This is a genomic window from Aeromonas veronii bv. veronii (genome assembly GCF_000820225.1).
GTDB classification, from domain to species: domain Bacteria; phylum Pseudomonadota; class Gammaproteobacteria; order Enterobacterales; family Aeromonadaceae; genus Aeromonas; species Aeromonas veronii.
This window is the reverse complement of record NZ_CDDK01000041.1, coordinates 1-90,161: the sequence shown is the minus strand read 5'-3', so window position 1 is coordinate 90,161 and position 90,161 is coordinate 1. Positions and strand designations below refer to the sequence as shown.

Genomic DNA, 90,161 nt, shown 5'->3' with positions numbered 1-90,161 from the left:
AGCAGGAGCAATACCACGCCGCCCGCCAGTGAGCCCCAGCCGAGCATATTGAACACCGAGCTGTAACCCGGGTTGGTGGCCACCGGAGAGCTGCCGATATTCTGCGGCATGGCGCTGGAGACATAGCCCGCCAGCACGGAGGCAACGCCGGTCACCATCATCCAGCAGCCCATCATCAAGCCTTGCAGGCTGGCGGGGGCCAGCTTGCCAATCATGGCGTAGCCGATGGGGGAGATCAGCAGCTCGCCAAAACTCTGCAGCACATAGCTGATGGCGATCCACTTGAAGGCGACCAGCCCGTCGGCCCCCGCCAGATGGATGCCGAGCGGCAGCACCAGCATGCCGAACCCCATGCAGAATAGGGAGGCGGCAAACTGGGAGGGGATGTCGATATTCCACCCCTGTTCGCGCAGCCGCTTGAACAGCAGCGCCATCAGGGGGCCCCCGATGACGATGACGAGGGTGTTGATGTTCTGGATCCACTGGGGGGCGACCCGCAGCCCGAACACGTTGAGGTTGATGTTGTGCTCGGAGAAGAGCATCAGCCCCATGGGCGCCAGCTGGTAGAGCGACCAGAAGATGAGGGAGCCGAGGGCGAGGATCAGGTAGGCCACCATGCGGCTGCGCTCGGCGGCGTCCGGGTGGCGGGCTGTCATCACGCAGAGCAGCACCAGCACCACGGATCCCAGGATCAGTACGAAGCTGCCGCTGAAACTGGCGTGGGTCAGCAGCAGGCGCAGCGCCGGCACCAGCATGGCCAGAATGGCGATACCGGCCAGCATGCGGCGGTAGAAGCCGCTCCCTTTGACATGACGCAGCGGGGTGCTGATATCCGCCAGAATGGGCCAGCAGGCGAAGGTGGCGATGATGGCAATGATGTTGCCCAGCGTCGCAAACAGGAACAGGGTGCGGTAATCCTCGGTGAGCTGGAAGTAGCCCGCCACCGTGAAGCCGATAAAGAAGCCCAGATTCATCCCGGCGTAGTTCCACAGGAAGGCGCTCTCGCGGCGGTGATCATCCGGGGCGAAGCGCTGGGTCAGCATCATGTTGAGGCAGGTGACGTTGAGGCCGCTGCCGGTAAGGAACATGGCGAGCCCCCAGTAGAGGCCGGTGATCCCCATCTCGGCGATGAAGTAACAGCCGATCACCTGCAGCACCATCCCCATCACGAACAGGTTGCGGTTGCTGAGGTAGCGCCCGCCGAGATAACCGCCAAACAGGTGCAGGCCATAGTTGAAGGCCCCGAAGACCCCCATCATGGCGTTGGCTTGGGATTCGCTGAAGCCGAGCCGCTTGGTGGCGTAGAGCACCAGGGTGGAGTAGAGCACGGCAAACCCCAGGGTCGAGAAGGTCTGGATAAAGAACAGCGCCCCGGAGCCGGGGGGAATGGTGGGGTGTTGATTCGAAGCGCTCACGGTCTGTCTCCTGTGAGAGAAGAAAGTCATAACTCGTCCTGAGAGCGTACCGGTCTGCTGCCGGCTAGCCTTGTGCGCTTCCATGCTGGTCTGAAGGCCGGTCTGTCATTTAGCGGCCAAGCGGTGCAAATAGCCATACCTGAAATTTAATCTGGCGCGATTAATTGCTTTTTATTGATCTATTCCGCCTTTTTATGCGTTATTGGGTCGTGGTTTTAGCTCGACTTACCACGCGGTTGCGACACGGTTGATGTGATCCAGTCAGCTATTTGGTGCCGATTATGGCGCTGTGGCGGGATCTGCGTCCCGCTTTTTTGTCCCGAAACGCAGCTGTCGCCAAGTTGCTGTATTGCAGGTTGTTTATTCATCCCTGGGCATTGAGTGAATAAATATCGGGAAGATAAGGGGCAACCCCGGGGTGACTTGCGTGTGTTCCCTCTCTGCTGTCGAGAGTGTGAGGGGAGGATAGAACAACGCCCGGCGGGCCGGGCGTTGTGGTGCGACTGATGGGCGGCGAAAGCGGCCTTAGAAGTCGTGGTAGAGCGGCCAGCCGAGCAGCGGGTGCTTGAGACCGGCGCGCATCTCGATGTTGTCGAGCTTCTCCGGCGAGGCGTTCTCTTTTTGCAGCAGCTGGTACTGGCGCACAAAGCCGAGGGTGTGCAGCAGATTGGGCACAAAGCCCGGGCTCAGCTCCTGGCGCAGGGCGGCGGCCATGTCGGCGGGCAGCGCGCTCAGCATCAGGGCGAGCTGGGCGGCGAGGTAGTCGGTGTCGTACCAGCTCTCGTCGAGCTCAATCTCCCGCGCCAGTTTGCGCTTGAGATCCTGCTTCACCTTGAGCGGGGCGGCGCCACTGCCCTTGCCGCAGAGGATGCGGTAGAGCAGCGCTTCGGCCAGCTTGTCCTCCATGGTGGGGTGGTCGCTCTCGCAGGCGAAGAAGTGCTGGTCGATGAGTTCCATCAGACGGCTCTTGTTGTGCTCGGTCAGCGCCTTCTCGTACTCCTGCCACCCTTGCCACTCCTCCACATCGGGCGGGCTCGAGATCTTGTCCAAGAGCCGCGCATCCACGTCACCGTAGAGGCTGTTGCCAGCCTGCTTGGGGCTGACGGTAATGAGCATCGACCAGCCCTTCTGGAACGGCTTGATGGGGCCTTCCGGCGCCTGCAGCAGCGCCAGCGCCTTGGCCGGATCACGCGCCGAGAGCTCCTGCAGACCGAGGCTCACCACGCCGATGACGTCGTGGGCCGCCTGCTCCAGCAGGTGCATCTTGTACTTGTTGTAGTACTTGTCGGCGAATTTGAGGCTCATCAGCACCGCCTTGCCCTTGATGGCGGCGAGCTGCTGCTGACTCAAGAGTTCGTTGTCGCGGCCAAAGCGCAGCACCTGGGTCAGAAAGGGACCCTGGTTGGCATCGCGAATGACTAACTGCATGAATGGGCTCCTTAATCCAGAAAGCTGAACATGTCGTCGACGTCGCCGTACTCGTCTTCCTCGACCTTGTTCTTCTCTTTGGCCTGCATCACCAGCTCGGCGGCAAACTTGTTGATGATGCCGTCCCAGGTGGAGTGCTCGTTGCGCAGCAGCGCCTTGATGGCTTTCTCCACCTCGGGGGCCAGCTCGCGAATGAGCATCAAGAGGCTGCGCGGGTCATCCAGCGCGTAGTCGTGGACATCCTCACTCTGCTGGCGCTCGCTGTAGCGCAGGGACTCTTCGAGGTCTTCCTCTTCGGCGTGCAGCACGTCGCGATAGCCTTCGTCCTCTTCATAGCGATCGCCACGATAGAACTCGATAAAGGGGATGGCGAGGTAGAAGAGGCCGGCCGGATCTTCGGCCACGCACTCGAGGATCTCGCGCTGCTTGGCTTCGCTATCCTGGGTGCGGATCAGGTAGTTGAGGAAGTCGAAGGTGTGCTGTTGCAGCTCGTCGGCGTTGTTCTTGATCGCCTCTTCCCAGTAGAGGGGCTGCTGGCAGACGATGTCGCGGATCCGCTCCGGGGTCATCAGCTCGGAGATGATGGAGGGGAAGGAGATGTCGTGCTGGCCGTTGATCTGGGTCAGGGTAACGATATCAATGTTTTCAATCACTTCTGCCAGCTGGTCGTCAGACATGGTCTTGGCGATCAGTTCGAACTTCTCGCTGGCCTGCTTCGGCTCGATAACTGCCAGCTCTTTGATCTCGATGGCGGTAATTTCTATCAGACTGTTGCTCATGCCTTGCCCCAATTAGAAACGGACTTCGTCGTACATATCCTGATCGCCGTCGTCATCACCATAGCGGTCACTGCCGCCATGGTAGTCGGCGTCGGCATCTTCCCCGTCTTCATCTTCTTCGTCGCGCAGCTCATAGTCGTCATCGCCGCGGTGGCTACCGCGGGGTAGCGGGTTGTCGAGCAGGAACAGCACGGCGCAGGCTTCCATCAGCTGATCTTCGCTCTGGGCCCGCACCGCCTTGACCAGCGGCAGGGCGGCGTTGTTGAAGCCGACGCTCACCTTGAACTCGTCCCAGCCCGGCTGCTCGCCGCTGGTGAGCCACTTGTTCCACTGCGACTTGGCCTTGGCCGGGAACTGCACCCGGCCATAGAGGGCCAGCGGCAGATACTCGGGCATAAACTCCAGCATGCTCATATCGGCCAGCAGCAGGCTCTTCATCTGGTCGGTGAACTGTTCCAGCCCCTTGGGGTCGTCCTGATCCCGGTAGGATTCGATGTTTTCGCTGGCATCGCTTTGCAGCGACTTGAGCCGCGCCTGGTCCCATCTCTTTTGCATAGTTGCTCTTTCTGCCTGCTGTTTCAGGGGTAGAACTGATCCCACATCTCCTGCATGGCGGAGGCGGGGTCGGTCACGATGACGTTGTTGAAATCCTTGATAAAGGCGGCCCGCTGTTTCGGATCGGACAGCACTTCATAGGCCTGCTTTACCTGGTGCAGCTTGATGGCTGCCTGCTCTTTCTCTTCTTCACTGGCCCCGTGCAGCTTGTCGGGGTGGTACTGGTTTGACAGCCGACGATAGGCTTTCTTGATGTCGTTTTCGCTGGCATTGGACTTGACGCCCAGCACCCGAAAGTAGTTGTTCATGGCAGATCCTGCATCACTGGCATCATAGGATTCACGCTGCGAGTGCCTGATGGTGGGGATTGGCAAACCAGGCACGGCAAAAACCCGTCATTTTAACGGAAACAGCCCGCCAACGCGATGAGTTGGGCGATCAATTAACGGGCGAGATGAAGAGGTGTCAGTTGAGCGTCTATTGTTGCCAGTCGGTCTGGCCAGTGCAAGGGCGGCGGGGCAAAAGCGATGAAAAAACGGGCAGGGCAAGTGTGGGGTGAGATGGCTGGATATGTCAGCGGCAGCGCAAATCGGGCTGCCGCCGCAGGGGTTACTCCTTCCAGAAGGAGGCGGAGGTGTGGTAGATCATCTTCTTGCTCATCCCGCCATCGACCACCAGATTGGCGCCGTTGATAAAGTCGTTCTGGGGATCCGCCAGAAAGAGGCAGGCGCGGGTGATGTCGTCGGGGCGCCCGACCCGGCCGCTCGGGTGCTGGCGGTGATCCGCCTCGGTCAGGGTGTGGTAATCCTCCGCCTGGATCCAGCCCGGACTGATGGCATTGACCGTGACGGGATGGTCGGCCAGCGAGTTGGCGAGGGACTGGGTGAGGGCTACCAGTGCCCCCTTGGAGGCGCCGTAGGCATCCCAACCCGGTTCGTTCTGCTGCCAGCGGGTGGAGGCGATATTGATGATGCGGCCATAGGGCAACCCGCGGTTGGCCTGCACAAAGGCGCGGGCGCAGAGCATGGCGCCGCGCACATTGACCGTCATCACCTGATCGAACTGGGCTGTGCTCAGATCCTCGAAGCGGGTGTGGAACTTGCTGATGGCGCCGTTGTTGATCAGCAGATGCATGCCGCCATGCTGCGCGTGCACCTCGGCAAAGAGGCGTTCGATGGCCTGCTCATCCCGCAGATCGAGCGGATGAAAGTGGATTTCGGGATGGTCGAAAGCGTGAGGGGCCAGATCGGTGGCGATCACCCGATAACCTGCCTCGGCCAGCCCGATACAGAGCTGGCGGCCAATCCCGCCAGCGGCGCCGGTGACCAGTGCAATTGGGGTGTGGTTGGTCCGCTCGTTCATTGTGCCGCTCCATTGCGCGCCCGCAGCACCTTGATGAGGGCCGACACCTCCTGCTGACCAAACCCTTGCGCCACCCCTTCCTCAAACAGATCGGCGGCAAAGCGCGGGAAGCGGCTGTCGATCCCGGCATCGGTGGCGTGACCTGCGAGGCGGCTGATGGCGGCGCTCCAGGTTTTCAGGCTGGCGTAGGGGTGATCGAAATCACCGCTCGCCAGCGTCTTGCCAAGGTGGGCCACATCGCCACCGAGAATGGGCGAGAGCTCGCTGAACTGGGCGCACACCTTGGCCACCGGCAGCCCTTCCGCCTCGCAAATGAGCGCGCCGTGCAGGGCCCCGAGCAGACCGCCAGCAAAGTAGGCGGCGACGGCACAATCTTGCGCCGCGGCGGCGCCCACCGCCTCGGCCACATGGTCGAGGGTGGGGGCGAGCAGGCGCAGCACAGGCTCGGCTTCGCTAAAGGCGGCGCTGGCCCCCGAGCAGATGATGCTGGCGTCGCTGGTGCCGATCTGATCCGGGAAGCAGAGGATGGCGCCATCGAGATAACGGGCGCCGTGGGCGTGGCTCCAGCTCTCCAGCGCTCTGGCCCCCTGTGGGCTGCCGGTGGAGAGCTGCACCAGCAGTTTGCCCGCCACCGCATCGCGGGCTTCGTCCAGCAACTGCTGGCTGACGGAGTAGTTATCGACGCAGACAAGGGTGATATCGCTTGCGGCAATAGCCGCGCCAACCGAGGGGGCGAGAGTCGCTCCCAGCGCTTGCAGCGGGGCGGCCTTGGCGGCACTGCGATTCCAGACGGTGACCGGATGGCCCGCCTTGAGCAAGGTGGTGGCGAGGGCGGAGCCCATGGCCCCGAGGCCGATGACAGAGAGATGGCGCATGATGGCTCCTGGCTGTGTTGATAGACGCTGATATAGAAAATTGGGATGCCTTGTGGCAGGTAAGCCACTATATTTGCCCCGTGTCGCCGTGAAAAATGGCTTTTATGACTGTCTGGTATAGGTGAATTCTATGGATGTGCGAACCCTGCGTGCGTTTGTGGCTGTCTTCGAGGAGCGCAACATCACGGCGGCGGCCACCCGTCTTTTCATTACCCAGCCCACCCTCTCCACCACCATCAAGACGCTGGAGGATGAGCTGGGGGTGCCCCTGTTTGTGCGGCAGGCGCGCGGGGTGGAGGGGACTGAAGCTGCCCACCGGCTCTATCCCCGTGCCAAGCGGCTGATCGCCGATACCGACTCCCTCGCCCGCGAGTTTCGTGAAACCTCCCCCTGCCTCGAGCTGACGGTGGGAATTGAGGCGGATCTGGGGGATGGCGTGGTGGGGGCGCTGGTGCAAGGGGCGCTTGCCCACGAGGAGATCCTGCTGACCCTGGAGGAGGGCTGCTGTGGCGATGTGCGGCTGGGGTGCGAATCCCTGCGTTGCGGTGACGAGCTCTTTATCCCCCTGCTGGAGGAGGAGTTTGTGCTGGTGCTGCCGCCGGATCACCCGCTGACGGGCAAGGGAGCGCTCACCCCGGCGGTGCTGGCGGACGAGCCCTGGGTCACCTGCCTGCGTCACGACTCCCACCTGCGGCTGATCGCCATCCTCGGCAATCAGGCGCCGCTCTATCCACGGCGGGCGGGGTCGCTGCGACTGGCGGCGACCATGGTGGCCGCCGGGGCGGGGATCGCCTGGTTGCCCCGTTCGCTTTGTCCGCCCGGTTGTACGGTCGCCGAGCTGGCGGCCTCTTCCTTCAAGCGGCGGGTGGGGCTCTGCTACGCCCCCGATGCGCTGCGCTCGGCAGCGGTGACCGCCCTGTTGGAGCAGGTGCGCGGGATGCAGCTCCCCGTCTGATGTCGGGATAAAAAGGTCGGCATAAAAAAGGGCCATCCGGTGGGATGGCCCTGTTGCAGGCAACGAAGTTGCGTGGCTAGAGCGATGCCCACCAGAGCCGCAGCTGCAAGCCCCACTTCGAGCTCCAGCCGGTGGTGCTGCTCACAAGCGTCCCATCCCTGATGACGAGGAAAGTCGGGGTGACCCCTACCTGCCACTTGGCGGCCAGCGCTCCCGACTCGTCGTTGTGGGTCGGGAAGGTGAGCCCCTTCTTGCTCATCCCCTTGGCTAACTGCTCCGAATTGCCGGAGCGCAGCGCCACCGTCAACACGTTTTCCCCCTCTTGCCAGAGCTGCTGCACGGCCGGGGTGGTGAAACGGCAGACGCCGCACCAGCTGGCCCAGTAGTAAACCAGCAGCGGCTTGCCGCGGCTCAGGGTGGCGAGATCCGTACTGGTGCCATCCTGCAGGGTGACGGGGGCGCTCATCGCTCCCTCCGGCAGGGTCGGGCTGCGCCACAGATCGAGCAGGGTCGAGATGACCAGCGCTATCAGCAGCAGCCAGAGCGCCTCCTTGCCCCAGCGGCGCCAGCGGGGTTGAGGATTGGTGGTCATCCCTTACCCCTGCTTGGCCAGTTCGGCCTTCACCAGTTGCTCCAGCTCCTCATAGGGGATGGCGCCCGGCACCAGCTGGTTGCCGATAAGCGTCGCCGGTGTGCCCTGTACCCCCAGAATGGTGCCGATGCGCAGGCTGTTGCGCAGCTCTTCGGTCGCCTTGGCGGCCGGTTTGAGCGCGGTGTTGCCGGTGGCGGCCAGCGCCTTGTTGATGTCCGCCTCGGTCAACATCCCCTGCTTGCTCATCAGCTTGTCGTGCAGGGTGAGGAAGCGGGCGGGATCTTGCTGCCACAGGGTCAGGCTGTATTGGGCCGCTTTGGCGGAGGTCTGCCCCTTGAACGGCAGCAGCTTGATCACCAGCCCCAGATCGTCCGGATAGGCCTTGAGCAGTTTGGTCAGCTGGGGATCGAACTGCTTGCAGTAGGGGCAGTTGTAGTCGGTGAACAGTACCAGCGTCAGCTTGGGGTTCTTGGCGCCGAGGCGCGGGCTGGTGGCGCTGTTGAACAGCACATCCTTGTTGCCCTTGATGAAGTTGCCAAGCTGCGCCTCCTGGGCTGCCGCGTTCTGTTTCTCCCAGGATTCGGCGGCCTCGTCGAGGATCTTGGGGTTGGCGATCAGGGTCTCGCGGATCAGCTCCTTGATGCGCGCCTCCTGCTCCGGGGTGAAAGGGGCGGCGTGCAGGGCCGGGGCCAGCAGGGTTGCAGAAAGGGAGGCCAGCAGGGTCAGGGCGCTCAGAGTCGGTTTCATGGTTGCTCCTTAAAATCGGGTGGTGCCAGCCTGAAGCAGGCCAGCCTTGTGCAATGTGGTCAGCAGATCGTCCTTGTCAAGCAGGGGTGACAGCGTGACCCCCTGCGGCAACTCCGGGCCGTAAATCTGGTTGAAGGGGACGGCTGCCGCACCCCGCTTACGCAGGAAGGCGGCGATGGTGTCGCTTGGTTTGCTCCAATCGCCGCGCAGGGCCACCACATCGGGGGCCGAGAGGACCAGTTGCACCTCATCGCGCAGCAACACGTTGTATTTGTTGGCCTTGCAGGTAACGCACCAGTCGGCGGTGACATCGATAAAGACCCGCTTGTTCTGGGCCAGCGCATCGGCGATGGCGCGTTCGGAGAGCGGCTGCCAGACCACCTTGTCAACGCTGGCCGAGCCCTGCGCGCTAAAGGCGCCACTCAGCAGCAGGGGGCTGCCAATCAGGGCGGTAAGGGCGATCGCCAGCGTGAAGCCGCGCATGCCGTAACGCCAGACTATGCCAGTCAGCAGTGCCAGCAGCATGGCAACCATCAGCCAGCCGGTGGCATAGCTGCCGAGATGGTTGTCGAGCAGGCTGGTGAGCCAGAGGCTGGAGCCCAGCATCATCAGGCCGAGCAGGATGCGCAGATGGTTCATCCAGCGCCCCGGTTTCGGCAGCCAGAGGGCGAGCCGTGGCAGGGCCGCCACCAGCAGCCAGGGCAGGCTCATGCCAATTCCGAGCGCGGTGAAGATCAGCCAGAGCTGGCCGAGCGGCGCCGCCAGCGCAAAGGCCACCGCAGTGCCGAGGAAGGGGGCCGAGCAGGGGGTCGCCAGCAGAGTGGCGAAGCTCCCCTGCAGGAAGTGACCGCCGAGGCCGTTGCCGCCGCTGGTGGCAAGGCGTGTGCTGAGGGCGCTGGGCAGGCGGATCTCGAACAGCCCCAGCAGGTTGGCGCAAAACAGCAGGGTCACCAGCACCATCAAGCCGATAAAACTGGCGCTCTGGAACTGGATGCCCCAGCCGACTGCCCCACTCATTCCGAAGCCGGGGGCGCGCAGCAGACTGCTCATGGCCGCCAGCACCCAGAAGGAGGCGATGATCCCGGCGCTGGCGGCGAGGAACTGCTTGCGCACCGTTCCCTGTTCACGATCCTGATGTTGCAGCACAGTTCCCAGCTTGAGCGCCAGCACCGGCAGCACGCAGGGCATCAGGTTGAGGATCAGGCCGCCGAGCAGCGCTGCTCCCAGCAGCCAGAACAGCGAATGACTCTGGTTGGGCAGTGCGAGTGGCGCGCCGATCGTCCCCTTGCCCTGCCACGCCTGTTCGCCACTGGTGAGCAGCAGGCCGAGGGATTGGCCGCGCAGATCCGGCGCATCCCCCTGCCAGCCATCGCTCACCGGCACCCGGGCGATCAGGGTGTTGCCCTCAACCTCAAGCGCCGGTTTACCAAACTCGGCCCCCTCCAGAGCGTCGATAAAGAGCGCTGGTGATTGCCAGCCCTCTGCCCGCTCGGCGCGCAGTTGCAGTTGGTTGTGCTGATAACCGAGCTCGACCCGGGTTTCGGCAGGCAATTGCTGGGGCAGGGTACTCATCGCCTTCGCCCAGGCAAAATCGAAGTCGGCTGGGGCCTGCCCATCCACCGTGAGGGTGAAGGGGAAGTCGGTCAGGATGCAGACATTGCTGCAGGTGGAGAGGCGTAGAGTTCCCTTGAGCGGTTGCCCAGTTGGGTAGTTGAGGCTGAGGGGGAAGGTCACGTCCCCCTGATAACCCTGGGTGCTGAGCCCAGCTACCTCGAAGTGGCGTGGCACCGGCCAGCGCCACTGAAAGTCTCCGACCGGCTCGTCCCACAGGATCTGGGGGGCAATGCCCCCTTCTCCCGGGCTGTGCCAGTAGGTTTTCCAGCCCGACTCCAGCTCGACATCGAGCAGGATGCGGGTCTGATCTGCCGTGCTGCGGTCGGCCTGCAGCCGTACCCGGGCGTGATCATTCTGTGGGCTGGTGAGCCAGCCCGTGTCGCTGGCCAATCCCATGGATTGCCACAGCAGACCGCCCAGTAGCAGGGCCGCCTTGAAGAGATTCGACATCTTTTTGGTCTCGCAAAAATGAGTGACAGCTAACGAAAGAACGCTGCCGAACTCATTCCCGCCAGACGCAGAGGGTGAGGTGCAGACGCCGCTCGGGCGGCGAGATGACTCTGGGAGGGGGCAGTGGCGGTGTGTAGCGCCAAAGGGGGGCCAGCAGGGCGATCAGCACGGCCACGGCAAAGAAGAGCTGTTCGACGCAGAGCAGGGTGGCGGCGCTTAGCCACTTGCCGTTGAGCTGGCAGCTGGTGGGCTGCGGGCTGGCCGGTTTGGCATCCTCTTGATCCGTTGCCGAGCCTGGAACGGGCAGTGCCTGACAGCTGAGGGCGTGATCGAGCAGGGCAAGCCGGGCCAGCGGCTGGGCCGCACAATTGAGCACCAGCAGGCAGACCAGTAGCAGGAGATGTTTCGCTACCCGTTGTTGCAACATCATGTTCGCCCCGTCCATCAAGATGGGGCCATCCTAACGACCAATGGCGGGTGGGGCAAGTCGGCGGCGTATTTATGAGCAGTACTGTGGGTGGCGCGACGGGGAGGGTGGTCGGTTCTGTTTGGCGAACGCTTGTTCGCTAAAAGGGGGATCAGTATACTGCGCCGAGTTAAAACTCGAGGTGTTCGATGCTCAAAATTGCCCGTGTGCTGCTGCTTGGTCTGCTGCTCATTTTCTGGTTCCTGTTCGGCCTGCTGCTCTGTCTGGTTCGTCCGCGCCATCCCAACAACGTCTATGTCTTCGCTCGCATGTATCACGCGGTCTGCCCGCTGATCGGGCTGCGAGTCAAGGTGACGGTGGCCGACGAGGTCAAATCGGTCGGCCCGGCGGTCTATGTCTGCAACCACCAGAGCAACTTCGACATCTTCACCGTAACCGGTGCGGTGCAGCCCGGTGTGGTGGCGGTGGGCAAAAAGAGCCTGCTCTGGCTGCCGCTATTCGGCCTCATCTTCTGGCTCTCCGGCAACGTGCTGATCGACCGCTCCAACCGCTCCCGTGCCATCGGCACCATAGGTCAGGTGGTGGATCGCATCAAGAACCGCGGCACCTCCATCTGGATGTTCCCGGAAGGGACCCGCTCCCAGGGGCGTGGCCTGCTGCCGTTCAAGGCGGGCGCTTTCCACACTGCGGTACAGGCTGAAGTGCCCGTGGTGCCCATCGTCTGCTCCAGCTACTTCGGTCAGGTCGACCTCAATCGCTGGGACAACGGCGAAGTGCTGGTGGAAGTGATGGCCCCGGTCTGCAGCAAGGAGCACGGTGCCAGCGGCATTCGCGATCTCTCCGACACCTGCCGCGCCCGGATGGAGGCCAAGCTGACCGAACTGGACAGCAAGCTGGGCCACAGCCACGCCGCCTGACGGATATCGCAGACGAATCGACAAGGGAGCCACAGGCTCCCTTTTTTATTGGTGAAAATCACCACTTGGTTGGCTATTCTCACCAACAATCTCTTATTGAATTTCCTCGGTAAATTCCCATCTATATGTAAAACAACAATAATTTTTCTTGGCACGGCTCTTGTAATGCTATGGGAAGAGATAGCCATCCCATCAATAAGGAGCCAGACCATGAGCGTATTCAGCCGCCTGACCGACGTGATTAATGCCAACCTGCACAGCCTGCTCGACAAGAGTGAAGAGCCGGAGAAGATGCTGCGCCTGATGATCGAAGAGATGGAGCTGGTGCAGGTCGAGATGCGTACCCAGGCCGCCCGCGTGATTGCCGAACAGAAACAGCTGGAGCGTCACCAGCAGGCGTTGCAGGCGCAGATCCTGGAGTGGTCGGCCAAGGCCGAGCTCGCCATCCAGAAGGGACGTGAGGATCTGGCCCGCGCCGCCCTCACCGAGAAGCTGGCGGAGGTCAAAAAATGTGAACAGCTGGAGCAGGACAAGGCCCGGGTCGCCGAGGTGCTGGCCCAACTTACCGCCGACAGCGAGCGACTGGCGGCCAAGCTGACCGAGGCCCGCGAGAAGCAGAAACTGCTGACCCTGCGCGAGCAGACAGCCCACAGCCGCATTCGTGCCCGCGCCCAGGTGGACAACCAGCGCATGCATGAGCTGATGGCGCGTTTTGACGGTTTTCAGGGCCGGGTCGATCAGCTGGAAGCCCAGCTGGAGGCGGCCACCCTGGGGCAGAATCCCTCGCTGGAGGCCCAGTTCCGCGAGCTGGAGCTCAATGACGAGATCGAGCGCGAGCTGGCTCGCCTCAAAGGCCAGAAGGCGGAGGTGTAATCATGAGCCCCTGGCCCAAGGATCTGGTGCATCGCAAGCTGAGCGGGGTCTGCGCCGGTATTGCCAGGCGGTTGGGGGTCTCCAGAGTCACGGTGCGGGTGGTGGCACTGCTCGCCCTGATCCTGATGCCGCCGCTGGCACTGGCCGCCTATCTGCTGGCGGTGCTGGTGATGCCGCCCCGTTATGAATTGAAGCGCTGGCTGGATTGACCGAAGGGTTGATCAGCCGGCAGACAAGGTACTGATAAGGAGCAAGTTATGCTGGAATTTTTCATCTTGCTGGTGGTGCTGCTGGTCATGGCACTGACCGGTTTTACCCTGGTAGCCATGTTGCTGGTGAGCGGCCTGTTCGTGCTGCTTGGGGCGCTGGGTGGCATGCTTGCTCTGATCATCAAGCTGGCCCCCTGGTTGCTGCTGGTACTGGCGGTTTGCTGGCTGATCAGTAACCGCAGCAAGCGTTCCAATACCTACCTCTAACCCGCCTGAGGTTGTGCAAGAGGTTGTGTGATGCTCCCTGATTTCCCCTTTCCGGCCACTCATCGAGTGGCCTTTTTTTACCTGTCGTCCTCAAGGCTGGGTGGCTGCGGGTAACCACTGGTGGCTCCAGCTCTGCCAGAGTGCCGGGCTGTGGATCAGCTGCTCCTTGAAGGATTTCGGCTGCTGCTTGAGGCGATATTCGATGCGCAGGGCCGCCCCCTTCTCGCCGACTTCCTGTTGCCACGCCAGCGTCAGCGGCCCCTTGCCGCGCAGGGCGCGAGCGCCCTTGCCACTCTGGTGCTGGCGAAGACGGCGCAGCGGGTCCGTGCTAATCCCGGTATAGAGCAGGCCGGTGGCAGTACGCACCATATAGACAGACCAGCGGGAAGGGGCGGATGGTTGCTGTGCCGGTGTGGTGGTCGCGGGTTCTCTCATTCAAATTCTCTGTGCCAAACTCAGAGGCAGCTCAAGGAGGTGCGATGAGAGTCTGGTTTTGGTTGTGGTTACTGTTGTCGGTCCCGGCTCTGGGGGAGACGATCCGTCTCTACGATTACCATCAGCATCCCCCCTTCAACACCGGAGTGGATGCAGGGCTGAGCCGCGAGCTGGTCAAGTATCTCAATGAAAAGCTGGGGGGTGAACCCAGAATCGAGCTTTGGCTGGTCAATCGCGCCCGGTTGGCGCTGGAGATGGCGGATCCCGACTTTGACGGTCTGGTGGTCTGGGTCAATCCCGCCTGGGTGGGGGATCCCCATCGCGAGCGCTATCTCTGGACCTTTCCGGTGATGCGCGACACCAACGAGCTGGTCTCGAACATTGACAACCCGGTCACCTATCGCGGGCCAGACTCCCTCAAGGGGCTGGTGTTTGGCGGGGTGGAGGGCTACCGCTATCAGGGGATCGATGATGCGGCCAGCCGCGGCGAGCTGGTGCGTCAGGATGCCAAGAAGGTGAAGACCAATCTTGAGCTGCTGGTGCGCGGCCGCATCGATGTGACGCTGGTGAGTGGTTCATCGCTGGGCTTTTTCATCGACGCACAGCATTATCAGGGCAAGCTGTTTATCTCGCCCTTCCCCCAATCCAGCTACACCCGCCATATCCTGCTGCCCAAGTCTCGCCCCGAGCTGCATGCCACCCTCAACGACATCGCCGAGCAGATGGACCGGGATCCCCGCTGGCACAAGGTGCTGGAGTCCTATCGCGGCACGCCCTGAGGGCGGCGCTTGAGCCGGTGCAGCGGTAACAGGCTCACCAGCAGACCAGCCCAGACAAAGGCGAAACCGACTGCCTTGATGGGGTCCGGCGCCTCACCAAACCAGTAGATGGCGAGCAGGAAGGCGAGGCTGGGCTCGATATATTGCAGCAGTCCCACAGTGCTCATCCGGGTTCTCGCCACCGCGTAGCAGAAGAGCCCCACCGGCAGCAGGGTGGCGGGCGCACTGCCCATCAGCAGCAGCTTGTCGGCCAAATCCCCGTTCACGAATGCCCCTTCCCCGTACCACGCCAGCGTGCCGATGATGATCAGCGCGACGGGCAGTTGCACCATGGCTTCCAGATAGAGGCTGGTGCCGGTGTCGTAGTGGATCTTCTTCTTGATAAGGCCATAGCAGGCGAAGTTGGCCCCCATGATGAGGGAGAACCAGGGGAGTTGGCCGTAGCAGAAGAGCATGTAGGCGAGACCCGCCAGCGCCAGGGCGACCGCCAGATGCTTTTGCGGGGTGAGTCGCTCTTTGAGGAAGATGACGGCGAATACGATATTGAACAGCGGGGTCATAAAGAAGGCGAGGCTGGTGGTCAGCACTTGCCCGGTAGTGAGGCACCAGGTGAACATGCACCAGCTGATGGACATAACGGGGCCCGCCAGCAGAATGAGGCCGAGCTGGCGCGGCTCACTGCGCAACCGTGCCCACGGCACCTGGTGGCCAAGCAGCAGAAACAGGGCACCCAGCAGCACCACAGACCAGAGCACCCGGTGGGAGATCAGCTCCCACATGTTGACCTCGGGCATGAATTGATAATAGAGCGGCAGCATCCCCCACAGGATGAAGGAGAGGGTTGCGGTGCCGGTACCTAGCCAGTTTTTCATTATTATCCGTTTATTAAATTAAACGCCCATGGCGATAGTAGGGGGCGCGCCCTGTTTCCACAAGAGGGAAAACAGGGAAATGCTGGTACTATCAACGTCATGCAGCGAATCGATAAGTTGTTTGAGCAAATCAGGGCCTGCCGTCTGTGCGAGGCTCATCTGCCGCTGGGGCCTCGTCCGGTGATCCGCGGGGCCGAGAGTGCTCGCCTGCTGATCATCGGTCAGGCGCCCGGCACCCGGGTGCATGCCAGCGGTATCCCGTGGGATGACCCCTCCGGTGACAGGCTGCGCCAGTGGCTCGGTGTCGATAAGGCCACCTTTTACGACGAATCCCGCATCGCTATCATGCCGATGGGGCTCTGTTATCCCGGCAGGGGAAAATCCGGCGATCTGCCGCCGCGCCCCGAATGTGCGCCCACCTGGCACGACAAGGTATTGATGCTGCTACCCAACATCGAACTGACCCTGCTGATCGGCCAGTATGCACAGGCCTACTACCTGCGGGGGGCGGCCAAGGGATCGCTCACCGACACGGTGCGCAGCTGGGCCGACTATGGCCCCGGCTGGCTGCCGTTGCCGCATCCCTCCCCGCGCAATACTCTCTGGCTCAGGAAGAATCCCTGGTTCGAAGATGAGATCGTCCCCCATCTACAGCAAAGGGTCGCCCCGCTTCTGGGGAGACCCTGAGTATTAGAGCGCTGGCTCGGCCAGCGGTTTGGGTTTGCTGCGGGCCATGGCGATGAGCGGCAGGACGATGCAGATACAGCCCAGCAGCAGCGGCAGGCCCGGCTGCTCGTCAAACAACCACACCCCGATGGCCACCGCCATCAACAGACCGGTGTACTCCGCCGAGGCGATCTTGCTCGCCTCCGCCTTGCGATAGGCCACCACGCACAATCCTGCGTAGACCATGATCAGCGCCGAAGAACCGAAGGCGGGCCACCACATCTGCCACTGCCAGTCGCCCCCTTCCCACCAGGCCAGCGCGAGAATGAAGGGCATGCTCAGCACGTTGGTGAAAAACAGGGTCTGGGCGATGGGCTGCTTGAGCGGGATCCGCTTGATCAGCAGGTTATTGAGCGCCATCGACAGCGCCACCCCAAGCGCCGCCAGCGCGGCCCAGTTCACCTCGGTCGGGCGCAGCACGATCAATACCCCGATAAACCCGATAACCGCAGTCAGCACCTTTTGGCGCGAGATCGCTTCCCCCGCCATCCACACCGCCAGCGGCACCATCATCAGGGGGGCGGCATAGAAGAGGGCATTGGCAGTGGCGAGCGGCAAGCGGGTGAGTGCCACCACCATCAGGCAGACGCCGACCGCCCAAATATGGGCCCGCAGCAGGTGCCACTTGATGGCCACCGGCGGGTTGCGGCGCCATGACCAGAGCAGCAAGGGCATCAGCAGAATGGCGGCCGAGAGCTGGCGGAAAAAGACAAACTGGAAGATGGGCTGATCCGGTTCCAGCACCTTGACCAGCGCATCGGAAAAGACCGCCACCATATTGCCCAGCACCAGATAAAGGATGCCGATCCCGACTGCATTCATACCACCTCCCACTTCAGATGAGGGGAGGGTAGCGTGCCGGTTGATATCCAGTAAAATGATAAAAAATGACCACTCATGAGATATTTAGATAATGAAGCTTCCTCCCCTGCGTGCGGTGCAATATTTCGAGGTGGTGGCCCGGTTGCTCAGCTTCTCCCGCGCCGCTCTTGAACTGAACGTCAGCCAGAGTGCGGTCAGCCACCAGATCCGCCTGCTGGAGGATTTTCTGGGTGAGCGCTTGCTGTTGCGTCAGGGGAGGCTGCTCTCCCTGACGCCGCAGGGGGAGAGTTACTTTGAGGGGATTGCCGCCGGGCTCAGCCAGATTGCCCAGAGCAGCGAACAGTTGCGTGGTGGCGGCGAGATGCGAGTCCGGCTCGCGGTCTACAGCTCGTTTGCGGTGAAGTGGCTGATCCCCCGCCTGGCCGGATTGCGCCAGCTCTACCCCGAGCTGGATTTGAGTCTGGAGATGGTGGCGGAGGATCCCGAACTCTCCGATAGGGTGGCGGACTGCTTTATCACCGTCTCACCCCACGGGCGTGGTTACTGTCACGATCTTATCTATCAGGAGCGGCTCTTTCCGGTCTGCAGTCGCCGTCTGTTGCAGCAGGTCAGCGGGGAGTGGCCTGATGCCATCTGGCAGCTGCCGCTGCTCTCGGTGCAGTCCATTTACAAGGCGCGGGGGGAGGATTGGCAGCGCTGGGCCAAGGCGGGTGGGCTGGTGATCCCAGACGAGGCGCGGATGCACCACTTCAGCCATGTGTTGTTGGCGATGGAGGCGGCGGCCTGGGATCAGGGGGTGGCGTTCGTGAATGACTACATGCTGCGGCCCGATGATCCCCAGCTGGTGGCCTTGCCAGTACACCAGCTGGAGACGGGGGATGCCTTCTACTTTACCTGCAAGCGCTCGCGGGCCCATGAGCCCGCCATCAGCCGGTTGCGCCAGTGGCTGATGATGGAGACACGCCAGAGCATGCCGCTCTAGCCTGCACCGTTACGCTCTCTTGAACTGGCTCAGCACAAATAGGCTGGTGGCGCAGACGACGACCGAAGGTCCTGCTGGAGTATCCTGATACCAGGAGAGGGTCAATCCACCCAGCACGGCGAGACAGCCGATCAGCGCGGCAAAGCCAGCCATCTGCTCCGGCGTCTGGCTGAAGCGGCGAGCGGTGGCGGCGGGGATGATCAGCAGGGAGGTGATGATCAGCGCCCCGACAAATTTCATCGCCACGGCGATCACCAGCCCGATCAGCAGCATCAATACGCAGCGCAGCACATCGACCCGGATCCCCTCTACCCGTGCCAGCTCTTCCGAGATGGTCATGGAGAGCAGGGGATCCCACAGTCGCCACAGGGTGAGCAGTACTAGCGCGCCACCGCCGTAGATCCAGAGCAGATCCATCGGTTGTACCGAGAGCAGGTCGCCGAACAGGTAGGCCATCAGATCCACCCGCACGTTATCCATAAAACTCAAGGTAACCAGACCGAGGGACAGGGCGCTGTGGGCCAGAATGCCGAGCAGGGTATCAGTTGCCACCTGCTGGTTGCGACTCATGATCACCAGCAGCATCGCCATGGCGAGGCAGCAGACCACTACCGCCAGAGTGAGATCGACCTGCAGCAGGATGCCCAGCGCGATACCGAACAGGCAGGCGTGGGAGAGGGTGTCGCCAAAATAGGCCATCTTGCGCCATACCACGAAGCTGCCGAGGGGGCCGGCCAGCAGGGCGATGCCGAGACCGGCCGCGAGGGCGTATAACAGAAAGCTGTCCACTTGAATGTCCTGTTGCTTGGGCTATTTGCTGTGAGCGTTGTTGCGAGAGGGCAGGCGGATGACGGGAGCCTGCGGTTCATGATGATGGTGTTCGCCGTCGCAGTGGTGATGGTGGGTATAGACCGCCAGCACCTCCTGCTCCGGTCGCCCGAACAGGCGGGCAAATTCGGGGTGGCGCGCCACGCTTTCCGGCTCGCCATGACAGCAGACGTGGCGATTGAGGCAGATCACCTCGTGGGTGCTGGCCATCACCAGATGCAGGTCGTGGGATACCATCAGCACGGCGCAATTAAATTCGGCAGCGAGCTGGCCGATGAGGGCGTAGAGCTCGATCTGGCCGGTGATATCAACCCCTTGCACCGGTTCGTCCAGCACCAGCAGCTCGGGCTTGACCAGCAGGGCGCGAGCCAGCAGCACACGCTGCATCTCACCACCCGAGAGCTTCTGCATCCGGTTTTCCAGCAATCCCTCAGCGCCCACCCGGGCCAGAGCTTCCTCGATGGAGAGACGGCTGTTTTTGCCCAGCTGCAGGAAGCGGCGCACCGTCAGCGGCAGGGTGGGATCCAGATAGAGGCGCTGCGGTACATAGCCGACTCTCAGATCGCGGCTGCGGGTGATCTTGCCTGAATCCGGCGTGAGCAGGCCCAGCACCAGCTTGCTCAGGGTGCTCTTGCCCGCCCCGTTGGGGCCGACTAGTGTGGTGATTTTGCCTTTATTGAGGGTAAAGGAGACCTTGTCGAGCACAGAGCGTCCATCAAACGAGAGAGAGACCTCTTTCAGCTCTACCAGTTGGCTCATGACAACTCCGGGGTTTACAGCCAGTGAGAGTTATAATATAACAAAAAGCGGCTGTTATATTATCACATACTCACCCCCTGACGAGATTCACCAATGAGAATTATTGCGCTTTTCACTGCCCTGCTGGCGGTGAGTTTGCCTGTTCGTGCCATTGAGGTACTGACCACCATCAAGCCCCTTGGCTTCATCGCTGCGGCGATCACTGACGGGGTGAGCGAGCCCAAGGTATTGCTACCCACCGGCGCCTCTCCCCACGATTTTTCCCTGCGCCCTTCCGATATTCGCAACATCAACAGTGCCGATCTGGTGGTGTGGGTTGGCCCCGAGCTGGAAGGTTTTATGGCCAAGCCGCTGGCTAATCATTCCCATGCTCCGGCCCTGACTCAGGTTGAGGGGATGCCGTTGTTCAACTACGCGACTCAGGATAGTCACGATTCCCATGACCATGATGATCACGTTCATGCCGCCCACGAGCACGGTGACCATGATGAAGGGCATGAGGGACATCATCACGAAGGGGTAGATCCCCATATCTGGCTTGGCCCGACGCAGGCCAAAGTGATTGCCAAGGCGATCGCAAGTGAATTGGGCAAGCTGGATCCGGCCAATCAGGCTCGCTATGACGCCAACCTCGCGGCATTTGATGCCAAGGTGGATGCCAAAGACAAAGTGATTGCTGGCCAGATGAAGACGGTGAATGAGAAGGGGTACTTTGTCTTCCACGAGGCGTATGGCTACTGGGAGCGCCATTACGGCATGAGTTCAAAGGGTCACTTTACCGTAAGTCCTGAGCGTCGCCCTGGCGCCAAGACGCTAGTGGATATTCGCAAGGCACTGGAAGAGAAGCAGGCGAGCTGCATTTATGCCGAGCCGCAATTCTCACCGGCTGTGATCGAATCGGTGGCACGCAATACCGGCGCCAAGGTGCTGTTGCTTGATGAGGTGGGTGAACAGGTACCGCTCGGCCCGGATGGTTATCCCCAATTCATGCAGCAACTGGCAGACGCATTCGCACAGTGTCGCTGATCGCCTGCTGAGCCTCTCATCCGGAGGGGCTATACTGACCTCCAGCATCTGACATGGAGTGTCCGGTATGAAATGGTTGTTGATCCCGGCTTGCACGTTGGCGCTATGTTGCGCCAACGTGCAGGCTTCGCGTCTTTCCGAATATATTGCCAGTCCGGACCTGCGGGCCAAGCTGCAGGAAGTGTATGGTGGCCGGGCCATCCAGCGGGCCGAGGCATTCTCTCGCCTGCTCACCCCCAGAGCGGGTACAACCGACCAGCAGAAGATCGAGCTGGTGAACAACTACTTCAACAATCTAACCTACAGTGAAGACCCCAAGCTGTGGGGAGATGAGGATTACTGGGCCAATCCGCTGGAGTTCATCGGCGCCCGGGGTGGGGATTGCGAGGATTACAGCATCTCCAAGTACTACACCCTGATGGAGCTGGGGGTGGATGAGAAGAAGCTGCGACTGGCCTACGTCAAGGCGGTGCGTTACAACCAGTTCCACATGGTGACTCTCTATTTTCCGACACCCAAGGCTGACCCACTGGTGCTCGACAACATCAACAGCCGGATCCTGCCGGGCAGCAAGCGTACCGATCTCATTCCCGTTTACAGTTTCGATGCCAAAAGCATCTGGATCATGAAGTCACGGCGGGAAGGGACGCTGGCGGGGAGTGCCGATCGGTTGGCGCAGTGGACATCGATGAAGACCCGTTTCTCCAGCGAGCAACTGCGCTCTCCTCGTCGTCAGTTATAGCTTGCCCGCCGCCTTCAACTCATCGAAATATTTCGCCGCGCCCGGATGCTGTTCAATGCTCAGCACCGGGCCGGTTTTATTGCGTGCCCGGTGAAACATATTGGCGTAGCCATAAGTCTGCTCATTGAACTTGGTTTGCTGGGTCAGCATGGCCCTGGTCAGACGATAGACAGACTCTTCCGGCATGGTGGCATTGGTGACCAGGGTGGCGGCAATGGCAAAGGTGGGGGTCGCCTTCAGATTGCCGGGGTAGATGCGGGCGGGCACCTGACTGCGTTGGTAATATTTGACCCCTTTGAGTAGCTGATCACGGGTGGCCCCATCGATGGGGAGGAAACTGACCGCGCAACGTTTGGCGGTGTCGAGCACAATCCGGTTAGGGTGTCCCATCACCAGTGCAAATGCGTCGATCTGCTTGCTGCAGAGCGCATCCGGCAGGTTGGCCATGCTTTTCAGATCGAGATCCTGCTCTTTCGCTCCCAAGATGTTGAACAGGGTCAGCGCCGTCTGGCGGGTTCCCGAGTTCTTCAACCCAATGTCGATGGGGGCGAGCTTGAGCTGTTCCAGTGAAGTGATATCGCCATCGGCACGGATCACTATGGTGAAGGGCTCGGCATGGGTGGCAAACAGGGCGCGCAGCTCAGGTTGCGGCTGGGTGGTAAAAGGGCCCAAGCCCTGGCTTGCCTGATACAGCCAGTCTGACTGCACCATGGCGTAGGAGGTCTCGCCACTCTTCAGCCGCGTCAGGTTTTCTATTGAACCCGATGAGCTCTGTAATGTGCACGCAAGTTGCTCATCGACCTCATGGGCCAGACGGCAAAACTCTTTGGTTATCTGGTGATAAATCCCCTGCTCACCCCCGGTGGTGATAGTGACGGTTTCAGCCATCAGGCCGGGTTGCCACAGCAGGGGCAACAGCATGGCGAGCTTCTTCATGATTGCGCCTCCTTGGCATAACCATCGATACCCCAGGTCCGCAGTTTGTCGATGTCGCGGCACTCTCCCGATTCTGCCAGCAGGGTATAACCGGCGGCATGCATGGTTTGGGAGAGCAGATTCCAGTAGAGCGGCGCATCGGTCAGCTGACAGCTGATAAAGATGGGATTGAGCGGGTCAAGTTGATTGAAGGTATCCGCATTGAGGGGAATGGCGCTGAAGGCGAGCTCACACCCCTGTTCCTGCAACGCAGCCAATGTGGCTTGGCCATGGGCGGGGAATGTGGCTACATCCCAGCGCCAATCCAGTGTTTTGCCGTGGCCCTGGCTTAGCAGAGGGGAGATCTCGGACCATTGTGGGTGATTGAGCAGGGAGAGGGGCAGCAAGATCCCCTCTATATGAGAGTGCTGCCACTGTTGCAGGGCGCTCTGGATGGTTGCGAGATCGCTGTCGGCACCGAGGGGCTGACTGGGCAAGAAACGCTGATAGAGCGCGATCTCCCCTTGTGTGGAGACAAATTTTTGCAGTTGCCCGCCTTCCGGCAGCGGGCTCACTCCTTGCAGCGGCTGTGGGGTCATCAGTGGCAGCTGTTTTCCCAGCTGGGTGATTTTGAGTCGTTGTTGCAGCAGATCCCGTTTGCGTTCGGAAACCAATTGGTTGATGGAAAGTGCCACTTCTTTGAGGTCTTGCAACCAGGGAGTGGGCAGGGTGCTGTTGAACTGGTGTTTGCGGATACGGATCAGCTGCAGGTTGATCTGCTCCAGGGGCTGCAGCAGGCGTTTGCACACCAGGGAGATGATCAGGGTAAATACGACGAGGCCCGCCAGCAGCGCCAGACCGGTGCGACTGATGGCATTCCACAGATGCTGATAGGCGTAGCCGCTATGCCCCTCAAGGGTCAGAGTGCCCAGCATGCGCCAGCCATCGGTCAACTCTTGCTCAATCTTGACGGGGGGCATGCCGATAACCGAGGGAAGCCAGCCGGGGACATTTTGCTGGGTAGAGTGGAAGACCTTCTGAAACAGCAACTGGCCATCAGGATCGATCAGGGTGACCGAGCTGACGAAGCCGCCATCGAACATGGCATTGACGATGGTCTCGGCCAGCACATTGTCGTCATTGAGCAGGGTTCCTTGCAGCACCAGCCCGAGAGCGGTGATGGCGGTTTCCAGGTTGGCTGACATCTGGTCGAGGATGGATTGGCGGACTGTCGTGACTTCCAGTGCAAACAGCAGCGCTGCACCGATCAGGAACAGGACGACAATTATTCTGATTAACAGTTTTGCTAACGACATATCCACTCCATGGAAAAGTTATCGCAACATTCCAGGTTTCTATTCAGTATCGAATCCGACCCGGTTCTTAAAAATAGGAAAAAATGGTTAAAAAAGACGATCATTTCTGCCCATCCGGGCGGGTTATGCATAAAATGTGAGGTTCATGCAGATTGTGATGAACTATTTGTAACTATTTGTGTCCAACAAACAGTTTTATACGGTTTTGTCACAACTGACATCGCAACTCACACTCTTTAGATCTAAATACAGGATAGCGGATGAAACGTCTCCGTCCCTTGGTAGTACAGGCTGCCAATTGGGAACCACCGGTTCCCCGCAAACACTTTTACGCCATGCTGATGCTGACGGCCATGACCCTGTCAGCAGTGGCATTATTGCCAGCTCCGGGTGACATCCTCGAGCGGCCGCTGCGTCTTGAGTTGCCCATTGATACCGCAGGTACGGCAACCAACGAAAACAACACCGACTTTAACGAAATCCCCGATCACGAACTGGTTGATCAGAGTGCGCCGGATGACGACATCCCGGTTGACACCACCCCCCAGTGGCAGGATTACCGGGTCCGCAACGGCGAAAACCTGACCGCCATTTTTAACAATCTCGGTCTCTCCACCACCACCCTCTACAAGGTGCTGGACGCGGACAACAAGAATTATCTGGCGCGCCTCAAGCCGGGCCAGAATATCGAGCTGCTGATCGATCAGGACAACATCCTGCAGCAGCTCAAAATCCGCTTGAACATCAAGCAGACGCTGGTGATGGCGCGCAGCGACGATGCCTATACCGCCTCCATGATCAATGAGAAGGTCGAGTGGCAACCGCAGCGTTACAACGGCGTGATCAACGGCAGCTTCTATGTCAGTGCCCGCAATGCGGGGATTCCGGCCAACCATATCCAGAAAATTGCCAACCTGTTCCAGTGGCGAATGAATTTCGCCAAGGATCTGCAGAAGGGCGACAAGTTCAAAGTGCTGGTACGCCAGGAGACGGTGGAAGGCAAGAGCACTGGTAACAGCCAGCTGCTGGGTGTGGAAGTGACCAGCCAGGGCAAGACGGTGTCGGCCTGGCTCTCCGATGACGGCAACTATTACGACGGTCAGGGCAACAGTCTGGAGCGCGGATTCCGCCGCTACCCGACCCATAGCCGCTATCGGATCAGCTCCAATTTCAACCCAGCGCGCAAACATCCGGTAACCGGTATGGTGCGTCCTCACGAGGGCACCGACTTCGCAGTGCCGGTGGGCACGCCAGTGCTGGCGACCGGCGATGGTATCGTCCAGAAGGCAACCAGCCACCCGCTGGCGGGCACTTATATCGTCATCAAGCATGGCCGTACTCTCTCTACCCGTTATCTGCACCTGAGCAAGCTGCTGGTCAAAACCGGTCAGCGAGTGAAGATGGGCGACAAGATCGGCCTCTCCGGCAACACAGGTCGCTCGACCGGTGCTCACCTGCACTACGAGCTGCGGATCAACAACCGCCCGGTCAATGCCATGACTGCCAAGCTGCCGATGGCTGAACCGCTCAGCGGCAAAGAGCGTCGTCAGTTCCTTGCCAAGGTGAAGAGCTACCGCAAGGAGTTGGCTGCGGGTTGATACCTGTCGTCACAGCCTGAAATGAAAGGCCCCGCCAGATTGGCGGGGCCTTTTTACATGCGCCGTGAGGGTCAGTAACCCTTGTCGAAGTCGATCTTGCCATCCAGTGGCTGGCCATCGATAAAGCGGATGTAGTTGCGCACAAAGATCTGGGCCACATCATCCGGGAAGCTGTAGGCGCTGTTGTGGGGGGTGACGATGAGGTTGGGTTGGCCCCACAGTGGACTGTCGGCAGGCAGCGGCTCCTGCTCGAACACATCCAGCACCGCCATCGCCAGCTTGCCGGTACGCAGTGCGGTGAGCAAATCGTCCGAGTGCACGGCGCTGCCACGACCGACGTTGAACAGGATGGCGCCCGGTTTGCAGTGTTCGAAGCGGGCGGCATTGAACAGATGACGGGTATCGCGGGTGGCTGGCAGCACGCTGACGATGACATCGGCCTGCGCCAGCATCTTGTTGAGCGCAGGTAGCTGATAAACCTGATCAAACCCGGCTCGCTCCCGACCGCTGCGGCTGATGCCCAGCACCTTCATGCCAAAATGTTTGCCGGTGTGGGCAATATGCTGGCCAATGCTGCCGGTCCCCAGGATCAGCATGGTGCGCCCCTTGAGGCCCTGATAGGGGTGACTTTGCCACAGCCGCTGTTTCTGCTGCTCCCGATAAAGGGGAATTTGGCGCATCAGGCTGAGCAGATGACCAAAGACATACTCGCTCATCAGCGGGCCGAAGATGCCGCGCACATTGGTGAGCTGATAATCACGACGACTGTCAGGATCGAGCAGCACATCGACTCCCGCATAGGTGGACTGGAACCAGCTCAGCTTGTTGGCTTTGGGCAGCAGCGGTTTGGCGCGGGCCGGTTCGGCCATCAGAATATGGGCTTCGCCGATCAGCTTCTCGGCATCGCTCTGGTTATCGGCTCGCAAAATGCGCAGATGGGGGAGGTTGGCGGCCTTGAGCAGCCGTTCGTAGTGAGCATTATCCTGGCTGAGCAAAAGAAGGGTACGTTGGCTCATACTCTTGTTCCTTATCAGAATTTGCGGCGCAACAAGATGCCGCTCTCGACCCATCTTACCTGACTTCATATCGCAACATAGCCGACCAGGGCGCTTTTTCGTTTTCGCCGCGCCCCTCGTGGGCTACAATCTGCCCCACATTTTGCAAAGGATCCGACTCCAGTGTTTGGTGACAAGTTTTATAAGCGACTGGCCGAGCTACAGCCTTGGCAACAGACCGTCTACACCCTGGCGCTGGCAGAGCGTATGTACCCCAACTATGCCCTGTTCAGCCAGGCCTCCGGCTTTGGCAATGCTGGCGCTTTCCGGCATGCGCTGGATCAGATGTGGGTCTACCTCACCGTCAAGGGATCCCGGGTCAATCTGGGGGCCATTCTCGAAGAGTTCGAGTCTCACATTCCGGATCCCCGCAAGTTTGAATCCTACGGTGCCTATCCGGCGCTTGATGCCTGTGTTGCGCTGGGCTGCGCCTATAACTCGGTGATCTGCCGGGTTGGCGAAGAGGCCAACGATGCCAGTCATGCCTCAGTCGGTACTGTGGCCGGTTTTATCGAGCTGCTGGAAGAGCGGGATCTGACCGAAGAGGAGCTCTACGAGCACGAGTACATGGAAGCCGAGCTGGAGTTCCAGGTTGAACTGCTCAAGCGGGTTGCCCATGAGCGCGACAGCGATCGTATTCTGGCCATCAGAGTATTCGCCTCTCAGGATGGCGTCTCCAATATCGGGATCAGCCTGGAAGAGTAATCCTCTACGGCCCCTGATAGAACAAAGCTCCCGTTCGGGAGCTTTTTTTATGCCTGAAATTGTTCAGCAGCTTATGCCTGCTCTTCGGTGAGGGGTCTGACGCTCAGCACTGGGGCGGCGTCGATTTCGTCTGCATTCATCATAGAGGAGATGCGTTGCAGGGAAGAGAGCAGCAGCGTCTGCTCCCACGCTTCCAGCGCTTGAAAACGCTGGATGAAGCGCTCTTGCAGCGGGGTCGGGGCCTGGGCCAGCAGGGCGCGGCCTGCGTCAGTCAGTGTCGCGTGAACCTTGCGCTTGTCGGTATTGCTGCGAACGCGCTGCACCAGTTGGCGGCTCTCCAATCGGTCCATGATGGTGGTGGCGGTGGCCTGGCTCATGTTGGTGTGATCGGCCAGCTGACGCATGGAGATCTGTCCCAGCTCGTCGATCCCTTTGAGCAGCAAGAGTTGCGGGGAGGTGAGCCCGGCTTCTTTGATCAAGCGCCTGGAGTGCATGTCGATGGCACGAATAATCTGGCGCAGGGCGACCAGCACTTCATCATGTTTTTCCATGGGGTGTGCGTCATTGGAAGGCTATGGAGAGGCGCAAAATTTTCCGCCTAATTCGTCACAAGGTCAATATGGTTTTTGTTGTAATAATTTCTGCTCTAATTAATTTTGTGTTAGGTTGACGGGCATTTCACGGAATTCACCCTGACATTTGAGGAGCGAAATGATGAATGACGAGCTGGATATCAAGTCTCTGGTGGCCGAGTTACGTGTGGTCAGAGTGCGCTATGAACTGCCGGATACCTCGGCTTTTGTGCGCTATCAGCCTGCCTATGATGAAGACCCGAACAACCTCAAGGTACACCACTATGATGGTGAGTTACCCCTCTCTTGCAGTGAGACAGGTACTTTCAACCTAAAGGAGTTGGTGAATGAATTACGCTACGCCTATGTGCTGGTGCACCTCTTTCCTGACGAAAGTGCCATGAACTTCTATCTGACTGGCCTCGATACCGGCCTGGCACAGCTGGAGTTCATCGGTGGCTCTTACGACTTCAACCGCCTCTGGATCACCAGCGGTATCTCCAATCTGGGCGTCCCCATGGCCATCTTCCTTGGCAAACGTCACGCCGTGAATGGCCAGCCCTCGGTTTCGCTGGTGGATCACCGCGAACAAGCAGCTGGCAAACTGGTCTATCGCGCCATCGGCGGTGCCGGTGATCATGTGGGCGAAGACTTTTTCAACAACGACTAAGGAGGCTGGATGCGAGCAAGCAAAGGGCTATTGAAAGGCCTCAACCCGACCATGGCCATGACGGCCCTCACCGTGATCACCCTGTTTTTGCTGTTTGGCGTATTTGTTCCCGATACCGCGGCCGCCTGGTTTGTCGGTGCCAAGGATCAGATTATTGCCGGGTTCAAGTGGTACTACATTCTGGTGGTCGCCCTGTTCCTGTTCTTCGCTGTCTACCTGATGTTCAGCCGTTTTGGCAGCATCCGGCTGGGTGACGACGACCAGGTACCGGAGTTCGGCTACTTCGCCTGGTTCTCCATGCTCTTTAGCGCGGGCATGGGGATCGGTCTGGTGTTCTGGAGCATCGCCGAGCCGATGAACCATCTGCAGGGCAATCCGTTCATTACCGAAGGGATGACCCCGGAGGCGGCCCAGATCGCCATGCGCCTCACCTTTTTCCATTGGGGCCTGCACCCCTGGGCCATCTATGTGATCGTCGGCCTGTCACTGGCCTTTTTCAGCTACCGGCGCAAGTTGCCGCTGGCGATCCGCTCTGTGCTTTACCCCATCCTTGGCGAGCGGATTTACGGTTTTTGGGGCCATGCGGCCGATGTGCTGGCGGTGTTCGGCACCGTGTTCGGGGTGGCGACCTCCCTTGGTCTGGGGGTCTCCCAGATGAATACCGGCCTCAACCAGATGTTCGGTATGGACGTATCGCAGTCCAACCAGCTCTGGTTGATTGGTGGCATCAGTCTGATCGCCACTCTGTCTGCGGTCTCCGGGGTCGGGCGCGGGGTGAAGATCCTCTCCGAGCTCAATATCTGGCTGAGTGTCTTCGTGCTCGCGCTCTTTCTGGTGCTGGGGCCGACCACCTATATCCTCAACGCCTATGTACAGAACATCGGTGATTACCTGCAGAACATCGTCAAACTGAGCTTCTGGACCAACACCGAGGCCAACGGCACCTCGGCCTGGCAGTCGAGCTGGACGGCGTTTTACTGGGGCTGGTGGATTGCCTGGGCGCCGTTTGTCGGCATGTTTATCGCCCGCATTTCCAAGGGGCGTACTATCCGCGAGTTTGTGCTCGGTGTGTTGCTGGTACCCTCGCTGCTCGGCATGTTCTGGCTCACCGTGTTTGGCGGTACGGCGATGAATCTGGAGCTGTTTGGCGGTGGCGGCGTGGTCGCTGCGGTCAATCAGGATGTGACGCTGGCGCTCTACAAGACGGTCGAGCTGCTGCATTGGGATACCTTCGGCTGGATCGCCAAGGCCGTGCTAACCCTGCTCATCTGCACCTACTTCATCACTTCCAGTGACTCGGGTACGCTGGTTATCACGACTCTGCTCTCCATCGGTGATCAGGAGCCGCCGGTACTGCACCGCGCCGTATGGGGTCTGGGGCAGGGGCTGGTTGCCGCTATCCTGCTGGTTTCCGGCGGCCTGGCAGCCTTGCAGGCGGCCAGCATCATAGCGGCGCTGCCGTTCTCGGTGATCATGCTGGCGATGTGCTATTCGCTGATGCTGGGGCTCAAGCAGGAGAGCCAGCGCCAGTTCGAATATCGCCAGAATCTCAAGCGCCACGATGGCTCATCCCATATGAGCCTGATGGAGCGAATTGGTCCGGCATAACACCACCAGCAGGGGTTAGCGCCCCTTTACATATAAACTTGGATGCAAAACGGCCGCCCTGGCGATGCTCTCCTTGCGGAGCTCATCATCAGGGCGGCCGTCTGTTATGGGGCCGAGGTTACTCCTCGATAAAGGTCCACTCATCCTTGATGCGGCTAATGGCATCAGTGCGCTTTTTGGCGAGCTGCTCCTTGATCTCTTCTCCCTTGTAACCGGCCGCCACTATCTCTTTCACCGGCACCGCCTGGGCGGCAGCCAGCGCTTCGGCCACATAGTCCGGCTCGGCGTAGACCCGCTCCTCGAAACCGGTGCGGCCGTGGAAGTCGGCGCGGCAGGCATCCAGCAACTGAGCAAAGCGCTCGGGGCGACGCCAGGCATCAGCCTTGTCGAACACCTTGAGCAGGGTGGCGGGTTTGAGCTCAAAGGCGATGTGGATGTGGGTATGCAGATCGCTCACCAGCAGCGCCAGATCCCGGCACTCGTTGGGTACCCGGAACCGTTCGCACAGGGCGCGAATAAGCGGCAGCCCCTTCTGGCCATGACCGTGATGGCTTGGCCAGAACTCCTTGGGGGTTACTCCCTTGCCAAGGTCATGGCAGAGGGCAGCAAAGCGGACGGTCAATTCCGGAGAGATCCGGCACGCCTGCTCCAGCACCATCAGGGTGTGGATGCCGGTGTCGATCTCCGGGTGCCACTTGGCCGGGGCGGGGACGCCAAACAGCGCATCAATCTCTGGGAACAGCGCCTTCAGGGCGCCGCACTGGCGCAGCACCTCGATAAAGATCTGCGGGGTCGGCCCCAGCAGCACTTTTTCCAGCTCCTTCCAGACTCGCTCCGGCGTGAGGTGGGCCAGCTCGCCGGCGGCCGTCATCTCGCTCATCAGGGCGAGGGTCTCCGGCGCTATGGTAAAGCCCTGAGCGTGGAAGCGGGCGGCGAAGCGGGCGACCCGCAGGATGCGCAGCGGATCTTCGGCAAAGGCGGGAGATACGTGGCGCAGCAGCCGCTTTTCCAAATCCTTGATGCCACCGTAGGGATCATGGAGCTGGCCCTGATCATCTTCGGCGATGGCGTTGATGGTGAGATCCCGGCGCAGCAGATCCTGCTCCAGCGTCACATCGGGGGCCGCGTGGCAGACAAAGCCGGTGTAGCCCTGACCCTGTTTGCGCTCGGTACGGGCGAGGGCATACTCCTGCTGGGTTTTGGGGTGCAGAAACACGGGAAAGTCGCGACCGACCTGGGTAAAACCCAGCGCCAGCATCTGCTCCACGGTGGCGCCGACCACCAGATGATCCCTGTCGCCCTGCGGCAATCCCAGCAGGCGATCCCGCACTGCGCCCCCAACCAGATAAGTCTGCAAACCGTCTCTCCCGTCATCAATCGTGGGGCCGAGTATATCGTCTTTGTTACCGCTTTGCTGCCTGACCACCACCTGCCTGCAGCGCCAGTCAGCGCGGCTTTGACTTGGGCGTGACGAGGCCTTACGCTGCCGCACCAGACAGCTGGCACTGTGCTGCGGGATGGTGTTATGCCCGCGTAGGCCAGATGAGCCGAAGGAACCGCAGAGTTCCCCTTATATCAACGACATGAGAACAACGTGAATCAATCAACCTTCGCAAGCCGGGTTCTGGAGTGGTACCAGCTTCATGGCCGCAAAACCCTGCCCTGGCAGCAGGAGAAGACCCCTTACCGGGTCTGGGTCTCGGAGATCATGCTGCAGCAGACCCAGGTCGCTACTGTGATCCCCTACTACCAGCGTTTTATGGCGCGCTTCCCCGATGTGGTGGCGCTGGCCGATGCCCCTGTCGACGAGGTGCTGCACCACTGGACCGGGCTGGGCTACTACGCCCGGGCCCGCAACCTGCACAAGGCGGCCCAGCAGATCCGCGATCACCACCATGGTCTCTTTCCCGAGAGTTTTGACGAGGTGATGGCGCTGCCGGGCATTGGTCGCTCAACCGCCGGGGCCGTGCTGTCGCTCTCTCTGGGTCAGCCCCACGCCATCCTTGATGGCAACGTGAAGCGGGTACTCACCCGCTGGCTGGCGCTGCCGGGCTGGCCCGGCCAAAAACAGGTGGAGAACGAGCTGTGGGAGATCGCCATCCGGCTGACTCCCAAACTGGGGGTGGCGCAATACAATCAGGCGATGATGGATATTGGGGCGACGATCTGCACCCGCAGCAAGCCTGCCTGTGATCGCTGTCCGGTGCGGGGCGATTGCCAGGGGCTGTCGCAAGGCAACCCCACGGCCTACCCCAACAGCAAGCCGAAGAAGAGCATTCCGGCTCGCGATGGCATCATGCTGCTGATCCGTCACGGCGATGAGCTGCTGCTGGAGAAGCGGCCGCCACAGGGGATCTGGGGCGGGCTCTACTGCTTCCCGCAGGTGGCCTCGCTGGCGGAGGTGGATGGTCTGCTGGCGTCCCTTGGCCTGAGCCATCACGGTTATCGTGAACTGGCCGGTTTTCGCCATACCTTCAGCCACTTCCATCTCGATATTCAGCCGCTGCTGATTGACATTGATGAGGCGCAGCCGCTGCGGCTCATGGAAGCAGATAACCGACTCTGGTATAACTTACGCCATCCTGCTGAGGTGGGGCTGGCGGCCGCCACGGCCCGCCTGCTCGCCTATCCAGAGTTACAACCATAGAGGTCAACATGAGCCGTACTGTATTTTGCCAACGCCTGAAAAAAGAGGGCCCAGGTCTGGATTTCCAACTCTATCCCGGCGAGCTCGGCAAGCGGATTTTTGACAACATCAGCAAGGAAGCCTGGGCCGAGTGGCAGAAGAAGCAGGTGATGCTGATCAACGAGAAAAAGCTCAACATGATGAATCTTGAGCATCGCCAACTGCTGGAAAAAGAGATGGTCAGCTACCTGTTTGATGCGGGTGAAGTGCAGATCGAAGGTTACACCCCGCCTGCCCAGTAAGCTCTCCGGCTGTTGTACGTGTGAACAGGTGCGGGAATGGCGCCACACTGGCGGACCGCTCCTGAAGTCGCAGCAAATGAATGATGGGCAGCTCTGCTGCCCGGTTTGAGGATCCTATGGGCCGAATTTTTTGGCTGCTGTGCACCCTGCTGTTTCTCTCTGCCTGCTCATCTTCCCCCAAGCCCAGCGGGAGTGAGGATGACGATCTGGTCAACGGCAAGGACATCCGCGGTTTTGAACACATGATCAGCGCGCTCTCCCATAACGTGAACGAGATATGGGGGCGGGAGGCGCTGTTTGCGGGCAAGTTTGACTACGTAAAATACACGGATCAGTACAAGAGCCGGGCCCACATCGACTTCTCCAGCGGCCACATCATGGTGGAGACGGTCTCGGGCATCGATCCCCGCGCTCACCTGCGTCGCGCCATCATCGAGACCCTGCTGACGCCGGACGATCCGGCCGAAGTGGATCTTTACTCCGACCGGGAAATTCTGACCGGCGGCGAGCCCTTCCTCTACGGTCAGGTGCTGGACAATCAGCGCCAGCCAATCCGCGCCTCCTGGCGCGCCGAGCGTTATGCCGATTACCTGCTCAACACGGCGATGAAGAAGCGCACTTTGGGGATTCGAACCATCTTCTTCGTTGATATTCCCATGGTGGCCAACCATGAAGATCGACGGGGCTACAAGTATGCGGGGATCATCCGGGAAGCGTCGCGCAAATACGGCGTGCCGGAGAGCCTGATCTATGCGGTGATCAAGACCGAGAGCAGCTTCAACCCCTATGCGGTGAGCCATGCCAACGCTTATGGCCTGATGCAGGTGATCCCGGCTACCGCCGGTCGTGACGTCTATGTTCGGGTCAAGGGCAAGAACGGCCAGCCAACCCGGGAGGAGCTGTTCAACCCGGCCTACAACATCGATGTCGGTACCGCCTATCTGCACCTGTTGCAGACCGTCTATCTGGCGGATATTCAGGATCCGCGCTCCCGTCGCTATGCGGTAATCTCCGCCTATAACGGTGGTGCGGGCGGGGTGCTCAATACCTTCTCCAGCGATCGCAAGGCGGCGCCGGGCCGGATCAACCGGCTCTCCCCCGAGGCGGTCTATCAGGTGTTGACCGAGCAACATCCCAAAGAGGAGGCGCGCCGTTACCTCTACAAGGTCAATCAGGCCGAGAAGGGGTTCAAGAGAGCCTTTGCAAGTCGGGCCGGTTAAGCGGTGACGCTGGGTTAACCATGCAAAAGGGCGCTTGATATCAAGCGCCCTTTTAACGTCTGGCCAGTTCGTCGTTGAAGTGGCCTTATTTGGCAATAAAGCCGCCCTTGGTCTGCGGGGCCGCGCCCACTTTCTCCAGGGTTTTGACTTCCACTTCGGTCTTGTTCCAGCTGTGGTCCACTTCACCACGGATACGGATCTGATCATCCGGGCCCACTTCGGTGCCACGCCACACATCCTGATCCACTTCGACCTCCACCTCACCGCTGGCATCGCGGAACAGATAGTTCTCGCCGCCCAGGTGCTTGACCAGTTTCCCTTCCAGGGTGGCCCAGCTGTCATCTGCCAGATCTTTCAGTTGAGCAACGGAAACCTTGTTCTGCTCTTGCGGTCCGGTATAGGCCGCCATGGCAAAAGAGGAGACAGACATCAGGGTCAACAGTCCGATTACGCTTGCGCTTGCCTTGTTCATTTCATACTCCTGTCGTTGGTATGGGGGCATTGTGCCGGGGGGGGCGTGAAACAAGCGTGAAAGAAATAGGCTGGTGTGATTGTCTGTTTTGTGAGCGCAAGCGATTTCATCGGTGGCGGAACATGTGTGATTTCATCTGGAACTGTAATCTGTCGCCTTCACCAGAAGTCAGTGGCAGCAGACTCTTCCCATGCCTGCCGCCACTCGAGGAGAAGTCCGCAGGTCTCACCTGCTTAATCGAAGAGCATAACAATATGAAAAAATGGCTTGTTTGTTTATTGGGGTTAATGGCATTAACCGCGCAAGCGGCAGAGGGACGCCAACCTTTTTCCCGGGTCGTGATGTTTGGTGACAGCCTCTCCGACACCGGCAAGATGTACAAAAAGATGCGGGGGTATCTCCCCTCCAGCCCACCCTACTTCAACGGGCGCTTCAGCAACGGCCCAGTGTGGCTGGAGCAGTTGGGTGACGAGCGTTTCCCCGGTCTGGTCGTGGCCAACGAGGCGGAAGGCGGTGCAACCGCGGTGGCCTATAACCATCTGGGGGCTCTGAATGGCTGGCTCGGTTTCTGGTCCTGGGATCCCAAATATCAGGTGATCAACAACCTCGATTACGAGATCGATCAGTTCCTGAAAAAGGACAAGTTCCGCCCCGATGATCTGGTGGTGATCTGGGTCGGTGCCAACGACTATCTGGCCTATGGCTGGAACACCGAGCGGGATGCGGATCGGGTGATCGATACCATCCGGCTGGCATCCAACCGGTTGGTGCTCAACGGCGCGCAGCAGATCCTGCTGTTCAACATTCCTGGTCTGGGGCAGACCCCGTCAGCCCGCAGCATGAAGGTGGTGGAGAAGGTGCGCCATGTGGCCAGCTACCACAACCAGAAGTTGCAGAACCTCACTCGCGAGCTAGCTCCCCTTGGCATCGTGAAGCTGTTCGAAGTGGACAAGCAGTTTGACGAGATGATGCGCGATCCTCAGCAGTTCGGGCTGAGTGACACAGAACACGCCTGCTACGGTGGCGGCTATACGTGGAAGCCGTTCTCCGGCAGCGCCGCCGAGGTGGCTGCGACCCCGGCTTTGAGTGTCTCCGAAAGAGTGGCTATTGCCGGTAACCCGATCCTGGCGCAGGCGGTGGTGAGCGGGCAGGCAAAAGGGCGAGCTGCGACTCTCAACTGCGATGAGCATATGTTCTGGGATCAGGTGCATCCGACCAAGACGGTGCATAAGGTACTGAGCCAGCGTGTTGCTGACTTTATCGATCAGCACTACGAGTTTGTTCGTCACTGATATCGCTTCGGGCCAGCATGTTGCTGGCCTTTTTCTCCTATCCGCCCTCATTTATGCGTCTTTTTGCGTCACATTCAGTTCAAATAACAAACGTTTGTTGCTGTTTTTGTAACGTGGTTGCGTTAGAGTGTTTTTTGTTAATTGATATCAGTGACTTGAAAATAGGCTAACGTTGATATGCTGCGATCGCTTTTGGGTGGTTGCACCTATAAGACGAGGTGATATCAATCAACCTCCTCCTACATAAAGTTGCAGAGGCTCAAACATGAAAAAATCATTGATTACCTTGCTGGTTACCGGCTTGCTGGCGGCCAATGCCCAGGCTGCCGGTCAAGACAACACCTGGTATGGCGGTGCCAAACTGGGTTGGTCCAACTTCTACGGCATTGATGAAAGCAATGCCCTGACCCTTGGCAATGAGACCAACGATGCCTTGGGTGCAGGCGTGTTTGGCGGTTATCAGATCAACAAGAATCTGGGACTGGAGCTGGGTTACGACTATCTGGGCAATTACAAATACGATGCCACTACGGCGGCAGGCGCTTTCAGCGATGAAGTAAAAGCGCAGCTGGCTCAACTGACCCTGAAACTGGGCTTCCCGGTTACCGATAATCTGGATCTGTATGGTCGTGTCGGTGGCGGTTATGGCTGGGCTGATACCAAGAGCGATGTTTACAAAGATGACAGCCGCTTTGTCATGGTCGGTGCACTGGGTGCCGAGTATGCGTTCAATCTCGACTGGGCCGCTCGCCTGGAGTACCAGTACACCACCCCGTATGGCAGCCGCGATGATACCGGTCTGAGAATGGATAACGGCCTGCTCTCACTGGCAGCGGTTTATCGCTTTGGTCAGGTTGCCCCTGTGGCGCCCGCCCCGGCTCCGGAACCTGCTCCTGCACCTGTGATGGTTGAGAAGCAGTTTACCCTGAGCTCCGATGTGCTGTTTGACTTCAACAAGGCGACCCTCAAGCCAGAAGCCAGTCAGGCACTGGATAGCCTCTATAGCCAGATTGAAGAAGCACGACCCAAGGATGGCGTGGCAACCGTAATTGGTCACACCGACCGTATCGGTTCTGATGCCTACAACCAGAAGCTCTCCGAGCAGCGTGCCCAGACTGTTGCCAACTATCTGGTTGGTAAAGGGATCCCGGCCGCCAAGATCAATGTGGAAGGGCGTGGTAAATCCTCACCGGTTACCGGCGACAGCTGCGTCAGCAAGTCCAAGCGTGAGCTGATCGTCTGCCTGGCTCCGGATCGCCGTGTTGATGTGAAAGTCGAAGGTGTCAGCGAGGTGCAGGAGTAATCCTTTACACTGAGAAGGTCTCCAATGGGGCTGCAATGAACAGCCCCTGTCGGAGCAAGAGAGACCAAAAAGCCAGTCAGTTGATCTGACTGGCTTTTTACATTGGCATTGCGGTCGGGCAGGGGACAAATCAGGAAGGGAGTGGCATCACCCGGTTGCGCCCCAGCTCCTTGGCCTTGTAGAGCAGCTTGTCGGTACGTTCGACCAGGCTGTCAGCGCTCTCCTGACCGTTGAACTCGCCCACGCCAAACGAGGCTGTGATGTGGTCGATGCGCCGGCCCGATTTGCGATCCAGAATCGACATCCGCTCGATAGCCCGGCGCATGCTCTCTGCCATCTGTCTGGCCAGCGCCAGCGAGCGATGGGGTAACAGCAGGGCAAACTCTTCTCCGCCAATCCGGTAGGCGGTGACCCCCTCTTTGCTGGCATCGCGCAGCCGTTTGCTGAAGGCGCGCAGGACCTGGTCGCCGAGCAGGTGGCCATACTCGTCGTTGAAACTCTTGAAACGATCGATATCAGTCAGGATCAGCGAGAAGGATTGCTGGCTGCGGATCAGCCCCTCCAGCTCCAGATCGAAGGCGCGGCGGTTGAGCAGGCTGGTGAGGGCATCTTCGTTGGCCAGCTTGCGTGTCTCGTTTAGGGCTGCCCGCAGCTCCTTGATCTCTTTCTCCGCATTGCTGAGCTGGTTGCGAAAGTGCATGGTGGACATGCGCACGTCCCGCGATTCGCGCACCAGCTCCCGCAGGATCCCCATGGTGTCCTCCAGACTGAGGCCCTCATCGTCGATCTTGCTCAACTTGTCGAAACTCTTGTCGAGCATCTCCTGAAACATGCCGGTATCGGAGATGGCGTCCTGCATGGAGTGGCCTAGCTCGTTGGCCATGGCGGCGAGGCTCAGTTTCATCGCCTCCATCTGCTTCTCGTCCTGAGCGGCCAGATACTGGTGATAGAGGCGCTCGCAGGTCGTGAGCGAGCAGGTTCCCTGCATTTTGACTGCCTGATCAATCGCCTGGTTGAGCTCGGGCATGCTGGCCGAGACATAGTTGTACCACAGGTGGTAATTGTCCGGCGTCGTGGGGATCTGGTACTTGATCATCAAAGGGACCGCCTGTTTGAGATAGGCGGCGGATTGGGCAAATGTGTCCTTACTCATGAGTTCTGTGTCTCATCATGCCAGCGAACTGAAGATAGTATGACAGAGAGATTGGCCAAAAGGCAGCCGATGGATGCCATTCGCCCCCCCCTCCGATATAATGGCACCGTTACCACCTACCCTAAGGCCTGCTTATGTCTCAAAAAGATCCTTTCCTCGAACGCGAGGCCGAAAAATACGATAACCCCATCGCCAGTCGCGAGTTGATCCTGGAACTCATCAAGGGCCATGAAAAGCCCATGTCCCGTGAAGAGTTGGCCAAGGTCCTCAAGCTGAAAGATGAAGAGCCGTTGGAAGCCTTGCGTCGTCGTCTGCGCGCCATGGAGCGTGATGGACAACTGGTATTCACTCGCAACCAATGTTATGCCCTGCCGGATCGCCTGAATCTGGTCAAAGGTTATGTAATCGGCCACAAGGATGGCTTCGGTTTTCTGCGTCCGGAAGGTGGTGGTCCGGATCTGTATCTGAACAACCGAGAGATGCAACGCCTGATGCATGGCGATTACGTGCTGGTACAGCCGACCGAGATTGACCGCAAGGGTCGTCAGGAAGCGCGTCTGGTGCGCCTGCTCAAGTCCCGTGAGGCAGACATTGTCGGCCGTTACTTCGTCGAGAATGGCGTTGGTTTCGTGGTGCCGGATGACAGCCGTATCGGCCAGGACATCATCATCCCGGAAGGGGAAAACAAAGGGGCTCGCCAGAGCCAGGTCGTGGTTGTGCGGATTAACCAGCGCGCCACCTCCCGCATCAATGCCGTCGGTACCGTACTGGAAGTGTTGGGTGAGAACATGGCGCCGGGCATGGAGATCGAAATTGCCCTGCGTACCCACGGCATTCCGCACACCTGGCCGGAAGAGGTGACCAAAGAGGTTGCCGGTCTCGGCGAGCAGGTGCCGGAGAAAGCCAAAGAGGGCCGCATCGATCTGCGCGCTCTGCCACTGGTGACCATCGACGGGGAAGATGCCCGTGACTTCGATGACGCCGTCTTCTGTGAAGCCAAGCGTGGTGGCGGCTGGCGCCTGTGGGTGGCCATTGCTGACGTCTCCGCTTACGTGAAGCCCGGCACGGCGCTGGATGCCGAAGCCTATCAGCGCGGCAACTCCGTCTACTTCCCCGAGTTCGTGGTGCCCATGCTGCCGGAGGTGCTCTCCAACGGCTTGTGTTCCCTGAACCCGCAAGTTGACCGTCTCTGCATGGTGTGCGAGATGACCATCTCCGCCGCTGGTCGCATGTCCGGCTACAAGTTCTACGAAGCGGTAATGAACTCTCACGCCCGTCTGACCTACACCAAGGTGGCGGCGATCCTCGACGGCGATCCCAAGCTGCGCCAGCAGTATGATCCGCTGGTGGGCCATATCGAGGAGCTCAACAACCTCTACAAGGCGCTCAAGCATGCCCGTCACCAGCGCGGTGCGGTGGAGTTCGAGAGCGAGGAGACCCGCTTCATCTTCAACGCCCAGCGCAAGATCGACCGCATCGTGCCGCTGGTGCGCAACGATGCCCACAAGATCATCGAAGAGTGCATGATCCAGGCGAACGTTGCCGCGGCTCGTTATATCGAGAAGAACGAAGCCTTTGCCCTGTTCCGGGTGCACGACCGTCCGGGCGAAGAGCGTCTGACCGGTTTCCGCGACTTCCTGGCCGAACTGGGTCTGGAGCTCAAGGGCGGTCTCGAGCCCGAGCCGAAAGATTTCGCAGAGCTGGCTGCCAAGTTTGAAGGTCGCCCGGATGCGGAGCTGCTCTCCACCATGCTGCTGCGCTCCATGCGTCAGGCCATCTATCAGGCAGACAATATCGGTCACTTCGGTCTGGCGTTGAAGTCCTATGCGCACTTTACTTCGCCAATCCGTCGCTACCCCGACCTCATCCTGCACCGAGCGATCAAGTACCAGACCGCCAAGGAGCAACAGGGCAACCTGCGCCACAAGTGGACCCCGAGCGGTGGTTATCACTACCAGCTGGAAGAAGTGGACCCTATGGGCGAGCACTGCTCCATGACCGAGCGCCGTGCCGACGATGCGACCCGCGATGTGGCCGACTGGCTCAAGTGCGAGTACATGCTGGATCACGTGGGTGACGAGTTCGACGGCGTTATCGCCAGCGTCACCGGCTTTGGCTTCTTTGTCCGTTTGGCGGAGATCCACATCGACGGTCTGGTGCACGTCAGCACCCTCACCAACGACTACTACCAGTTTGATCCCCTGCACATGCAGCTGATTGGCGAGAACTTCCGCCGTCGCTACCGTCTGGGTGACAAGGTGCGGGTCAAGGTGATGGGCGTGAACCTGGACGATCGCAAGATCGACTTCGTGATGGTGGAAGAGCCGCTCAAGGCCACCGGCAAGAACGCCAAAGAGATGGCGCGCAAGCAGGCCGAGATCAAGAAAGAGAAGGCCAAGAGCGCCCAGCGCCACGAAAAACGTAAAGAGGGCAAGGATCACGGCAAATCCGACAAGGGTGGCCGCGCCAAACCGAGCAACAGACGACCGAGCAAAAAGGCTCGCGATAAGGCCAAGAGCACTAAATGAGTACTGAACTGATCTACGGCATTCACGCTGTCACCGCGCTGCTGGAGCGCACCCCGGAGCGTTTCATCGAGGTATGGGCGCTGAAAGGGCGGGATGACGACCGGCTGCAACCCCTGCTGACCGAGCTGGAATCCCTCGGCCTCAAGGTGCAGAGCGTGAACCGCAAGACCCTTGATGACAAAGCGGAAGGCAACAATCACCAGGGCATCATGGCCCGGGTGAAAGAGGCGCCGAAGCTCGCCGAGCACGACCTGGCCAGCCTGCTGGACGAGCTGGCGGCACAACAGAGCCAGCCCTTCCTGCTGGTGCTGGATGGCGTGACCGACCCGCACAACCTCGGCGCCTGCCTGCGCAGCGCCGATGCTGCCGGGGCTCATGCGGTCATCGTGCCGCGGGACAAGGCCACGGGTCTCACCCCGATCGTGCGCAAGGTTGCCTGTGGCGCCGCTGAAGTGGTGCCGCTCATTCAGGTCACCAACCTGGCCCGCACCCTGCGCGAGCTGCAGGAGCGCGGCGTCTGGATTGTCGGCACCGCTGGCGAGGCCGATCACGACCTCTATCAGGCCAAACTGACCGGCCCGATGGCGCTGGTGATGGGTGCCGAAGGTAAAGGTATGCGTCGCCTGACCCGCGAACATTGCGACGAGCTGGTGAGCATCCCGATGGCAGGGGCGGTATCCAGCCTCAACGTCTCGGTGGCAACCGGCGTTTGCCTGTTTGAAGCCGTGCGTCAGCGTCGCGGTTAATCATGCTGACTGACAGACCCCCCTTCGATTGGGCGCAGGTCGCAGATAGAGAGGAGGCCGCGCGCCTCCTCTCTTTTGCCCGCCCGCTGACCCTCAGCCCGAAAAGCTGCCTCTGGCACGCCGGTGACAGCCCGGATCTGCTGGTCAGGGTGGAGCAGGGGCTGCTGCGGGCCAAGCTGGTGCTGGAGGATGGCCGCGAGTACATCAAGGAGTTCTATTGGGAGGGGGACGAGTTTCTCGACTTTCACCACCTGCTCAGTGGCGAGCCGGCCCGCTACAGCGTGGAGGCGCTGGAGCCCTGTCGTCTGCAGCTGTTCAGTCTGGCCGACCTGCGCCAGCTGCCCGGCTGGCCGCGCTGGTACCAGCACCTGCTGGAGGTGCAGCTGCGCATCAAAGAGGAGAAGGAGCAGTTGCTGCTGACCGGCAGCCCGCAGGCACGCTATCAGCACTTTCTCGACAGTTTTCCTGCTCTCGATGCCAGAGTGCCAGACCACCAGATTGCCGCCTATCTCGGTATCACTCCCATTAGTCTGAGCCGCATTCGCAAACGGCTGAAAGAACTTAACAAAGGTTAATGCAGGGCGCTGGCGCCACGATTATGCTGGCAGGCCGAACTGATAAGGAGTTGCCGATGAACTGGATCCTGAAACCCTGGTCTGAACTGACCACAGACGAGTTGTATGAGTTGCTGGCGCTGCGGGCCGAGGTGTTCGTGGTGGAGCAGACCTGCCCCTTTCAGGATCTGGACGGGCTCGATCGCCGCGACGGGGTCTGGCACCTGCTCGGTTATCAGGGCGAGCTGCTGGCCGCCTATGCGCGGATCATGGCGCCCGGCATCGGTGATGAGAGCGGTGCCGCCATCGGCCGGGTGGTGACATCACCCAAGGCGCGTGGCGGTGGTCTCGGTCACCAGCTAATAGGCGAGGCAGTCAAGGCGTGCGAGGCGCGCTGGCCGACTCACAGCATCTGGCTGGGGGCGCAGGCTCATCTGCAGGGCTTCTATGGCCAGCACGGTTTTGTGGCGGAAGGGGAGGGCTATCTCGAAGACGATATCCCCCATATGGGGATGCGCAGAGTGGTGGCATAACCACTCGTCAGAGTGATTCAGAATGCAGAAGGGCCATCCCGCGGGATGGCCCTTCTCTTTATCGCCAGGCGATCACTTCTTCTTTTTCTTCTTGGCGGACTTCTTCTTGTCGACCGGCTTTTTCTTCTTCACCGGTACCCGTGCTTCCTTGTGTTTCGGGCGCAGCTCGTCGATCACCCGGCGCTTGAGGCGCTCCTCGGTGTAGCGCTCGATCTTGGCGACCATCGCCATGTCGTGGGCTTCCACCAGGCTGATGGCGCAGCCACGATTGCCAGCGCGGCCGGTACGGCCGATCCGGTGGACGTAGACATCGGCGCCGTAGGGCATGTCGTAGTTGATGACATGGCTGACGTTCGGCAGGTCGATGCCGCGGGCGGCGACGTCGGTGGCGATCAGGAAGGGTACTTCCCCTTCGTGGAACTTGCGGATCGATTCGATACGCTTGCTCTGCTCCATCTCGCCACGGATCCAGGCGCAAGAGATACCTGCAGCCTGCAGCTGGCCGGAGAGCTCCGCCAGACGCTCGCGAGTCTTGACGAAGATGATCGCTTTCTGGGTTTCCGGATCTTTCAGGATATGGGTCAGCAGCGCCAGCTTGTGGGCGGCGTCATCAGCCAGATGGATCCACTGGGTGATGGGGCGACGCTCGCTGCGGGGCGGCTCGGCGTGCAGCTCCACCGGATCCTTGAGGATCTCGTTGGCGAACTTCTCAAGGCCGGCCCCTTCCAGAGTGGCGGAGAAGAGCATGGTGTGCTTGCGGTAGCGCGCCTCTGCCACGATGCGGTTCACATCCTTGATAAAGCCCATGTCCAGCATGCGGTCCGCTTCGTCCAGCACCAGCACCTCGATGTCGTGGCTCTCGAACTCCTCTTTCTCGATGTACTCGAGCAGACGGCCCGGGGTGGCGACCACGATGTCGGTGGTCTTGGTCAGGGCAGGCAGCTGCTCTTCATGGCTGACGCCGCCGATGATGGTCTCGATGCTGAGGTTGGTGTGAGCCGCCAGCGCCTTGGCATGGGCGGTCACCTGCAGCGCCAGCTCGCGGGTCGGGGTCAGGATCAGCATGCGGCAGGGGCCCGGCTTGCGGCGCGGGAAGTCCAGCAGGTGCTGGAGTGCCGGCAGCAGGAAAGAGGCGGTCTTGCCGGTACCGGTCGGAGCGGATGCCAGAATATCGCGGCCGTCCAGGGCTGGCTCCAGCACCATCTGCTGGATGGTGGTGGGGCGGGTGAATCCCATCTCGGCCAAGGCCCGGTTGAGGGCGGGGTGCAGGTCGAAATCATCAAAGGACTGGCTCATGGCAATACTCGGTCATTAAGGAAACGGCAGATTATAGGCGATTATCTCGTCGGCTCCTATTGGTGAGTGTGTCTTAGCCGCTATAATCGCCCACCATTTTTGCAGATGACGGGGGCCAGATGGGGCGTAGTCGCGGATTTACCTTCAAACAGTTCCATATCAATCACGATCGCTGCGCCATGAAGGTGGGCACTGATGGCATTTTGCTCGGTGCCTGGGCGCCGGTCGAACAGGCGCGTCGAGTGCTCGATATCGGCACCGGCAGCGGCCTGATCGCCCTGATGCTGGCCCAGCGCAGCAGATCTGACTGCCGTCTTGATGCGGTCGAGCTGGATATTAATGCGGCCAGTCAGGCGCGGGAGAATGCGGCTGCTTCTCCCTGGGCCGATCGGGTGACCGTCATAGAGAGCGCTATTCAGGATTATCAGGCCGACCCTTATGATCTTGTCGTCTCCAACCCTCCCTATTTCGTGGCAGGCCAGTCATTTAGCGATCCGGCGCGGGCGTTGGCCCGCCATACCGGCGCCCTCGACAGCCACGCATTACTGGCGGCCTGCGATCGTTTGCTGAGCCCGAACGGGCAGGTGGCGCTGGTGCTGCCGACGGCGATGGCCGATGAAATTTTATGCATTTCGGCGAATTATGATCTGCATGGCATTTGTTATACAGCTGTTATCACCAGAGAGGGTAAAGAGGCAAATCGTGTTTTATTGCTACTTGGCAGAGGATTAAACAGGTGTGAGAGGGGTGAAATTGTGATCCATTCTGCTAATGGGGCCTATTCCGACAGATATATCCAACTGACCAACCCCTTCTATTTGAAGATGTAAATTTCGTCTTGAACTATTTTTTCACGCCATTATGCTGGTTCCAGATCGAGCGCCCGCTCCAGACCAGCTAAAACCACTGGTTGCGATGAAAAAACATGCGGGGCTCTTTTTTTATACCCCCTGAACACACCCGGTCAGCGACCGATAAAAACTATAACAAGCAATAATTTACAAGACAGACGAGGTTGAACTTGACGAAATCACTCACATTGTCCGATGTACTCGGATTAGGGTTTATGACCTTCGCCTTCTACTTGGGCGCCGGTAACATCATTTTCCCGCCGTTGGCCGGTTACATGGCTGGTGAGCACCTCTCCCTGGCGATGTTTGGCTTCCTGGTCACTGCCGTGGGGCTGCCTCTGGTGACCATTCTGGCCGTGGCGAAAGCCGGTAACGGTTGGGCTGGCATGACCAAACTGCTGCCTGCCGGTGTCGCGACTGCGCTGGCCGTTGCCATCTATATCATCATAGGCCCGGCCTTTGCTGCGCCCCGTACCGGTCTGGTTGCCTATGAAATGGGCCTCAAGCCGTTCATCGGTGACATGGGGCAGGCGGGTCTGGCTGCCTATACCGTGATCTTCTTTGGTGTGGCCATTCTGGTCTCCATGAACCAGGGCAAGCTGATGGACGCCATCGGCAAATACCTGACTCCGGTACTGATGCTGCTGCTGCTGACTCTGGCGATCGGGGTATTTGTTGCGCCGCAAGGCACCATGCCTGATGCGTCCGGTGACTATCAGAACAGCCCCTTCGTGAAAGGGATCCTGGAAGGCTACAACACCATGGACACCCTGGCGTCCCTGATGTTTGGCGCTCTGATCGTCGATCTGCTGCGCCAGAAAGGCATCAACGATTACAAGAGCCAGTTCAAGTATCTGGCCATTGCCGGCCTTATCTCTGCCGTTGGTCTGAGCGTGGTGTACGTCTCCCTGTTCCAGCTGGGTAACACTGCAGCCGGTGTGGCGACCGATGTCAGCAATGGTGGCGCCATCGTCAACGCTTACGTACTTAGCCTGTTTGGTCAGCCGGGTCAGTTCATTCTGGCGGCCATCATCACTCTGGCTTGCTTCACCACTGCAGTTGGTCTGATCTCCGCTTGTTCCGATTTCTTCCACAATCTGACCGGCATGGCTTACAAGAAGCTGGTGGTGTTGCTGGGCGTTATCTGTGCCGTGGTGGCCAACGTGGGTCTGAGCCAGCTGATCAGCCTCTCCATTCCGGTGCTGGTTGCCATCTATCCCGTTGCCGTGGCGCTGGTACTGGTCACCTTCCTGAAGGGTTATTTCGGCCGTCCCCGTCTGGTGTTCCGTGGCGTGTTGATGGTTGCCTTCCTGTTCGGGTGCCTGGATGGTCTGGGTGCTGCCGGTATGAAGATGGATGCGTTTGCCTTCCTGCCGCTGTTCGACAAGGGCCTCGCCTGGCTGATGCCAACCCTGCTGGCCTGCGTAGTTGGCGTGATGGTGCGTCCGACCGAGATGGCTGCCGAAGCGGCCTGATCACACCCGATGTGATATTGCCAAGAGCCTGCCCCGTGCAGGCTCTTTTGTTTTCTATAAGCCTCGCTTCTCACCTCGCTTTGCGGCCGTAATTGTTACCGTATGCAGATAGCATCTGAGCAGCCGTATCTTGCCGCTATAACCCGTTCCCCTCTTCTTGCCTCCCATACGCCACGTGTGACACCTCTTTATGGAGCGCCGAGTTGTTCGGCGATTAATTCCGCAGCAGTAAATTGTTTCAAGATATTAATTGGTGATTGAGATCGAACTCCTCTTCTTTATGCTAAAGGTGGTGCGCCTCATCCGGTCTGCGGGCCGTGTGGGGGCGAGAGGTGTTGTTACCGGTTATCTGCCAGGCAGTGGGTGCAATCAATAACAAGCTGATAAGGCAGATGAGGTTGAGTTTGACGAAATCATTGAAGTTGTCCGACGTATTCGGATTGGGGTTTATGACGTTTGCCTTCTATCTGGGGGCAGGCAATATCATTTTTCCGCCGCTGGCCGGTTTTATGGCCGGTGAGCATCTGCTGGCCGCCATGTGCGGCTTTTTGCTGACGGCAGTGGGTTTGCCGCTGATCACCCTGATTGCGGTGGCCAAGGGGAGCTCGGGGGGCGGCGCGAGTGGCTGGACCGGAATGACCCGCTATCTGCCCGCCGGGGCGGCGACGGCGCTGGCCATCGCCATCTATATCATCATGGGGCCCGCCTTTGCCATTCCCCGCACCGGTCTGGTCGCCTACGAGATGGGGCTAAAGCCCTGGCTTGGCGATGCCGGTCATGCGGGACTGCTGATCTACACCCTGAGTTTCTTTGCGCTGGTTATCCTGGTGGCGCTCGATCGGGGCAAGCTGCTCGATGCGGTCGGCAAGTATCTGACCCCAGCCCTGATGGCGATGCTGCTTATTCTGGCGGTCGGGGTCTTTATGACGCCGCAGGGCACCATGCCTGATGCCAGCGGTGAGTACATAGATGCAGCCCTGACCAAAGGAATGCTGGAGGGGTACAACACCATGGACACCCTTGCCTCCCTGATGTTTGGCGCCCTGATCATCGGGTTGCTGCGCCAGAAGGGGATCGAGGATTATCGCAGCCAGTTCAAATATCTGACCATCGCAGGCTTGATCTCGGCGGTCGGGCTGTCGGCGGTGTATGTCTCGCTCTTTCAGCTGGGCAACAGCGCCGGTGGGGTCGCAAGCGATATCAGTAATGGCGGCGCCATCGTCAATGCCTACGTCCTGAGCCTGTTTGGCCAACCGGGTCAGTTTATTCTGGCTGCCATCATCACCCTGGCCTGTTTTACCAGTGCTGTCGGCCTGCTTTGTGCCGGTGCCGACTACTTCCATGGCCTGACAGGCTGGGCCTATCGCAACTGGGTGATCCTGCTGGGGGCGCTCTGTGCAGTGGTGGCCAATGTGGGGCTGAGCGAGCTGATTGGCCTCTCCATCCCGGTGCTGGTAGCCATCTATCCGGTTGCCATCGCGCTGGTGCTGGTTACCTTCCTCAAGGGATGGTTTGCCCAGCCACGGCTGGCGTTTCGCGGCGTGCTGACGGTCGCCTTTCTGTTTGGTTGCCTCGATGGGCTGGGGGCTGCCGGGATGGCGATGGATGGTTTTGCCTTCCTGCCGCTGTTCGACAAGGGGCTTGCCTGGCTGCTGCCGACTCTGTTGGCCTGCATCGTCGGCATCCTGGTGCGACTAAGCGGGAAGTTGGCTGCCGAAGCGGCTTGATTCAGAAACAACGAGATAGCAAAGAGGCCTGCATCTGCTGGCCTCTTCTGTTTCTGCCGGATCCGTTACCGGATCAGATTGGCGGGCCTTTCGGCTTGGGTTTGCCCTCCAGACCATACCAGTGGGTTTCTACCCGTCCGGCATGCCACTCGAAGGTGCCCCAGGGCTGCTTGGCTTCCCAGCGCGGGAAGTTGATTAGCACCCGGTTATCTTCGTACTTGTAGAGGGAGGTGCTGATCTGAATGTCCGACAGGATCAACAGCAGGGCCCAGCAGATGAAAATCCATTTCAATGCTTTCCACATAGGGTTACTCGAAGCAAATTTCGATAGTGGCGCGACCGAAATCTGATTCGAACGGCATCATGATCTTGGTGCCATCGGCACGGTGGGTAATGGTGTGGTTGGGGCCGGAGACGATGATGGGGGTCGCCATGTCAAACTCGTAGCCCTTCTCGCCCAGCATCCGCTTTGCACCACCGGTCACCATGTTGGTGATTTCACCGACCATGTCGGTCACCTCTTCGTTGATGTTGGCGGGAGCTTCCCCCAGCATGCGGCGCATGATCTCCAGCGCCAACCCCTTCTCGAAGCTGATGGAGAGGGAGCCACGGGTCTGCGGGCCGACCATGCCGATCAGGCCGGAGACGTCACCGCGCGCCAGCTCATCCATCTTGCGTTTCGGTTTGCCCGGTTTGAGTTCCAGCTGTGCCATGGTCGAGAGCACATTGAGCAGGGATAGCAGGAACGGATTTACAAAATCAGCCTTCATGATGACTTCCTACAGTGGGCGTACAACGGGCACATTGGCCATGTGCCTCTATCGTCTTATTGGTAATAGTAAAACCATGCAAGTGGGCCTGCTCGGAAAACGCGCTATCGATCGCCGTATCGTGAAGCTCGACCACATCCCCGCACTCGTCGCAGATCAACAACTGCATCGGGTGAGCGTGATCGAAGTGGCAGCAGAAGATAAACGCGTTGAGAGATTCCACCTTGTGAGCAAAGCCCTGTTCGAGCAAAAAATCGAGTGCCCGATAGACGGTTGGCGGCTTGGCATTGGCTTCGGTTTGTTGCAGCTGGGCCAACAAATCATAGGCGCTGATGGCGTTGCCGTGTGCCGCCAGCAGGCGAAATACCTGACGCCGGGTCGGGGTGAAGCGGATCCCTCGCTGTATACAGAGTCGCTCGGCTCGTTGTAAAAGTTGGTCTTGATTCATGATCGCGCAGATACCCTTTCTATTAGCCGGATACTATCACAGGGCCTCGCATGGCGCGGCGACAAAATTCATTTTCTGGGGCTGCTTCACGTTGTGATAAAATCCGCCCCTTTCTTTAGCCAACCCGGATGATTTTTATGCAGGCGCAGCGTTTTTCCATCGCCCCCATGCTGGACTGGACTGATCGGCATTGCCGTTACTTTCATCGACTGATGAGCCGCCAGACCTTGCTCTATACCGAAATGGTGACCACCGGCGCCATCATCCACGGCAAGGGTGATTATCTGGGTTACAGCGAGCAGGAGCACCCCATCTCCCTGCAACTGGGTGGCAGCAATCCGGCCGATCTGGCGCGCTGTGCCAAGCTGGCCGAGGAGCGCGGCTATGACGAGGTGAACATCAACGTCGGCTGCCCCTCCGATCGGGTGCAAAACGGCCGTTTTGGTGCCTGCCTGATGGGTGAACCGGCGCTGGTGGCGGACTGCGTCAAGGCGATGCGCGATGTGGTCGATATTCCGGTGACGGTGAAGACCCGTATCGGTATCGACGATCAGGACTCCTACGAATTTCTGCAGGCCTTTATCGAACAGGTGCGCGATGCCGGTTGCGATACCTTCATCGTCCATGCCCGCAAGGCGTGGCTGAGTGGCCTGAGCCCCAAGGAGAACCGCGAGATCCCGCCCCTCGATTATCCTCGCGTCTATCGGGTCAAGCAGGATTACCCGGAGCTCACTATCGCCCTCAACGGCGGTGTTACCTCCATGGAGCAGACCCTCGAGCATCTACAACATGTTGATGGCGTCATGATGGGGCGTGAAGCCTATCAGAACCCCTACATTCTGGCGCAGGTGGACAACCTGGTGTTCGGCCAGAACAACGCTGTGCCGAGCCGCCACGAGGTGGTGCGGATGATGCTGCCCTATATCGAGCAGGAGCTGGCCAAGGGCAACTACCTCTCCCACATGACCCGCCACATGCTGGGATTGTTCCAGAATATGCAGGGGGCCCGCGCCTGGCGCCGTCACCTGAGTGAGAACGCCTGCAAGCCGGGGGCGGATATTCAGGTGGTGCTGGATGCCATGGCCAAGGTGCCGGAGTTTACCGCCAGCGAGACGGCCGAATAAGCCAGTTGTGCCAAGGCAAGAGCAGCCAAAAAGCGCGTCAGTTGACGCGCTTTTTTTATTACTGTCGCTTCAATATCTGAACTGGTTGATCAGCCGCGAGAGATCCTGCAGCCGCTCTACCAGCAGGGTGATGCCATCGAGGGCCAGCCTGCTGTTGTCGGCGGTGTGGCTGGCAAGTTGGTGGATCTGGTGTACCCCTTCATCGAGCGTCGCCGTGACGTCGGCCTGCTGACTTACCGCCTGGGCGATCTCGTCGCTGGTGCGGGTTACCTGCCCCAGCATCCGGTTGATCTGGGTGAGCACGTCGGCGGTGATGCCCGAGTGCTGCTGGCAGCGCACCGAGGTCTGCGCCCCTTGCGTCATCCCGTCCGACAGCTGTCGTGTAGTCTGTTGTAGCGCCTGGATCATCTCGTGGATCTCGCTGGTCGAGGCTCGGGTCTTCTGGGCCAGCGCCCTCACTTCATCCGCCACCACGGCAAAACCGCGCCCCTGTTCGCCCGCCCGGGCGGCCTCGATGGCCGCATTGAGGGCGAGCAGGTTGGTCTGGTCGGCGATTTGGCTGATCACCTCCAGAATGCCGCTGATCTTCTGGCTGTCGCTGGTGAGCTGGGCCAGCACGGCATGGTTGGCATCCAGCTCCTGATGGAGTTGATTGACGGCGGAGCGGGTGGTCGCCAATGCTTGCAGCCCCTCGTCGGAGACCTGCTGCACCTCTATAACCAGATTGCTAGCCTCATGGGCACTGTGGGCCACATCGCGAATGGAGTGGCTCAGCTCGGTGATGGCGGTCGCCAGCTGCTCGCTGTGGGCGCGCTGCTGCTGCAGATGAGTATCAATGGTCTGGATATTGCCCCGGTCATCTTCGGCTGCCTGCAGGATCTGCTGGTTGGTGTCGGCGCTGCGCCCGACCACGGCCTTGAGCTCGGCCTGCTTCATCCGCAGGGCCAGTTCGACGGCCGCCAGAGTGTCGCGCCGTCGGGTGTAGAGCACCTGACAGAGGCGGGTTCCCTTGTCTTGATCGGCAAGGGTGAGCAGATGAGCCAGCCGTTGCTGCAATCGCCAGCCGTGGGTTGCCTGTGCCAACAGCAACAAGGCGGTGGGCAGCAGCCATAACAGGTTGCCGGTAGCAAAGGTAGCAAGGGTGGTGAACAAGGCAGAAGCGGAGAGCCAGAGGGTCAGCTGACCCGGTTCAATGTGACACCGGCTCAGCCAGGGAAGCGCTTTGCCGCTGCGCAGCAGGCCATAGAGCTGCTCGGCCCAGGCCACATCGCTGGCGGCGGGTTTGGTGCGCACCGACTGGAACTCGACGATCTCCTTCTGCGCATTGAGGATCGGGGTGACGTAAGCGTTTACCCAATAGAACTGACCGCTTTTGGCGCGGTTCTTGACCAGCCCCATCCAGCTTTTGCCCTGTCGCAGCCGCTGCCACATGTCGGCGAAGGCCACCTTGGGCATGTCGGGGTGTCGCACCAGATTGTGGGGCACCCCTTCCATTTCGGCAGCACCATACCCGGCCACATCACAGAAATGCTGGTTGGCATAGGTAATATGACTGGCGGGATCCGTGGTCGAGATGAGTGCGATGTTGTCGGGGAAGTGTATCTCCCCCTCCTGATGGAGTTTGGTCATGTGTCGTTCCTGAAAAAGCCAAATAACTGATAAATATATTTTTTATTGTCGTTCTCAGTTAATCATTCTAAGGCTCTTCAGTGACCCGAACTTGGCTTGGGTCAATTAATCAACACAATGAATTGATGAAGTGAGGGTCAGCTGGCCGGTGTGAAATCGTGAACTTCACCCTTTCTTGGGGCGAGGCGAGGATCATCATCTTTGTACTCATGTACAAGCTGCATGGTTTTGCAGAAGCTGGCCTGCTTGTCGTACTCCTGACGAGCCAACTCGATGGCCCGCTCGGCCCGGCGCCGTTCCATCTTGTCAGACTTGCGATCGCTGAACTGTTGTTGCTGGTGCAGCATCCAGCCGACAAACTCTTGCTGGCATTGGGATTCGCTGTTGGCCTGAGCAGGCAGGGTCCACAACAACGAGAGCAGTATCAAATAACGCATGTCTGACTGGGTATTGAAGATTAATTGAACAGAAGGGGCGGCATTTTAGGCTGGAAATCGTGGTGTGAACAGTGTCAATAGCGAGGCCCTGCGGGGCCTCGCATCGTTGTGGCTGGTGTCAGTGTTTGACGAGGTACAGCTGGCGGCTGTAGGCCACATCTTCCGGGTTGTTGATGGGGTAGCCCTTGAGCCATGGCTTGATGAGTCGGGCATTGGTGTACTGGTAGATGGGGGCGATGGGGGCTTGATCCAGCAGGATCGCCTCCGCCTCGCCAAATAGCTTGCTACGGCTGGCGGCATCCTGGGTGCTGGCAGCCTCTGCCAGCAGCTGGTCATAACGGGCATTGGCAAAGCCTGCCATATTGCCGCTGTGACGGGAGCCCCACAGGCCGAGGAACGCTGACGGGTCGTTGTAGTCCGCAACCCAGGAGGAGCGGATCACCTCGAACTGACCGCTCTGGCGGCTGTCGAGATAGGTTTTCCACTCCTGATTGGTCAGCTCGACCTCGGCGCCCAGCTTCTGCTTCCACATGCTGGCAATCGCCAGTGCCATCTTCTTGTGAATTTCCGCGGTGTTGTAGAGCAGGGTCAGCTTGAGTGGTTTGTCCGGGCCGTAACCGGCATCCTTGAGCAGGGCCTTGGCCTTGCTGTCCAGCGCCGGCTGGCTGCTGGTGGAGAGCAGGTTAGCGGCCGGGGTAAAGCTGGCGGTCACATCCGGAGTGAAGTGATAAGCCGGTTTCTCGCCGGTGCCGAGCACCTTGTCGGCGATCAGGGCGCGGTCGATGGTGTAGGAGAGCGCCTTGCGCACCCGCACATCGTTCAGTGGTGCCTGTTTGGTATTGAAGGCGTAGTAGTAGGTGCCGAGCTGATCCGGGGTGTAGACCTCATTCGGGATCTGCTGCTTCAGTTTGTCGTACTGCTCTTTGGGGAAGGATTCTGTGATATGCAGATCTCCCGCCAGATAACGGTTGGTGGCCGCGCTCTCCTGATTGATCGGCATGAAGATCACCTTGGTCAATACGGTATGGGCCCGATCCCAGTAATAAGGGTTGGGGGTCAGCTCCAGCTTCTCGTTGACCACCCGGTTGTTCAGCACAAAGGCACCGTTGCCCACCAGTTTGCCGGGTTGGGTCCACTGGTTGCCGTACTGTTCGATGCTGGCCTGATGGAGCGGCGACAGGCTGGGGTGGCTCAGCAGGTTCAGGAAGTAGGGCACCGGTTGGGAGAGGGTCACCTGCAGGGTGTGGTCATCGAGGGCCTTGACCCCCAGCTCGCTGACAGGCAATTTGCCAGCGACTATCTCGTCCACCTTGTCGAAACGGGCCAGTTGGGCAAACCAGGCGAAGGTGGCCGCCTCTTTCGGGTCGACCAGCTTGCGCCAGCCGTAGACGAAGTCGCCAGCCTTGACCGGATCGCCGTTGGACCAGCGAGCATCCGGGCGCAGATGGAAGGTAAAGAACTGGTTTCCCTTGTTCTCCCAGCTGGCCGCCACCCCGGCAACCGGTTTGCCATCCGGCCCCTGGGTCAGCAGCCCCTCGAACAGATCCCGCAGTACCTGCAACTCCGGCAGGCCGACCAGCTTGAGTGGGCTCAGGCTTGCAGGTTCATCCTTGAGGTGGCGAACGACAATCTGCTCGGCGGCGAGTTGTGTTCCGGCGGGAATATCGGCAGCCTGGACAGCAGCACAGCCCAGCAGGGCCAGCAAGGGGGTCCATCCTTTCATGGGTCGGATCCTTCAAATAGTGTGAAGCGGGGAGAAAACTCGGCGAGAAAATATCGCCGACAGATGGGAAATCATGATATCCCGTTTGCTGGTCTGACCGCCAGCATTCGACTCTCACTCCCAATCGGGGTAGAAGAGCGTTCCCGGCGTCTGCGCAGTTCAATGTGGTGAGGAGTGTCAAACGATGAAAGCATGGTTATTGCTGGCCTGTGTGTTGAGCCAGAGTGCCTGGGCGTTGGCCCCGTGCCAGAGCGACACGGCGGTGGGCAACTGGTGCGAGATCGGCATCGATGCCTTGCACCCGACTCAGGGGGGCGTCGGCCAGATCCAGGTCGATGAGACCCAGGCCACATTGGCTGGCATGAGCGCAAAGCAGCTCGACAAGTTGATGAAAAAGAAAGAGATTCCTGTAGTGATTGCGCCGGATGGCAGCTACTGGCTGGTGGACAGACACCATCTTACCAAGGCGTTGTGGCAGCAGGGCGTCAAGGATGCCCGGGTCAAGGTGATTGGCCGCCTGCAGGACAAGGCCAACTTCTGGAGCCAGATGCAGAACAACCATTGGGCCTGGCTCAAGGATGAGAAGGGGCAACCACTGACCCCGGAGCAGTTGCCGACCCGTATCGACAAGCTGCCTGATTACCCCTATCGCACCCTTGCCGGACTGCTGCAGAATGCGGGCTACTTTCGCAAGGATAAACAGGTCTATTTCGTCGAGTTTGCCTGGGCTAGTTGGCTCGGCAAGCAGATGCAGTGGATGCCGGTGGACAGCGCCAATCTGGCGGCCCGCCTGCAACAGGCCAAACGGCTCGCCTGCGGCAGCGATGCCAAGGATCTACCCGGTTATCCCGGCAAGCAGTGCAGCCTCAACCAGTCCAAAAGCGCGCAGTGAGTGGATGTGCGATGACGGCATCCAGAGTATGCCGGAGATAAAAGAGGGCGACCCCGGGGTCGCCCTTCTGCTGTCAGCTTGTTACTGCTGGCTAGTGGTGATCACTCATGGCGCTCCGCCCAGCGGGCAGCAGCCTGTTCAAGCAGGGCGACGTCACCTTGCTGGATCAGCGGTAGCAGATCGTTGACCTGTTGATCCCGCCAATCCCACCAAGCGAGGGCCTGTAGCCGGGCAATCTCCTCCTCGCCAAAGCGCATTCGCACCACCCTGGCCGGGGTGCCCGCCACCATGGCATAGGGCGGCACATCCTGATTGACCAGCGAGCGGGCGGCGATGATGGCGCCGTCGCCGATGGTGACGCCGGGCATGATCATCGCCTCCATGCCGATCCAGACATCGTTGCCGATGCGGGTATCGCCAGCGGGGCGGTAGCTGCGCTTGAGCGCCGCCAGATCGGCGAACGGATAGGTGCTGATGAAGGCCGTGTTGTGGGTGTGGTTGCCCCCCATGATGATCTTTACCCCAGCGGCAATCTGCACATAGTCGCCGATATGGAGCCGGTCGATATGCCAGAGCGGCTCCCAGCCGGTGTCCGGGCTGCGGCTGAAGGGATCGCCATGGAGGTAGCGCACTGCCACCTCTTCGAAGGGGCCATCCCAGGCACCCGAGTAGTAGCTGTGCTGTCCTTTGAGGGAGATATTGGGGTTGGTCACCGTCAGGTGCAGGTATTCGACCTGCGACCAGTGTTGGCAGGGGTTCATGCTGGTACTCCTTTGCTGAATGGATCGGATGGGTTGCGTTCGCTTGAGCGCAGCTAATGGATCCAGACCAGCATGCGGGGCACGCAGAGCAGGGAGCAGCCCAGCATCTGCGGGAGGCGTGGTCGCATTGTGGTGTGCTCCAAAGAAGGGGGGGAAGGGCACGATCATAAGGTCGGGCGCCGGGTTTGCCAAGGTTGCGCAGAGATCCTGCACTAACCCTCTGGTTGATATTTATTCTCAATTAGCCATGATAACACTCCCACCATGACGGACTCGGGAGAGCGAGATGACACCGCAAAGTTGGCAACGATACATGCTGGAGGCGGAGCGTGCCTGGCAGGCAGGTTCGCTGGGGGCTGCGATCTGCTTTTATCAGCAGGCGCTGGGGGATGTTTACGAGATGACCCAGGTCGAGTTGACCGAACTGGCCACCATGCGAGTCGCCACCTGCCACCGGCTGGCCGACTTCTGGCGGGCGATGGATGAGCCGACTTACGAGCTGCGCTACCTGAAACTTGCCTCCGAGCTGGTGACTGCGCTGGTGCCGCAGTGCCCCAACAGGGAGTGCGAGGCACTGATCAGCGAGCTGGGTTGCTGTCGCGGCGCCCTGCTCGCCTTTCTCAAGCGCCACCCCAATCCGGAAATTGCCCGGCTGATCCAGCTGCAGGACAAGGTGCAGGGCTGCGAGCTGATCGGCCGTTTTCGCCTCAACTGAACGGATGTGGGCGCGGCTCAGCCCCGCCGTTTGAGTTTCTGGGCGATGCGCTGCTGCGCCTCTTCCCCTTGCAGTGCCTGTGCGAAGGCGCGCGCCTCCAGATCGATGACAAAGTGCACCGCCTGTTTAAGCTCCTGTTTCAGCAGCGCCTTGCTCTTTTGTAGCGCTCTGGGCGGTTTGGCCGCCAGCTTCAGCCCCTGCTCGCGGGCAAAGGAGAGCAATCCATCGGCCGCCACCACCTTGTTGGCGAGCCCGAGGCGTAGCGCCTCCTCGGCATCCATCGCCTCGGCCAGCAGCAACAGCTCGGCCGCCTTGAGGTGCCCCACCAGACGCGGCAGCAGCAGGCTGGAGGCGAACTCCGGCACCAGCCCCAACTCGACGAAAGGAAGCAGCAAGCGGGCGTTATCCCCCAGATAGACCAGATCGCAGTGCAGCAGAATGGTGGTGCCAATCCCCACAGCCGGGCCTGCAACAGCGGCGATCACGGGTTTGGGGAAATCGGCCAGAGTGTGGAGGAACTGCAGTATGGGGTCGTCGGGCTCCAGCGCGCTCTTGCCCATAAAGTCGGCCAGATCATTGCCCGCGGTAAAGCAATCCTGCTGCCCCTGCAACAGCAGGACATGCACCTCCTCATCGGCTGCCGCCTCTCGCAGCGCTGCCACCAGTTGTTGATACAACTCGGTATTGAGAGCGTTGCGCTTGTCGGGGCGGTTGAGGGTCAGGGTGAGCAAGCCATCCTGCTGCTCGGCAATGAGAATGGGGGCCATGTCTAAATCCTTGTTATTGAAAGGTGCAAAAAAGGTTGCTGCTGGGGTAACCTTGGCGCCGTTTAACAACATCATAAAAGGATTTCAACCATGTTTAAACGTGCGTTTTATTCTCTGCTGGTTCTGGGTATGACGGCGCCTGCACTGGCCAAGGTCGAGGCAGTCGACGGTTATGTGCGGCTGCTGCCGCCGGGTTCCCCCAACACCGCCGCCTTTATGGTGCTCAAGAATGACGCCGACCAGCCGGTCAAGCTGGTGGCGGCGGCTTCTGCTGCGGCGGGGCGTGCCGAGCTGCACACTCATCTGCACGAAAATGGCGTGATGAAGATGCGCCAGGTCGAGAATATCGAGATCCCGGCCAAGGGCGAGGCGGTGCTGAAACCGGGCAGCCTGCACATCATGCTGTTCGAGGTGGGCACGCTCTCCGAGCAGACTCCTTTCCCGCTCACCCTCACCATGGATGATGGTCAGCAGCTGGATCTGTCACTGCCGGTGAAGCCGATTGAGCCGATGGCAGAGATGAAGCATATGAAGCACTGACATTTGTCGTCGTTTGTTCAGGATTGACGCTGGGTATTTTGGCTGCACCGAGTAAAATAGTGCTCTTTTCCATGTATGCAAGAGGAAGTGACGTAATGAAAAAGACGCTGATTGCCGGTTTTGTGCTGGCTCTGTGCAGCCAGAGTGCCATGGCCGCTGACGACTGGCGTTTTGCCGCCGGTGCCGACGTATGGGCCGCCAAGGGCAGTGGTCAGGCTTATGGCACCAGTGCTGATGGCAGCTATGACGACAGCTACAACTGGAACGGCTATCTGCAACTGGAACACGGCATCATCTTCCTGCCGAACGCCAAGTTTGAAGTCTCCGATTTCAGCACCTCTGGCGGTAACTTCAAGAACGATCTGACTGCCTACGATCTGAGCCTCTACTACCGTCTGTTCAACAACGATCTGTTCAAGATCGATCTGGGTATGACCGGTCGTCACTACGATGGCGAGCAGGTCTACTTCGGTCGCAAGGGTTATGACGAAGATACCTTGATGGCCTATGCCGGCAGCGAAGTGAAGATCCCGGGCACCGGCATCGCCTTCTTCGGCGATCTGCGCACTCACGATGCGGACAACTATGACTACCGTCTGGGTGGTTCCTACAAGTTCTCCTCCATGCCGATCAAGCTGCGTGCCGGCTGGCGTGAAGCCAAAGTCGACTTCGCCAATATCGATCAGTCTGTCGATGGCTGGTTCATGGGCGGCGAATTCACCTTCTAATCTGATCGTCAGCTGACGACGAGGAGCGATAATGGGCCACATCATAGTGACAGGTGCCGGTTCCGGTCTTGGCCGGGCGCTGACCATAGGTCTGGTTGAGCGGGGCCATAAGGTCTCCATGATGGGGCGCCGTTATCAGCGACTGCAGGAGCAGGAGCAACTGCTCGGCAGCGCGGTAATCGGCATCGCCGCCGATCTGGCGCACCATGAAGAGGTCGACGTTGCCTTCGCCGCTGCGGTGGAGTGGGGCGGGCAGCCCGACATGGTGATCCACTGCGCCGGGGTGGGCGAGTTTGGCCCGGTCGGTGTCTACACCGCCGAGCAGATCCGCCGGGTGGTGGAGAGCAATCTCATCTCCACCATTCTGGTGGCCCAGCAGACGGTGCGGCTTATCGGGGAGAAAGGTGGAGTGCTGGCCAATGTGCTCTCCTCCGCTGCGCAGGTGGGCAAGGCCAACGAGAGCCTCTACTGCGCCTCCAAATGGGGGATGCGCGGCTTTCTCGAATCCTTGCGCGCCGAGCTGAAAGGCTCGCCGTTGCGGCTGGTCAATCTCTATCCGAGCGGGATCCGCAGCGAATTCTGGGACAACTCGGATCACGTGGACCCGAGTAGCTTCATGACACCAGAAGATGCGGCGGCCTATATGCTCGACGCGCTGGAAGCCAGAAGCAGCTGCCACGTGACCGACCTCTTTATCGGTCGCAATCCCTGAGGCGAAGCCCGCCATCCGGTTGCCGTCGTCAGAACATACAGAAACAAAAAGCGCGCCAAACGGCGCGCTTTTCTATTCAGGTAAGGGGGCGGAATTAACGGCCCAGCTTGGCCTTGAGCATGGCGATGATGTCGCTGATGGCCACTTCCTGCTTCTCGCCGGTGCGGCGGCACTTGTACTCCACCACGCCGTTGTCCAGACCGCGATCGCCGATGACGATGGCGTGCGGGATGCCCAGCAGCTCCATGTCGGCGAACATCACGCCCGGGCGCTCTTTACGGTCGTCAAACAGCACGTCCACACCAGCGGCTTTCAGCTCGGCGTAGAACTGCTGTGCCTGCTCGGCCACGCGCTCGGACTTGTGCATGTTCATCGGCACGATGGCCACTTCGAACGGGGCGATGGCGTCCGGCCAGATGATGCCGTACTGGTCGTTGTTCTGCTCGATGGCGGCAGCAACCAGACGGGAAACCCCGATACCGTAGCAACCCATCTCCATGGTGACGGACTTGCCAGCTTCGTTCAGCACGCTCGCCTTCATCGCTTCGGAGTACTTGGTACCCAGCTGGAAGATGTGGCCCACTTCAATACCGCGCTTGAGCAGCAGCTTGCCCTGGCCACACGGGCTCGGGTCGCCTTCCACCACGTTGCGCAGGTCGGCAACTTCGTAAGAAGCGATGTCGCGACCCCAGTTGGCACCGGTCAGGTGGAAGCCGGTCTGGTTGGCGCCGCAGACGAAGTCCGCCAGATGGGCTGCGCTGCGATCGACGATGATGCGACCGGCAAAGCCGACCGGGCCGATGGAACCTGCATCGCAACCGGCGGCAGCTTTAATCTGCTCGTCGTTGGCGAAGGTCAGCGGGTTGGCCACGCCAGCCAGTTTCTCTGCCTTGATTTCGTTCAGTTCGTGGTCGCCACGCAGTACCAGCGCGATGACGGCCTGCTTGCCGTGCTCATCTTCCTCTGCCAGTACCAGCAGGGTCTTGGCGATGGCGGTCGGTGCCACGTTCAGGAAAGCGGCCACTTCGTCGATGGTGTGGACGTTCGGGGTGGCAACCTTGGTCAGGGCTGCGGTGGCGGCAGCGCGCTCACCAGCCGGTGCCAGCGCTTCGGCCATCTCGATGTTGGCGGCGTAATCGGAGCTGTCGGAGAAGGCGATCAGATCTTCACCGCTCTCGGCCAGCACCTGGAATTCGTGGGAACCGGTACCCCCGATGGAGCCGGTATCGGCCTGCACCGGACGGAAGTTCAGACCCATGCGGGTGAACGCCTTGCAGTAGGCGGCGTGCATCTTCTCGTAGGTATCGACCAGAGACTCTTTGTCGATGTGGAAGGAGTAGGCATCCTTCATCAGGAATTCGCGGCCACGCATCACGCCGAAACGAGGGCGTACTTCGTCGCGGAACTTGGTCTGGATCTGGTAGAGGTTGAGCGGCAGCTGCTTGTAGCTGTTCACTTCGTAACGCACCAGCGCAGTGATCACCTCTTCGTGGGTCGGGCCCAGCACGAAGGGACGGTTGTGACGGTCGGTCAGACGGCACAGCTCGGGACCGTAGTCATCCCAGCGGCCGGACTCCTGCCACAGCTCGGCGGGTTGTACCACCGGCATGGAGACTTCGACGGCACCAGCATTGTTCATCTCTTCGCGAACAATGTTCTCGATTTTCTTCAGTACCCGCAGACCGGTTGGCAACCAGGCATACATGCCGGAGGCCAGTTTACGGATCATCCCGGCGCGCAGCATCAGCTGGTGGCTGACAACTTCAGCGTCGGAGGGGGTTTCCTTGAGAGTGGAAAGCAGATATTGGCTGGTACGCATCGCGGTAGACCTTAGCTAGAACGGGCGCGGGGCCCAGGATAATTTCAAGGGCGGAATTTTAACAGGCTGGGCGTTATGGCCCAAGGGCTAAATTTGCCGCAACCCGAAAGGTGGCCACGCCCGGCAGATGGCCAGGGGTAATGACCATTGCAACAAGCAGGCTTTTTATGCCTGCAATTTGGCCGGATCTCCGCTAAACTCTGCCACCTTTTCTCGATGGGCATGGCTCTGCCGCGTTCATCACCCCCCATTTTTAGTACTTTTGGAGCCGCTCATGCCGTTAGTGGGACATCAACACCAGATCGAGATCCTGGAACTGACCGACAAAGGAGATGGCAAAGGACGCCTGTTCGATCGCCCCCTGTTTGTCGAAGGTCTGCTGCCCGGTGAGCAGGCGCTGGTGGAGCTGACCGAGGTCAAGCCGAACTATCTGCACGGCAAGGTTGCCGAGCTGCTCCAGCCCTCTGCCGATCGGGTTGCCGATTTCTGTCCCAACACCGAGTGTGGTGGCTGTCAGGTGCGCCCGCTGGCCTATCCGGCCCAGCTCAAGCTCAAGCAGGCCTTGGTGCAGAGCGCACTGGAACAGGTCGGGCTGGGTGACACCCCGGTCAAGGATATCCTTGGCATGGAAAGCCCGTTCGCCTATCGCAACAAGGCGCAATATGCGGTGCGTGGCTGTGACGCCGGTGCCGAGATCGGTTTTTATCGCAAGCACTCTCACGATCTCATCACGGCCGATGACTGTGCGGTGCAGGATCCGCTGCACGTGGAGCTCAACGCCCGGGTACGCAACTGGATGCGCGAGCACAACATTGCGGCCTATGACGAAGTGAACCACAGCGGCTGCGTGCGCAACCTGATGACCCGCAAGGGCTTCAAGAGTGGCGAGCTGATGGTGGTGCTGGTGACCCTGGGCGAGGCGCTGCCGTTCGAAGCCGAGCTGTTGGCAGCCCTGAGCGATCTGCCGGTCACTACCTTGGTGCAGAACATCAACGATGAGCGCACCAACCGCATTCTGGGTGCCACCAACCGGGTGCTGTTGGGCGAAGGGGTGATCCGCGACAAGATCCACGAACTCGAGTTCGAGATCTCGCCGCTCTCCTTCTTCCAGAACAACCCGACCCAGACCGATGTACTCTACTCCAGCGCCCTCGAGTATGCCGAGCTGACCGGCAACGAGACGGTGTTCGACATCTATTGCGGTATCGGCACCATCTCCCTGTTCCTGGCTGGCAAGGCCGCCAAGGTCGTCGGGATCGAGTCGGTGGAGAGCGCCATCAGCGATGCCCGTCGCAACGCTGCCCTCAACGGCATCGAGCACACCGAATTCCACGTCGGCAAGGCGGAGCAGCTGATGCCCGAGCTGCACGCCCAGGGCGTGACCGCTGACGTGGTGGTAATGGACCCGCCCCGCAAAGGCTGTGACAAGGCGGTGCTGCAGACCCTGGTCGCCATGGCGCCCCGCCGTCTGGTCTATGTCTCCTGCAACCCGCAGACCCTGGCCCGCGACCTTGCCTGGCTGGTCAAGCAGGGCTTCGTGCTGGACGAGGTGCAGCCGGTCGATATGTTCCCGCACTCCATGCATGTGGAAGCGGTTGCCCGCCTGAGCCTGCCCGCCAAGGCATAAGTCGCCCCCGACTCTTGCCCATAAAAAAAACGACGCCAGCTGGCGTCGTTTTTTTATCTCTGCAATCGGCTGATGGCCGATTAGCGGGCGCTCTGGCGCACCTCGGCGGCGATCTGGTCAAGCAGCTGTTGCCAGCCCTGACCCAGCTCGTTCACCAGCGCGTTGTAGCCATCGGCCGGCAGCACCCGCTCCTGACGGAAGGGGGCATCGCGCAGCACGGTGCCATCTTCTGCCAGCAGGCGCCAGCGGCCGCTCAGCATGGCGCTGCCGTCATGACGGCCCTGAAAGCGCTCCACCAGAATGGTCAGCACCGGCCCCTTGCGGGCGCCATCCTGCCGTACCACCCAGCCCGGCAGGCGGGTGGAGAGGCCATTGAGGGTGAGTCGGTTGAGCTGATCGTCCAGCGCACCGGCCCAGCGATGGTACTCGGTGAAGTGCAGCTCTTGCCCTTCCAGCTGATAGACCAGGCTGATCCGGTCGAGCTGGCTGGCCAGCGCCACCGGGCGCAGCACCAGCTGGTGCTGCGGTTTGGCCGGGGCCGTTACGGGTTGCTGGCTGTCGGCATCGAGCGAGTAGTAGTGCAGGCTTGGCTGGCTGCTGCAACCCGCCAGCAGGCCCAGCAGGGCCAGCGTCAGGATCTCTTTTTTCATTGTTTGCCTCGCTTGGGCTCAGGGTCCGATGGATGCGCGCGATCGAAGATCAGCGAGCTGGGCTGCTCGTTGAGGGAGTGCACCAGCGGCTGCAGTTCGCGCATCAACTGATTGAGGGTCTGCACCGACTGGCGCAGGTCCTGATTGGTCTGCGACTGGGCATCATAGGCCTGCAAGGTCTCCTGCAACTGCTTGAGGCTCTCGTTGAGCGAGGCGGGCAGCTGCTGGGTGGAATCCTTGGCAGTGAGCTTGTTCAGGTTGGCGCTGACTGCACTGATGTTCTTCAGGGTGCCATCCAGGGTGGTGAGTGACCCGTTGACCTTGGTCAGGGTGGTCGCCATGTCCATGTCGACAAACTTGTCGAGGATGAGGTTTACCTTGCGCTCGATCTGATCCAGCCCGCCCTGCACGGTGGGGAAGACCTGATAACCGGCCAGCTTGGCCTGCTCGAAGCGCGGCGCGTCCGGATAGAAGTTGAGGTCGATGATCTTGCCGCCGGTCAGCAGGCTCGAGGTCTTGAGGCTGGCACGCAACCCCTCCTTGAACTGCTTGCCGAACAGGGCACGCCACTGATCCTTCTCCGCTTTGGCATAGCGGTGGGAGAGGCGCTGCACCTCGATACGGGCCAGCACCGGGATCTGGCGGCTCTTGAAGATCTGCACGCCCTTGTCCTCGATGAGGTAGGGGGCGGAGATGACGGTACCGACCCGAATGCCGCGATACTGCACCGCCGCGCCCGGGTGCAGGCCACCCACGTTGTCATCGAACAGGAAGACGTAGTCGATGAACTGATCCAGACTACCGGCCAGCACGCTCGCCTCATCCTGGAACAGGGTGAACCCTTCCATCTGTTTGACCGGTTCGCCAGGGGCCCAGCCGGGTGGCAGACCCATGGTGATGCCGCCATCGATCAGGCTCTCCAGCGAATCCATCTTCACCTTCATCCCCTCGCTGCTCATGGAGACCTCGAAGCCCGGGGTCATCCAGAAGCGGGAGTTGCTGCTCACCAGAATGTCATAGGGGGCGTGGATGAAGATTTGATACTGCATCTCGCTCTTTTCCGGCAGGAACTTCGCCTCTTCCACCTGACCTATGGTGAAGCCCTGATAGTTGATGGGGGAGCCTTCCCCGAGCGCGCGAGTGTCGCGACTGCTGAGGGTGAGACGCAGCCCCTTGGCATCGAGGGAGGCGAGCGGCGGTTTGTCGAGCATGGCGTATTCATCTCGCGCCCGACCTTTCTTGCCGGGGGCGAGCTCGATATAGGCGCCGGAGAGCAGGGTGCTCAGACCCGATACCCCTTCACGGCCCACTCTGGGCTTGACCACCCAGAACTGGCTGTCACCGCGCAGCATGCCGGAGGCGGCATTGGTCAGCCGTCCTTTCAGCACCGCATGGCTGTAGTCATCGCTCAGCTCGACGGCCTCAATGCGGCCGACGTCCACTTCGCGGGAGCGGATCACCGTCTTGCCTGCGACTATGCCCTCGGCAGTGGCGACTGTCAGGGTGAAACTGGGGCCCTGGGAGTACCAGTGCTGGAACAGCATCCAGAGACCGATGAACAGCGCCAGCAGGGGCACCATCCAGATTGCGGCGGCAGAGCTCAGAAAGTCAGAGCCCGGTTTCCACCTTTTTTTACGCTCACTCACGTTCGCGTTCTCCTTGTTGTAAATCCCAGATCAGGCGGGAGTCGAAACTCATGGCGGCGACCATGGTGATCAGCACCACACCTGCAAATGCGACGGCCGCAGGGCCGGGATAGATGGTCATCAGATTGTCGAGTCGGATCAGGCCCGCCAGAATGGCCACCACGAAGACGTCGATCATCGACCAGCGTCCGACAAATTCGGTCATGCGATAGAGTTTTAGCTTGCCGAGTGGGGAGGTGACATTGCCGCGCTGCACCATATAGCAAAGCCAGAATAGCGCCAGTATTTTCACCAGCGGAACCACCACGCTGGCGAAAAAGATCACCGCAGCTATGGGGTATGAGCCCATGGCCCAGAGCAGCACCACACCGCCGAGGATGGTGGAGGGGCTGTCATCACCGAGAAACACCGTATCCATGATGGGATAGACGTTGGCCGGAATGTAGAGAATGGCGGAGGTAAACAGCAGCGCCCAGGTACGGTTCAGGCCGCCCGGCTTGCGGGCATGCAGCTTGCCGCCGCAGCGGGAGCAACTGTGGCTGCCCACCTCGCTCAGAGCGCCACAGATATGGCAGCCCACCAGGCCGGATTCCAGCGCACCCGCTTCCGGGTCGATATCCCGTGACTCGGTCGGGCCGAACAGCCGCTGCCACAGCCACATCTGATCCAGCGAGGAGATCATCTTGATGAGCAGCACCGTGTAGCCGACGAAAGCCCAGAATGACAGCCCCATCTTGATGTCGGCCATCCCCATCAGCTTGACCAGCGAGATGAGCACCCCCACCAGAAAGACATCCACCATCAGCCAGGGTTTGATCCGGCAGAGCAGACGGCCGAGGGAGCGCAGGGCATTGCTGTGCAGATCTTTATCGACCCGCCACAGCACCAGCATGATGGAGCCCATATAAACCAGCGGCAGGCCGATCAGGGTCAGGCTCAGTACCGCGCCGAGAAACAGATAGCCCTCATCCACCAGGGTGGTGATGCTCTGCAAAAAGGTCATCTCCTGGCCCACCCCTTTGGCCGAGAAGGACATAAAAGTAAAGGCATTGGCGAGCACGAACATGATGAGTGCCGCGAACCCGTAGGAGATCGGCCGCAACTCCTGCTGTGGCAGGTGGCGACTCAGGGTGTGTCCGCAACGGGGGCAGCAGCTGGCCTGTCCCACCTCGAGCGGTGTGGCCGGTATCAGCAGGTCACACTCTTCGCAGGCAGTGGCATCATGGACATAGGTGGTGTGGTGTTGGTGTGAAACCGGATGCAAGATAAAACCCCAGATAAGGCCCGTGGTAGAGCCAGAGCTGGCGATTATCGCAGTTGTGCTGGTCAGCGACCAGCCCCCGGAGGGCGCTATTGCTGGCGGGAGTGAGAATGACTTTGACAAGCCAGTGCCCATTTAGCACAATCAAACGCCACTTTTTTTCCGCGGGACAATAATTTATGACAACTGAATCCCCCAGCTACTCCACGATTGAGCAAGCCTTCTCCCTCGGGAACGGGCAAGATTCTGCCCTCAACTGGTTGCGCAAGAACCGCAGTCAGGTCGCTATTTTTCTGGTGAGCGGCATCAAGCTGGAAGGCACCATCAGCGGGTTCGACCAGTACAGCGTGCTGCTGACCGATGCTCATGGTAACCAGCAGCTGGTCTACAAGGCCAAGATCTCCACCATCGCCATGCACACCGGCCGTCCGCAAGTGAGCATCCAGCGTGCTCGCAAGCCGCGTGTCTCCATGGCGCCGCGCCCCCACGGTGCGCCGGGTCGTTATGACGACAATCAGGGCGGCGGCAACAACGAGTAATCGTCTGCCCCGCACGCCCCGTTGACGCGCCCTGCGTCAGCGGCTGACGGAACCTGCTCTCATTTTCATTCATGTCCCGTATGAGAGCCGGTTCCGGTTATCGCCCCTTGCAGGGCGATATTTTTTTCCGCACTACGCCGTTATGCCGACTGGTTGACCCTCTTTGACCATGCAGGTCTGCATACCCGCCGCTTCTCCGGCCTGTACCCCGATACCGGTATCTTCAAACACCAGACAGCCTGATGGCTCGACCCCCAGCTTGCTGGCGACCAGCAGGAAGGTGTCCGGATTGGGCTTGTGCAGCTCCACATCGTCTGCGGTGACCACCACGGAGAAGTAGCGATCCAGCCCGGTGTTGCGCAGCACCGCCTCGGCATTGATGCGCGGCGAGCCGGTGCCGATCCCCATCGGGATGACGCCATGATAGCGCTCGACCAGCGCCTGCATGGCGGGAAAGACGGTCGCTTTGTGCAGGTTGGCCACATAGTGGGCGGTCTTGCAGCGGGTGACTTCGAGCGGATCGAGGGGGATCTGCTGCTCCTGTGCGACCAGCAGGGCTATCTTGCGGCTCGGCATGCCCCCCAGCTCATAGAACCAGTCGGCATCGAAGTGAAAGCCAAACTCGCGGGCGGTGTGCTCCCAGGCGGCGAGGTGCAGCGGCATGGAGTCGACCAGGGTGCCATCAAGGTCAAAGACCAGGCCTTGGAATCCGGAAAGGGTCATGGTGCGGGGTCTGTCTCTGAAAAAAGGGAGCCCATTCTAGCCAGTGGCTCCCCGCCTCGCCATCACCTAGCTGGTGAGAAACGCTTGCCCCCACATTTGTGACTGAAAATAGACGGGGGTGAGTTGGGCCGGATCGAGTTGATATTTGGGGGCAAGCTGTTCCAGCAGGGCCCAGTTGCCCTGTTCATAGGTGCTGACCAGCTGAAACAGATGAAAGAGTGGCCCTTCATGCAGTTCGATGGCGCGCTGCACGCTCTTGGGCAGGTGGGCCATCAGCGGCTCAGACAGCAGAGAGCCATCGAGCACCAGTCCCACCAGAAAGGCCCAGCTTGCCTCTGCTTTACCGAGGGCGGTGAGGGCAATCAACTCGCAGAAGCGGCCGCGGGCGATGGCCATGCGGGTGCAGGCCTCCGGCATGTGCTGGCTTACCCGGGCCAGACCGTTGATCAGTACGAACTTGCGGATCTCCTGCTCCCCCAGATAGGAGAGGGCGCGGGGTACCGAGGTGATGGGGGCGGCATGATCGAAGCCGGGGGCGTTGACGTAGGTGAGCAGCAGGCCGGGCAGCCAGGCATCCTGCTCCAGCAGGCGGGCTACCTGGGCGAAGGAGAACTCTTCGTGGCAGATGAGCTGGAGGATCTGCTGTACCAGCGCCATATCGGGCTGGTTGGCCCGCTGATTGACCAGCTCGGGACGGGCGAGAAAGCCGCCGGCAAAGAAGTCGACCCCGGCCTCCCGCAGCGGGAGAAAATCCGCCCAGGTTTCGATGTTCAGCGCCATCCGCTTGTGTTCGGTGGGCTGGCAGATCCCCTCTTCCCCCATCCAGTACACCAGCAGGCGGCTGGCGCCGAGCCAGCGTGGATCCCGGTTGGCGCCGTGCACCGCCAGTCTGCGCCGACTGTCGCGCCACTGCTCCAGCACCGGGAACGAGTTGGGCTGGCGTTCACTGGAGGCTTCAACCAGCGGGATCGCGTCCTGATCCAGCAGCATGGGACGCTGTTCATCTAGCTGTTCGTGGGTGAAGGGCACCAGATATTGACGCCCCTGCGCCAGCAGGCGGCAATGTTGCGCCAGTGAAGGCCATTCGACCGGTGAACTGAGCTGATAGTCGATGCCGTAGGCCACCAGAGCCAGGCGACGATTGAAGATGGGGTAGCGACGCAACAGCATGGGATCACCGATAGGCCAGAGTGCGGGCCCTCCCTTGTGACTTGGCGTGGTAGAGCGCCTGGTCAGCCTGTTCGGTCAGGGTCTGCCATGCTCCGTCCAGGGAGGGAACCAGATAGCTAAAGCCTATGCTAACCGTAATGAAATCAGCAACCCGCGAGGCGGGATGGGGCATTTTCAAGCGGGCAAGACCATCGTGGATCCGCCCGGCCAGCTGTTCGGCCTCACCGGGTTGCGGGGCGCAGAGCAGAATGACGAACTCCTCCCCGCCGTAACGGGCGACCAGATTGGTGCAGCGTCGCTCTGCATCCCGCAGCACATGGGCCACCTGTTGCAGGCAGAGATCCCCCTTGGCATGGCCGAAGTGGTCGTTGTAGGCCTTGAACTCGTCGACGTCGATCATCAATACCGCCAGCAGGTTCTGGGTGCGTCGTGCCCACTCCCACTCCCGCTGCATGGTGATGTCCCACTGGCGCCGGTTGGCGATGCCGGTGAGGGGATCTTCCAGCGACAGCAGGGAGAGGCGGTGATTGGCCTCCTCCAGCGCACGGTTGGTCTCGGCCAGTTGCATGGTGCGCTCGGCGACCCGGGCTTCCAGCTGGCGGTTGAGGGTTTCCAGCTGCTCCTGGGTGCGCTGGCGGATCAGCAGTTGTGACAGGATGGCGGCGTACTGTTTGAAGATCTCGCTCTGATAGGCTTTGAGCGGACGGTGCCAGAGCAGGTTGTCGGCGGCGATCCAGCCGATGGGGGTAGTGCCATCCCATAGCGATACCATGGCGTTCCAGCCACGGCCCACCTGCTGCTTCTCGTAGTAGAGGGGGGTATCTTCCATCACCAGCACGTAGTCCTTGCGCCTGAGCGCCTCTTGCACCGTGGGGTGATCCGGAATGGGGCTGATGAAGTTATGTTCATCCATCAGCTCGCCCTCTTCGCTGGTGCCCCAGGTGCCGCGCATGGTTTTGCCATCGGGTTCGATCAGGAAGATGGCAACCCGATCGAACTGCAGCTCCTTGCGGGCCAGCAGCACGGCATCCCGCAGCAGATCGTTCTCGCTGCGACTGCGGGAGAGGGTGACGCTGACCATGTGCAGCGCCTGCAACATGGTAAGGAAGGAGCCCTGCAGTGCCTGACTCTGTACCAGATCGGTCTGGGTATGGAGCCGCTGGTCCCGCTCCTGATTGACCTGGCTGGAGAGCAGGTGATTGCTGAGCTCGGCAGTCAGATAGTGGATAAGGAGCTGGATGCCCTGACGCTGGTGGGAGGAGAGGCGATCGATGCGGCGGCGGGTCTCCAGATAGATGACCCCTTCCAGTTTCATGTGACGCTTGAGAGGGAAACAGGCGCGTAACTGCGGCTGGGCGGGCTCCACATTTTCGCCGGGATCCGGCGGTGCTTGGAGCTGCTCGATCACCAGTTGTCCCTTTTCCATCGCCTTGTCGATCAGGTGGTGGGGCAGGGTCAGTTGGCCGAGATGGGCGAGATCAAGCGTGGTCAGCCCCTGATCGAGCTGAAAGCTGTAGAGCTGCGGTTCGGGGGCTTTTAGCCAGAGGTAGAGGCGTTCGGCATCGGTCTTTTCACGGATGGTGGCGAGGCTCACTTCGCATAACTGAGCGAAGTTGGTGAAGTGTTCCGGATCCCATTCCTGCATACCAATATCCCTTGGATTGTACCCAAGCGAGTATAGACATATTTCTCCTTGATTAATATGTCAGAAAGGAGAGATGGCGCACATAATGGTTGCTTTCAGCCCTGCTGGTGGAGACATTCACTGTGTTTTCTGCCAATCGTGGCTAGAACTGTGTGCCATAACGGTATATATGGCAGCTTGTAGGGCGGGATGCCGGGCAAAAAAGAGCCCGCACGATGGCGGGCTCTCGGGCAGATCAGATGATTCTGCGCGGCTTATTCTGCCTTGGGGGCAGCCTCAGCGGGCGTTTCACTGCTATCGGCTGGCGCACTCTCGGCCGCCGGGGCTTCCGGTGCCGGGCCAGGCACCAGACCCACTGCCGGTTTGGCGATAAGGGAGCGGGTCTCTTCTACCGCTTCGGTCAGCTTGACCTCGATGAGCTGGCCGAGCTCGTAGACCACTTCGGTCTTGTCCAGATAGACGCGACCGTTGTCCCAGTTGCACTCCAGTCGATCCTTGTTGTCCAGAATGTGGCGAGCAGGCATGAAGACCACGGCGCCGTTCTCTTGCAGACGCAGCTTGAGACCGGCACGCATCACGTCGATGATCTCGGCGTTGAATACCTGATCGGTGCCAGCGGCGGCTTTCAGGTAACGGACATAGAGCCAGTCGCCGATGTCGCGCTCCACCATGCGGTGCAGGCGGCGGCAGGCGGTCAGGTGCTCGGTGAGCTCGGTGCTCGGGCGTTCACCCGGGGTCTTGCCGGCGATGACCGCTTTGAGCAGACGATGGTTGACCATATCGCCGTATTTACGGATCGGCGAGGTCCAGGTGGCGTAGGCATCCAGACCCAGACCGTAGTGGGCGCCCGGTTCGGAGGACATCAGCGCATAGCTCTGGAAGCGGCGGATCTTGCCATCCAGCCAGCGGGTGTCGAGGTTGTCGATCCAGCGGCGCAGGGCGCAGAAGCCGGAGAGGCTGGCGATCTCGTCGCGCTCGAACGGGGCTTCGGCACTCTTCAGCAGGTCGATGGCGCCGTCGAGGGACTCTTCGTCAAAGCCGGTGTGAACGTTGAAGATGCCGTAACCGACGCTCTTGCCCAGCACGCGACCGGCACAGATGTTGGCGGCGATCATCGACTCTTCCACCATGCGGTTGGCGATGCGGCGCGGCTCGACGTGGATGGCCAGCACTTCGCCATTCTCGCCCAGCTCGAAGTCGTAGTCGGGACGATCCGGGAACACCAGCGCATGCTCGGTGCGCCACGCGATGCGCGCCTCGGTCATTGCCTTCATCAGCGGCAGCTGGGCCAGTACGCCTGCGTCGATGGACAGCTCTTTGCCATGCTCGGCCCAGTCGGAGACGTCGTCATAGTTGAGGCGGGCGTGGGAGCAGATGCGGGCGGCGAAGAACTCGGTCTCCTCCAGCAGCAGACCATCTTCGGCGATGAGCAGACGAGCGCACAGGGTGTTGCGCTCCTCGCCCTCTTTCAGGGAGCAGAGCTCGTCGGAGAGGGTGCGCGGGATCATCGGCACGTTGCGGCCCGGCATGTAGACGGTAAAGGCGCGCTGGGCGGCTTCTTTGTCCAGCTCGCTCCCTTCGGCCACATAGGCGGTCGGGTCAGCGATGGCGACCAGCAGCTCCCAGCCGTTGTCCAGCTTGGTGATGGCCAGCGCATCGTCCATATCCTTGGTCTTGGCACCGTCGATGGTGAAGAAGGGCACCTTGGTCAGGTCACGACGGGGCAGCTCTTCCTCTTCGATCACCTTCCACTCCGGCAAATCAGCCGGCTCGACCTGGGCCAGATTGTGGCGCGCCAGCACCACCCACCAGGGCACATTGTGATCTTCCTGGGCGGCGATCTTCTGGATGATCTCGGCAGAAAAGTTGCCGTCGACCAGCGCATGGCGCTTGAGGGTCGCCACCACCCAGTCACCTTCCTTGAACTCTTTCTCATCCAGGCCCTTCTTGACGCGGGCCTTGATGGCATCCTTGATCAGAGGGTGGTCGGCGACCACGTTGAGGCGGTCGCGGAACATCTTGACCCGGGCCACGAAGCGGGTGACGGACTGCTCCAGCAGGGTATCCGGCTCGGCCACTTCCTTCTCTTTTTCGGTGCGGATCAGGGCGGTCACCCGGTCACCGTGCATCACCTTCTTCATGTAGGGAGGCGGCACGAAATAGCTGGTCTTCTCATCGACTTCCAGAAAGCCGAAGCCCCGGTCCGAGGCGCGGATCACACCCTCTTTCTTCGGGATGTTTTCGCGGATTTGTTGCTTGAGCTGGGCCAGCAGCGGATTGTCTTGGAACATAAGTGAGGAACCTGAAGTGAAAACCTGGGTGGAGACCTGATGAAGGATCGCCCAGCACTATACGTTTTTAGCCCTGCAAAGCCAAGGTGAATGGCCTGCTCAGCGTGGTTTCAACTGCGAGCTGGCATGGTCGATAAGGCGTTGGGATAGCTGCTTGTGAACCCCTTTTTCCAGTACCCAGCGGTGCCAGTAGAGGCGTTCCGTCAGGACGTGGTCGGGACTGAGGTTGAGTAGTGACCCGCCAGCCAGCTGGCCTCTTATTTGCAATTCGGGAATGAGGCAGTAGGCCAACCCCTGCTCGGCCATGGCGACGAAGGCCTCTGACGAGTGAACCGTATGGCAGGGATAACCGCCCGGTTCCAGCCCGAAGTGTTCTCTCATAAAACTCACATGCATGTCATCGCGCTGATCGAACGCCACCGCCGGTGCCTTGGCCAGCGCCTCACGGGTCAGGCCCGCGGGAAAGTGGCGCGCCACGAAGGTGGGGCTGGCGGTAAGCAGATAGTTCATCTCACCTAGCTCGTCGACGCAGCAACCCGCCAGCGGCTGGGGATGCAGGCTGACCGCACCGAACGCCTGACCCTCGCGTACCTTGTCGAGGGTACGGCTCTCGTCATCGACCAGCAGGTTGAGTTCGATGGGGTGCAGCTTCAACAAGGGGGCAATGGCGGGCAGGAACCAAGTGGCCAGGCTGTCAGCGTTCACTGCGATACTGATCCGGATTGGCCCCTGCGGTTGGTCGGGGGTCAGCTCCCCCGCCAGTTCGAGCTCGAGCTGATGTACCTGCCGATAGTGGGCAAGCAGCTTCTGGCCGAGTGACGTGGCCTGCAGCGGTTGGCTGCGAATGAGCAGCGGCTCGGCAAACTGTTGCTCCAGCTGCTTGATCCGCTGGGAGATGGCCGACTGGGTGATATGGAGCGACTTGGCCGCCCGATCGAAGTTCTGCTCCTGCAGTACCGCATCCAGCGCCCGCAGCAGTTTGTAGTCCAGCTCTTTCATCTTCTCCCCCTTCCGTTGCCCAAGGGCTGACTCTACGTCACTCGGCAGGGGACAACAATGGGCGGTGGAAGGGGCGTTGTGCTGTGATTTTTGACAGTAGTGGTCAGGCCATTGAGGGAGGATACTCTTTGGTGCCGCATGGGGTAGCCCTGCGCAGATCGTAGCGACATCTTTATCCCGGGTCTGTTTTCCCGGGATTTTTTATGAGTGAACTGCCAGCACCGGTGACGGTTGCTGTGGTGGATAATGGCTGGTTTGATAATGGCCCAGCAGAGGTTGGGAGACCGCCTGCGCGAAGCGCTCATCCAGATGGAAGCGGATGCCTACGCCCCTTACCGCCCCCAGATCGACCGCCTGACGATGACCGAGCCGCTCGATGGGCAGGCCGAGGCGGCGGAAGATGCGCTCCACCGGCAGGCTGACGACGGCGACCAGCTCCCGGATCCCGTGGGCATGGGCGAAGGCATAGACCTCGCGGAAGATGACACAAGTGAGTTCGCTGACGCCATTGCTCATGCGCGGTGCGCGCTGGGCATCGATAGCCAGACGGGTGAGTTCCCAGACATCGGGGGTGCGTGGCGCGCTTTCACCGGCAAGGGCGGTGGGGAAGATGGTGGGCAGCATATAGGCATCGGCACAGTTGAGCAGACGAATACAGCCACACAGCCCTTGTTCGTCTTCGATCAGCACCCAATGGGTGTCTGGCGTGTCGAAGCTGTCACGCTCCAGGCCCCGATGAGACTCGACATCCCAGCCTAGCCGGTCGGAAAAGACGCGATTTCGAAAGCGATAGAGTTCATTCTCCACCTCGTTTCGTGGATGTTCTCTCAATTTTCCTTTAAAAACCAACATTATGGACCCTCTATCTTGCTATTCGCCGTTATAATCACATGTCTGGCCAAGGGGGCTTTCATATGAACAGAGACCAACTGCTTGAGTACCTCGAACATTTCACTTCGGTGACGGACGGCAATCGTCTGGCCGAACTGATCGGTCGCTTTACGCTCGGGATGGGCTATGACTACTATCGCTTCGCCCTGATCCTGCCGATGTCGATGCAAAGGCCCAAGGTGGTGCTGTTCAACCAGTGCCCCGATTCCTGGGTGCAGGCCTATACCGAAAACAACATGCTGGCGTGCGATCCGGTGATCCGGCTGGCACGCAAGCAGACGCTGCCCATTTACTGGAACCGCCTCGATGAGCGGGCCAGTTTTCTGCAGGAGGGAACCATGGATGTGATGGGGTTGGCAGCCGAGTTCGGGTTGCGTAACGGCATCTCCTTCCCTCTGCACGGTGCTGCCGGGGAGAACGGTATTCTCTCCTTCATCACCTCCGAGCGGGCCTCGAGCGACCTGCTGCTGGAGTCCTCGCCGATCCTCTCCTAGATGTCCAATTACATCTTCGAGGCGGCCATTCGGGTGGTGCGTTTCAGCATGATGGACAGTGCGGGTAAAGACCCCTTGACCGAGCGCGAGACCGAGTGCCTGTTCTGGGCCAGCGAAGGGAAGACCTCTAGCGAGATCGCCTGCATCCTCGGGATCACGGAGCGCACGGTCAATTACCATCTCAATCAGGTCACCCGCAAAACCGGCTCCATGAACCGCTATCAGGCCATTGCCAAAGGGGTTAGTACGGGGCTGTTGCTACCCAATCTGGAGCAAGTTGTGGTTACCAACTTCCCCAGATTGCTGCAGTAGGCTGAGCCCGCAGGCGCAACAGATTCTCCTGCCGCACTCTGAGGGTCACAATTGTCAGATCCGGTAATTGACAAGGGCTGGAACAGCGGCTGGGTATGCTGGTTTTTATTAGCAAAATGAATCAATCAGTAAATCAATGAATTTCTAAGAAGGAACCGCCATCGCTATAGTGCCGCTCATTCATCATTTCGAACGGTGCTCTCCATGATGCTCGCAACGACACTGCAAGGCTTCACCATCGGTCTGGCCATGATCATCCCCATCGGCGCCCAGAATGCCTTTGTGCTGAGCCGGGGCATCCATCGCAATCACCATCTGCTGACGGCCACGCTCTGCAGTTTCTGCGATCTCACCCTGATTGCTATCGGCGTATTTGGCGGAGCCAATGTGCTGGCCGCCAGCCCCCTCGGCATGGCGCTACTCACCTGGGGTGGCGTGCTGTTTCTCGGCTGGTTTGGTGGCCGTTCCCTGCTCAGTGCCTGGCGCGGTAAGGGGGAGGGACTTGCCGATTCTGCTCAGCAGATGGGGGCCAAAAGCGTGCTGGCGATGACGCTGGGAGTTACGCTGCTCAATCCCCACGTCTATCTCGATACCCTGATGCTGCTCGGCTCCCTTGGCAGTCAGGTGAGCGAGTCCCTGCGTCCGGCCTTTGCTGCGGGGGCCATGCTGGCCTCGCTGGTGTGGTTCTACTCGCTGGCGCTGGGGGCTGCGGCACTGACGCCCTGGTTGGCCCGCGGCCGGGTGCAGCAGGGGATCGATCTGCTGGTTGGCATCATCATGCTGAGCCTGGCTGTTCAACTGGCCATAGGACGTTGAGGAAGTTAAGGCGGCAGGAATGAGCGACCGGTAACAAAAAGATGCCACTCACATGAGTGGCATCTTTGCTATTGAAAGGGGTCAGACCCTGAACTGGGAGAGTAGGCGCTGTTGCAGCAGGCTGGCTTGATGGAGCGAGGAGGCGAGCTGCAGGCACTCCTGTGCCTCCTGTTCGCCGGTTCTGGCTTGCAGACTGATACCGGAGACCTTGTCAGAGGAGTGGCTCAGGGTGTGTGACAGTTGCCCGGTAGCCACGGCTACCTGCTGCACCATGTCGGCCAGCTGGTCGATGGCGCCTTCCACCTTGAACAGGATCTGCTTGGTGTTCTCGGAGTCCTGCATGCCGGACTCCACCGTCTTGAGGTTGCGTTGCATCATCAGATAGGCGGTCTCGGTCTGCTGCTGGATACTGCTGATCACCTGGCTAATTTCGGCGCTTGATGTTGCGGTGCGATTGGCCAGGGTGCGCACCTCGTCCGCAACCACCGCAAAGCCACGCCCCATCTCCCCCGCGCGGGCCGCTTCGATGGCCGCATTGAGGGCAAGCAGGTTGGTCTGCTCCGAGATGCCGCTGATGGTGGAGATGATCTGGCCAATCTGACCCGCCTGCTCCTTGAGGGAGTTGATGGCGATGGCACACTCGCTCACCTCCTGTACCACCCGCTGCATGCCCGCGCTGGCGGAGGTGACATACTGGCTGCTCTCGGTGGTCAGCTGGCGCACCTCGTTGGCATTGTGGGCCGCCATACTGCAGTTGTCCGAGATACCTGTGGCGACTTGCACCATCTGTTCACTGTCGTGGTGCAGGGCCAGCGCATGTTCGGCAGTCTGGCGGCTGCTTTGGCTGATTGCCTCCACCCGGTTGACCGAGGTGTGAACGTGTTCGCTGATGTGCTGGTTGTTGTCCATGGTGGAGCTGATCATCTTCTGCAATTTCTCGATGAAACGATCCACGCTGTTTGCCAGCGAACCTATCTCGTCATCCCGTTGCAGGTTGATGCGGGCGTTGAGATCTCCCTCGCCGGCGGCGATATCCTGCATCCTTTTGTCCACTTGCAGCAGCGGGGTTACCAGCTTGCGGGTCAGCCAGAAGCCGCAGAGGGTGACCATGATCAGGCTCAGTAACAGGCCACCCAGTAGCAGGGTTCGGGTCTGGCTGATGATGCCGTTGAGCTGGGCCACCTGATCCTCGACGGTGGCATCGCCGCTCTCCTCGATGGCAACCAGCTGTTGTCGCAGCTCATCGGCACTGACCTCATAGGCGGACTGCTGGGCCTGATAGCTGCCGAGCGCATCGACCCACTGTCCCATCAGTTGCTGATGCCGGGCCAACAGGGCGCGATACTCTGCCGACAGTGTCTTGCCGGCAAATTCCCCGGTTCCCTCGATATCGAACAGCCCGGTGCCGAGCATGCTGTCGACCGCTTCGTGGTAGAAATCGGTCGCCTCTTTCAACTCGGCCTTGATCGCCTCTGTGACTCCTTGTCTGCGCATCTTTTCCAGCGCATAGAGCTGGCGCAAAAAGCCTATGTTGGATTCCATCCCCCCGTCGGCCGCTTCCCAGCGAGTGGAGAGGCCGCTGTTCCAGCTGATGGTCTGGTCGGGGGATTGGGTCAGCGCCTCGACCGCGCCATCGCCGATCACCTCCAGCTGGGTCGAGAGGCGGGCCATCAGGTCGGCGTTGTGATGCAGGGCCTGATCCACCTCGGTATAGGCGTGATAGAGCGCCAGCAGCTTCTCTTGTTGCTGTTGATAGCCCTGCTTGTGCTGTTCCATGGTGGCAAGGGCTGCACCATCAATGAGCTGCCCCTGGCTGACCCGGGCCAGCGCGTCATCTGTCGCCGCCTTGGCTGCATCGAGTTCGGCGCGATTGAGCGGGGTGCCGTTTTGCATCTTCTGAATCTGTAGCTGTTGGTTGCCCAGCTCTATGGAGCCCTCCATGGCACCGTCGGCGGTCTGCCAGGCGGCGCCCAATACGTAGGAGAGCAGATTGGCTAGCCGCTGGCTGCCATACCAGCCAACGACCCCCATGCCCAGCGTACAGCCGAGCAATATGGCAAGACCCAGATTGGAGGTGGTAACAATTTTCATGTGATGGCCTTCCTTGGTATCGACATTGGCACCAGTTTCGGTTCCGAACGGGTTTAGTGTAGTGGTTTATCCCCCGCTCGGGGGCCGGTGCGGCGCTGAAACATCCCGTGCACTGGCTGCACCCGATCAAGCATGGTGGAAAATTGGATAAAAAGCCTCTCTGACCACAAGGGTGTTGCTGCCCTATGCTGGATACTTATCCAGTTATTCTTTATGCTATGAGCCAATTTACGAATAGTTGTATTGGTGAGGAGAGAGCCGTGATTGGTCGCTTGAGAGGCATTGTCATTGAAAAGCAGCCCCCCGAGGTCCTGCTGGAAGTGGGCGGGGTTGGCTATGAGGTGCAGATGCCGATGAGCTGCTTCTATGATTTGCCGGAGATCGGCAAGGAAGCGACCATCCATACTCACTTCGTGGTGCGGGAAGATGCCCAGTTGCTCTATGGTTTCAACCACAAACAGGAGCGGGCGCTGTTCCGCGAGCTGATCAAGACCAACGGAGTCGGCCCCAAGCTGGCGCTGGCTATTCTCTCCGGCATGACAGCTACCCAGTTTGTGCTGAGTGTCGAACGTGAAGAGATAAGCTCTTTAGTCAAACTGCCGGGAGTCGGCAAGAAGACCGCCGAGCGGCTGGTGGTGGAGATGAAGGATCGCCTCAAGGGGTGGGTAAGTCACGACCTCTTCTCCCCGGCCATGGTCACCTTGCCAGCCAGTGAGCCCGAATTGCGGGCACCTGATGTGACCGAAGAGGCGGCCAGTGCGCTGGTGGCCTTAGGTTACAAGCCGCAGCAGGCGAGTCAGATTGTCAGCAAGATCGCCAAAGAGGGGATGTCGGTGGAAGATATCATCCGTGAATCCCTGCGTAGCCTGGTATGAGGTAGTTGATGATTGAAGCAGACCGCCTCATTTCGGCCAGTGCCGCCCGTGAGGATGACATTATTGACCGGGCTATCCGCCCCAAGAAGCTGGCTGACTACACCGGTCAGGATACCGTCTGCGAACAGATGGAGATCTTTATCGAAGCGGCCCGTCAACGGGGCGAAGCGCTCGATCACCTGCTGATCTTCGGCCCGCCGGGCTTGGGCAAGACCACCCTCGCCAACATCGTCGCCAACGAGATGGGGGTCAATATCAAGACCACCTCCGGCCCGGTACTGGAGAAAGCAGGGGATCTGGCCGCGCTGCTCACCAACCTCGAACCGAACGATGTGCTGTTCATCGATGAGATCCACCGTCTTAGCCCGGTGGTGGAAGAGGTGCTCTATCCGGCGATGGAGGATTACCAGCTCGACATCATGATCGGGGAGGGACCCGCAGCTCGCTCCATCAAGCTGGATCTGCCTCCCTTCACCCTGATTGGCGCCACCACCCGGGCAGGTTCACTGACTAGCCCGCTGCGGGATCGCTTCGGTATCGTCCAGCGGCTGGAGTTCTACAACGTCAAGGATCTGACCGATATCGTCTCCCGCAGCGCCCGTTGTCTGGGGCTCGACATGACGGAAGATGGTGCCATTGAGGTCGCCCGTCGCTCTCGCGGCACGCCGCGGATTGCTAACCGTTTGTTAAGGCGGGTGCGCGACTTTGCCCAGGTGAAATCCGATGGCCGGATCGACGGCCCCATTGCTGCCCGCGCCATGGACATGCTGGATGTCGATAACGAAGGTTTTGACTTCATGGACCGCAAGTTATTGTTGGCTGTGATAGACAAGTTTATGGGGGGCCCGGTGGGTCTCGATAATCTGGCCGCCGCGATCGGGGAAGAGAAAGATACTATCGAAGATGTGCTGGAGCCTTATCTGATCCAGCAAGGGTATCTGCAACGTACACCCAGAGGACGGATTGCGACCACACGGGCCTACGCTCATTTCGGTCTTCAGCGACCAGATGAGAAGTAAAAACAGTCGTTTGAACATGAAACCGCCGTCAAAGGCGGTTTTTTATTATCCGGGCAAAAAAAAGCCCACGGCGGATGCGGTGGGCAAAGACAATTCAGGATGGATGTTCACAGACAGTGAGTGCGTCTGGACACAGACCGGAAAATAAACAGGTGAGCCGTCGCGAGCTCTCAGAGTCGGTTCAGTTGATAGAGCTGAACAAAGGAAAGCTTGTAGTAACGGATGGTTTTAGCAACAAACTTTTTCATCTTCGATTCCAATAGACAGGTTCAAATTGATCGTCGAATACGTACCGTGAACCCGGATTAACCGGCCTGTATCCAAGGGTATGCCCTCACTGCGAGGCGCATTGTAGGAGTTCGAATCGACCCCGGCAAACAAGAAAAATTGCACTCTTCAAATTAGTTTATCTAATGTCTTTATTGATGAAATTGGTTCGCATGAGTATGCATTCTTTGCAATTTTAAATTGAGTTTTCGAATCAGATTGCCTGACTCGGATAACATGGAAAAAGGCGCGTCATTCACGCTTTTCAAATTAAACCGAGTGGCGGGATGTTAAATTCTTAAATTGATTTAAATCAATGTTTTACGCTTTATCGTGTTTTGTGATCTGGCTCGCGTCAATAATCGTGAAATAGATTAAAAATGCCTTTCAAAGCCATGTATGGCGGGTCCTTTTACATTGATTTCAATCAAATAAAGGTGATATAAAAACCCGGTCATCATGGGCGAGAATAAATTTAGGCTGATTGTTTTGGAATTGTTAAACATTAGCTTTATTTGTGTTCTCGTATTGCCTTGTTGTTAATGCCAGTGGTTACTGAACGCGTTTTGTTGTGACACGTCCCAATAAGGCTCATTCGATAACCTCCAACGGAAGCTTTGTGCTTAAAACTTAAAATAGCCGTGCCAATAATCGGTGAGGAAACATCATGATTGCTGAGCATGTGGTAGACCTATCGCGGTTCCAGTTCGCTGCGACGGCCCTTTATCACTTTTTGTTTGTACCCCTGACGCTGGGAATGGCCTTTCTCCTGGCGATCATGGAATCCGTCTATGTGATGACCAACAACACCATCTACCGGGACATGACCAAATTCTGGGGTAAGTTGTTTGGTATCAACTTTGCTTTGGGGGTCACCACAGGTCTGGCCATGGAGTTCCAGTTCGGGACGAACTGGGCTTACTACTCCCATTATGTCGGCGATATCTTCGGGGCCCCGCTGGCTATCGAAGGGCTGATGGCCTTCTTCCTGGAGTCCACCTTCGTCGGTATGTTCTTCTTTGGTTGGGATCGTCTGAGCAAGCATCAGCATCTGGCTGCCACCTGGTTGATGGCGCTGGGTACCAACCTCTCCGCCCTCTGGATCCTGGTCGCCAACGGCTGGATGCAGAACCCGGTCGGTGCCGAGTTCAACTTCGAATCCATGCGGATGGAGATGATGAGCTTCGCTGACGTGGTGCTCAACCCGGTTGCTCAGGTCAAGTTCGTCCACACTGTGGCGGCTGGTTATACCTGTGGCGCCATGTTTGTGCTGGGTATCTCCTCCTACTACCTGCTGAAGAATCGTGATGTGGCGTTCGCCCGTCGCTCCTTCGCCATTGCCGCCGCGTTCGGTATGGCTTCCATCGTGTCCGTGCTGATCCTCGGTGACGAATCCGGTTACGAGACCGGTGAAGTGCAGAAGGTGAAACTGGCCGCTATCGAAGCCGAGTGGGAAACTGAACCTGCTCCGGCCGCCTTTACCCTGTTCGGTATTCCGAATCAGGAAGAGATGCGCACCGACTACGCCATCAAGATCCCCTATGCGCTGGGCATTATCGCGACCCGTTCTCTGGACGGTCAGGTAACCGGTCTGAAGGATCTGAAGAGCGAGCACGAACTGCGCGTTCGTAACGGTATGACCGCTTACGACCTGCTGACCAAGCTGCAATCCGGTGACAAGTCTGACGAGACCCGCGCTCGCTTCGACGAAGTGAAGCAGGATCTGGGCTACGGTCTGCTGCTCAAGCGCTACACCAGCAACGTGACCGATGCTACCGACGAGCAGATCAAGGCCGCAGTGGATGACTCCATCCCGCAGGTTCTGCCGCTGTTCTTCGCCTTCCGCATCATGGTTGCCGTTGGCATGCTGATGCTGGTGCTGATTGGTATGGCCTTCTATGACAGTGCCCGCCACCAGATCGGCAAGCGCAAGTGGCTGCTCAAGGGTCTGCTGTGGGGTATCCCGCTGCCGTGGATCGCTATTGAAGCTGGCTGGTTTGTGGCTGAATATGGTCGCCAACCGTGGACCATTGCAGAGGTGTTGCCGACTTCCCTCTCTGCATCCAATTTGCCTGCAGCCGAGATCTGGTTCTCTCTGATCGGTATCTGCCTGTTCTATACCGTACTTCTGGTTATCGAGATGTACCTGATGTTCAAGTATGCCCGTCTTGGCCCCAGCAGCCTGAAGACTGGCAAGTATCACTTTGAACAGATCAAGGCATAAGGAGAGCGACCATGTTTGATTACGAAACTCTGCGTGTCATTTGGTGGGCTCTGGTCGGCGTACTGCTGATCGGTTTTGCCATCACTGACGGCTTCGACATGGGGGTAGGCGCACTGCTCCCGTTTGTCGGCAAGAAAGATGTCGAGCGCCGCGTGATGCTCAACACCATGGGACCGCACTGGGAAGGTAACCAGGTTTGGCTGGTCACTGCCGGTGGTGCCTTGTTCGCCGCCTGGCCGATGGTATATGCCGCGACCTTCTCCGGCTTCTACATCGCCATGATCCTGACCTTGATGGCGCTGTTCCTGCGTCCAGTCGGTTTCAAGTACCGCTCACTGCGTGCTGATGCAAAATGGCGCAGCAACTGGGACTGGGCCTTGTTCGCCGGTAGCGCCGTACCGCCCATCGTCTTTGGTGTGGCCTTTGGCAACCTGCTGCAAGGCGTTCCGTTCGAGTTTAACCAGTTCATGATGTTGACCTATCACGGCAACTTCTTCGGCCTGCTTAACCCGTTCGGCATTCTTGCTGGTCTGGTGAGCCTGTTTATGCTGCTCACCCAGGGCGCAACCTGGTTGATGATGAAGACCGACGGTGAAGTGCTGGCGCGTTCCCGCACGGCTGCCATGATCTGCTCACTGCTGACCCTGGTGCTGTTTGCTGCCGCGGGTTGGTGGGTAAGCGGTATGGAAGGGTATGTCATCGTCAAGGCTGCCGCGACTGACGCAGTATCCAACCCGATGAACAAGGAAGTTGTCCTGCAGGCTGGTGCCTGGATGAACAACTACACCCTCTATCCGTGGATGGTGGCTGCCCCTGTACTGGGCCTGGCCATGAGCCTGCTGACTGCGCTGTTTGCCCGCATGAACATCGGCTGGCTGGCGTTTACCAGCTCCTCGCTGGCGATTGCCGGGGTCATCCTCACTGCCGGTTTCTCCATGTTCCCGTTCGTGATGCCCTCAAGCCTTGAGCCGTCACTGAGCCTGACCATGTGGGATGCTACCGCCTCTTTCAACACCTTGCAGGTGATGACTGTGGCTGCAGCGATCTTCGTACCGATTGTGCTGGGTTACACCATCTGGACTTACATCAAGATGTTTGGCCGGGTAACCAACAAGCACATCGAAGATAACCAACAATCTCTCTATTAAGAGGTGCGCTGACAATGTGGTATTTCACCTGGATCCTGGGGCTGTTGCTGGCCTGTGCATTTGGCATCATCAATGCGCTGTGGCTGGAACACACCGAGAACATGGATCGTCAGATCGATGAAAACAAGTGATCGACTCGCCAGGCTGGCCGCTCCACTGGAGCGGCAGCCGTGGCAGGGGTTGATGTTACTCGCGGCGGCCTTGTTGGCCGTCGCTATTTTACAGGCCCCCAATTTGATCGCGGCCAACACCAGCGAGCATGGTCTCTGGCTTGCTCCCTGGCTGATGTGGGCCGTCTGTTGTGGCGTACTTAACGGGCTTGGCTTTCATCTGAAAAGCCTGCCCGGACGTGTGCTATTCAACCCCTGGCTCGCCTGGCCCAGTTTGTTGTATGGCCTCTGGCTGACACATTCATATTTCCTTTCATAAAAAACGGGGGGAGGCAGGATTTCCCTGTCTCCCCCTGCTTCTTTCCTATTCAGCCCTGCGCTATGATAGCCCCCCATCTGACTGTCGAATGGATCACAGATTGTTATGGGGGAAGTCTTTGAGTTTCCGGTGCGTGTCTACTACGAAGACACCGACGCTGGGGGCATCGTCTACAACGCCAATTATCTCAAGTTTATGGAACGTGCTCGCACCGAGTTTCTTCGTGCCAAAGGGGTCGAACAGGACGTCTGGCTGAAGGAGGGATATGCCTTCGTGGTGAGCCGAACTGAGATCGATTTCCGCTCGGCGGCCCGTTTTAATGAACTATTGAATGTATTAACGCAAGTGATTGAAGTGAAACGCGCATCCCTGCGCTTTTCGCAGCAGATCCTGGCGGCTGATGGACGACTGATCACCCAGGCCATGGTACAGATAGCCTGTGTCAGTCATCCGCAAATGAAACCTGTAGCTATACCTGAAAAAATCAAGGGAGTGCTGTTAAGTGCACGCTGAAATTTCGTTTATTGGCCTGTTTTGGCAAGCCAGCCTGTTGGTAAAACTGGTCATGATGACCCTGATGAGCATGTCTATTGTCTCGTGGGCGCTGATTATCCAGCGTTCAAAGGCGATCAAGGCGGCCAATCTCGCATCGGAACAGTTTGAAGATCGCTTCTGGTCAGGGGTCGATCTCAATCGCCTCTATCAGGAGTCCTCTTCCCGCCGCGATGATATCGAAGGCATGGAAGATATCTTCTACTCCGGCTTCAAGGAGTATGCCCGCTTGCTCAAGGCCGGTGCCCGTGGTCAGGATGCGGTGATGGATGGTACCTACCGCGCCATGCGTGTCTCCCTCTCCCGCGCGGTGGACGATCTGGAATCCAACCTGCCGGTGCTGGCGACCATCGGCTCCATCAGCCCCTATATCGGTCTGTTCGGTACCGTATGGGGGATCATGAACGCCTTTATCGCCCTGGGTCAGGTGCAGCAGGCCACCCTGCAGATGGTGGCACCGGGTATCGCGGAAGCGCTGATCGCCACCGCCATGGGTCTGTTTGCCGCTATCCCGGCGGTTATCTTCTACAACCGCTTCTCCAACAAGGTCGAGCGGCTGGAGAACGCCTACGCCAACTTCATGGACGAGTTCACCACCATTCTGAACCGTCAAATTGCACAGCAGCAGGGTGATCAGTAATGCAAACCTATCAGCGGATCCGGCGCAAGAAGGTGGCCGAGATCAACGTGGTTCCCTATATCGACGTCATGCTGGTGCTGCTTATCATCTTTATGGCGGTCACGCCGGTGATCACGCAAGGGGTCAAGGTGGATCTGCCACAGGCTGAGTCCGAGCAGTTGCCGGAAGATGCCAAGCCGCCCTTCATCGTCAGCGTCAATACCGAAGGCGAGTATGTCATCAAGGCTGGCGAAGCCGATGACGAGCCGGTGCCAAGCGGCACGCCAGAGGCGATGCAGCAATATATCACCGAAAAAGCCATGGGCTATCTGGCGATCAACCAGAATGCCCCCGTGGTGGTCGCGGGTGACAAGGCCGTGCGCTACGAAGAGGTGATCCTGTTGATGGTGGCCCTCAAGAAAGCGGGTGTGCCTCAGGTTGGCCTGATGACAGATCCGGTGAACTAACGGAGATGGATGTGAAGCGTGGTATTTCCGGTTATCTCATCGCGTCGTTTCTGCTGCACCTGATCATCGGCATCATCCTGTTTGTCGGGCTCGATTTCAGCAAACCGAAACGACCCGAGTCGAAGGGGCAGATCGTCAATGCCGTCATGCTCGATGAGAACTTCCTCAACGAACAGGCCAAGCAGATCCAGCAGCAGAAATCTCAGCCCAAGCCTCAAAAGGTAGAGAAAGAGAAGGATAAGGAAGACACGGATCTCGCCAAGCGTGAGCTGGCTCAGAAACAGGAGCAGCTTCGCATCGCCGAGACCAAGCGCAAGCAGGCCGAAGAGGCGACTCGCAAGGCCGAGGCCGAAAAGCAGAAGAAGGTTGCCGAGCAGAAGCAGGCGGAAGAGAAGGCCCAAAAAGCCGAGGAAGCCCGCAAGCTGGAAGAACAGAAGGCCAAGAAGGCCGAAGCCGAGCGTAAAGCGGCGGAAGCCGAGAGCAAGGCGTTGGCACTGAAGAAGAAAAAGGAACAAGAGAAGAAAGAGGCCGAAGAGAAGGCCAAGGCGGCAGAAGCCAAGGCCAAGAAAGCCGAAGCTGACAAGAAGGCCAAAGCTGAAGCCGAGAAGAAAGCCAAGGCAGAAGCAGAGAAAAAAGCCAAAGCCGAAGCCGAGAAGAAGGCCAAGGAAGAGGCTGAGAAAAAGGCAAAAGCTGACGCAGAGAAGAAAGCCAAGGCAGAGGCCGAAAAGCAGGCCAAGATCGCGGCTGAGCGCAAGCGTAAAGCAGCCGAGCAGGCCAAGCTGCAAAAAGAGATGGAAGAGATGATGCAGCAGCAGCTGTCGGCTGAGGCCAATGCCCGCAGTCAGGCTGCATCGGCAGCAGCCCAGGGCGAAGTCGACAAATATGCGGCGCTCATCAAGGCCACTGTTGAGCGGTATATGATTTTGGATCCCACCATGCGGGGCAAAACATGTACTATCGGCGTACGTCTTGCGAGCAGTGGCTTTGTCATATCGGTAGATAACGGCCAGGGTGACCCGGCGGTCTGTCGTTCCGGTAAGGCGGCTGTTCTGAAAGCCAATCAACTGCCTGTGCCCAAGGATCCTGCGGCATTCGAGATGTTGAAGGAATTTAACCTGAAGTTAGAACCGAGTATCTAAGCGTGATAAAACGAGGTTGCTTGCCTTTGGTTGGCAACCTCTAGCCGAGAAAGGAATTTAACCTCTCATCTATATTGGAACCGAGTATTTAAGCCATGATCAGAAAAGTATTTTTTGCTTTGGTTGGCTGTTTGTTGCTGGGCCAGAGTGCCCAGGCGGCCCTGGACATCGTCATCACCGGCGGTATTGATAGCGCACGCCCCATCGCTGTCGCCCCCTTCAAGTGGGAAGGCAACGGGCAGTTGCCGCAGGACATCGCGGAAGTGGTCTCCAACGACCTGATGCGCAGCGGCAAGTTCAAGCCGCTGGCCCGTGGCCAGATGCCGCAGACCCCGAGCAGCAGCAGCGAGATCAACTTCGCTCCCTGGGCCTCCCAAGGGGTTGAAGCCGTGGTGGTGGGTTCCATTTCGGCAGTCGGTGACGGCACCTACAAGGTGAACTTCGAGCTGGTCGATGTGCTGAAAGGCCAGCTGGCCAAGGCACAAGGTGGCGAGAGCAACGGTTACATTCTGGATAGCCGTATGGCGACCATCCCGGGTGCCCAGATGCGCCAGTTTGCCCACCGTATCTCCGACATCGTCTATGAGCGTTTGACTGGCGAGCGCGGTGCCTTCCTGACCCGTCTGGCTTACGTCTCCGTACAGCAGGGTACCCAGTTCCCGTACCAGCTGCGCATTTCTGACTACGACGGTTACAACGAGAAGACCCTGCTGCGCTCCCGCGAGCCGTTGATGTCTCCGGCCTGGTCGCCGGATGGCAGCAAGCTGGCTTACGTGAGCTTCGAGAACCAGAAGTCCGAAATCTACGTGCAGGATATCTACACCCAGCAGCGCAGCCTGATCACCAGTTTCCGCGGTATCAACGGGGCGCCGGAGTGGTCTCCGGATGGTCGTCGTCTGGCTATCGTTCTCTCCAAAGATGGTTCACCGAACCTCTATGTGGTTGATGTCGCTAGCAAGCAGCTGACCCGCGTCACTACCAGCCGTGTGATCGACACTGAACCCTCCTGGATGCCGGACGGGCAAAATTTGTTGTTCACCTCTGAACGTGGTGGCAAACCCCAGATTTATAGCGTAAATTTGGCGACTGGTATGACTCGCCGGATGACTTGGGAAGGTGAATCCAACCAGGGTGCATCCATCACTCCTGATGGCAAAATCATGGTGATGGTGACCCGTGTTCAGGGACAGTATCGTATTGCCCGCCAGGACATGGAAAACAATGCCCTGTTGGTCCTTACCCAGAGTGCTCTGGATGAGTCGCCAAGTGTGGCTCCCAATGGCAGCATGATCATTTATGCCACCATCTATCAGGGTCGTAAGAGTCTTGCGTTGGTGTCGACTGATGGTCGCTTCAAGGCTGTGCTTCCGACCAGTAGCGGTGAAATTCGTGCACCAGCTTGGTCGCCCTTCTTGAATTGATAAAAATCCAATTGTTTTTTGTTTTGTTATAAAGGTTTAAGGAAATAGCATGCAACTCAATAAACTGCTCAAGGGTTTGGCCATCGCACTGCCACTGTTCACCCTGGCCGCTTGTAGTTCTTCTTCTGATTCCGACGCCGCTGGCGCTGAATCAGGTATGACCGACGGCATGGGCGGTGTACAAACCGGCGGCGCCAACGGCATGTTGTCCCCGGAAGAGCAGATGCGTCAGAAGTTCGAAGCACTGCAGCGTGACAACGTGATCTACTTCCCGTTCGACGGTTACGATATCCAGGGTCAGTACGCTGATCTGCTGGATGCCCACGCCAGCTACCTGCGCGAGCGCCCGAGCGTGAAAGTCCTGATCGAAGGTCACGCCGACGAGCGCGGTACTCCCGAGTACAACATCGCCCTGGGCGAGCGTCGTGCCAAGGCTGTTGCCAAGTATCTGCAAACCCTGGGTGTGCAGGCCGAGCAGCTCTCCATCGTCAGCTATGGCGAAGAGAAGCCGCTGGACATGTCCCACACCGAGGATGCCTTTGCCAAAAACCGCCGCGCGGTTCTGGTTTACTAAGGTTTGAACCGAACGAAGTTCGTTTATATGCAAGCGGCCATTTCGATGGCCGTTTTATTTGCACTAAACGCCAAGGTTTGATCCGAATGAAATCTGCATATGCGAGCGACGATGGCGCTGGCCGTTTTATCTGTACTAAACGCTAAGGTTTGATCCGAATGAAATCTGTGTACAAGCAAGCTGTCGTTGCGTTGGCCGTAATGGTTGTTCTGAATGCGCAAGCTGCGGCTCCTGTCAGCGATCTGGGTGGTGACTCGGGTGGTGGGGTTGTCCTTAGCGGCAACAACGGTGCCATCGTGCCCACCGGTAGCCTGGAAGATCGGGTTGCCCTGCTGGAGCGCACCCTCAATGCCCGTCTGCGACTGCAAGCTGAATTGCAGCAACAGGTCGACTCCCTGCAAGGGGAGGTCTCCGAACTGCGCGGTCAGCTGGAGCAGCAGACCTACCAGATGGAACAGTCGCAAGAGCGCCAGCGTCAGCTCTACCAGGAGCTCGACAAGGTTGCCAGCAGCCAGCAAGCTGCTCCAGCCGCCCCGGCCCCTGCTGCTGCCACACCGGCTGCTGCCGCCAATTACTCAACCAATCAGGATGAGAACCAGGCCTACGACGCAGCGGTCAACATGGTGCTCAAAGAGAAGAACTACGACAAAGCCATTCCGGCTTTCCAGGGCTTCATCAAGCAGTACCCCAATTCGGGCTATGTTCCCAATGCACACTACTGGCTCGGCCAGTTGCTGTTCAACAAGGGTGACAGAGCCGGAGCCTCGGCCCAGTTTTCGACCGTGGCCAACAAATACAGCAAATCCCCCAAGCGAGCCGATGCGCTGCTGAAGCTGGGTATGCTGGCGCAGCTGGATGGCAAGAAGACGGAAGCCAAATCCTTCTATGAGCAGGTGATCAAGGGCTATCCCAACACCTCGCCAGCCCAGTTGGCCAAACAGAGTCTGGCCAAGCTGTAACATTGCTGTATGTCACTGTTTTCGTAACGCTACTGTAAAAACAGCCTGCATTTGTACGCACAGTGAGCAAACGGATTTAAATTACGAATTTTCTGTTGCACCGGAAATTTAAATCCGTAATATAGGCCGCCGTCAGAGCCGAAGCAGTAATGCAGTCGGAACTGGTCGTGGTGAGGGTCGTTAGCTCAGTCGGTAGAGCAGTTGACTTTTAATCAATTGGTCGCTGGTTCGAATCCAGCACGACCCACCATTTCTCCACTCGGTGGAGACAGAATTCCCAGGTCGTTTAGCTCAG

General features: G+C 59.4%; 91 protein-coding genes, 1 tRNA gene and 1 pseudogene. 50 read left to right on the top strand and 43 right to left on the bottom strand.

The genetic code is table 11. The annotated features are described in order from the left end of the window. The 7 genes from BN1139_RS17720 to BN1139_RS17690 form a co-directional block, all read right to left on the bottom strand. A partial coding sequence (locus BN1139_RS17720; protein WP_238325700.1) for a peptide MFS transporter occupies window positions 1-1,415 on the bottom strand: 1,415 nt, incomplete at its 3' end. 525 nt (window positions 1,416-1,940) lie between these two features. Further along, window positions 1,941-2,843 carry a cold adaptation protein AtcC gene (gene atcC / locus BN1139_RS17715; RefSeq protein ID WP_013723446.1) on the bottom strand — a complete coding sequence of 301 codons (903 nt, stop codon included), beginning with the start codon at window positions 2,841-2,843 and terminating at the stop codon, window positions 1,941-1,943. An 11-nt stretch (window positions 2,844-2,854) separates the two neighbouring features. Next, the gene (gene atcB / locus BN1139_RS17710) at window positions 2,855-3,622 is read right to left on the bottom strand and encodes a cold adaptation protein AtcB (RefSeq protein ID WP_005335887.1); all 768 of its coding nucleotides are present in this window, start codon (window positions 3,620-3,622) and stop codon (window positions 2,855-2,857) included. A 12-nt stretch (window positions 3,623-3,634) separates the two neighbouring features. After that, complete coding sequence (atcA, locus tag BN1139_RS17705) at window positions 3,635-4,177, bottom strand: cold adaptation protein AtcA (protein ID WP_005354891.1); 543 nt, start codon at window positions 4,175-4,177, stop codon at window positions 3,635-3,637. A gap of 23 nt (window positions 4,178-4,200) precedes the next feature. Beyond that, a complete protein-coding gene (atcJ, locus tag BN1139_RS17700) occupies window positions 4,201-4,485 on the bottom strand; it encodes a cold adaptation protein ActJcold adaptation protein ActJ (RefSeq protein WP_005343121.1) in 285 nt (94 codons plus the stop codon). A gap of 301 nt (window positions 4,486-4,786) precedes the next feature. Continuing rightward, the gene (locus tag BN1139_RS17695) at window positions 4,787-5,539 is read right to left on the bottom strand and encodes an SDR family NAD(P)-dependent oxidoreductase (protein WP_013723447.1); all 753 of its coding nucleotides are present in this window, start codon (window positions 5,537-5,539) and stop codon (window positions 4,787-4,789) included. After that, the gene (locus tag BN1139_RS17690) at window positions 5,536-6,414 is read right to left on the bottom strand and encodes an NAD(P)-dependent oxidoreductase (protein WP_013723448.1); all 879 of its coding nucleotides are present in this window, start codon (window positions 6,412-6,414) and stop codon (window positions 5,536-5,538) included. The genes BN1139_RS17695 and BN1139_RS17690 overlap by 4 nt, the downstream gene beginning before the upstream one ends. A gap of 130 nt (window positions 6,415-6,544) precedes the next feature. Here BN1139_RS17690 and BN1139_RS17685 point away from each other — a divergent pair, with 130 nt between their 5' ends. Beyond that, the gene (locus BN1139_RS17685; protein ID WP_013723449.1) at window positions 6,545-7,369 is read left to right on the top strand and encodes a LysR family transcriptional regulator; all 825 of its coding nucleotides are present in this window, start codon (window positions 6,545-6,547) and stop codon (window positions 7,367-7,369) included. A gap of 76 nt (window positions 7,370-7,445) precedes the next feature. Here BN1139_RS17685 and BN1139_RS17680 read toward each other — a convergent pair whose 3' ends face one another. The 4 genes from BN1139_RS17680 to BN1139_RS17665 are packed head-to-tail and all read right to left on the bottom strand — an operon-like array spanning window position 7,446 to window position 11,202. Further along, the gene (locus BN1139_RS17680; RefSeq protein WP_013723450.1) at window positions 7,446-7,961 is read right to left on the bottom strand and encodes a protein disulfide oxidoreductase; all 516 of its coding nucleotides are present in this window, start codon (window positions 7,959-7,961) and stop codon (window positions 7,446-7,448) included. A 3-nt stretch (window positions 7,962-7,964) separates the two neighbouring features. Beyond that, a complete protein-coding gene (locus tag BN1139_RS17675) occupies window positions 7,965-8,708 on the bottom strand; it encodes a DsbA family protein (protein WP_005354886.1) in 744 nt (247 codons plus the stop codon). A 9-nt stretch (window positions 8,709-8,717) separates the two neighbouring features. Beyond that, a complete protein-coding gene (locus tag BN1139_RS17670; protein ID WP_013723451.1) occupies window positions 8,718-10,772 on the bottom strand; it encodes a protein-disulfide reductase DsbD family protein in 2,055 nt (684 codons plus the stop codon). Between the two features lie 52 nt (window positions 10,773-10,824). Next, complete coding sequence (locus BN1139_RS17665; RefSeq protein WP_005354882.1) at window positions 10,825-11,202, bottom strand: hypothetical protein; 378 nt, start codon at window positions 11,200-11,202, stop codon at window positions 10,825-10,827. A 185-nt stretch (window positions 11,203-11,387) separates the two neighbouring features. Between BN1139_RS17665 and BN1139_RS17660 the strand changes: the two genes are divergently transcribed. The 4 genes from BN1139_RS17660 to pspG all read left to right on the top strand — a co-directional run bounded on the left by BN1139_RS17660 (window position 11,388) and on the right by pspG (window position 13,465). Further along, window positions 11,388-12,116 carry a 1-acylglycerol-3-phosphate O-acyltransferase gene (locus tag BN1139_RS17660; RefSeq protein WP_005335875.1) on the top strand — a complete coding sequence of 243 codons (729 nt, stop codon included), beginning with the start codon at window positions 11,388-11,390 and terminating at the stop codon, window positions 12,114-12,116. Between the two features lie 210 nt (window positions 12,117-12,326). Further along, window positions 12,327-12,989 (top strand): phage shock protein PspA, encoded by a 663-nt coding sequence (pspA, locus tag BN1139_RS17655; RefSeq protein ID WP_005354880.1) that lies wholly within the window; start codon window positions 12,327-12,329, stop codon window positions 12,987-12,989. A gap of 2 nt (window positions 12,990-12,991) precedes the next feature. Beyond that, window positions 12,992-13,198, top strand: coding sequence for a PspC domain-containing protein (locus BN1139_RS17650; RefSeq protein ID WP_005354878.1), 207 nt, complete (start codon window positions 12,992-12,994; stop codon window positions 13,196-13,198). A gap of 48 nt (window positions 13,199-13,246) precedes the next feature. Beyond that, window positions 13,247-13,465: an envelope stress response protein PspG gene (gene pspG, locus BN1139_RS17645; protein ID WP_005335871.1), complete on the top strand. Its 219-nt coding sequence runs from the start codon at window positions 13,247-13,249 to the stop codon at window positions 13,463-13,465. A 90-nt stretch (window positions 13,466-13,555) separates the two neighbouring features. Here the strand turns inward: pspG and BN1139_RS17640 are convergent, their stop codons facing one another. Continuing rightward, window positions 13,556-13,900, bottom strand: a complete 345-nt coding sequence (locus BN1139_RS17640) for a GIY-YIG nuclease family protein (RefSeq protein ID WP_005354876.1) — start codon at window positions 13,898-13,900, stop codon at window positions 13,556-13,558. A 44-nt stretch (window positions 13,901-13,944) separates the two neighbouring features. Between BN1139_RS17640 and BN1139_RS17635 the strand changes: the two genes are divergently transcribed. Continuing rightward, window positions 13,945-14,679: a substrate-binding periplasmic protein gene (locus BN1139_RS17635; RefSeq protein ID WP_005354874.1), complete on the top strand. Its 735-nt coding sequence runs from the start codon at window positions 13,945-13,947 to the stop codon at window positions 14,677-14,679. Here BN1139_RS17635 and rarD read toward each other — a convergent pair. After that, window positions 14,661-15,551 carry an EamA family transporter RarD gene (rarD, locus tag BN1139_RS17630; protein ID WP_005354872.1) on the bottom strand — a complete coding sequence of 297 codons (891 nt, stop codon included), beginning with the start codon at window positions 15,549-15,551 and terminating at the stop codon, window positions 14,661-14,663. The two genes, BN1139_RS17635 and rarD, sit on opposite strands and share 19 nt — an antisense overlap. Before the next feature lie 99 nt (window positions 15,552-15,650). On the opposite strand from rarD, the gene BN1139_RS17625 reads away from it, so the two are divergent. Further along, entirely contained in the window at window positions 15,651-16,238 is a 588-nt protein-coding gene (locus BN1139_RS17625) for a uracil-DNA glycosylase family protein (RefSeq protein ID WP_005354870.1), read from the top strand. Between the two features lie 3 nt (window positions 16,239-16,241). Here the strand turns inward: BN1139_RS17625 and BN1139_RS17620 are convergent, their stop codons facing one another. Next, entirely contained in the window at window positions 16,242-17,099 is an 858-nt protein-coding gene (locus tag BN1139_RS17620; protein WP_005354867.1) for a DMT family transporter, read from the bottom strand. A gap of 91 nt (window positions 17,100-17,190) precedes the next feature. Between BN1139_RS17620 and BN1139_RS17615 the strand changes: the two genes are divergently transcribed. Then, window positions 17,191-18,081, top strand: a complete 891-nt coding sequence (locus BN1139_RS17615; RefSeq protein WP_005354865.1) for a LysR substrate-binding domain-containing protein — start codon at window positions 17,191-17,193, stop codon at window positions 18,079-18,081. 9 nt (window positions 18,082-18,090) lie between these two features. Here the strand turns inward: BN1139_RS17615 and znuB are convergent, their stop codons facing one another. Both znuB and znuC read right to left on the bottom strand, forming a co-directional pair. Further along, the gene (gene znuB / locus BN1139_RS17610) at window positions 18,091-18,870 is read right to left on the bottom strand and encodes a zinc ABC transporter permease subunit ZnuB (RefSeq protein ID WP_005354863.1); all 780 of its coding nucleotides are present in this window, start codon (window positions 18,868-18,870) and stop codon (window positions 18,091-18,093) included. A gap of 21 nt (window positions 18,871-18,891) precedes the next feature. Next, window positions 18,892-19,668 (bottom strand): zinc ABC transporter ATP-binding protein ZnuC, encoded by a 777-nt coding sequence (znuC, locus tag BN1139_RS17605; protein ID WP_005354861.1) that lies wholly within the window; start codon window positions 19,666-19,668, stop codon window positions 18,892-18,894. 93 nt (window positions 19,669-19,761) lie between these two features. Between znuC and znuA the strand changes: the two genes are divergently transcribed. Next, entirely contained in the window at window positions 19,762-20,694 is a 933-nt protein-coding gene (gene znuA / locus BN1139_RS17600) for a zinc ABC transporter substrate-binding protein ZnuA (RefSeq protein WP_005354859.1), read from the top strand. Window positions 20,695-20,761: 67 nt separating this feature from the next. Next, window positions 20,762-21,436, top strand: coding sequence for a transglutaminase-like cysteine peptidase (locus BN1139_RS17595; RefSeq protein WP_005335848.1), 675 nt, complete (start codon window positions 20,762-20,764; stop codon window positions 21,434-21,436). On the opposite strand, the gene BN1139_RS17590 is transcribed toward BN1139_RS17595, so the two are convergent. Together BN1139_RS17590 and BN1139_RS17585 are read right to left on the bottom strand one after the other, a co-directional pair. Further along, window positions 21,431-22,372, bottom strand: a complete 942-nt coding sequence (locus tag BN1139_RS17590) for a TAXI family TRAP transporter solute-binding subunit (RefSeq protein WP_005354858.1) — start codon at window positions 22,370-22,372, stop codon at window positions 21,431-21,433. The genes BN1139_RS17595 and BN1139_RS17590 overlap by 6 nt on opposite strands. After that, window positions 22,369-23,667, bottom strand: coding sequence for a LapD/MoxY N-terminal periplasmic domain-containing protein (locus tag BN1139_RS17585; protein WP_005354856.1), 1,299 nt, complete (start codon window positions 23,665-23,667; stop codon window positions 22,369-22,371). The genes BN1139_RS17590 and BN1139_RS17585 overlap by 4 nt, the downstream gene beginning before the upstream one ends. Before the next feature lie 260 nt (window positions 23,668-23,927). Here BN1139_RS17585 and mepM point away from each other — a divergent pair, with 260 nt between their 5' ends. Beyond that, window positions 23,928-25,265, top strand: coding sequence for a murein DD-endopeptidase MepM (gene mepM, locus BN1139_RS17580; protein ID WP_005354854.1), 1,338 nt, complete (start codon window positions 23,928-23,930; stop codon window positions 25,263-25,265). 71 nt (window positions 25,266-25,336) lie between these two features. Here the strand turns inward: mepM and BN1139_RS17575 are convergent, their stop codons facing one another. Further along, window positions 25,337-26,281 carry a D-2-hydroxyacid dehydrogenase gene (locus BN1139_RS17575; protein WP_005354851.1) on the bottom strand — a complete coding sequence of 315 codons (945 nt, stop codon included), beginning with the start codon at window positions 26,279-26,281 and terminating at the stop codon, window positions 25,337-25,339. Window positions 26,282-26,443: 162 nt separating this feature from the next. Between BN1139_RS17575 and BN1139_RS17570 the strand changes: the two genes are divergently transcribed. Next, window positions 26,444-27,025: a YjaG family protein gene (locus tag BN1139_RS17570; RefSeq protein WP_005354849.1), complete on the top strand. Its 582-nt coding sequence runs from the start codon at window positions 26,444-26,446 to the stop codon at window positions 27,023-27,025. A gap of 71 nt (window positions 27,026-27,096) precedes the next feature. On the opposite strand, the gene BN1139_RS17565 is transcribed toward BN1139_RS17570, so the two are convergent. Further along, on the bottom strand, window positions 27,097-27,576 hold the full coding sequence (locus BN1139_RS17565; protein WP_013723454.1) for a MarR family winged helix-turn-helix transcriptional regulator: 480 nt from the start codon (window positions 27,574-27,576) through the stop codon (window positions 27,097-27,099). 163 nt (window positions 27,577-27,739) lie between these two features. Here BN1139_RS17565 and BN1139_RS17560 point away from each other — a divergent pair, with 163 nt between their 5' ends. Both BN1139_RS17560 and BN1139_RS17555 read left to right on the top strand, forming a co-directional pair. Further along, window positions 27,740-28,267 (top strand): hypothetical protein, encoded by a 528-nt coding sequence (locus tag BN1139_RS17560; protein WP_005335836.1) that lies wholly within the window; start codon window positions 27,740-27,742, stop codon window positions 28,265-28,267. A 9-nt stretch (window positions 28,268-28,276) separates the two neighbouring features. Beyond that, entirely contained in the window at window positions 28,277-29,875 is a 1,599-nt protein-coding gene (locus tag BN1139_RS17555) for a BCCT family transporter (RefSeq protein WP_005363036.1), read from the top strand. Between the two features lie 118 nt (window positions 29,876-29,993). Here the strand turns inward: BN1139_RS17555 and BN1139_RS17550 are convergent, their stop codons facing one another. Further along, on the bottom strand, window positions 29,994-31,232 hold the full coding sequence (locus BN1139_RS17550) for a multifunctional CCA addition/repair protein (protein ID WP_005354844.1): 1,239 nt from the start codon (window positions 31,230-31,232) through the stop codon (window positions 29,994-29,996). Window positions 31,233-31,469: 237 nt separating this feature from the next. Here BN1139_RS17550 and mutY point away from each other — a divergent pair, with 237 nt between their 5' ends. From mutY to mltC, 3 genes are all read left to right on the top strand, one after another. Then, window positions 31,470-32,522 (top strand): A/G-specific adenine glycosylase, encoded by a 1,053-nt coding sequence (gene mutY / locus BN1139_RS17545; RefSeq protein WP_005354841.1) that lies wholly within the window; start codon window positions 31,470-31,472, stop codon window positions 32,520-32,522. 8 nt (window positions 32,523-32,530) lie between these two features. Beyond that, window positions 32,531-32,803, top strand: coding sequence for an oxidative damage protection protein (locus BN1139_RS17540; protein ID WP_005335828.1), 273 nt, complete (start codon window positions 32,531-32,533; stop codon window positions 32,801-32,803). A 116-nt stretch (window positions 32,804-32,919) separates the two neighbouring features. Then, window positions 32,920-34,023, top strand: coding sequence for a membrane-bound lytic murein transglycosylase MltC (gene mltC, locus BN1139_RS17535; RefSeq protein WP_005354839.1), 1,104 nt, complete (start codon window positions 32,920-32,922; stop codon window positions 34,021-34,023). A gap of 85 nt (window positions 34,024-34,108) precedes the next feature. On the opposite strand, the gene BN1139_RS17530 is transcribed toward mltC, so the two are convergent. Continuing rightward, window positions 34,109-34,495 (bottom strand): YgiW/YdeI family stress tolerance OB fold protein, encoded by a 387-nt coding sequence (locus BN1139_RS17530; RefSeq protein ID WP_005335826.1) that lies wholly within the window; start codon window positions 34,493-34,495, stop codon window positions 34,109-34,111. A 254-nt stretch (window positions 34,496-34,749) separates the two neighbouring features. On the opposite strand from BN1139_RS17530, the gene BN1139_RS17525 reads away from it, so the two are divergent. Together BN1139_RS17525 and ompA are read left to right on the top strand one after the other, a co-directional pair. Then, a complete protein-coding gene (locus BN1139_RS17525) occupies window positions 34,750-35,787 on the top strand; it encodes an SGNH/GDSL hydrolase family protein (protein ID WP_013723458.1) in 1,038 nt (345 codons plus the stop codon). Window positions 35,788-36,052: 265 nt separating this feature from the next. After that, complete coding sequence (ompA, locus tag BN1139_RS17520; protein WP_005335824.1) at window positions 36,053-37,090, top strand: porin OmpA; 1,038 nt, start codon at window positions 36,053-36,055, stop codon at window positions 37,088-37,090. Window positions 37,091-37,220: 130 nt separating this feature from the next. On the opposite strand, the gene BN1139_RS17515 is transcribed toward ompA, so the two are convergent. Continuing rightward, a complete protein-coding gene (locus tag BN1139_RS17515; RefSeq protein ID WP_005363029.1) occupies window positions 37,221-38,243 on the bottom strand; it encodes a GGDEF domain-containing protein in 1,023 nt (340 codons plus the stop codon). 134 nt (window positions 38,244-38,377) lie between these two features. On the opposite strand from BN1139_RS17515, the gene rnr reads away from it, so the two are divergent. The 4 genes from rnr to BN1139_RS17495 are packed head-to-tail and all read left to right on the top strand — an operon-like array spanning window position 38,378 to window position 42,604. Further along, window positions 38,378-40,771, top strand: coding sequence for a ribonuclease R (gene rnr / locus BN1139_RS17510; RefSeq protein WP_005354835.1), 2,394 nt, complete (start codon window positions 38,378-38,380; stop codon window positions 40,769-40,771). Continuing rightward, window positions 40,768-41,517 carry a 23S rRNA (guanosine(2251)-2'-O)-methyltransferase RlmB gene (gene rlmB / locus BN1139_RS17505; protein WP_005354834.1) on the top strand — a complete coding sequence of 250 codons (750 nt, stop codon included), beginning with the start codon at window positions 40,768-40,770 and terminating at the stop codon, window positions 41,515-41,517. Before rnr ends, rlmB begins: the two co-directional genes overlap by 4 nt. A 2-nt stretch (window positions 41,518-41,519) precedes the next feature. Beyond that, window positions 41,520-42,092, top strand: coding sequence for a Crp/Fnr family transcriptional regulator (locus BN1139_RS17500; protein WP_005354833.1), 573 nt, complete (start codon window positions 41,520-41,522; stop codon window positions 42,090-42,092). A gap of 56 nt (window positions 42,093-42,148) precedes the next feature. Next, window positions 42,149-42,604: a GNAT family N-acetyltransferase gene (locus tag BN1139_RS17495; RefSeq protein ID WP_005354832.1), complete on the top strand. Its 456-nt coding sequence runs from the start codon at window positions 42,149-42,151 to the stop codon at window positions 42,602-42,604. Between the two features lie 72 nt (window positions 42,605-42,676). On the opposite strand, the gene srmB is transcribed toward BN1139_RS17495, so the two are convergent. Next, window positions 42,677-43,900 (bottom strand): ATP-dependent RNA helicase SrmB, encoded by a 1,224-nt coding sequence (gene srmB, locus BN1139_RS17490; protein ID WP_005343175.1) that lies wholly within the window; start codon window positions 43,898-43,900, stop codon window positions 42,677-42,679. Between the two features lie 119 nt (window positions 43,901-44,019). On the opposite strand from srmB, the gene BN1139_RS17485 reads away from it, so the two are divergent. From BN1139_RS17485 to brnQ (BN1139_RS17475), 3 genes are all read left to right on the top strand, one after another. Further along, on the top strand, window positions 44,020-44,730 hold the full coding sequence (locus BN1139_RS17485; protein WP_005354831.1) for a tRNA1(Val) (adenine(37)-N6)-methyltransferase: 711 nt from the start codon (window positions 44,020-44,022) through the stop codon (window positions 44,728-44,730). 191 nt (window positions 44,731-44,921) lie between these two features. Further along, window positions 44,922-46,226, top strand: a complete 1,305-nt coding sequence (gene brnQ, locus BN1139_RS17480) for a branched-chain amino acid transport system II carrier protein (RefSeq protein ID WP_041202820.1) — start codon at window positions 44,922-44,924, stop codon at window positions 46,224-46,226. Between the two features lie 449 nt (window positions 46,227-46,675). Continuing rightward, window positions 46,676-47,953: a branched-chain amino acid transport system II carrier protein gene (gene brnQ, locus BN1139_RS17475; RefSeq protein WP_005354829.1), complete on the top strand. Its 1,278-nt coding sequence runs from the start codon at window positions 46,676-46,678 to the stop codon at window positions 47,951-47,953. A 73-nt stretch (window positions 47,954-48,026) separates the two neighbouring features. On the opposite strand, the gene BN1139_RS17470 is transcribed toward brnQ (BN1139_RS17475), so the two are convergent. The 3 genes from BN1139_RS17470 to zur are packed head-to-tail and all read right to left on the bottom strand — an operon-like array spanning window position 48,027 to window position 49,171. Further along, a complete protein-coding gene (locus BN1139_RS17470; protein ID WP_005354828.1) occupies window positions 48,027-48,257 on the bottom strand; it encodes a hypothetical protein in 231 nt (76 codons plus the stop codon). A 4-nt stretch (window positions 48,258-48,261) separates the two neighbouring features. Continuing rightward, entirely contained in the window at window positions 48,262-48,723 is a 462-nt protein-coding gene (locus BN1139_RS17465) for a chemotaxis protein CheX (protein ID WP_005335807.1), read from the bottom strand. Continuing rightward, window positions 48,713-49,171, bottom strand: coding sequence for a zinc uptake transcriptional repressor Zur (gene zur, locus BN1139_RS21145; protein WP_005335805.1), 459 nt, complete (start codon window positions 49,169-49,171; stop codon window positions 48,713-48,715). The genes BN1139_RS17465 and zur overlap by 11 nt, the downstream gene beginning before the upstream one ends. A 137-nt stretch (window positions 49,172-49,308) precedes the next feature. Between zur and dusA the strand changes: the two genes are divergently transcribed. After that, a complete protein-coding gene (gene dusA / locus BN1139_RS17455; RefSeq protein WP_013723460.1) occupies window positions 49,309-50,295 on the top strand; it encodes a tRNA dihydrouridine(20/20a) synthase DusA in 987 nt (328 codons plus the stop codon). Window positions 50,296-50,364: 69 nt separating this feature from the next. Here the strand turns inward: dusA and BN1139_RS17450 are convergent, their stop codons facing one another. The 3 genes from BN1139_RS17450 to BN1139_RS17440 form a co-directional block, all read right to left on the bottom strand. Continuing rightward, window positions 50,365-51,924 carry a methyl-accepting chemotaxis protein gene (locus BN1139_RS17450; RefSeq protein ID WP_013723461.1) on the bottom strand — a complete coding sequence of 520 codons (1,560 nt, stop codon included), beginning with the start codon at window positions 51,922-51,924 and terminating at the stop codon, window positions 50,365-50,367. Window positions 51,925-52,061: 137 nt separating this feature from the next. Further along, window positions 52,062-52,361: a hypothetical protein gene (locus BN1139_RS17445; protein WP_013723462.1), complete on the bottom strand. Its 300-nt coding sequence runs from the start codon at window positions 52,359-52,361 to the stop codon at window positions 52,062-52,064. A gap of 118 nt (window positions 52,362-52,479) precedes the next feature. Continuing rightward, complete coding sequence (locus BN1139_RS17440) at window positions 52,480-54,084, bottom strand: peptide ABC transporter substrate-binding protein (protein WP_013723463.1); 1,605 nt, start codon at window positions 54,082-54,084, stop codon at window positions 52,480-52,482. 184 nt (window positions 54,085-54,268) lie between these two features. Between BN1139_RS17440 and BN1139_RS17435 the strand changes: the two genes are divergently transcribed. Next, window positions 54,269-54,976 (top strand): ParB-like protein, encoded by a 708-nt coding sequence (locus BN1139_RS17435; RefSeq protein ID WP_013723464.1) that lies wholly within the window; start codon window positions 54,269-54,271, stop codon window positions 54,974-54,976. 101 nt (window positions 54,977-55,077) lie between these two features. Here BN1139_RS17435 and BN1139_RS17430 read toward each other — a convergent pair whose 3' ends face one another. Further along, on the bottom strand, window positions 55,078-55,737 hold the full coding sequence (locus BN1139_RS17430; protein WP_013723465.1) for a CatB-related O-acetyltransferase: 660 nt from the start codon (window positions 55,735-55,737) through the stop codon (window positions 55,078-55,080). Between the two features lie 286 nt (window positions 55,738-56,023). On the opposite strand from BN1139_RS17430, the gene BN1139_RS17425 reads away from it, so the two are divergent. Beyond that, on the top strand, window positions 56,024-56,452 hold the full coding sequence (locus BN1139_RS17425; protein ID WP_005335785.1) for a DUF2753 family protein: 429 nt from the start codon (window positions 56,024-56,026) through the stop codon (window positions 56,450-56,452). 17 nt (window positions 56,453-56,469) lie between these two features. On the opposite strand, the gene BN1139_RS17420 is transcribed toward BN1139_RS17425, so the two are convergent. Continuing rightward, window positions 56,470-57,219, bottom strand: coding sequence for an enoyl-CoA hydratase-related protein (locus BN1139_RS17420; protein WP_005354812.1), 750 nt, complete (start codon window positions 57,217-57,219; stop codon window positions 56,470-56,472). A gap of 90 nt (window positions 57,220-57,309) precedes the next feature. On the opposite strand from BN1139_RS17420, the gene BN1139_RS17415 reads away from it, so the two are divergent. The 3 genes from BN1139_RS17415 to BN1139_RS17405 all read left to right on the top strand — a co-directional run bounded on the left by BN1139_RS17415 (window position 57,310) and on the right by BN1139_RS17405 (window position 59,199). Further along, window positions 57,310-57,759 carry a copper chaperone PCu(A)C gene (locus BN1139_RS17415; RefSeq protein WP_005354810.1) on the top strand — a complete coding sequence of 150 codons (450 nt, stop codon included), beginning with the start codon at window positions 57,310-57,312 and terminating at the stop codon, window positions 57,757-57,759. 95 nt (window positions 57,760-57,854) lie between these two features. Further along, window positions 57,855-58,487, top strand: a complete 633-nt coding sequence (locus BN1139_RS17410) for a TIGR04219 family outer membrane beta-barrel protein (protein ID WP_005354809.1) — start codon at window positions 57,855-57,857, stop codon at window positions 58,485-58,487. A 31-nt stretch (window positions 58,488-58,518) separates the two neighbouring features. Beyond that, window positions 58,519-59,199, top strand: coding sequence for an SDR family oxidoreductase (locus BN1139_RS17405; RefSeq protein WP_005354808.1), 681 nt, complete (start codon window positions 58,519-58,521; stop codon window positions 59,197-59,199). 94 nt (window positions 59,200-59,293) lie between these two features. Here BN1139_RS17405 and BN1139_RS17400 read toward each other — a convergent pair whose 3' ends face one another. After that, the gene (locus tag BN1139_RS17400; protein ID WP_005354807.1) at window positions 59,294-61,018 is read right to left on the bottom strand and encodes a proline--tRNA ligase; all 1,725 of its coding nucleotides are present in this window, start codon (window positions 61,016-61,018) and stop codon (window positions 59,294-59,296) included. Window positions 61,019-61,292: 274 nt separating this feature from the next. Between BN1139_RS17400 and rlmD the strand changes: the two genes are divergently transcribed. Next, window positions 61,293-62,645, top strand: a complete 1,353-nt coding sequence (gene rlmD / locus BN1139_RS17395; protein WP_005354806.1) for a 23S rRNA (uracil(1939)-C(5))-methyltransferase RlmD — start codon at window positions 61,293-61,295, stop codon at window positions 62,643-62,645. Between the two features lie 80 nt (window positions 62,646-62,725). On the opposite strand, the gene BN1139_RS17390 is transcribed toward rlmD, so the two are convergent. The 3 genes from BN1139_RS17390 to BN1139_RS17380 are packed head-to-tail and all read right to left on the bottom strand — an operon-like array spanning window position 62,726 to window position 66,205. Then, on the bottom strand, window positions 62,726-63,295 hold the full coding sequence (locus BN1139_RS17390; RefSeq protein WP_005354805.1) for a PqiC family protein: 570 nt from the start codon (window positions 63,293-63,295) through the stop codon (window positions 62,726-62,728). Then, window positions 63,292-64,941, bottom strand: coding sequence for an intermembrane transport protein PqiB (gene pqiB, locus BN1139_RS17385; protein ID WP_005335774.1), 1,650 nt, complete (start codon window positions 64,939-64,941; stop codon window positions 63,292-63,294). Before pqiB ends, BN1139_RS17390 begins: the two co-directional genes overlap by 4 nt. Then, window positions 64,934-66,205, bottom strand: a complete 1,272-nt coding sequence (locus BN1139_RS17380; RefSeq protein ID WP_013723466.1) for a paraquat-inducible protein A — start codon at window positions 66,203-66,205, stop codon at window positions 64,934-64,936. The genes pqiB and BN1139_RS17380 overlap by 8 nt, the downstream gene beginning before the upstream one ends. A gap of 176 nt (window positions 66,206-66,381) precedes the next feature. Here BN1139_RS17380 and hfq point away from each other — a divergent pair, with 176 nt between their 5' ends. Then, window positions 66,382-66,741 (top strand): RNA chaperone Hfq, encoded by a 360-nt coding sequence (gene hfq, locus BN1139_RS17375; protein WP_005354803.1) that lies wholly within the window; start codon window positions 66,382-66,384, stop codon window positions 66,739-66,741. 132 nt (window positions 66,742-66,873) lie between these two features. Here the strand turns inward: hfq and BN1139_RS17370 are convergent, their stop codons facing one another. The 6 genes from BN1139_RS17370 to BN1139_RS17345 all read right to left on the bottom strand — a co-directional run bounded on the left by BN1139_RS17370 (window position 66,874) and on the right by BN1139_RS17345 (window position 74,421). Beyond that, complete coding sequence (locus tag BN1139_RS17370; RefSeq protein ID WP_005354791.1) at window positions 66,874-67,464, bottom strand: HAD family hydrolase; 591 nt, start codon at window positions 67,462-67,464, stop codon at window positions 66,874-66,876. A gap of 66 nt (window positions 67,465-67,530) precedes the next feature. After that, complete coding sequence (locus BN1139_RS17365) at window positions 67,531-68,634, bottom strand: EAL and HDOD domain-containing protein (RefSeq protein WP_005354786.1); 1,104 nt, start codon at window positions 68,632-68,634, stop codon at window positions 67,531-67,533. Window positions 68,635-68,638: 4 nt separating this feature from the next. After that, window positions 68,639-70,279, bottom strand: a complete 1,641-nt coding sequence (locus BN1139_RS17360; protein WP_005354784.1) for a sensor domain-containing diguanylate cyclase — start codon at window positions 70,277-70,279, stop codon at window positions 68,639-68,641. 254 nt (window positions 70,280-70,533) lie between these two features. Continuing rightward, window positions 70,534-72,570: an exoribonuclease II gene (locus BN1139_RS17355; protein ID WP_005354783.1), complete on the bottom strand. Its 2,037-nt coding sequence runs from the start codon at window positions 72,568-72,570 to the stop codon at window positions 70,534-70,536. A 99-nt stretch (window positions 72,571-72,669) separates the two neighbouring features. After that, window positions 72,670-73,569 carry a LysR family transcriptional regulator ArgP gene (locus tag BN1139_RS17350; protein ID WP_005354775.1) on the bottom strand — a complete coding sequence of 300 codons (900 nt, stop codon included), beginning with the start codon at window positions 73,567-73,569 and terminating at the stop codon, window positions 72,670-72,672. A 201-nt stretch (window positions 73,570-73,770) separates the two neighbouring features. Then, window positions 73,771-74,421, bottom strand: coding sequence for an acyl-homoserine-lactone synthase (locus tag BN1139_RS17345; protein ID WP_005354774.1), 651 nt, complete (start codon window positions 74,419-74,421; stop codon window positions 73,771-73,773). A 62-nt stretch (window positions 74,422-74,483) separates the two neighbouring features. Between BN1139_RS17345 and BN1139_RS17340 the strand changes: the two are divergent. After that, window positions 74,484-75,266, top strand: a pseudogene (locus BN1139_RS17340) (LuxR family transcriptional regulator). Between the two features lie 207 nt (window positions 75,267-75,473). Continuing rightward, on the top strand, window positions 75,474-76,082 hold the full coding sequence (lysE, locus tag BN1139_RS17335) for an L-lysine exporter (RefSeq protein WP_041202819.1): 609 nt from the start codon (window positions 75,474-75,476) through the stop codon (window positions 76,080-76,082). 81 nt (window positions 76,083-76,163) lie between these two features. Here the strand turns inward: lysE and BN1139_RS17330 are convergent, their stop codons facing one another. Then, on the bottom strand, window positions 76,164-78,173 hold the full coding sequence (locus tag BN1139_RS17330) for a methyl-accepting chemotaxis protein (protein ID WP_005354766.1): 2,010 nt from the start codon (window positions 78,171-78,173) through the stop codon (window positions 76,164-76,166). A gap of 260 nt (window positions 78,174-78,433) precedes the next feature. On the opposite strand from BN1139_RS17330, the gene ruvA reads away from it, so the two are divergent. The 14 genes from ruvA (at window position 78,434) to BN1139_RS17260 (ending at window position 90,116) form a co-directional block, all read left to right on the top strand. Further along, a complete protein-coding gene (gene ruvA / locus BN1139_RS17325) occupies window positions 78,434-79,048 on the top strand; it encodes a Holliday junction branch migration protein RuvA (protein ID WP_005335746.1) in 615 nt (204 codons plus the stop codon). An 8-nt stretch (window positions 79,049-79,056) separates the two neighbouring features. After that, window positions 79,057-80,067, top strand: a complete 1,011-nt coding sequence (ruvB, locus tag BN1139_RS17320) for a Holliday junction branch migration DNA helicase RuvB (RefSeq protein ID WP_005335744.1) — start codon at window positions 79,057-79,059, stop codon at window positions 80,065-80,067. Between the two features lie 934 nt (window positions 80,068-81,001). Beyond that, entirely contained in the window at window positions 81,002-82,558 is a 1,557-nt protein-coding gene (locus tag BN1139_RS17315; protein WP_005335743.1) for a cytochrome ubiquinol oxidase subunit I, read from the top strand. Window positions 82,559-82,569: 11 nt separating this feature from the next. After that, window positions 82,570-83,706 carry a cytochrome d ubiquinol oxidase subunit II gene (gene cydB / locus BN1139_RS17310; RefSeq protein WP_005335741.1) on the top strand — a complete coding sequence of 379 codons (1,137 nt, stop codon included), beginning with the start codon at window positions 82,570-82,572 and terminating at the stop codon, window positions 83,704-83,706. A 14-nt stretch (window positions 83,707-83,720) separates the two neighbouring features. After that, window positions 83,721-83,837, top strand: a complete 117-nt coding sequence (cydX, locus tag BN1139_RS21140; RefSeq protein ID WP_005304933.1) for a cytochrome bd-I oxidase subunit CydX — start codon at window positions 83,721-83,723, stop codon at window positions 83,835-83,837. Further along, entirely contained in the window at window positions 83,824-84,135 is a 312-nt protein-coding gene (locus BN1139_RS17300) for a cyd operon YbgE family protein (protein WP_041202810.1), read from the top strand. Before cydX ends, BN1139_RS17300 begins: the two co-directional genes overlap by 14 nt. A gap of 105 nt (window positions 84,136-84,240) precedes the next feature. After that, window positions 84,241-84,648 carry a tol-pal system-associated acyl-CoA thioesterase gene (gene ybgC / locus BN1139_RS17295; RefSeq protein ID WP_005354764.1) on the top strand — a complete coding sequence of 136 codons (408 nt, stop codon included), beginning with the start codon at window positions 84,241-84,243 and terminating at the stop codon, window positions 84,646-84,648. Then, entirely contained in the window at window positions 84,638-85,327 is a 690-nt protein-coding gene (gene tolQ / locus BN1139_RS17290; RefSeq protein WP_005335735.1) for a protein TolQ, read from the top strand. Before ybgC ends, tolQ begins: the two co-directional genes overlap by 11 nt. After that, window positions 85,327-85,773, top strand: coding sequence for a protein TolR (tolR, locus tag BN1139_RS17285; RefSeq protein ID WP_005354757.1), 447 nt, complete (start codon window positions 85,327-85,329; stop codon window positions 85,771-85,773). The genes tolQ and tolR overlap by 1 nt, the downstream gene beginning before the upstream one ends. A 5-nt stretch (window positions 85,774-85,778) precedes the next feature. Next, a complete protein-coding gene (gene tolA, locus BN1139_RS17280; RefSeq protein ID WP_013723471.1) occupies window positions 85,779-86,912 on the top strand; it encodes a cell envelope integrity protein TolA in 1,134 nt (377 codons plus the stop codon). A 95-nt stretch (window positions 86,913-87,007) separates the two neighbouring features. Continuing rightward, complete coding sequence (gene tolB, locus BN1139_RS17275; RefSeq protein WP_005335728.1) at window positions 87,008-88,333, top strand: Tol-Pal system beta propeller repeat protein TolB; 1,326 nt, start codon at window positions 87,008-87,010, stop codon at window positions 88,331-88,333. A gap of 49 nt (window positions 88,334-88,382) precedes the next feature. Then, entirely contained in the window at window positions 88,383-88,907 is a 525-nt protein-coding gene (gene pal / locus BN1139_RS17270; RefSeq protein WP_005304908.1) for a peptidoglycan-associated lipoprotein Pal, read from the top strand. 158 nt (window positions 88,908-89,065) lie between these two features. Next, window positions 89,066-89,866: a tol-pal system protein YbgF gene (ybgF, locus tag BN1139_RS17265; RefSeq protein WP_005354755.1), complete on the top strand. Its 801-nt coding sequence runs from the start codon at window positions 89,066-89,068 to the stop codon at window positions 89,864-89,866. Between the two features lie 174 nt (window positions 89,867-90,040). After that, window positions 90,041-90,116 (top strand) — tRNA-Lys (locus BN1139_RS17260). Window positions 90,117-90,161: the final 45 nt, after the last annotated feature.

Coding starts and splice junctions, on each gene's coding strand:
- atcC (WP_013723446.1), bottom strand. CDS start 2,843: ATGCAGTTAGTCATTCGCGATGCCAACCAGGGTCCCTTTCTGACCCAG.
- atcB (WP_005335887.1), bottom strand. CDS start 3,622: ATGAGCAACAGTCTGATAGAAATTACCGCCATCGAGATCAAAGAGCTG.
- atcA (WP_005354891.1), bottom strand. CDS start 4,177: ATGCAAAAGAGATGGGACCAGGCGCGGCTCAAGTCGCTGCAAAGCGAT.
- atcJ (WP_005343121.1), bottom strand. CDS start 4,485: ATGAACAACTACTTTCGGGTGCTGGGCGTCAAGTCCAATGCCAGCGAA.
- BN1139_RS17695 (WP_013723447.1), bottom strand. CDS start 5,539: ATGAACGAGCGGACCAACCACACCCCAATTGCACTGGTCACCGGCGCC.
- BN1139_RS17690 (WP_013723448.1), bottom strand. CDS start 6,414: ATGCGCCATCTCTCTGTCATCGGCCTCGGGGCCATGGGCTCCGCCCTC.
- BN1139_RS17685 (WP_013723449.1), top strand. CDS start 6,545: ATGGATGTGCGAACCCTGCGTGCGTTTGTGGCTGTCTTCGAGGAGCGC.
- BN1139_RS17680 (WP_013723450.1), bottom strand. CDS start 7,961: ATGACCACCAATCCTCAACCCCGCTGGCGCCGCTGGGGCAAGGAGGCG.
- BN1139_RS17675 (WP_005354886.1), bottom strand. CDS start 8,708: ATGAAACCGACTCTGAGCGCCCTGACCCTGCTGGCCTCCCTTTCTGCA.
- BN1139_RS17670 (WP_013723451.1), bottom strand. CDS start 10,772: ATGTCGAATCTCTTCAAGGCGGCCCTGCTACTGGGCGGTCTGCTGTGG.
- BN1139_RS17665 (WP_005354882.1), bottom strand. CDS start 11,202: ATGATGTTGCAACAACGGGTAGCGAAACATCTCCTGCTACTGGTCTGC.
- BN1139_RS17660 (WP_005335875.1), top strand. CDS start 11,388: ATGCTCAAAATTGCCCGTGTGCTGCTGCTTGGTCTGCTGCTCATTTTC.
- pspA (WP_005354880.1), top strand. CDS start 12,327: ATGAGCGTATTCAGCCGCCTGACCGACGTGATTAATGCCAACCTGCAC.
- BN1139_RS17650 (WP_005354878.1), top strand. CDS start 12,992: ATGAGCCCCTGGCCCAAGGATCTGGTGCATCGCAAGCTGAGCGGGGTC.
- pspG (WP_005335871.1), top strand. CDS start 13,247: ATGCTGGAATTTTTCATCTTGCTGGTGGTGCTGCTGGTCATGGCACTG.
- BN1139_RS17640 (WP_005354876.1), bottom strand. CDS start 13,900: ATGAGAGAACCCGCGACCACCACACCGGCACAGCAACCATCCGCCCCT.
- BN1139_RS17635 (WP_005354874.1), top strand. CDS start 13,945: ATGAGAGTCTGGTTTTGGTTGTGGTTACTGTTGTCGGTCCCGGCTCTG.
- rarD (WP_005354872.1), bottom strand. CDS start 15,551: ATGAAAAACTGGCTAGGTACCGGCACCGCAACCCTCTCCTTCATCCTG.
- BN1139_RS17625 (WP_005354870.1), top strand. CDS start 15,651: ATGCAGCGAATCGATAAGTTGTTTGAGCAAATCAGGGCCTGCCGTCTG.
- BN1139_RS17620 (WP_005354867.1), bottom strand. CDS start 17,099: ATGAATGCAGTCGGGATCGGCATCCTTTATCTGGTGCTGGGCAATATG.
- BN1139_RS17615 (WP_005354865.1), top strand. CDS start 17,191: ATGAAGCTTCCTCCCCTGCGTGCGGTGCAATATTTCGAGGTGGTGGCC.
- znuC (WP_005354861.1), bottom strand. CDS start 19,668: ATGAGCCAACTGGTAGAGCTGAAAGAGGTCTCTCTCTCGTTTGATGGA.
- znuA (WP_005354859.1), top strand. CDS start 19,762: ATGAGAATTATTGCGCTTTTCACTGCCCTGCTGGCGGTGAGTTTGCCT.
- BN1139_RS17595 (WP_005335848.1), top strand. CDS start 20,762: ATGAAATGGTTGTTGATCCCGGCTTGCACGTTGGCGCTATGTTGCGCC.
- BN1139_RS17590 (WP_005354858.1), bottom strand. CDS start 22,372: ATGAAGAAGCTCGCCATGCTGTTGCCCCTGCTGTGGCAACCCGGCCTG.
- BN1139_RS17585 (WP_005354856.1), bottom strand. CDS start 23,667: ATGTCGTTAGCAAAACTGTTAATCAGAATAATTGTCGTCCTGTTCCTG.
- mepM (WP_005354854.1), top strand. CDS start 23,928: ATGAAACGTCTCCGTCCCTTGGTAGTACAGGCTGCCAATTGGGAACCA.
- BN1139_RS17575 (WP_005354851.1), bottom strand. CDS start 26,281: ATGAGCCAACGTACCCTTCTTTTGCTCAGCCAGGATAATGCTCACTAC.
- BN1139_RS17565 (WP_013723454.1), bottom strand. CDS start 27,576: ATGGAAAAACATGATGAAGTGCTGGTCGCCCTGCGCCAGATTATTCGT.
- BN1139_RS17560 (WP_005335836.1), top strand. CDS start 27,740: ATGAATGACGAGCTGGATATCAAGTCTCTGGTGGCCGAGTTACGTGTG.
- BN1139_RS17555 (WP_005363036.1), top strand. CDS start 28,277: ATGCGAGCAAGCAAAGGGCTATTGAAAGGCCTCAACCCGACCATGGCC.
- BN1139_RS17540 (WP_005335828.1), top strand. CDS start 32,531: ATGAGCCGTACTGTATTTTGCCAACGCCTGAAAAAAGAGGGCCCAGGT.
- mltC (WP_005354839.1), top strand. CDS start 32,920: ATGGGCCGAATTTTTTGGCTGCTGTGCACCCTGCTGTTTCTCTCTGCC.
- BN1139_RS17530 (WP_005335826.1), bottom strand. CDS start 34,495: ATGAACAAGGCAAGCGCAAGCGTAATCGGACTGTTGACCCTGATGTCT.
- BN1139_RS17525 (WP_013723458.1), top strand. CDS start 34,750: ATGAAAAAATGGCTTGTTTGTTTATTGGGGTTAATGGCATTAACCGCG.
- ompA (WP_005335824.1), top strand. CDS start 36,053: ATGAAAAAATCATTGATTACCTTGCTGGTTACCGGCTTGCTGGCGGCC.
- BN1139_RS17515 (WP_005363029.1), bottom strand. CDS start 38,243: ATGAGTAAGGACACATTTGCCCAATCCGCCGCCTATCTCAAACAGGCG.
- rnr (WP_005354835.1), top strand. CDS start 38,378: ATGTCTCAAAAAGATCCTTTCCTCGAACGCGAGGCCGAAAAATACGAT.
- rlmB (WP_005354834.1), top strand. CDS start 40,768: ATGAGTACTGAACTGATCTACGGCATTCACGCTGTCACCGCGCTGCTG.
- BN1139_RS17500 (WP_005354833.1), top strand. CDS start 41,520: ATGCTGACTGACAGACCCCCCTTCGATTGGGCGCAGGTCGCAGATAGA.
- BN1139_RS17495 (WP_005354832.1), top strand. CDS start 42,149: ATGAACTGGATCCTGAAACCCTGGTCTGAACTGACCACAGACGAGTTG.
- srmB (WP_005343175.1), bottom strand. CDS start 43,900: ATGAGCCAGTCCTTTGATGATTTCGACCTGCACCCCGCCCTCAACCGG.
- BN1139_RS17485 (WP_005354831.1), top strand. CDS start 44,020: ATGGGGCGTAGTCGCGGATTTACCTTCAAACAGTTCCATATCAATCAC.
- brnQ (WP_005354829.1), top strand. CDS start 46,676: ATGACGTTTGCCTTCTATCTGGGGGCAGGCAATATCATTTTTCCGCCG.
- BN1139_RS17470 (WP_005354828.1), bottom strand. CDS start 48,257: ATGTGGAAAGCATTGAAATGGATTTTCATCTGCTGGGCCCTGCTGTTG.
- BN1139_RS17465 (WP_005335807.1), bottom strand. CDS start 48,723: ATGAAGGCTGATTTTGTAAATCCGTTCCTGCTATCCCTGCTCAATGTG.
- zur (WP_005335805.1), bottom strand. CDS start 49,171: ATGAATCAAGACCAACTTTTACAACGAGCCGAGCGACTCTGTATACAG.
- dusA (WP_013723460.1), top strand. CDS start 49,309: ATGCAGGCGCAGCGTTTTTCCATCGCCCCCATGCTGGACTGGACTGAT.
- BN1139_RS17450 (WP_013723461.1), bottom strand. CDS start 51,924: ATGACCAAACTCCATCAGGAGGGGGAGATACACTTCCCCGACAACATC.
- BN1139_RS17445 (WP_013723462.1), bottom strand. CDS start 52,361: ATGCGTTATTTGATACTGCTCTCGTTGTTGTGGACCCTGCCTGCTCAG.
- BN1139_RS17440 (WP_013723463.1), bottom strand. CDS start 54,084: ATGAAAGGATGGACCCCCTTGCTGGCCCTGCTGGGCTGTGCTGCTGTC.
- BN1139_RS17435 (WP_013723464.1), top strand. CDS start 54,269: ATGAAAGCATGGTTATTGCTGGCCTGTGTGTTGAGCCAGAGTGCCTGG.
- BN1139_RS17430 (WP_013723465.1), bottom strand. CDS start 55,737: ATGAACCCCTGCCAACACTGGTCGCAGGTCGAATACCTGCACCTGACG.
- BN1139_RS17425 (WP_005335785.1), top strand. CDS start 56,024: ATGACACCGCAAAGTTGGCAACGATACATGCTGGAGGCGGAGCGTGCC.
- BN1139_RS17420 (WP_005354812.1), bottom strand. CDS start 57,219: ATGGCCCCCATTCTCATTGCCGAGCAGCAGGATGGCTTGCTCACCCTG.
- BN1139_RS17415 (WP_005354810.1), top strand. CDS start 57,310: ATGTTTAAACGTGCGTTTTATTCTCTGCTGGTTCTGGGTATGACGGCG.
- BN1139_RS17410 (WP_005354809.1), top strand. CDS start 57,855: ATGAAAAAGACGCTGATTGCCGGTTTTGTGCTGGCTCTGTGCAGCCAG.
- BN1139_RS17405 (WP_005354808.1), top strand. CDS start 58,519: ATGGGCCACATCATAGTGACAGGTGCCGGTTCCGGTCTTGGCCGGGCG.
- BN1139_RS17400 (WP_005354807.1), bottom strand. CDS start 61,018: ATGCGTACCAGCCAATATCTGCTTTCCACTCTCAAGGAAACCCCCTCC.
- rlmD (WP_005354806.1), top strand. CDS start 61,293: ATGCCGTTAGTGGGACATCAACACCAGATCGAGATCCTGGAACTGACC.
- BN1139_RS17390 (WP_005354805.1), bottom strand. CDS start 63,295: ATGAAAAAAGAGATCCTGACGCTGGCCCTGCTGGGCCTGCTGGCGGGT.
- hfq (WP_005354803.1), top strand. CDS start 66,382: ATGACAACTGAATCCCCCAGCTACTCCACGATTGAGCAAGCCTTCTCC.
- BN1139_RS17370 (WP_005354791.1), bottom strand. CDS start 67,464: ATGACCCTTTCCGGATTCCAAGGCCTGGTCTTTGACCTTGATGGCACC.
- BN1139_RS17365 (WP_005354786.1), bottom strand. CDS start 68,634: ATGCTGTTGCGTCGCTACCCCATCTTCAATCGTCGCCTGGCTCTGGTG.
- BN1139_RS17360 (WP_005354784.1), bottom strand. CDS start 70,279: ATGCAGGAATGGGATCCGGAACACTTCACCAACTTCGCTCAGTTATGC.
- BN1139_RS17355 (WP_005354783.1), bottom strand. CDS start 72,570: ATGTTCCAAGACAATCCGCTGCTGGCCCAGCTCAAGCAACAAATCCGC.
- BN1139_RS17350 (WP_005354775.1), bottom strand. CDS start 73,569: ATGAAAGAGCTGGACTACAAACTGCTGCGGGCGCTGGATGCGGTACTG.
- BN1139_RS17345 (WP_005354774.1), bottom strand. CDS start 74,421: ATGTTGGTTTTTAAAGGAAAATTGAGAGAACATCCACGAAACGAGGTG.
- lysE (WP_041202819.1), top strand. CDS start 75,474: ATGCTCGCAACGACACTGCAAGGCTTCACCATCGGTCTGGCCATGATC.
- BN1139_RS17330 (WP_005354766.1), bottom strand. CDS start 78,173: ATGAAAATTGTTACCACCTCCAATCTGGGTCTTGCCATATTGCTCGGC.
- ruvB (WP_005335744.1), top strand. CDS start 79,057: ATGATTGAAGCAGACCGCCTCATTTCGGCCAGTGCCGCCCGTGAGGAT.
- BN1139_RS17315 (WP_005335743.1), top strand. CDS start 81,002: ATGATTGCTGAGCATGTGGTAGACCTATCGCGGTTCCAGTTCGCTGCG.
- cydB (WP_005335741.1), top strand. CDS start 82,570: ATGTTTGATTACGAAACTCTGCGTGTCATTTGGTGGGCTCTGGTCGGC.
- cydX (WP_005304933.1), top strand. CDS start 83,721: ATGTGGTATTTCACCTGGATCCTGGGGCTGTTGCTGGCCTGTGCATTT.
- BN1139_RS17300 (WP_041202810.1), top strand. CDS start 83,824: ATGAAAACAAGTGATCGACTCGCCAGGCTGGCCGCTCCACTGGAGCGG.
- ybgC (WP_005354764.1), top strand. CDS start 84,241: ATGGGGGAAGTCTTTGAGTTTCCGGTGCGTGTCTACTACGAAGACACC.
- tolR (WP_005354757.1), top strand. CDS start 85,327: ATGCAAACCTATCAGCGGATCCGGCGCAAGAAGGTGGCCGAGATCAAC.
- tolA (WP_013723471.1), top strand. CDS start 85,779: ATGGATGTGAAGCGTGGTATTTCCGGTTATCTCATCGCGTCGTTTCTG.
- tolB (WP_005335728.1), top strand. CDS start 87,008: ATGATCAGAAAAGTATTTTTTGCTTTGGTTGGCTGTTTGTTGCTGGGC.
- pal (WP_005304908.1), top strand. CDS start 88,383: ATGCAACTCAATAAACTGCTCAAGGGTTTGGCCATCGCACTGCCACTG.
- ybgF (WP_005354755.1), top strand. CDS start 89,066: ATGAAATCTGTGTACAAGCAAGCTGTCGTTGCGTTGGCCGTAATGGTT.